Annotated in this window: 114 protein-coding genes and 3 pseudogenes (1 of these 117 cut by a window edge); 87 read left to right on the forward strand and 30 right to left on the reverse strand. The window is 60.1% G+C overall.

Annotation, left to right across the window (positions count from 1 at the left end):
• Positions 1–318 (forward strand): annotated as a pseudogene (locus Q7V03_RS00350) (IS5/IS1182 family transposase); the annotation flags it as partial.
• Between the two features lie 422 nt (positions 319–740).
• Here the strand turns inward: Q7V03_RS00350 and moaA are convergent.
• Positions 741–1,739, reverse strand: a complete 999-nt coding sequence (moaA, locus tag Q7V03_RS00355) for a GTP 3',8-cyclase MoaA (protein WP_370651050.1) — start codon at positions 1,737–1,739, stop codon at positions 741–743.
• Positions 1,740–1,836: 97 nt separating this feature from the next.
• On the opposite strand from moaA, the gene Q7V03_RS00360 reads away from it, so the two are divergent.
• Positions 1,837–2,268 (forward strand): hypothetical protein, encoded by a 432-nt coding sequence (locus Q7V03_RS00360; protein ID WP_304923630.1) that lies wholly within the window; start codon positions 1,837–1,839, stop codon positions 2,266–2,268.
• Positions 2,269–2,308: 40 nt separating this feature from the next.
• Here Q7V03_RS00360 and Q7V03_RS00365 read toward each other — a convergent pair whose 3' ends face one another.
• The 3 genes from Q7V03_RS00365 to glmU are packed head-to-tail and all read right to left on the reverse strand — an operon-like array spanning position 2,309 to position 6,162.
• The gene (locus tag Q7V03_RS00365) at positions 2,309–3,001 is read right to left on the reverse strand and encodes a DNA alkylation repair protein (RefSeq protein WP_304923631.1); all 693 of its coding nucleotides are present in this window, start codon (positions 2,999–3,001) and stop codon (positions 2,309–2,311) included.
• Positions 2,998–4,812, reverse strand: a complete 1,815-nt coding sequence (gene glmS / locus Q7V03_RS00370) for a glutamine--fructose-6-phosphate transaminase (isomerizing) (protein ID WP_304923632.1) — start codon at positions 4,810–4,812, stop codon at positions 2,998–3,000. Before glmS ends, Q7V03_RS00365 begins: the two co-directional genes overlap by 4 nt.
• On the reverse strand, positions 4,813–6,162 hold the full coding sequence (gene glmU / locus Q7V03_RS00375; RefSeq protein WP_304923633.1) for a bifunctional UDP-N-acetylglucosamine diphosphorylase/glucosamine-1-phosphate N-acetyltransferase GlmU: 1,350 nt from the start codon (positions 6,160–6,162) through the stop codon (positions 4,813–4,815). It lies immediately after the preceding gene.
• An 82-nt stretch (positions 6,163–6,244) separates the two neighbouring features.
• On the opposite strand from glmU, the gene Q7V03_RS00380 reads away from it, so the two are divergent.
• From Q7V03_RS00380 to Q7V03_RS00395, 4 genes are all read left to right on the forward strand, one after another.
• Positions 6,245–6,907 (forward strand): HAD hydrolase-like protein, encoded by a 663-nt coding sequence (locus Q7V03_RS00380; protein ID WP_304923634.1) that lies wholly within the window; start codon positions 6,245–6,247, stop codon positions 6,905–6,907.
• A gap of 142 nt (positions 6,908–7,049) precedes the next feature.
• Positions 7,050–8,270: an MFS transporter gene (locus Q7V03_RS00385; protein WP_304923635.1), complete on the forward strand. Its 1,221-nt coding sequence runs from the start codon at positions 7,050–7,052 to the stop codon at positions 8,268–8,270.
• Positions 8,270–9,502, forward strand: coding sequence for a DegT/DnrJ/EryC1/StrS aminotransferase family protein (locus Q7V03_RS00390; protein ID WP_304923744.1), 1,233 nt, complete (start codon positions 8,270–8,272; stop codon positions 9,500–9,502). Before Q7V03_RS00385 ends, Q7V03_RS00390 begins: the two co-directional genes overlap by 1 nt.
• A gap of 211 nt (positions 9,503–9,713) precedes the next feature.
• Positions 9,714–10,661: a hypothetical protein gene (locus Q7V03_RS00395; RefSeq protein WP_304923636.1), complete on the forward strand. Its 948-nt coding sequence runs from the start codon at positions 9,714–9,716 to the stop codon at positions 10,659–10,661.
• A gap of 9 nt (positions 10,662–10,670) precedes the next feature.
• On the opposite strand, the gene Q7V03_RS00400 is transcribed toward Q7V03_RS00395, so the two are convergent.
• Positions 10,671–11,126 carry a CreA family protein gene (locus Q7V03_RS00400; RefSeq protein ID WP_304923637.1) on the reverse strand — a complete coding sequence of 152 codons (456 nt, stop codon included), beginning with the start codon at positions 11,124–11,126 and terminating at the stop codon, positions 10,671–10,673.
• A 259-nt stretch (positions 11,127–11,385) separates the two neighbouring features.
• Between Q7V03_RS00400 and Q7V03_RS00405 the strand changes: the two genes are divergently transcribed.
• The 26 genes from Q7V03_RS00405 (at position 11,386) to Q7V03_RS00530 (ending at position 33,540) form a co-directional block, all read left to right on the forward strand.
• Entirely contained in the window at positions 11,386–11,751 is a 366-nt protein-coding gene (locus Q7V03_RS00405) for an NADH-quinone oxidoreductase subunit A (RefSeq protein ID WP_054004862.1), read from the forward strand.
• A complete protein-coding gene (locus Q7V03_RS00410) occupies positions 11,742–12,275 on the forward strand; it encodes an NADH-quinone oxidoreductase subunit B family protein (protein ID WP_304923638.1) in 534 nt (177 codons plus the stop codon). The genes Q7V03_RS00405 and Q7V03_RS00410 overlap by 10 nt, the downstream gene beginning before the upstream one ends.
• A 9-nt stretch (positions 12,276–12,284) precedes the next feature.
• A complete protein-coding gene (locus Q7V03_RS00415; protein ID WP_304923639.1) occupies positions 12,285–12,881 on the forward strand; it encodes an NADH-quinone oxidoreductase subunit C in 597 nt (198 codons plus the stop codon).
• A gap of 4 nt (positions 12,882–12,885) precedes the next feature.
• Positions 12,886–13,779 carry a sulfotransferase gene (locus tag Q7V03_RS00420; protein WP_304923640.1) on the forward strand — a complete coding sequence of 298 codons (894 nt, stop codon included), beginning with the start codon at positions 12,886–12,888 and terminating at the stop codon, positions 13,777–13,779.
• A complete protein-coding gene (locus Q7V03_RS00425; protein ID WP_370651051.1) occupies positions 13,776–15,014 on the forward strand; it encodes an NADH-quinone oxidoreductase subunit D in 1,239 nt (412 codons plus the stop codon). Before Q7V03_RS00420 ends, Q7V03_RS00425 begins: the two co-directional genes overlap by 4 nt.
• Positions 15,014–16,231 carry an NADH-quinone oxidoreductase subunit E gene (locus Q7V03_RS00430; RefSeq protein ID WP_304923641.1) on the forward strand — a complete coding sequence of 406 codons (1,218 nt, stop codon included), beginning with the start codon at positions 15,014–15,016 and terminating at the stop codon, positions 16,229–16,231. The genes Q7V03_RS00425 and Q7V03_RS00430 overlap by 1 nt, the downstream gene beginning before the upstream one ends.
• A gap of 8 nt (positions 16,232–16,239) precedes the next feature.
• Positions 16,240–16,509, forward strand: a complete 270-nt coding sequence (locus tag Q7V03_RS00435; RefSeq protein WP_304923642.1) for a hypothetical protein — start codon at positions 16,240–16,242, stop codon at positions 16,507–16,509.
• Positions 16,478–16,729 (forward strand): DUF5337 domain-containing protein, encoded by a 252-nt coding sequence (locus Q7V03_RS00440; RefSeq protein ID WP_304923643.1) that lies wholly within the window; start codon positions 16,478–16,480, stop codon positions 16,727–16,729. The genes Q7V03_RS00435 and Q7V03_RS00440 overlap by 32 nt, the downstream gene beginning before the upstream one ends.
• A gap of 10 nt (positions 16,730–16,739) precedes the next feature.
• Positions 16,740–18,035 (forward strand): NADH-quinone oxidoreductase subunit NuoF, encoded by a 1,296-nt coding sequence (gene nuoF / locus Q7V03_RS00445; RefSeq protein WP_304923644.1) that lies wholly within the window; start codon positions 16,740–16,742, stop codon positions 18,033–18,035.
• 3 nt (positions 18,036–18,038) lie between these two features.
• Positions 18,039–18,350, forward strand: a complete 312-nt coding sequence (locus tag Q7V03_RS00450; RefSeq protein ID WP_304923645.1) for a hypothetical protein — start codon at positions 18,039–18,041, stop codon at positions 18,348–18,350.
• The gene (locus Q7V03_RS00455; protein ID WP_304923646.1) at positions 18,347–18,664 is read left to right on the forward strand and encodes a hypothetical protein; all 318 of its coding nucleotides are present in this window, start codon (positions 18,347–18,349) and stop codon (positions 18,662–18,664) included. The genes Q7V03_RS00450 and Q7V03_RS00455 overlap by 4 nt, the downstream gene beginning before the upstream one ends.
• 107 nt (positions 18,665–18,771) lie before the next feature.
• On the forward strand, positions 18,772–19,179 hold the full coding sequence (locus Q7V03_RS00460) for a DUF5333 domain-containing protein (protein WP_304923647.1): 408 nt from the start codon (positions 18,772–18,774) through the stop codon (positions 19,177–19,179).
• A complete protein-coding gene (locus tag Q7V03_RS00465; RefSeq protein WP_304923648.1) occupies positions 19,176–19,679 on the forward strand; it encodes a DUF3291 domain-containing protein in 504 nt (167 codons plus the stop codon). Before Q7V03_RS00460 ends, Q7V03_RS00465 begins: the two co-directional genes overlap by 4 nt.
• Positions 19,680–19,683: 4 nt before the next feature.
• On the forward strand, positions 19,684–21,693 hold the full coding sequence (gene nuoG / locus Q7V03_RS00470; RefSeq protein ID WP_304923649.1) for an NADH-quinone oxidoreductase subunit NuoG: 2,010 nt from the start codon (positions 19,684–19,686) through the stop codon (positions 21,691–21,693).
• Positions 21,694–21,696: 3 nt separating this feature from the next.
• A complete protein-coding gene (locus tag Q7V03_RS00475; protein WP_304923650.1) occupies positions 21,697–22,098 on the forward strand; it encodes a hypothetical protein in 402 nt (133 codons plus the stop codon).
• Positions 22,099–22,157: 59 nt separating this feature from the next.
• Positions 22,158–23,195: an NADH-quinone oxidoreductase subunit NuoH gene (gene nuoH / locus Q7V03_RS00480; RefSeq protein WP_304923651.1), complete on the forward strand. Its 1,038-nt coding sequence runs from the start codon at positions 22,158–22,160 to the stop codon at positions 23,193–23,195.
• 2 nt (positions 23,196–23,197) lie between these two features.
• Positions 23,198–23,701: an NADH-quinone oxidoreductase subunit NuoI gene (gene nuoI, locus Q7V03_RS00485; protein ID WP_304923652.1), complete on the forward strand. Its 504-nt coding sequence runs from the start codon at positions 23,198–23,200 to the stop codon at positions 23,699–23,701.
• Positions 23,702–23,706: 5 nt separating this feature from the next.
• Positions 23,707–24,117, forward strand: a complete 411-nt coding sequence (locus tag Q7V03_RS00490; protein WP_304923653.1) for a carboxymuconolactone decarboxylase family protein — start codon at positions 23,707–23,709, stop codon at positions 24,115–24,117.
• Positions 24,114–24,728, forward strand: coding sequence for an NADH-quinone oxidoreductase subunit J (locus Q7V03_RS00495; protein WP_304923654.1), 615 nt, complete (start codon positions 24,114–24,116; stop codon positions 24,726–24,728). Before Q7V03_RS00490 ends, Q7V03_RS00495 begins: the two co-directional genes overlap by 4 nt.
• A gap of 110 nt (positions 24,729–24,838) precedes the next feature.
• Positions 24,839–25,144 carry an NADH-quinone oxidoreductase subunit NuoK gene (gene nuoK / locus Q7V03_RS00500; protein WP_304923655.1) on the forward strand — a complete coding sequence of 102 codons (306 nt, stop codon included), beginning with the start codon at positions 24,839–24,841 and terminating at the stop codon, positions 25,142–25,144.
• A gap of 4 nt (positions 25,145–25,148) precedes the next feature.
• Positions 25,149–27,356, forward strand: a complete 2,208-nt coding sequence (nuoL, locus tag Q7V03_RS00505; protein WP_304923656.1) for an NADH-quinone oxidoreductase subunit L — start codon at positions 25,149–25,151, stop codon at positions 27,354–27,356.
• A gap of 4 nt (positions 27,357–27,360) precedes the next feature.
• Positions 27,361–28,884 (forward strand): NADH-quinone oxidoreductase subunit M, encoded by a 1,524-nt coding sequence (locus Q7V03_RS00510; RefSeq protein WP_304923657.1) that lies wholly within the window; start codon positions 27,361–27,363, stop codon positions 28,882–28,884.
• Between the two features lie 12 nt (positions 28,885–28,896).
• The gene (gene nuoN / locus Q7V03_RS00515) at positions 28,897–30,333 is read left to right on the forward strand and encodes an NADH-quinone oxidoreductase subunit NuoN (protein ID WP_304923658.1); all 1,437 of its coding nucleotides are present in this window, start codon (positions 28,897–28,899) and stop codon (positions 30,331–30,333) included.
• A 19-nt stretch (positions 30,334–30,352) separates the two neighbouring features.
• Positions 30,353–31,081 carry a biotin--[acetyl-CoA-carboxylase] ligase gene (locus Q7V03_RS00520; protein ID WP_304923659.1) on the forward strand — a complete coding sequence of 243 codons (729 nt, stop codon included), beginning with the start codon at positions 30,353–30,355 and terminating at the stop codon, positions 31,079–31,081.
• 12 nt (positions 31,082–31,093) lie between these two features.
• Positions 31,094–31,867 carry a type III pantothenate kinase gene (locus tag Q7V03_RS00525; RefSeq protein WP_304923660.1) on the forward strand — a complete coding sequence of 258 codons (774 nt, stop codon included), beginning with the start codon at positions 31,094–31,096 and terminating at the stop codon, positions 31,865–31,867.
• Positions 31,864–33,540, forward strand: coding sequence for a ribonuclease J (locus tag Q7V03_RS00530; RefSeq protein WP_304923661.1), 1,677 nt, complete (start codon positions 31,864–31,866; stop codon positions 33,538–33,540). The genes Q7V03_RS00525 and Q7V03_RS00530 overlap by 4 nt, the downstream gene beginning before the upstream one ends.
• 68 nt (positions 33,541–33,608) lie before the next feature.
• On the opposite strand, the gene Q7V03_RS00535 is transcribed toward Q7V03_RS00530, so the two are convergent.
• The 4 genes from Q7V03_RS00535 to Q7V03_RS00550 all read right to left on the reverse strand — a co-directional run bounded on the left by Q7V03_RS00535 (position 33,609) and on the right by Q7V03_RS00550 (position 39,855).
• Positions 33,609–35,285: a DEAD/DEAH box helicase gene (locus tag Q7V03_RS00535; RefSeq protein WP_304923662.1), complete on the reverse strand. Its 1,677-nt coding sequence runs from the start codon at positions 35,283–35,285 to the stop codon at positions 33,609–33,611.
• Between the two features lie 157 nt (positions 35,286–35,442).
• A complete protein-coding gene (locus Q7V03_RS00540; RefSeq protein WP_370651054.1) occupies positions 35,443–36,954 on the reverse strand; it encodes an aldehyde dehydrogenase family protein in 1,512 nt (503 codons plus the stop codon).
• A gap of 253 nt (positions 36,955–37,207) precedes the next feature.
• The gene (locus Q7V03_RS00545) at positions 37,208–38,806 is read right to left on the reverse strand and encodes a peptide chain release factor 3 (protein WP_304923664.1); all 1,599 of its coding nucleotides are present in this window, start codon (positions 38,804–38,806) and stop codon (positions 37,208–37,210) included.
• 32 nt (positions 38,807–38,838) lie between these two features.
• A complete protein-coding gene (locus tag Q7V03_RS00550; protein WP_304923665.1) occupies positions 38,839–39,855 on the reverse strand; it encodes a Hint domain-containing protein in 1,017 nt (338 codons plus the stop codon).
• 182 nt (positions 39,856–40,037) lie between these two features.
• On the opposite strand from Q7V03_RS00550, the gene Q7V03_RS00555 reads away from it, so the two are divergent.
• Both Q7V03_RS00555 and Q7V03_RS00560 read left to right on the forward strand, forming a co-directional pair.
• The gene (locus Q7V03_RS00555) at positions 40,038–40,814 is read left to right on the forward strand and encodes an SDR family oxidoreductase (protein WP_304923666.1); all 777 of its coding nucleotides are present in this window, start codon (positions 40,038–40,040) and stop codon (positions 40,812–40,814) included.
• Between the two features lie 57 nt (positions 40,815–40,871).
• On the forward strand, positions 40,872–41,972 hold the full coding sequence (locus Q7V03_RS00560) for an ABC transporter ATP-binding protein (RefSeq protein ID WP_304923667.1): 1,101 nt from the start codon (positions 40,872–40,874) through the stop codon (positions 41,970–41,972).
• A gap of 18 nt (positions 41,973–41,990) precedes the next feature.
• Here Q7V03_RS00560 and Q7V03_RS00565 read toward each other — a convergent pair whose 3' ends face one another.
• Positions 41,991–42,680, reverse strand: coding sequence for a YafY family protein (locus Q7V03_RS00565; protein WP_304923668.1), 690 nt, complete (start codon positions 42,678–42,680; stop codon positions 41,991–41,993).
• Between the two features lie 164 nt (positions 42,681–42,844).
• Between Q7V03_RS00565 and tatA the strand changes: the two genes are divergently transcribed.
• The 6 genes from tatA (at position 42,845) to Q7V03_RS00595 (ending at position 47,909) form a co-directional block, all read left to right on the forward strand.
• Positions 42,845–43,072 (forward strand): twin-arginine translocase TatA/TatE family subunit, encoded by a 228-nt coding sequence (gene tatA / locus Q7V03_RS00570; protein ID WP_304923669.1) that lies wholly within the window; start codon positions 42,845–42,847, stop codon positions 43,070–43,072.
• 81 nt (positions 43,073–43,153) lie between these two features.
• Positions 43,154–43,849 carry a Sec-independent protein translocase protein TatB gene (tatB, locus tag Q7V03_RS00575; protein WP_304923670.1) on the forward strand — a complete coding sequence of 232 codons (696 nt, stop codon included), beginning with the start codon at positions 43,154–43,156 and terminating at the stop codon, positions 43,847–43,849.
• Positions 43,846–44,700, forward strand: coding sequence for a twin-arginine translocase subunit TatC (tatC, locus tag Q7V03_RS00580; protein WP_304923671.1), 855 nt, complete (start codon positions 43,846–43,848; stop codon positions 44,698–44,700). Before tatB ends, tatC begins: the two co-directional genes overlap by 4 nt.
• The gene (locus Q7V03_RS00585; RefSeq protein WP_304923672.1) at positions 44,693–45,526 is read left to right on the forward strand and encodes an ATP-binding protein; all 834 of its coding nucleotides are present in this window, start codon (positions 44,693–44,695) and stop codon (positions 45,524–45,526) included. The genes tatC and Q7V03_RS00585 overlap by 8 nt, the downstream gene beginning before the upstream one ends.
• A gap of 42 nt (positions 45,527–45,568) precedes the next feature.
• Positions 45,569–46,840: a hemolysin family protein gene (locus Q7V03_RS00590; protein ID WP_304923673.1), complete on the forward strand. Its 1,272-nt coding sequence runs from the start codon at positions 45,569–45,571 to the stop codon at positions 46,838–46,840.
• Between the two features lie 538 nt (positions 46,841–47,378).
• Entirely contained in the window at positions 47,379–47,909 is a 531-nt protein-coding gene (locus tag Q7V03_RS00595) for a GNAT family N-acetyltransferase (protein ID WP_304923674.1), read from the forward strand.
• 151 nt (positions 47,910–48,060) lie between these two features.
• Here Q7V03_RS00595 and Q7V03_RS00600 read toward each other — a convergent pair whose 3' ends face one another.
• From Q7V03_RS00600 to Q7V03_RS00620, 5 genes are all read right to left on the reverse strand, one after another.
• On the reverse strand, positions 48,061–49,203 hold the full coding sequence (locus tag Q7V03_RS00600) for a peptidoglycan DD-metalloendopeptidase family protein (RefSeq protein WP_370651052.1): 1,143 nt from the start codon (positions 49,201–49,203) through the stop codon (positions 48,061–48,063).
• A 143-nt stretch (positions 49,204–49,346) separates the two neighbouring features.
• Positions 49,347–50,009, reverse strand: a complete 663-nt coding sequence (locus Q7V03_RS00605; protein WP_370651053.1) for a protein-L-isoaspartate(D-aspartate) O-methyltransferase — start codon at positions 50,007–50,009, stop codon at positions 49,347–49,349.
• Entirely contained in the window at positions 50,009–50,794 is a 786-nt protein-coding gene (gene surE, locus Q7V03_RS00610; protein ID WP_304923676.1) for a 5'/3'-nucleotidase SurE, read from the reverse strand. Before surE ends, Q7V03_RS00605 begins: the two co-directional genes overlap by 1 nt.
• 77 nt (positions 50,795–50,871) lie before the next feature.
• Positions 50,872–51,462 carry an NAD(P)H-dependent oxidoreductase gene (locus Q7V03_RS00615; protein ID WP_304923677.1) on the reverse strand — a complete coding sequence of 197 codons (591 nt, stop codon included), beginning with the start codon at positions 51,460–51,462 and terminating at the stop codon, positions 50,872–50,874.
• A complete protein-coding gene (locus tag Q7V03_RS00620) occupies positions 51,462–52,361 on the reverse strand; it encodes a DMT family transporter (protein ID WP_304923678.1) in 900 nt (299 codons plus the stop codon). The genes Q7V03_RS00615 and Q7V03_RS00620 overlap by 1 nt, the downstream gene beginning before the upstream one ends.
• 589 nt (positions 52,362–52,950) lie before the next feature.
• Here Q7V03_RS00620 and Q7V03_RS00625 point away from each other — a divergent pair.
• Complete coding sequence (locus Q7V03_RS00625; protein WP_304923679.1) at positions 52,951–53,262, forward strand: thermonuclease family protein; 312 nt, start codon at positions 52,951–52,953, stop codon at positions 53,260–53,262.
• Between the two features lie 447 nt (positions 53,263–53,709).
• On the forward strand, positions 53,710–55,548 hold the full coding sequence (gene ilvD / locus Q7V03_RS00630) for a dihydroxy-acid dehydratase (protein ID WP_304923680.1): 1,839 nt from the start codon (positions 53,710–53,712) through the stop codon (positions 55,546–55,548).
• A 122-nt stretch (positions 55,549–55,670) separates the two neighbouring features.
• Here ilvD and Q7V03_RS00635 read toward each other — a convergent pair whose 3' ends face one another.
• Positions 55,671–56,483 carry a helix-turn-helix domain-containing protein gene (locus tag Q7V03_RS00635; RefSeq protein WP_304923681.1) on the reverse strand — a complete coding sequence of 271 codons (813 nt, stop codon included), beginning with the start codon at positions 56,481–56,483 and terminating at the stop codon, positions 55,671–55,673.
• 45 nt (positions 56,484–56,528) lie between these two features.
• Here Q7V03_RS00635 and Q7V03_RS00640 point away from each other — a divergent pair, with 45 nt between their 5' ends.
• A complete protein-coding gene (locus Q7V03_RS00640; protein ID WP_304923682.1) occupies positions 56,529–57,941 on the forward strand; it encodes an SLC13 family permease in 1,413 nt (470 codons plus the stop codon).
• Positions 57,942–58,024: 83 nt separating this feature from the next.
• Here Q7V03_RS00640 and Q7V03_RS00645 read toward each other — a convergent pair whose 3' ends face one another.
• Positions 58,025–58,918, reverse strand: a complete 894-nt coding sequence (locus tag Q7V03_RS00645; RefSeq protein WP_304923683.1) for a LacI family DNA-binding transcriptional regulator — start codon at positions 58,916–58,918, stop codon at positions 58,025–58,027.
• 17 nt (positions 58,919–58,935) lie between these two features.
• On the opposite strand from Q7V03_RS00645, the gene Q7V03_RS00650 reads away from it, so the two are divergent.
• The 17 genes and pseudogenes from Q7V03_RS00650 (at position 58,936) to Q7V03_RS00730 (ending at position 67,587) form a co-directional block, all read left to right on the forward strand.
• Complete coding sequence (locus tag Q7V03_RS00650) at positions 58,936–59,181, forward strand: hypothetical protein (protein ID WP_304923684.1); 246 nt, start codon at positions 58,936–58,938, stop codon at positions 59,179–59,181.
• Entirely contained in the window at positions 59,178–59,753 is a 576-nt protein-coding gene (locus Q7V03_RS00655; RefSeq protein ID WP_304923685.1) for a hypothetical protein, read from the forward strand. The genes Q7V03_RS00650 and Q7V03_RS00655 overlap by 4 nt, the downstream gene beginning before the upstream one ends.
• 78 nt (positions 59,754–59,831) lie before the next feature.
• Positions 59,832–60,686: a carbohydrate ABC transporter permease gene (locus Q7V03_RS00660; RefSeq protein WP_304923686.1), complete on the forward strand. Its 855-nt coding sequence runs from the start codon at positions 59,832–59,834 to the stop codon at positions 60,684–60,686.
• Positions 60,683–61,168: a carbohydrate ABC transporter permease gene (locus Q7V03_RS00665; protein WP_304923687.1), complete on the forward strand. Its 486-nt coding sequence runs from the start codon at positions 60,683–60,685 to the stop codon at positions 61,166–61,168. Before Q7V03_RS00660 ends, Q7V03_RS00665 begins: the two co-directional genes overlap by 4 nt.
• Before the next feature lie 43 nt (positions 61,169–61,211).
• Positions 61,212–61,448: an ATP-binding cassette domain-containing protein gene (locus Q7V03_RS00670; RefSeq protein ID WP_304923688.1), complete on the forward strand. Its 237-nt coding sequence runs from the start codon at positions 61,212–61,214 to the stop codon at positions 61,446–61,448.
• A complete protein-coding gene (locus Q7V03_RS00675; RefSeq protein ID WP_304923689.1) occupies positions 61,448–61,831 on the forward strand; it encodes a hypothetical protein in 384 nt (127 codons plus the stop codon). The genes Q7V03_RS00670 and Q7V03_RS00675 overlap by 1 nt, the downstream gene beginning before the upstream one ends.
• A gap of 167 nt (positions 61,832–61,998) precedes the next feature.
• Positions 61,999–62,667, forward strand: coding sequence for an ABC transporter ATP-binding protein (locus Q7V03_RS00680; protein ID WP_304923690.1), 669 nt, complete (start codon positions 61,999–62,001; stop codon positions 62,665–62,667).
• Positions 62,609–63,136: a TOBE domain-containing protein gene (locus Q7V03_RS00685; protein WP_304923691.1), complete on the forward strand. Its 528-nt coding sequence runs from the start codon at positions 62,609–62,611 to the stop codon at positions 63,134–63,136. The genes Q7V03_RS00680 and Q7V03_RS00685 overlap by 59 nt, the downstream gene beginning before the upstream one ends.
• On the forward strand, positions 63,087–63,371 hold the full coding sequence (locus Q7V03_RS00690) for a hypothetical protein (RefSeq protein ID WP_304923692.1): 285 nt from the start codon (positions 63,087–63,089) through the stop codon (positions 63,369–63,371). The genes Q7V03_RS00685 and Q7V03_RS00690 overlap by 50 nt, the downstream gene beginning before the upstream one ends.
• The gene (locus Q7V03_RS00695) at positions 63,347–63,643 is read left to right on the forward strand and encodes a Gfo/Idh/MocA family protein (protein ID WP_304923693.1); all 297 of its coding nucleotides are present in this window, start codon (positions 63,347–63,349) and stop codon (positions 63,641–63,643) included. Before Q7V03_RS00690 ends, Q7V03_RS00695 begins: the two co-directional genes overlap by 25 nt.
• Before the next feature lie 113 nt (positions 63,644–63,756).
• Positions 63,757–64,113: a hypothetical protein gene (locus tag Q7V03_RS00700; RefSeq protein ID WP_304923694.1), complete on the forward strand. Its 357-nt coding sequence runs from the start codon at positions 63,757–63,759 to the stop codon at positions 64,111–64,113.
• A gap of 18 nt (positions 64,114–64,131) precedes the next feature.
• The gene (locus tag Q7V03_RS00705) at positions 64,132–64,314 is read left to right on the forward strand and encodes a hypothetical protein (protein ID WP_304923695.1); all 183 of its coding nucleotides are present in this window, start codon (positions 64,132–64,134) and stop codon (positions 64,312–64,314) included.
• Entirely contained in the window at positions 64,289–64,594 is a 306-nt protein-coding gene (locus Q7V03_RS00710) for a sugar phosphate isomerase/epimerase (protein WP_304923696.1), read from the forward strand. Before Q7V03_RS00705 ends, Q7V03_RS00710 begins: the two co-directional genes overlap by 26 nt.
• Positions 64,595–65,020: 426 nt before the next feature.
• Positions 65,021–66,172 (forward strand): annotated as a pseudogene (locus Q7V03_RS00715) (aldose 1-epimerase family protein).
• Between the two features lie 24 nt (positions 66,173–66,196).
• A complete protein-coding gene (locus Q7V03_RS00720; protein ID WP_304923697.1) occupies positions 66,197–66,391 on the forward strand; it encodes a hypothetical protein in 195 nt (64 codons plus the stop codon).
• A gap of 95 nt (positions 66,392–66,486) precedes the next feature.
• A complete protein-coding gene (locus Q7V03_RS00725) occupies positions 66,487–66,798 on the forward strand; it encodes a MocE family 2Fe-2S type ferredoxin (protein WP_304923698.1) in 312 nt (103 codons plus the stop codon).
• Positions 66,799–67,051: 253 nt separating this feature from the next.
• A pseudogene (locus Q7V03_RS00730) lies at positions 67,052–67,587 on the forward strand (3-methyl-2-oxobutanoate hydroxymethyltransferase).
• Positions 67,588–68,200: 613 nt separating this feature from the next.
• On the opposite strand, the gene Q7V03_RS00735 reads toward Q7V03_RS00730, so the two are convergent.
• Positions 68,201–69,043: a LysR family transcriptional regulator gene (locus Q7V03_RS00735; protein WP_304923699.1), complete on the reverse strand. Its 843-nt coding sequence runs from the start codon at positions 69,041–69,043 to the stop codon at positions 68,201–68,203.
• Positions 69,044–69,141: 98 nt separating this feature from the next.
• On the opposite strand from Q7V03_RS00735, the gene Q7V03_RS00740 reads away from it, so the two are divergent.
• The 3 genes from Q7V03_RS00740 (at position 69,142) to dusA (ending at position 71,563) form a co-directional block, all read left to right on the forward strand.
• Positions 69,142–70,062 carry an NAD(P)-dependent oxidoreductase gene (locus Q7V03_RS00740; protein ID WP_304923700.1) on the forward strand — a complete coding sequence of 307 codons (921 nt, stop codon included), beginning with the start codon at positions 69,142–69,144 and terminating at the stop codon, positions 70,060–70,062.
• Between the two features lie 163 nt (positions 70,063–70,225).
• Positions 70,226–70,447, forward strand: a complete 222-nt coding sequence (locus Q7V03_RS00745) for a hypothetical protein (protein WP_304923701.1) — start codon at positions 70,226–70,228, stop codon at positions 70,445–70,447.
• A gap of 114 nt (positions 70,448–70,561) precedes the next feature.
• Positions 70,562–71,563 carry a tRNA dihydrouridine(20/20a) synthase DusA gene (gene dusA / locus Q7V03_RS00750; RefSeq protein ID WP_304923702.1) on the forward strand — a complete coding sequence of 334 codons (1,002 nt, stop codon included), beginning with the start codon at positions 70,562–70,564 and terminating at the stop codon, positions 71,561–71,563.
• Here dusA and Q7V03_RS00755 read toward each other — a convergent pair.
• Positions 71,539–72,738 carry a multidrug effflux MFS transporter gene (locus Q7V03_RS00755; protein ID WP_304923703.1) on the reverse strand — a complete coding sequence of 400 codons (1,200 nt, stop codon included), beginning with the start codon at positions 72,736–72,738 and terminating at the stop codon, positions 71,539–71,541. The two genes, dusA and Q7V03_RS00755, sit on opposite strands and share 25 nt — an antisense overlap.
• Before the next feature lie 135 nt (positions 72,739–72,873).
• Between Q7V03_RS00755 and Q7V03_RS00760 the strand changes: the two genes are divergently transcribed.
• Positions 72,874–73,692 carry a sulfite exporter TauE/SafE family protein gene (locus Q7V03_RS00760; protein ID WP_304923704.1) on the forward strand — a complete coding sequence of 273 codons (819 nt, stop codon included), beginning with the start codon at positions 72,874–72,876 and terminating at the stop codon, positions 73,690–73,692.
• A 294-nt stretch (positions 73,693–73,986) separates the two neighbouring features.
• Complete coding sequence (locus Q7V03_RS00765) at positions 73,987–76,305, forward strand: cellulase family glycosylhydrolase (RefSeq protein ID WP_304923705.1); 2,319 nt, start codon at positions 73,987–73,989, stop codon at positions 76,303–76,305.
• A 269-nt stretch (positions 76,306–76,574) separates the two neighbouring features.
• On the opposite strand, the gene Q7V03_RS00770 is transcribed toward Q7V03_RS00765, so the two are convergent.
• From Q7V03_RS00770 to ccmI, 3 genes are read right to left on the reverse strand one after another with little or no spacing between them, the layout of a single operon-like run.
• Positions 76,575–76,808, reverse strand: a complete 234-nt coding sequence (locus tag Q7V03_RS00770; protein ID WP_304923706.1) for a DUF1289 domain-containing protein — start codon at positions 76,806–76,808, stop codon at positions 76,575–76,577.
• Entirely contained in the window at positions 76,809–77,309 is a 501-nt protein-coding gene (gene ruvX / locus Q7V03_RS00775) for a Holliday junction resolvase RuvX (protein ID WP_304923707.1), read from the reverse strand. It abuts the gene before it with no gap.
• Complete coding sequence (gene ccmI, locus Q7V03_RS00780) at positions 77,306–78,514, reverse strand: c-type cytochrome biogenesis protein CcmI (RefSeq protein WP_304923708.1); 1,209 nt, start codon at positions 78,512–78,514, stop codon at positions 77,306–77,308. The genes ruvX and ccmI overlap by 4 nt, the downstream gene beginning before the upstream one ends.
• A 190-nt stretch (positions 78,515–78,704) precedes the next feature.
• Here ccmI and Q7V03_RS00785 point away from each other — a divergent pair, with 190 nt between their 5' ends.
• From Q7V03_RS00785 to Q7V03_RS00810, 6 genes are all read left to right on the forward strand, one after another.
• Complete coding sequence (locus tag Q7V03_RS00785) at positions 78,705–79,952, forward strand: sarcosine oxidase subunit beta family protein (RefSeq protein ID WP_304923709.1); 1,248 nt, start codon at positions 78,705–78,707, stop codon at positions 79,950–79,952.
• 82 nt (positions 79,953–80,034) lie between these two features.
• On the forward strand, positions 80,035–80,361 hold the full coding sequence (locus Q7V03_RS00790) for a hypothetical protein (RefSeq protein WP_304923710.1): 327 nt from the start codon (positions 80,035–80,037) through the stop codon (positions 80,359–80,361).
• A 126-nt stretch (positions 80,362–80,487) separates the two neighbouring features.
• Entirely contained in the window at positions 80,488–80,811 is a 324-nt protein-coding gene (locus tag Q7V03_RS00795; RefSeq protein WP_304923711.1) for a sarcosine oxidase subunit delta, read from the forward strand.
• Complete coding sequence (locus Q7V03_RS00800; RefSeq protein WP_304923712.1) at positions 80,808–83,816, forward strand: sarcosine oxidase subunit alpha family protein; 3,009 nt, start codon at positions 80,808–80,810, stop codon at positions 83,814–83,816. The genes Q7V03_RS00795 and Q7V03_RS00800 overlap by 4 nt, the downstream gene beginning before the upstream one ends.
• A complete protein-coding gene (locus Q7V03_RS00805) occupies positions 83,809–84,360 on the forward strand; it encodes a sarcosine oxidase subunit gamma (protein ID WP_304923713.1) in 552 nt (183 codons plus the stop codon). The genes Q7V03_RS00800 and Q7V03_RS00805 overlap by 8 nt, the downstream gene beginning before the upstream one ends.
• A 265-nt stretch (positions 84,361–84,625) precedes the next feature.
• Complete coding sequence (locus tag Q7V03_RS00810) at positions 84,626–85,225, forward strand: superoxide dismutase (RefSeq protein ID WP_304923714.1); 600 nt, start codon at positions 84,626–84,628, stop codon at positions 85,223–85,225.
• A gap of 379 nt (positions 85,226–85,604) precedes the next feature.
• Here the strand turns inward: Q7V03_RS00810 and Q7V03_RS00815 are convergent, their stop codons facing one another.
• A complete protein-coding gene (locus tag Q7V03_RS00815) occupies positions 85,605–86,168 on the reverse strand; it encodes a TIGR00730 family Rossman fold protein (RefSeq protein ID WP_304923715.1) in 564 nt (187 codons plus the stop codon).
• A 93-nt stretch (positions 86,169–86,261) separates the two neighbouring features.
• Between Q7V03_RS00815 and Q7V03_RS00820 the strand changes: the two genes are divergently transcribed.
• Complete coding sequence (locus Q7V03_RS00820; RefSeq protein ID WP_304923716.1) at positions 86,262–87,740, forward strand: LysM peptidoglycan-binding domain-containing protein; 1,479 nt, start codon at positions 86,262–86,264, stop codon at positions 87,738–87,740.
• On the opposite strand, the gene Q7V03_RS00825 is transcribed toward Q7V03_RS00820, so the two are convergent.
• Complete coding sequence (locus tag Q7V03_RS00825; protein ID WP_304923717.1) at positions 87,718–88,068, reverse strand: helix-turn-helix transcriptional regulator; 351 nt, start codon at positions 88,066–88,068, stop codon at positions 87,718–87,720. The genes Q7V03_RS00820 and Q7V03_RS00825 overlap by 23 nt on opposite strands.
• A gap of 235 nt (positions 88,069–88,303) precedes the next feature.
• On the opposite strand from Q7V03_RS00825, the gene Q7V03_RS00830 reads away from it, so the two are divergent.
• Positions 88,304–90,073, forward strand: a complete 1,770-nt coding sequence (locus Q7V03_RS00830) for an ABC transporter ATP-binding protein/permease (RefSeq protein ID WP_304923747.1) — start codon at positions 88,304–88,306, stop codon at positions 90,071–90,073.
• A gap of 423 nt (positions 90,074–90,496) precedes the next feature.
• Here Q7V03_RS00830 and Q7V03_RS00835 read toward each other — a convergent pair whose 3' ends face one another.
• Positions 90,497–92,176, reverse strand: coding sequence for a calcium-binding protein (locus tag Q7V03_RS00835; RefSeq protein WP_304923718.1), 1,680 nt, complete (start codon positions 92,174–92,176; stop codon positions 90,497–90,499).
• A 270-nt stretch (positions 92,177–92,446) separates the two neighbouring features.
• On the opposite strand from Q7V03_RS00835, the gene Q7V03_RS00840 reads away from it, so the two are divergent.
• The 3 genes from Q7V03_RS00840 to der are packed head-to-tail and all read left to right on the forward strand — an operon-like array spanning position 92,447 to position 96,040.
• Positions 92,447–93,130 (forward strand): hypothetical protein, encoded by a 684-nt coding sequence (locus Q7V03_RS00840; RefSeq protein ID WP_304923719.1) that lies wholly within the window; start codon positions 92,447–92,449, stop codon positions 93,128–93,130.
• Between the two features lie 45 nt (positions 93,131–93,175).
• On the forward strand, positions 93,176–94,522 hold the full coding sequence (locus Q7V03_RS00845) for a PQQ-binding-like beta-propeller repeat protein (protein ID WP_304923720.1): 1,347 nt from the start codon (positions 93,176–93,178) through the stop codon (positions 94,520–94,522).
• 48 nt (positions 94,523–94,570) lie between these two features.
• Positions 94,571–96,040: a ribosome biogenesis GTPase Der gene (gene der / locus Q7V03_RS00850; RefSeq protein WP_304923721.1), complete on the forward strand. Its 1,470-nt coding sequence runs from the start codon at positions 94,571–94,573 to the stop codon at positions 96,038–96,040.
• Between the two features lie 152 nt (positions 96,041–96,192).
• On the opposite strand, the gene Q7V03_RS00855 is transcribed toward der, so the two are convergent.
• Entirely contained in the window at positions 96,193–96,909 is a 717-nt protein-coding gene (locus tag Q7V03_RS00855) for a hypothetical protein (RefSeq protein WP_304923722.1), read from the reverse strand.
• Positions 96,910–96,939: 30 nt separating this feature from the next.
• Positions 96,940–98,229, reverse strand: a complete 1,290-nt coding sequence (serS, locus tag Q7V03_RS00860) for a serine--tRNA ligase (RefSeq protein ID WP_304923723.1) — start codon at positions 98,227–98,229, stop codon at positions 96,940–96,942.
• A 284-nt stretch (positions 98,230–98,513) separates the two neighbouring features.
• On the opposite strand from serS, the gene Q7V03_RS00865 reads away from it, so the two are divergent.
• The 5 genes from Q7V03_RS00865 (at position 98,514) to Q7V03_RS00885 (ending at position 103,120) form a co-directional block, all read left to right on the forward strand.
• Positions 98,514–99,434: an acyltransferase gene (locus Q7V03_RS00865; RefSeq protein ID WP_304923724.1), complete on the forward strand. Its 921-nt coding sequence runs from the start codon at positions 98,514–98,516 to the stop codon at positions 99,432–99,434.
• A gap of 268 nt (positions 99,435–99,702) precedes the next feature.
• Positions 99,703–100,035, forward strand: coding sequence for a preprotein translocase subunit YajC (gene yajC / locus Q7V03_RS00870; RefSeq protein WP_304923725.1), 333 nt, complete (start codon positions 99,703–99,705; stop codon positions 100,033–100,035).
• 71 nt (positions 100,036–100,106) lie between these two features.
• Entirely contained in the window at positions 100,107–101,774 is a 1,668-nt protein-coding gene (secD, locus tag Q7V03_RS00875) for a protein translocase subunit SecD (protein ID WP_304923726.1), read from the forward strand.
• 11 nt (positions 101,775–101,785) lie between these two features.
• A complete protein-coding gene (gene secF / locus Q7V03_RS00880; protein WP_304923727.1) occupies positions 101,786–102,763 on the forward strand; it encodes a protein translocase subunit SecF in 978 nt (325 codons plus the stop codon).
• 3 nt (positions 102,764–102,766) lie between these two features.
• Positions 102,767–103,120 carry an Mth938-like domain-containing protein gene (locus Q7V03_RS00885; RefSeq protein ID WP_304923728.1) on the forward strand — a complete coding sequence of 118 codons (354 nt, stop codon included), beginning with the start codon at positions 102,767–102,769 and terminating at the stop codon, positions 103,118–103,120.
• Positions 103,121–103,201: 81 nt separating this feature from the next.
• Here the strand turns inward: Q7V03_RS00885 and Q7V03_RS00890 are convergent, their stop codons facing one another.
• On the reverse strand, positions 103,202–104,194 hold the full coding sequence (locus Q7V03_RS00890; RefSeq protein WP_304923729.1) for an aldo/keto reductase: 993 nt from the start codon (positions 104,192–104,194) through the stop codon (positions 103,202–103,204).
• Positions 104,195–104,294: 100 nt separating this feature from the next.
• On the opposite strand from Q7V03_RS00890, the gene ccmA reads away from it, so the two are divergent.
• From ccmA to Q7V03_RS00920, 6 genes are read left to right on the forward strand one after another with little or no spacing between them, the layout of a single operon-like run.
• Complete coding sequence (gene ccmA, locus Q7V03_RS00895; RefSeq protein WP_304923730.1) at positions 104,295–104,921, forward strand: heme ABC exporter ATP-binding protein CcmA; 627 nt, start codon at positions 104,295–104,297, stop codon at positions 104,919–104,921.
• Positions 104,918–105,574, forward strand: coding sequence for a heme exporter protein CcmB (ccmB, locus tag Q7V03_RS00900; protein WP_304923731.1), 657 nt, complete (start codon positions 104,918–104,920; stop codon positions 105,572–105,574). Before ccmA ends, ccmB begins: the two co-directional genes overlap by 4 nt.
• 36 nt (positions 105,575–105,610) lie before the next feature.
• The gene (locus Q7V03_RS00905) at positions 105,611–106,339 is read left to right on the forward strand and encodes a heme ABC transporter permease (RefSeq protein WP_304923732.1); all 729 of its coding nucleotides are present in this window, start codon (positions 105,611–105,613) and stop codon (positions 106,337–106,339) included.
• Positions 106,336–106,509, forward strand: a complete 174-nt coding sequence (ccmD, locus tag Q7V03_RS00910; RefSeq protein ID WP_304923733.1) for a heme exporter protein CcmD — start codon at positions 106,336–106,338, stop codon at positions 106,507–106,509. Before Q7V03_RS00905 ends, ccmD begins: the two co-directional genes overlap by 4 nt.
• On the forward strand, positions 106,502–107,035 hold the full coding sequence (locus Q7V03_RS00915) for a DsbE family thiol:disulfide interchange protein (protein ID WP_304923734.1): 534 nt from the start codon (positions 106,502–106,504) through the stop codon (positions 107,033–107,035). The genes ccmD and Q7V03_RS00915 overlap by 8 nt, the downstream gene beginning before the upstream one ends.
• Positions 107,032–107,430 (forward strand): hypothetical protein, encoded by a 399-nt coding sequence (locus Q7V03_RS00920; RefSeq protein ID WP_304923735.1) that lies wholly within the window; start codon positions 107,032–107,034, stop codon positions 107,428–107,430. The genes Q7V03_RS00915 and Q7V03_RS00920 overlap by 4 nt, the downstream gene beginning before the upstream one ends.
• A 382-nt stretch (positions 107,431–107,812) precedes the next feature.
• Here the strand turns inward: Q7V03_RS00920 and Q7V03_RS00925 are convergent, their stop codons facing one another.
• Positions 107,813–108,982 (reverse strand): Hint domain-containing protein, encoded by a 1,170-nt coding sequence (locus tag Q7V03_RS00925; protein WP_304923736.1) that lies wholly within the window; start codon positions 108,980–108,982, stop codon positions 107,813–107,815.
• Between the two features lie 444 nt (positions 108,983–109,426).
• Positions 109,427–111,292 carry the 3' portion of an aconitate hydratase AcnA gene (acnA, locus tag Q7V03_RS00930; RefSeq protein WP_304923737.1) on the reverse strand. It continues 879 nt past the right edge of the window, so the window shows 1,866 of its 2,745 coding nt (coding positions 880–2,745); its start codon lies beyond the right edge, outside the window — the gene reads right to left on this strand; its stop codon occupies positions 109,427–109,429.

A 111,292-nucleotide genomic window follows, 5' to 3' on the forward strand; every position in this document is an offset into this window, starting at 1 on the left:
CGCGGCCATGCCGAGACCAGGACCCGCGTTCTGATCAGCGGCACAAGGCGCGGCCTGACACCGAAGCTGATCGCCGACCTCCGCCGCCGAAGCGCCATTAAGGCTGAAATCGGCCACATGAAAACTGACGGGCGCCTCACACGCTGCGCCTTGAAAGGCACCATCGGCGACGCTCTCTTTGCCGCGCTCTGCGCCTGCGGCCACACCATCCGCAAGATCCTGGCCCATCTCAGATCTTGGCTTGTCTGCATTGCCGTCGCCATTTTGAACGCAATTTACCACCCGGATCGCCAGTATCAGGCCATCACATCAGTCTGAATGCAGTGTTCAAGGCGAACTCGATAATGTTTCTGGAGTAAGTTCCAATCCTGATATTGACACGGTTGTTATCAGATCAGCAGATTGTTTCTAACAATGGAAGGCATACAAGATTTACGATTGTTCAAAATTTTCAAATTGGATCAGCCAAAAGTTTTCTGCTGCCAAAGGAATTACGTGCAAGCTGATTGTATTTGTCGCAAGACGCTAATCAAAAAGTTCGCGTTGCCATGATCACAGTGAATGAAGACGTTTCAAACATTGATAAGAGTGCCTCTATCTTGGAGTATGTGGACGGTATTCCCGAAAATTCGCGGTTGATCAAACTCGATGCGCCATCGGTTTTTGACACCAAGAACTGCCGTTCCAAGTGACGGTTTGTTTCGGTGGATTGAGCCAGATCGGCGCGAAAAGCCTCCCGCCTACCCCCCTGTATGGCTCATATGCCGGGTCATCTGGCCTTTGACCCCTTGCCGCGTGTAGTCGAAATCATGGCCTTTCGGCTTGTGGGCGATGGCGCGGCGGATGGCTGCGCGCAGGGCGGTGTCGTCGGGGCTGGCGCGCAGCGGCGCGCGCAGGTCGGCCATGTCTTCTTGGCCGAGGCACATGTAAAGCTCGCCGGTGCAGGTCAGGCGGACGCGGTTGCAGCTTTCGCAGAAGTTATGCGTCAGTGGCGTGATGAAGCCTACGCGTTGGCCGGTTTCCATCAGGCGGACGTAGCGGGCGGGGCCGCCGGTGCGATCCGGAAGGTCCTCTAGGGTGTAGCGGGTGGCAAGCTGGGTGCGCAGGTCTTTCAGGGGCCAGTACTGGTCGATGCGTTGGGCTTCGCCCATGTCGCCCATTGGCATGACTTCGATGAAGGTCAGGTCGTGATTTTCAGCGGCGCACCAAGCGGTTAGGCTGAAAAGCTCATCTTCGTTGAAGCCTTTCAGGGCGACGGCATTGATCTTGACTTGCAGACCTGCCTCTTTCGCGGCCTCAATACCATCCAGCACTTGGGCCAAGCGGCCCCAGCGGGTGATTTCGGCGAATTTTTTGTCGTCGAGGGTGTCGAGCGAGACATTGATGCGTTTCACACCGCAGGCGGCGAGATCTTGGGCATATTTGCGCAGTTGCGAGCCGTTGGTGGTGAGGGTGAGTTCTTTCAACACGCCAGTTTGCAGGTGGCGCGACATCGCCTCGAAGAACGTCATGATGCCTTTGCGCACCAAGGGTTCGCCGCCGGTGATGCGGAGTTTTTCGACGCCCAAAGCGATGAAATTGCTGCACAACCGGTCGAGCTCTTCCAGCGTCAGCAACTCGGCTTTCGGCAGGAAGGTCATGTGTTCGGTCATGCAATAGGCGCAGCGAAAATCGCAGCGGTCGGTGACCGAGACGCGCAGGTAGGAAATTGCGCGGGCGAAGGGATCGATGAGGGGCATCTCTAACATGCTGTTAAAGTAGGCGCGCGCGCGGCGGGCGGCAAGGCGGAATGCGACAGTTGCGGGGCGGGGCACGGCACGGTATCGTCTGGGGATGATGCAAAAAGCTTTGATCCTGATGAGTGTGGCGCTGGGGCTTTCGGGCTGCGCTTTGATGAAACATCCTTCGGCGGCAACTCCCGAGGCTGCGGTGGCGCGTCCGGTGATTGGCGCTGGCGCTTCGGCAGCGGCGCTGGATCAGACCACGGCGGCCGAGCGGGCGGCGGCGGTTGCGGCCAAGCCTGCGGGCGGTGAGCGGGCTTTGGGGGCTGCCGTGGTGGCTTTGGGCAACCCGGCGGAGCAGGGGCTTTGGGTGAAATCACCGCTGGTGGTCGCACCGGGCAAGGGCCGGGTGGTGACGCAAAACGGCGCTTCGGTGGCGGTGGATTTGTTGCCGGGAAGCGGGGCTGCATCGTTGTCGCTGGCGGCGTATCGCGCTTTGGGGCTGGGGTTGACCGATCTGCCTGAGGTTACGATCTACGCAGAATAATGGCGATTTGCGCCACGTGAATCGGTTTAATGGCAGAGGTTCAGCCCAGATATTGCGCGGCTTCTTTGCGGGCGAAGCTTTTCATCCGTTCGCCGTGCTGGTCGAGGAACGCGGCGGTGCGTACGGGGTCGTGTTTTGACAGATCGCGCAACCACCAAGCAACGGCTTTCTGGATGAACCAGTCTTTGTCGTCGATGTAGACCGATGCCCAGCCAAGGACGCGGTCGCGGATTTCCAGCTCAAACTCTTTTGGGAAGTTCTGCTTGGTGAAGGGCAGGGTGGAGACGAGGGCGGCGCGGCGGGTCCACATGTTCTCGGACGTGGTCCAAGTTTCTACGGTCTCGATGCGGGCGGGGTCGGCGGTGATGCGCTTTTGGGCGGCGATACAGACGTGATCGGCGATGGCCCAAGCGTCGAATTGAGGCACCCATTGGCAGATCAGATCCCATGCGGCGGCGTCATCGGGTTTGATGCGGGCTTGAGTCAGCAGCTTGGCGGCAGCGATGCGGGCCTCGTGGATATTGCTGTCCCATAGATCACTTGCCAGTTGGACGCGGTCTTCAAGGCTGCACTCGGCGCGCCAGACGCTAGTGAGTTCCTCAATCTGCGGCACTTTCAGGCCGAGATAGGGACGGTCGATTTTGTGATAGGCCTGCGCCTCGATGGCTTTTTGTGGGTCAGCGAGGGCGTGCAGTTGTGACAAAGCGCGGTCAATATAGCTGGAGGCGATCATTCGACGGTTACCGATTTTGCGAGGTTGCGGGGTTGGTCGACATCGGTGCCTTTGGCGATGGCGGTGTGGTAGGCCAGAAGTTGCGCCGGGATGGCGTAGAGGATTGGCGCGAAGGCGTTGGACACCTCTGGCATGGTGATGGTTTTCCAGCAATCCATGCCAGCTTCTTTGATCCCTTGGGCATCGGAGATCAGCAGAACTTTGCCATGGCGGGCCATGACTTCTTGCATGTTGGAGACGGTTTTCTCGAACAAAGGATCGCGGGGGGCAAGCACGATCACCGGGACTTGCGGTGAGATCAGCGCGATAGGGCCGTGTTTGAGTTCACCTGATGCATAACCTTCGGCGTGGATGTAGCTAATTTCTTTCAGCTTTAGCGCGCCTTCAAGGGCGAGGGGGAACATCGCACCCCGACCAAGGAACAGCACGTCTTGCGCCTCTGACAGTTCCTCGGCGATGGCGGCGATGGTGGTGGACAGGGCGAGGGCATGGTTCATCAGGCCGGGAAGGGCTGCGAGGTCGGTGAGGTGTTGGGCAAGGGTTTCCGGGGTGAGGCGACCGCGGTCTTTGGCGGCTTTCAGTGCCAGCAGGGCGAGGGTGATGAGCTGGCAGGTGAAGGCTTTGGTTGAGGCGACGCCCACCTCAATCCCCGCCATGATCGGCAGGGCCAGATCGGCTTCGCGGGCGATAGAGGAGGTGGGGACGTTGACCACGGCGACGATTTTCGCGACTTTTTCGCGGGTGTAGCGCAGGGCCGCGAGGGTGTCGGCGGTCTCACCAGATTGGCTGACGAACAGCGCCCATTGGTTGGGCGACAAAGGTGGTTCACGGTAGCGGAATTCGGAGGCGATGTCGATTTCGCAAGGCAAGCCTGCGATTTGTTCGAACCAGTATTTCGCAACGTGGCAGGCATAGCTCGCGGTGCCGCAGGCGACCATGGTGAGGCGATCCACGCCAGCGAAATCAACCTCGGCGGGCAGTTGCAATGCGCCGTTTTGGACGTAGCGGCGCAGGGCGTCGGCTATGACGACAGGTTGTTCGGCGATTTCTTTCGCCATGAAATGCTTGTAGCCTGCCTTTTCGATGCGGGTGGCATCGACTTGGATGCGGGCTTCGGGTCGGTTGGCAAGGCGATCCATTTCATCATAGATCACAGCACCTTGGCGAGTGATCACCGCCCAGTCGCCTTCTTCCAGATATGTGATGCGGTCGGTCATCGGGGCCAAAGCGATGGCATCAGAGCCGACAAACATCTCGCCATCACCGTGACCGATGGCGAGCGGCGAGCCTTTGCGGGCGGCGATGATCAGGTCTTCCTCGCCGTCAAACAGGAAGCACAAAGCGAAGGCACCATGCAGGCGCTTCAGGGTTTGGCGGGCGGCCACAATGGGGGTGGCACCCCGGCTGATGTACAGATGCGCAAGAAGGGCGACTGTCTCGGTATCGGTCTCGGATTCTTGTGTCAGGCCTGCGGCGGAGAGTTCAGCGCGCAACTCGCGGAAGTTTTCGATAATGCCATTGTGCACCACGGCGACCGGGCCAGAGCGGTGGGGATGGGCGTTGGTGGTGGTGGCAGCACCATGGGTGGCCCAACGGGTGTGGCCGATGCCCGCTTTGCCCGCGAGGGGTTCGTGGACCAGCAGATCGGAGAGGTTCACCAGTTTGCCCACCGCGCGGCGGCGGTCGAGTTTGCCTTTATGCACGGTGGCGATGCCTGCGCTGTCGTAGCCGCGATATTCAAGCCGTTTGAGGGATTCGACCAGCAAGGGGGCAACTTCATGGTTGCCCAAAACACCAACAATTCCACACATTTACGAATTGCCTTTCGCGGCTTTGATCGCCTTGAGGCGGGCCATCAGCTTGGTGGCGAGCCCCGGTTTGTTGACTTGTTTTGAACGGCCAACTGCGAGGGCTGCATCGGGCACGTTTTCGGTGATCACAGAGCCCGAGGCGGTGAGGGCGTCGTTGCCGATGGTGACGGGGGCAACCAGCATGGTCGCGGAACCGATGAAGGCGCGTTTGCCGATTTTGGTGCGGTGTTTCATCACGCCGTCGTAGTTGCAGGTGACAGTGCCCGCGCCGATGTTGGAAAATTCGCCAATATCAGCGTCTCCGATATAGGTCAGATGGCCAACTTTGACGCCTTCATCGAGGATGGCGTTTTTGATTTCAACGAAGTTTCCGACATGGACGTCTTCGGCAAGTTCGGCACCGGGTCTGAGCCTTGCGAACGGGCCGACGACCGCGCCGCGCGAGATATGGCAGCCTTCGAGGTGGCAGAAGGCTTTGACCTCGGCTCCGGATTCAATGGTGACTGCGGGGCCGAAGATCACGTTCGGGCCGATGATAGCGTCGCGGCCGATATGAGTGTCCAGCGCGAAGAACACGGTTTCAGGGGCGGTGAGGGTGACGCCGTTCTCTAGGGCCTCGGCACGGGCGCGGGATTGGAAGGCGGCTTCGGCCTCGGCCAGTTGCGCGCGGGTGTTGACGCCGAGGGTTTCGGCCTCGTCGCAGATCACGACGCCTGCGGACAGGCCGCTGGCTTGGGCGATTTCCACGATGTCGGTCAGGTAGTATTCGGCGGCGGCGTTGGCGGTGCCGACGCGGGAGATCAGCTGAAACAGGGTTTTGGCGGAGGCGCAGATCACACCAGAATTGCAGAGGGTTATGCGGCGTTCTTCATCACTGGCATCATTGTATTCGACGATCTTTTTCAAGCTTTCGCCAGAGGTCACCAGCCGACCGTAACGGCCCGGATCTTTGGCTTCAAAGCCCAGTACCACCACCGAATGGCGGGCGCGGGCGTGCAGCATGGCCTCTAGGGTTTCGGGGCGGATGAACGGGGTGTCGCCGTAAAGTACGATCGCTTCGCCGCTCATCTCGGCCAGCAGGGGGGCTGCTTGGGCAACAGCATGGGCGGTGCCAAGTTGCGGGTCTTGCACGACGCATTCGACGGAAGGATCGAAGGCTTCGGCGGATTTGGTGACAAGGGCGGCTTCATGCCCGGTGACGACGACGATGCGCGCGGGCTCTAGGTTGCGGGCGGCGGTCAGGGCGTGGTGCAACAGCGGGGCGGCGGCGATGTGGTGCAGCACTTTCGGCGTGTCGGAGTTCATCCGGCTTCCCATGCCTGCCGCCAATATGATGAATGAAACCGACATCTGCCTCTTCCTTTTCTTTTGCACCCGTTTTACCCCGGATCGGCGGGGCCGCAAGGGGTGGTTCTTCACGCAAGGTTACAAAATGAAAACGGTGGTGTTTGATCTGGATGGCACGCTGGCGGATACCAGTGCGGATTTACTGGCTGCCGCCAATGCTTGTTTTGTGCAGTTGGGGCATGGCGTGGTGCTGGATCAGCGCGATGTGCTGGTGGCGTTTCACGGCGGGCGGGCGATGCTGCGGGCGGGGTTTGATCGGTTGGGGGTGGGGTATTCCGAGGCGGATATTGCGGCGCATTATCCGGTGCTGCTGGCAGCTTATGCCGATGGGATTGATGTGCATACAAGGATGTATCCGGGGGCGGTTGAGGCGGTGGAGGCTTTGCTGACGGCCGGATATCGGACGGCGATTTGCACCAATAAGCCCGAGGGGTTGGCGGTGGAATTGGTGAAGCGGCTGGGGGTGAGCCATTTGTTCGGGGCGCTGGTGGGGGCAGACACGCTGCCCGTGCGCAAGCCCGATCCGGCACCTTATGTTGAGGTGGTGCGGCGGGTTGGTGGGGCTGTCGGGCGCTCGATGCTGATTGGCGATACCGAGACCGATCGGCTGACCGGGCTTGCGGCGGGGGTGCCGGTGGCGCTGGTGACGTTTGGGCCAGAGGGGGCGGGGGTGGCGCGGCTGGAACCAGAGGCGCTGCTGCATCGGTTTGAGGATTTGGAGGGGCTGGTGGCGCGGCTGTTAGCATAGAAACGCGACGCGTTTGGCGCATTCGTTTCTTCCCCGCGGGGAGTGACTTGTGGCAGTGCATTTTCTTCACACAATATCTTGTGGGCGCGCGCGCTTTTCAAGCCAGTTTGACAGGAACGGGGTCGCGCCCTAGGTTGCGGCCATGACCAAAGCGCCATCCCGCCACGCGATTATCTTTGTGTTGCTGTGTGTCTTGCTGGACATGATCGGCTTTGGCCTGATCATTCCAGTCTTGCCGCAACTGATCGAGCAGGTGGGGCAGGTCAGCCTGTCCGAAGCCTCGATCATTGGCGGCTGGATGTTTTTCGCGTTCTCGATGGCGCAGTTTGCGTTCAGCCCGCTGATGGGCAATCTGTCGGATCGGTTTGGCCGCCGCCCACTGTTGCTGTTGGCGATTGCGGGACTGGGGCTGGACAATCTGTTGCAGGGGCTTGCGCCCAGCTTGATCTGGTTGTTCGTCGGTCGGGTGATTGCCGGGGTGTGTGGCTCTAGCTGGGTGATTGCCAATGCGTTTATCACCGATGTGACCGAGCCTGCCGCGCGCGCAAAGTATTTCGGCATGATGGGCGGGGCGTTTGGGTTGGGCTTTGTGCTGGGGCCAGCCTTGGGCGGGGTGTTGGGTGAGTTTGGCCCAAGGGTGCCGTTCTTTGTGGCGGCGGCGATTTCGGGGTTGAACCTGATTTATGGCTGGTTCGTGCTGCCCGAGACTTTGGCCCCGCAGAACCGTCGGGCTTTTAGTTTGGCGCGCTCGAACCCTTTGGGCGCGTTCAAGGTGTTTCGCAGCTATCAGGGCGTGATCCCGATGTGTGCGGTGATGTTTGCGTTCTTCTTTTTCACCAGCGTCTATCCGGCGATTTGGCCCTATTGGGGGATGGCGAAATTTGGCTGGTCGCCTTCGATGGTCGGGCTGACTTTGGCGGTGTTTGGCGTGGTGATGGCGGCGTTTCAAGGCGGCTTGACCGGGCTTGGGGTGAAGTGGTTCGGCGAGCGCAATCTGGCACTGATCGGGCTGGTGTCGGCATTGATCGCGGCCTCGGGCTATGGGCTGGCCGGGTCGCTGACGGTGGTGGTGCTGTTGATGATCGTGCATGGACCGGAGGGGTTTATTCATCCTATGCTGACGGCGATGATGACGCAGCGCGTGCCGGATGATGCGCAGGGCGAGTTGCAGGGCGGGATTTCGGCGATTATGAACGTCGCGATGTTGGCGGGCACGGTGCTTTTCAGCCAGATTTTCGGGTATTTTATGGCTCCGGGCGGCTGGCAATCGCCGGATGTGGGGTTCTTTGTGGCGGGGGCCGGGATGGCTTTGACCTTGGTGATGTTCGTGCTGATCGTGCCGATTGAGGAGAAAAGGCTGTGATTGAGGAAGTGTTTTGCGGCAGTTTCACCCAGCAAGAGCCTATTCCAGAGGCCGGGATTGAGGCAGCGATTGCCGTGCTGCGGCATGGGCGGTTGCATCGCTATAACACCGCCGCGGGCGAGGTCGCGGAGGCGGCTTTGCTGGAGGAGGAATTTGCGGGCCTGATGGGAGCGAAATACTGCCTTGCGGTGGCTTCGGGTGGCTATGCGTTGGGCTGCGCTTTGCGGGCGGTGGGGGTGCAGACGGGCGAGCCTGTGTTGACCAATGCCTTCACCTTGGCCCCGGTGCCGGGGGCGATAGCCTCGGTCGGCGCGCGTCCGGTGTTTGTTGAGGTGACGGAAGCCTTGGTGCTGGATTTTGGCGATCTGGAGGCGAAGGCGCGCGCCACAGGGGCTAGGGTGCTGATGCTCAGCCATATGCGCGGGCATCTGTGCGATATGGAGGCATTGGTCGCGTTGTGCGCGCGGTTGGGCGTGCTGATCATCGAGGATTGCGCGCATACGATGGGGGCGGCTTGGAAGGGTGTGGCCTCGGGGCGCTCGGGGCTGATCGGTTGCTATTCGATGCAGACCTATAAGCATATCAACGCGGGCGAGGGCGGGTTTCTGATCTCGGACGACGAGGCGGTGATGGCCCGCGCGGTGCTGCTGTCGGGGTCGTATATGCTGTATGGGCGGCACCGGGCTGCACCAAGCGCAGCGGCATTTGAGGCGGTGCGCATGGTGGTGCCGAATGTGTCGGGCCGGATGGACAATCTGCGGGCGGCGATTTTGCGGCCGCAGTTGGGGTTGCTGGCGGACCGCGTTGCACGCTGGGGCGAGCGCTACCGTGCGCTGGAGGCGGGGTTGCGCGGTGTGCCGGGCCTAACACTGGTGGACCGGCCTGTGGAGGAAACCTATGTGGGGTCTTCGTTCCAGTTCCTGCTGCCGGGCTGGTCGGCGGCGCGGGTGGGGGCGTTGTTGGGCCGGTTGCTGGCGCGCGGGGTCGAGTTGAAATGGTTTGGGGCGGCGGAGCCGGTGGCGTTTACCTCGCGCTATCAGCATTGGGGTTATGCCGAGGTGCAATCGCTGCCGCAAACCGACCGGATTTTGGCCGGGCTGGTCGATATGCGGGTGCCGTTGACGTTTTCGGTCGCCGATTGCGCGCAGATTGCGCGGATCATCCGGGCGGAGGCTTTGGTGGTGGGGCAGGGGCCGGAGCCTGAGTCGGTGGTGCTGCCGGTTATTCAGTAAGCGTTGGTTTGCGGGGCGGACCGCTGGGGGTTTCACACCCCCAGACCCCTGTGGAGTATTTTTACCAAGATGAAAAATTATAGATAAACTTTAGCGGTTTTGTCCGCTGTTGGCGGGATTGCGCGGGTCGTTTGATGCCGACTTTGAGAAATTTCTGGCGCTGTGATAAACTTCTGACATTTGAAACGATCATCTGATTTTGGAGACAGTCATGGGCGTGCAGGCACAGCTTTATCCGTTTCATTATGTCAATCGGCTGCGGTCCTTGGTGGTGCCGGGCTACACCGGCTATCCCGGTGGGGTGGTGGCGATCACGCGGTATGTCTCGGCCAATACCTTGTTTGGCGGGGCGAACCTGGCCTCGGTGCTGCGGCAGGCTTTGGCCAGTGCGGGGACGGCGGCGGATCGCAGCACTTTGGCGGGCGAGGGCGTGGGGCGGGTGTTCACCGGGCAGGGTATGCCAGAGGATTTTGTCACTGTGCTGAGCATGGTGGACAGGCTGGCCGCACCACTGGCGAAAAATGCGACGCTGGCGCCGTTCTTTAAGCAGACCGATTATTTGCAGGCGATGCTGGATGCCTCGGTTCTGGGGCAGGATTGCATTGGGTTTGTCGGCACCTATCTGGCGACGGCAGGGATTGAATCGGGTTATGTCGGGCGCAGGCCTTTGGATTATGCCGCCAAGTTCAAGCCGGTGCGGCAGTTGGCGCAGGTCGATGTCGGGTCTGTGTTGATGCTGACCAATGGCATGCATATCCAGATCGTCGATTGGGTCTGGGAGCGATCGGAACGGCAGTTGGTGATCGACATTTGCCAAGCGTCCAGCATGAAGGACCATGACGATTCCAAGGGGCCGCAATGCAACGCGCGGGTGACGCTGACGGCGGGTGGCGGAGATTTTCTGCCGATTGAGAAATTTCGCGCGGCAAAAGACAGCAAGTCTGACTGGGCGGCCTATGCGGCCGTTGAGGCCAATCCGACGGACAATGGTTATGAGATGTATTTGCGCAAGACGATGACTCTGCATGGGACGGCCACAGGCTATCTGAATGGTGCGATTTTTCAGCTGTCGGGCGGAGGCACGCCGGGCAATCCGGTGGCCGGATCGGTTTATGCCGGCACCTTGCCGGGGCTGACGATGGCGGCCCAACTGGCCTAAGCGGATGGCTTAGGGTTTTGCGGGATTGTACAGCGGCACCGTCGAGATCGACATTTTTGCCGAGCCATCGCTGAGTTCAGTGGCATGGGTGAGATAGACCAGCACCTGATTTTTCTGATCGAAGATTCGGGTGACGTTCAGCGATTTGAACACCAACGAGCGGCTTTCCCTGAACACGGTCTCGCCGGATTCGGACATATCGATATCGCCCACGGTGATCGGCCCGGTTTGCCGACACGCGATGGAGGCGTTGGAAGGGTCTTCGAACCAGTTGCCTTTCGACAGCCGATCCCACATCGAGCGTTCGAAATAGCTGATGTGGCAGGTGACGCCTTGCACCTTTGGGTCGGGGATTGCCTCGATGATGATGTCATTGCCGACCCAATCGACACCGACTCGGCCGACTTCTTCGGCATGGGCCGTGAGCGGCAGCAGGGCGAGGGTAAGGACGGCGATGGTGCGCATGAGGAGAGCTTTCCTGCGATTTCTGCCTGTTAGATGGGCGGTTTGCTGCGCTTGCACAAGGGGGGCGGGGAAAGCGTAATTTCTTAGCGAAATACTCATGTATTGCCCCGCAAAAACCAGGGGCTTAGCGGGCAGCATGGCCATCTTTTCCTGCGGGCTTTGGTTGACCCCGCCAAGGGGCCGGGGTAAACGCATCAGCAAGAGTGACGTGGGCCAAAGCGCTTGCGGCGCGTATCTGCCAGCAGAAGGAGCGCTTCGCGTGGATCATCTTCTTCGTGAGTATCTGCCCATCCTTATTCTTCTTGCGATTGCTGTCGGGCTTGGCCTTGTGCTGATCCTTGCCGCCGCATTGATTGCGGTGCGCAACCCGGACCCGGAAAAGGTCTCGGCCTATGAGTGTGGCTTCAACGCCTTTGACGACGCGCGGATGAAGTTTGACGTGCGGTTCTATCTGGTGTCGATCCTGTTCATCATCTTCGACCTAGAGGTGGCGTTCCTGTTCCCCTGGGCTGTGGCGTTTGGTCAGATTTCGATGGTCGGATTCTGGTCTATGATGGTGTTTCTGGGCGTGCTGACCGTGGGCTTTGCCTATGAGTGGAAAAAAGGGGCACTGGAATGGGCGTGATGGCTGGGGCAAATACGGCGGGGCCGGACCGCGAGGTTGCGACGCAAGCGCTGAACCGCGAGTTGCAGGACAAGGGGTTTCTGCTGACCACGACGGAAGATATCATCAACTGGGCGCGCAACGGGTCTTTGCACTGGATGACCTTCGGGTTGGCCTGTTGCGCTGTTGAGATGATGCACACCTCGATGCCGCGTTATGATCTTGAACGCTTTGGCACGGCACCGCGGGCTTCCCCGCGGCAGTCGGATTTGATGATTGTGGCGGGCACCTTGACCAACAAGATGGCCCCGGCGCTGCGCAAGGTTTACGATCAGATGCCAGAGCCGCGCTATGTGATCTCGATGGGGTCCTGCGCGAATGGCGGCGGCTATTACCACTATTCCTATTCGGTGGTGCGCGGCTGTGATCGGATCGTTCCGGTCGATATCTATGTGCCGGGTTGCCCGCCGACAGCGGAAGCTTTGCTTTACGGTATTTTGCAGTTGCAGCGGAAAATCCGCCGCACTGGCACGCTTGTGCGTTAAGGGGGCGATATGGCTGATTTGGTTGAACTCGCCGACTATTTGACACAGAAACGCCCGGATGCGGTGCTGGGCACGGAACTGGCGTTTGGAGAGTTGAACGTGACGGTGGCGCTGCCCGCGCTGGTGTCGTTCATTGGCTTTCTGACCGTTGATCCGGCCTGCAAGTTTTCCTCGCTGGTCGATATTACTGCCGTCGATCACCCGGAAAGGGTGGAGCGGTTTGATGTGATTTATCACTTTCTATCGATGTACACCAACGCCCGCATCCGGCTGAAGGTGGCGGTGGGCGAAGAGGATATGGTGCCCTCGATCCATCACGTGCATCCCTCGGCAAATTGGTTTGAGCGCGAAGTGTTCGATATGTTCGGGATTTTGTTCTCGGGCCACCCGGATTTGCGGCGGATTCTGACAGATTATGGTTTCCGGGGGCATCCACTGCGCAAGGATTTCCCGACCACCGGCTATACTGAAGTGCGCTACGACGAGGTGCAAAAGCGGGTGGTCTATGAGCCGGTCAATCTGGTGCAGGAATACCGTCAATTTGATTTCATGAGCCCGTGGGAGGGTGCCAAGTACATCCTGCCGGGTGATGAAAAAAAGGCCTGATCTGGTGAGTAAAGAACCGACATTGCTGTTTTGCGTGGGGGCGACGAAAGCGGGGACATCCTGGCTATACGATCACCTGTCTGCGCATCCGCAATGTCATTTCCGCACAATCAAAGAATTGCATTATTTCTCGTTAAAGAATGCAGCGCAGTTTGACGGCGCTTTGCGCGGGATGGATCGCAAGATTGCTGAAATGCAGGCACGCTTGGGCGTGGCGGCGGACGCGCGCAAGCTCGTCGTGGCGCAGCGCTTGGCCGATCTGATCGAATGGCGGGCTGTTTTGGCGCATCGGGCGATTGATTTGCCGGCTTACCGCGCGTATTTGACCGCAAATATGGGGCAGGCGCGGCTGGTGGGCGATGTAACCCCGGCCTATGGGATGATGTCGCAGGTGGATTTGACGCGGCTTTCGCAGGTGGCGGCGGACACGCGTTTTGTTTATCTGATCCGCGATCCCTTGGCACGGCTTTGGAGTCATGTCCGGATGATTGCTGCGCGCGCGGAACCTGACCGCTTTGCGCAGGTCGCCGAGGCGCAGATGGCGGCGATTTTGGATGGTGATCTGGCGGGCGAGGGCAAGGGCATTGTGGCACGCGGCGATTACGCAGCAATTTTGGAAAAGTTGACGCGGGCGGTCCCGGTGAAATCTTTGCTGGTGCTGTTTCAGGAAGAATTGATGACGATACCGGGCATAGCAAAGCTTTCGGCGCATCTGGGGCTGACACCTGCGCCAGCCGCACTAGATCGTCTGGTGCACGAGGGCAAATCTTTGGAATTGCCCGAGCCATTGCGGGCGCGGGCTTTGCTGTGGCTCAGACCGCAATATGAATATGTCGCCACGATGTTTCCGGCTTTGCCGCAGGCATGGCTTAAGAATATGGAAAAGGGCTTCGCATGATGGACGGCGATATCCGCGTGAACACCTATGACGATGGCACGACTGACACCCTGCCCGGTGAGCAGCGTATCCGCAACTTCAACATCAACTTCGGCCCACAACACCCTGCGGCGCATGGGGTTTTACGTTTGGTTCTAGAGTTGGACGGCGAGATTGTTGAACGCTGCGATCCGCATATCGGTCTGCTGCACCGTGGCACTGAAAAGCTGATGGAAAGCCGGACCTATCTGCAAAACCTGCCGTATTTCGACCGCCTCGACTATGTGGCGCCGATGAACCAGGAACATGCTTGGTGTCTGGCGATTGAGCGTCTGACGGGGACGGCTGTGCCGCGCCGGGCGTCATTGATCCGGGTGCTTTATTCGGAAATTGGCCGGATTCTGAACCATTTGCTGAACACCACCACGCAAGCGATGGACGTGGGGGCTTTGACGCCGCCGCTTTGGGGCTTTGAAGAACGCGAAAAGCTGATGGTGTTTTACGAGCGCGCGTCCGGCGCACGTCTGCACTCGGCTTATTTCCGGCCCGGTGGCGTGCATCAGGATCTGCCGCCCGATCTGATCGATGATATCGAGGCTTGGACCGAGACTTTCCCTCAGGTGCTGGAAGATCTGCATGGGCTGTTGACCGAAAACCGCATCTTCAAGCAGCGCAATGCCGATATTGGCGTGGTGACCGAAGACGACATTCTTAAATACGGTTTCTCGGGCGTGATGGTGCGTGGATCGGGTCTGGCATGGGATTTGCGGCGTAGCCAACCCTATGAATGCTACGACGAATTCGAGTTCAAAATTCCGGTTGGCAAAAACGGCGATTGTTATGATCGCTATCTGTGCCGGATGGAAGAGATGACGCAATCTTTGCACATCATGCGGCAGTGCCTCACCAAACTGCGGGCCGAGCCGGGTGAAGTGTTGACCCGCGGCAAGCTGTCGCCGCCGAAACGCGGTGAGATGAAGACCTCGATGGAGGCTTTGATCCACCACTTCAAACTTTACACCGAGGGCTTCCATGTGCCCGCAGGGGAAGTTTACGCGTCGGTTGAAGCGCCGAAGGGTGAGTTTGGCGTGTATCTGAAGGCGGATGGGTCGAACAAACCCTACCGCGCTAAAATCCGGGCTCCGGGCTTTTTGCACCTGCAAGCCATGGATTACATCTGCAAGGGCCACCAATTGGCCGACGTTTCTGCAATCATCGGCACGATGGATATCGTGTTCGGGGAGGTCGACCGCTAATGCTTCGCCGTCTGCACAAAGAACAACCCGCGTCGTTTGCTTTTACCTCGGCCAATTTGGCTTGGGCGGAAGGGCAGATTGCGAAATATCCGGCGGGGCGTCAGGCCTCGGCGATCATTCCGCTGTTGTGGCGCGCGCAAGAGCAAGAGGGGTGGTTAACCCGTCCGGCGATTGAGCATGTGGCCGATAAGCTGGGGATGGCGTATATTCGCGCGCTGGAAGTGGCGACGTTTTACTTCATGTTTCAGCTGCAACCTGTTGGTTCGGTGGCACATATCCAGATTTGCGGCACCACGTCTTGCATGATTTGCGGGGCCGAGGAGTTGATTGCGGTGTGTAAGGAGCTGGTTTCCAGTAAGGCACATGCTTTGTCAGCGGATGGCAAATTCAGCTGGGAAGAAGTCGAATGTCTGGGCGCTTGCACCAATGCGCCGATGGCGCAGATCGGCAAGGATTATTACGAGGATCTGACGCCCGCCAAGCTGCGGGCGTTGATCGGGCGGTTCTCGAAGGGTGAGGTTCCGGTGCCGGGGCCGCAAAACGGGCGCTATGCGTCGGAGCCTTTGTCGGGGCTGACCTCGCTGAAAGCGCATGAAGCGGGACGCAAGACGCATAATGCAAGTGTGCAGGCGGCGGTGGACATTGGCGACACGGTGAAGCGGATTGATGGCACCGAAGTGCCGTTGCTGACGCCGTGGATCGCGAAGATTGTCGCCACCGATCCGAAATTGGCGGCGATGCCCGAGGCTGTCACGCCTGCGGTTGGCGCGCCCATTGAGCCAAAGCCGGGTGCGGCTGCGGTGGCGGATAAAACCGGGGTGACTGTGCAGGAAGCACCTGTGATGTCGACGGGGCGGCCCGTTGCCGACGGCAATGCGCCAGACGCGACGCCGCTTGCGACGCCCGAGGTGAAAACTCCGGTACCTTTGGGCGACGCCAAGCCCGCGGGGCTGGTTGAGCCGCGTGGTGGCGTGGCAGATGATTTGCAGAAACTCGAAGGTATCGGCCCGGTTTTAGAGAAGCTGTGTTTCGCTTTGGGGATTTTCCACTTTGATCAGATCGCGGCTTTTGGGCCTGCGGAAGTGGCGTGGATGGATGGCAACCTGAAAGGCTTCCGGGGCCGGGTCAGCCGCGATAAATGGGTGGCGCAGGCCAAGCTGATCGGTGAGATCGGTATGGAAGCCTTCGTGATCCGCGCTAAGACCAATGAGTATTGAGGGTTATAATGGACCACGCACATGATCACCCTGCAGATGATGGGGCCGTTGATGGACCTTGGGCTGGCGGCTGGCTTGTTGCTGTTCTGGCCGCTTTGATCGCGGTTGGATTGGCGCGCTGGCTGAGCGAGATCGGCGGCTTTGCGGCGGTGATTGTCGGGCTGATGGTGTTCGGGGTTTATGCAGTGCTTTTGGGCAATGGCGGCGTAGAATTGACCGAGGCTCAGGGCCATGATGGCGATGATCATGGCCACGATCACGGGCATGGGCAGCACTGAGATGGCGGCTCCGGGGCCTCAGGATACATCGGCGCGGCAAACCAGGCTGGTGGCTTTGGTGATTGCGGGCACGATGATCTTGTGGATGGCGGGTCAACAGATTGGCGCGGAACTTGGGCTACCGCTAAAATACACGTTTCTGCTCGATCTCGCGGCTTTGGCCGGGTTCATCTGGGCGCTGATCGTGACGTATCAAATTTGGCGCAAGCGCCGCACGTAAGGAAGCAGCTATGCTCGACGATAAGGACCGCATCTTTACCAACCTTTACGGGATGCACGACCGTTCTTTGGCGGGCGCCCGGGCGCGCGGCCATTGGGATGGCACGGCCGAGATTATTGCGCGCGGCAAGGATACCATTGTCGAGCAGATGAAGGCTTCGGGGTTGCGCGGGCGCGGTGGGGCAGGGTTTCCGACCGGGTTGAAATGGTCGTTCATGCCGAAGCAATCGGATGGCCGTCCGTCTTATCTGGTGATCAACGCCGATGAGTCTGAGCCCGGCACTTGTAAAGACCGCGAGATCATGCGGCATGATCCGCACACGCTGATCGAAGGTGCTTTGATCGCGGCTTTCGCGATGGGGGCGAATGCCTGCTACATCTACATTCGCGGCGAATACATCCGCGAGCGTGAGGCTTTGCAGGCGGCTTTGGACGAGTGCTATGACGCGGGGCTGCTGGGTAAGAATGCTGCGAAATCCGGTTGGGATTTTGACTGCTATCTGCATCACGGCGCTGGCGCTTATATCTGCGGTGAAGAAACCGCGCTGCTGGAAAGCCTTGAGGGCAAAAAGGGCATGCCGCGGATGAAGCCGCCGTTCCCGGCAGGTTCGGGGCTGTATGGCTGCCCGACCACGGTGAACAATGTCGAATCGATTGCCGTGGTGCCGACGATTTTGCGGCGCGGCGCGGCTTGGTTTGCGGGCTTTGGTCGGCCGAACAATGCGGGCACCAAGCTGTTCGGGATTTCCGGCCATGTGAACAACCCGTGTGTGGTTGAAGAAGCGATGTCGATCACGTTGCGCGAGTTGTTGGATGTGCATTGCGGCGGCGTGCGCGGCGGCTGGAAGAACATCAAAGCGGTGATCCCCGGCGGGTCTTCGGTGCCGATGCTGAATGCTGCGCAATGCGAAGATGCGATCATGGATTTTGATTGGCTGCGCGAGCAAAGATCCGGTCTGGGCACGGCGGCGGTGATCGTGATGGATCAATCGACGGACGTGATTAAGGCGATTTGGCGGCTGTCGAAGTTCTACAAGCACGAATCTTGCGGCCAGTGCACGCCCTGCCGCGAAGGCACCGGCTGGATGATGCGGGTGATGGACCGTCTGGTGCGCGGCGAGGCCGAGGTTGAGGAAATCGACATGCTTTTGTCGGTGACCAAACAGGTCGAAGGCCACACCATTTGCGCCTTGGGTGATGCGGCGGCTTGGCCAATTCAGGGACTGGTGCGGCATTTCCGTGAGGAAATCGAGGACCGGATCAAGGCGAAGAAAACCGGGCGCATGGGCGCGATGGCGGCGGAGTAGAGGATGCAGTTCGGTCTGGCTTTGGCAATCGCGATCGGCTTTGCCCCGCTTATGGCGGGTGCTGAGGCTTATCCGGGTTTGCAGATTCCAGCCGAGCACAAGGGCATCAAATATATGGTTGAGATCACCGCAGAGCATACCGCAGGGCCGTACGATGCGCGGGTGTGGCGGATCGACGGCGGCTCGATGTCTTACGAGCGTAAGATTGGCCGGGCGCTGGTCAAGGATGCCTGCGTGGGTGAGGGGTATGGCTTTCGCGCGGTGCAGCCGAAGATTGTCAAAGGCCAGTTGATGTTCGCGGGGGCTTGCGCATGATGCGGGCGGCTGTGGTGATCAGTTTTGCTGGACTGGCGGGTTGCGTGAATGGTGCGCGCCCGATGGGTTTGGCGGAAAGCGGCCCGGTTTCGGTGGAGCTGGCGGGGCGGTCTTACATTGCTGATCTGCAGCGCAGTGAAAGCGGGGCGGTTTTGGCTGTGACGCGGCATGGCGCTGGGTTTGGCAATTTTGAAGGCGCTGAGGCGAAACGTGCGGCGGAGGCATTTTGTGCCTCGCGCGGGGCATCGGTGAACCGCGCGGCTTACGGCCATTACGCGGGCGCCGCGTGGCTGTTCAAAGGGGGCTGCGCATGATCTGGGCGGCTTTGATGGGCGATAACCTGCACAAGACACGGTCTTGTCATGGGATATCAGGGGCTTCGCGCGATATGGTCCGGGCAGTTGATGCCAAGGAGGCCCAAATGACCAAGATTTTCAAAACTCTGACGCTGGTTGCTGTGTTGGCGGCCAGCCCGGCGCTTGCGCTGGAGCCGTTGAACAAAGATGCGCATGTGACCGACTCTTTGGTGGCCGTCCGGGTGGGCGACACCATCCGCAGCACCTGCCCCTCGATCAGCGCCAAGATGTTCACGGTTCTGTCGAAATGGAACGAGCTGAAATCCTATCTGCGCGACAAAGGCTACACCGAGGACGAGGTGGAAGCCTTCCGCAAGGATAAGATCGAAAAGGCCCGCATCAAAGGCTTGGCGGCGGATTATCTGAAAGCTGCTGGTGCGGTCGAAGGCGATGTTGAAAGCTATTGCAAGGCAGGCCGCGACGAGATTGCCAAGGGCACTTTGGCGGGCAGTTTGCTGAGATCGTACAAATGACCAACTTGCCCGGATACCATCTGGCCGAATTGAACGTGGGGCGCCTGTTGGCCCCCACCGACGATCCGCGCGTGGCGGAGTTCATGGGCGCGTTGGACCGGGTGAACGGGCTTGGCAAGCGGATGCCGGGGTTCGTCTGGATGATGGAAGGCTCGGGGGAACCGGGAACTGGCAATACCGAAGCCAAGATCGGTGACGATGCGCAGTTTGTCTCAAACCTGACGGTTTGGGAAACTGCGGCGGCGCTGGAGAGTTTCGTGTTTGGTACGGTGCACCGGGTGTTCTATGAGCGGCGGGCCGAGTGGTTTGAGGTTTTGGGCAAGATGCATTTTGTGATGTGGTGGGTGCCGGTTGGGCATAAACCCTCGCTGGAAGAAGCTCTCGCCCGGCTTGCGCATTTGCAAGCAAACGGCGATACGGACCGAGCGTTTGGCTGGTCTTATTTGAAAGAAGCGCAGGGGATGCAAATCCGGTCCTGCGCCCCAATGGCGGCGGAGTAAGCGGATGTCGAACCTTAAGAAAGTCAGCATCGACGGGATCGAAGTTGAAGTCGATGGCGCGATGACGATCATTCAGGCGGCGGAAGTCGCCGGGGTGGCGATTCCGCGGTTCTGCTATCATGAACGTCTGACGATTGCGGGCAACTGCCGGATGTGTCTGGTAGAGGTTGTCGGTGGCCCGCCGAAACCTGCGGCGTCTTGCGCGATGCAGGTGCGCGACCTGCGACCCGGCCCGAATGGCGAAGCGCCTGTGGTGAAGACGACTTCGCCGATGGTGAAGAAAGCCCGCGAGGGCGTGATGGAATTTCTGCTGATCAACCACCCGCTCGATTGCCCGATCTGCGATCAGGGGGGCGAGTGCGATCTGCAAGATCAGGCGATGGCTTTTGGCGTCGATTTCAGCCGATACCGCGAGCCGAAACGGGCGTCTGAGGATTTGAACCTTGGCCCGCTGGTGGAAACCAAGATGACGCGGTGCATTTCCTGCACGCGTTGTGTGCGGTTTACCTCGGAGGTGGCGGGCATCTTGCAGATGGGTCAGACCGGGCGCGGTGAGGATGCCGAGATCACCTCGTATCTGAACGCCACACTGGATTCGAACCTGCAAGGCAATATCATTGACCTGTGCCCGGTGGGGGCTTTGACCTCGAAGCCCTACGCGTTTACCGCGCGTCCGTGGGAGTTGACCAAGACCGAAAGCATCGACGTGATGGATGCTTTGGGCAGCAACATCCGCATCGACACCAAAGGCCGCGAAGTGATGCGGATTTTGCCGCGCAACCATGATGGCGTGAATGAAGAATGGATCTCGGACAAGACCCGTTTCATCTGGGATGGCTTGCGCCGTCAGCGTCTGGACACGCCTTACATCCGTGAAAATGGCCGTCTGCGCAAAGCGGGCTGGGGTGAGGCTTTGGCTTTCGCCGCCGCTGCGGTGAAGGGCAAAAAAGTGGCTGGTCTGGTCGGTGATCTGGCTTCGGTTGAGGCGGCGTATTCGTTGAAGGCTGTGATCGAGTCGCTGGGTGGCAAGGTCGAAAGCCGCACAGATGGCGCGCGTTTGCCGATGGGGAACCGCTCGGGGTATGTCGGTACCGCGCGGATTGAGGATATCGACAGCGCCAAGACCATCCTGCTGATTGGCACCAATCCGCGCGTTGAATCACCGGTGTTGAACGCGCGAATCCGCAAGGCGTGGTCGGCGGGCGCGAATGTTGGGCTGATCGGTGAAGCGGTCGATTTGACCTATGATTACAAGCATATGGGCACGGATCGCGCCGCATTGGCGGCTTTGGTTGGTAAGGTGACGGAAAAGCCGAATACCATTGTGATCATCGGTCAGGGCGCTTTGAACGAGGCCGATGGTGAGGCGGTTCTGGCGCATGCGATGGCCTATGCGCAGGGCGCGGGCGGCAAATTGCTGGTGCTGCACACGGCGGCGGGTCGCGTCGGTGCGATGGATGTCGGTGCTGTGACCGAGGGCGGGTTGGCTGCGGCTGTTGAAGGGGCCGAGGTGATCTATAACCTTGGCGCCGATGAGGTCGAGATCGCTGCGGGTCCGTTCGTGATCTACCAAGGCTCGCACGGCGACCGAGGGGCAAACCGCGCCGATATCATCTTCCCGGCGGCGGCTTACACGGAAGAAAGCGGTCTGTTCGTCAACACCGAAGGCCGGCCACAACTGGCGCAGCGCGCGGGCTTTGCGCCGGGTGAGGCGAAAGAGGGCTGGGCGATCTTGCGGGCGTTCTCGGCGGAAGTGGGCAAGACCCTGCCGTGGGATAGCTTGGCGGCATTGCGCCGCGCACTTGTCGCGCAGCATCCGCATCTGGGCATGGTCGATCATGTGCCAAGCAATGATTGGCAGCCGGTGGCACTTCGCGATATGGGCCGCGCGACGTTCCGCAATGCCTTCAAAGGCTTCTATCTGACCAACCCGATTGCGCGCGCGTCGAAGGTAATGGGCGAGTTGGCAGCGATGGAAGCAGATCGCGCAAAAACCGCGATGGCGGCGGAGTAACAGATGCGGCTTCTCGCCCCCCTTGTGATCGGATTGGCAGCCTTTGTTGGCCTGTTCGCGTGCGCGGGCGAGCAGCCGAAAACCGATACGGCGTTCAACCCGACTTATAAGGGCATTGAGACGATCCTGCTGGACGGCGATCTGGTGAATTTCCGGGTGGCGATGACGGGTGCGCGGGATGACAAGGATGTGGCGGCTTATGCGGCCTGTGCGGCGGCGCAATATGCGCTGATCCGGGGCTTTGGATTTGCGCGTCATGTGCGGACGAACGTGGCGATAAAGGCTGGCGTTTGGCGGGGGGATGCAGTTTACACCATCTCGGCGTCGCTGCCTCGCGGTGTGAAAACGATAGATGCTGAAGTGACTGTGCGCGATTGTGGTGCGCAGGGGATACCGACGGTTTAAGGCCCAAGATAGGGCCAACGTGTTAAGGGCCACAAAGGCTAAAGGGAACGTGAGGGATCATGGCTGACTTTCTGCAAACCGGGCTGGGGATTGCGCTGCTGGTAGCGCTGCAAAGCCTTGCTATCGTTGCTTTTGTGATGATCAGCTTGCTGTTCCTTGTCTACGGCGACCGCAAAATCTGGGCGGCGGTGCAGATGCGCCGCGGCCCGAACGTGGTGGGGCCGTTTGGTCTACTGCAATCGGTGGCCGATGCGCTGAAATATGTGGTGAAGGAAATCGTGGTGCCCGCAGGGGCCGACCGCGCGGTGTTCTTTCTGGCGCCCATTCTCAGCTTCGTTCTGGCGATCCTCGCTTGGGCGGTGATCCCGTTTGACAGTGGCTGGGTGCTGGCGGATATCAACGTCGCCATCTTGTTCGTGTTCGCGGCGTCGTCGCTGGAAGTTTACGGCGTGATCATGGGCGGGTGGGCCTCGAACTCAAAATACCCGTTTTTAGGGTCTTTGCGGTCGGCGGCGCAGATGATTTCTTATGAAGTCTCGTTGGGCCTGATCATCATTGGCATCATCATCTCGACGGGTTCGATGAGCTTCTCGGCGATTGTGCATGCGCAATCTGGCAATCTGGGTATGTTGAACTGGTATTGGCTGCCGCACTTTCCGATGGTGTTCCTGTTCTTCATCAGCGCTTTGGCCGAAACCAACCGCCCGCCTTTTGACCTTCCCGAAGCGGAATCAGAATTGGTCGCGGGCTTTATGGTGGAATATTCTTCGACCCCGTATCTGTTGTTCATGGCCGGCGAATACATCGCGATCTTCTTGATGTGCGCGCTGATTTCGCTGTTGTTCTTCGGCGGCTGGCTGTCGCCCATTCCGGGGCTGGCCGATGGCTGGTGGTGGATGGTCGCCAAAATGTGGGTGTTCTTCTTCATGTTCGCCATGGTGAAGGCCATCGTGCCGCGCTACCGCTATGACCAGCTGATGCGGATCGGCTGGAAAGTCTTCTTGCCGATGTCGCTGGCTTGGGTGGTGATCGTGTCGTTCTTGGCAAAATACGAAGTGTTCGGCGGCTTTTGGGCGCGCTGGACGATGGGAGGCTGATTATGGGTCCGGCACGCACAACCGACTACCGCCGCGCAGCAAAGTATTTCTTGCTGTTTGACTTCTTCAAGGGCTTTCGCCTTGGCTTCAAATACTTTTTCGCGCCGAAATCGACGCTGAATTACCCGCATGAGAAGGGGCCACTTTCCCCTCGGTTCCGCGGCGAACATGCGCTGCGCCGCTATCCGAATGGCGAAGAACGCTGCATTGCCTGCAAGCTGTGCGAAGCGATTTGCCCGGCGCAGGCGATCACCATCGATGCCGAACCACGCGAGGATGGCAGCCGCCGCACCACACGCTACGACATCGACATGACCAAATGCATTTATTGTGGCTTCTGTCAGGAGGCCTGCCCGGTGGATGCGATTGTCGAAGGGCCGAATTTCGAATTTTCCACCGAAACCCGCGAAGAGCTGTTTTACAACAAAGACAAGCTTTTGGCGAATGGTGCGCGCTGGGAAGCCGAGATTGCCCGCAATCTTGAACTCGACGCGCCGTACCGGTGAATGGCATGACAGACGCATTCAACCAGATCTTCAAGCAGATGATGGAGCAGGGCCAGAAGATGGCGCAGGCTTTCACGCCGGGTTTGGAGGGCGTCGATGTGAAGGCGTTCGAAAAGCTGTTCCCGGCGATGCCGAAGGAAATGCTGGAGGCGTTCTTTGGCAAGACCTTCAACCCCGAGGGCTTGGACGCCCGCACCCGGTTTCTGGTCACCATCGGCGCTTTGACGGTGCAGGGGCCTTTGGGCGAGCCGCAAATGCGGGTGACGGTGAAGAATGCTTTGGCCGCTGGGGCCACCAAGCGCGAGATCGCCGAAGTGATCTGGCAAATGTCAATGTTCGGCGGCGTGCCCGCCATGCAAAAAGCACTGGAGACCGCGCAGGCGGTCTTTGCTGAAACCGAGGAGAAAGCGCCATGAGCGTTGCAGATCTGGCCTTTTACGCGTTTTCCACCGTCACCGTCGCGGCGGGCTTGCTGGTGACGCTGTCGCGCAACCCGGTGCATTCGGTGCTGTGGCTGATCCTGGCCTTCCTGTCCTCGGCAGGGCTGTTCGTGCTCTTGGGCGCGGAATTCGTCGCCATGCTGCTGATCATCGTTTATGTCGGCGCGGTGGCTGTGCTGTTCCTGTTCGTGGTGATGATGCTGGATGTCGATTTTGAGGAGCTGAAGGGCGAGATGTCGCGCTACATGCCGCTGGGTCTGCTGGTCGGCGTGATCATCATCATGCAACTGGTGCTTGGGGTTGGCGCTTGGGTGCAAGCCGATGGCGCAATGGGTCTGCGCGCGGCGGTGACGCCGGATTTGGCGCAGATGGAAAACACCCGCGCGCTTGGCCTGCTGATCTATGATAAATACCTGCTGCTGTTCCAATTGTCGGCCTTGGTGCTGCTGGTCGCGATGATTGGCGCGATCCTGCTGACCCTGCGCCACCGCAAGGATGTGAAACGCCAGAACGTGCTGCATCAGATGTGGCGCGACCCGGCGAAGGCGATGGAGTTGATGGACCCGAAACCGGGGCAGGGGCTGTGAATACGGTGCGTGCAAGCACACACCCTACCGAATAACCCGGAGCGGTGTGTGCTTGCACGCACCGCTGCGGAACAGAAATGAAAATCGGGCAACGACCCGGAGGGACGAAAATGGTAGGACTGGAACATTACCTTGTGGTGGCGGCGGCTTTGTTCGTCATCGGGATCTTTGGCATCTTCCTGAACCGGAAGAATGTCATCGTCATTCTGATGTCGATTGAACTCATGCTGCTGGCGGTCAACATCAACTTCGTTGCCTTCTCGTCGCAGCTGGGCGATCTGGTGGGGCAGGTGTTCACCATGTTCATCCTGACTGTGGCGGCGGCCGAGGCTGCGATTGGCCTTGCGATCTTGGTGGTGTTCTTCCGCAACCGCGGCACCATCAATGTCGAAGATGTTAACGTGATGAAGGGCTGAGATCATGGATTTGCAACTCAGCGCCAAGATCATCCTGTTTGCGCCCTTGGTCGGGGCCATCCTTTGCGGTTTCGGTTGGCGGTTGATTGGCGAGAGGGCGGCGACGTGGGCAACCACGCTGATCCTGTTCGTAGCGGCCATCCTGTCGTGGTATATTTTCCTGACCTTTCAGGGCGATACCCAGCACATCACCGTGCTGCGCTTTATCGAATCTGGCACGCTGAGCACCGAATGGGGCATCCGCCTTGACCGGATGACGGCGATCATGTTGGTGGTGGTGAACTCGGTTTCCGCCCTCGTGCATCTTTATTCGCAAGGCTACATGGCGCATGATGAGAACTGGGTTCATGGTGAAAGCTATCGCCCGCGCTTCTTTGCGTATCTGTCGTTCTTCACCTTTTCGATGTTGGCGCTGATCACCTCTGACAATCTGGTGCAGATGTTCTTTGGCTGGGAGGGCGTTGGCGTTGCCTCTTATCTGCTGATCGGGTTCTACTATCGCAAGCCAAGCGCCAATGCCGCCGCGATCAAGGCGTTTGTGGTCAACCGGGTTGGCGACTTCGGCTTTGCGCTGGGGATTTTCGCGCTGTTCTATCTGACTGACAGCGTCAAGCTGGATGAGGTTTTCGCCGCAGCGCCACAACTGGCGCAGACGCAGTTGCATTTCCTGTGGACGGAGTGGAACGCCGCCAACCTGATCGGCGTGCTGCTGTTCATCGGGGCGATGGGCAAATCGGCACAGCTGTTCTTGCACACTTGGTTGCCCGACGCGATGGAGGGCCCGACGCCTGTGTCAGCGCTGATCCATGCAGCAACCATGGTGACGGCGGGGGTGTTCCTTGTCTGCCGTATGTCGCCTTTGTATGAATATGCGCCCGATGCCAAGACGATGATCGTGGTCGTTGGGGCTACGACCGCGTTCTTTGCGGCGACGGTCGGTCTGGTGCAAAATGACATCAAACGGGTGATCGCTTATTCGACCTGTTCACAACTGGGCTATATGTTCGTGGCTGCGGGCGTTGGGATGTATCCGGTGGCGATGTTTCATTTGTTCACGCATGCGTTTTTCAAGGCGATGCTGTTCCTTGGCGCAGGCTCGGTGATCACCGCGATGCACCATGAGCAGGATATGCGCAATTACGGGGGGCTGCGGAAGAAAATCCCGCTGACCTTCTGGGCGATGATGATCGGCACTTTGGCGATCACGGGCGTGGGGATTCCGCTGACGCATTACGGCTTTGCTGGCTTCCTGTCGAAAGATGCGGTGATTGAAAGCGCTTGGGTGGGCTCGAACTATGCCTTCATTCTGCTGGTGATCGCGGCGTTCATGACCTCGTTCTACTCATGGCGGCTGATGTTCATGACCTTCTATGGCAAGCCGAAGGGCGACACGCATGCCTATGATCATGCGCATGAAAGCCCCGCCACGATGCTGCTGCCTTTGGGCGTGCTGGCACTGGGTGCGATGTTTGCTGGCATGATCTGGTACAACAGCTTCTTCGGTGATGAAGCGAAGATGCGGGCGTGGTTCAACATGGAGCCGGCGCATGAGGAGTTGGCCGAGGCGGCAGAGGCCCCGGCAACCGAGGCTGTCGCCAACGAAACGACTTCGGTAACCGAGGTGGCTCCGGCTGCCACCTCCGAAGCTGCAACGACCGAGACGGCTGCGGCTGCGACAGCCGAGGTGGCTCCGGCGACCGAAACTGCTGTGGCTGCGACCACCGGTTCTGTTGCCCCGGTTGTTCTAGAACCGGGCGTTGCCCCGAAAGGTGCGATCTACCTTGGCGCGGATAACCAAGTTCTGCACCACGCGCATGAAGCCCCAAATTGGGTCAAGGTTTCGCCGTTTGTCGCCATGGTGCTGGGCTTCCTGCTGGCCTTCCAGTTCTACATCCGCCGCCCGGAACTGCCGGGGAGACTCGCGGCACAACAGCGCCCTCTGTATCTGTTTTTGCTGAACAAATGGTACTTTGACGAGCTGTACAACGTGATCTTCGTGAAACCCGCGTTCTGGCTGGGCAATTTACTGTGGAAGAAGGGGGACGGTGTGGTGATTGATGGCGCGTTGAATGGCGTGGCCTTGGGGATCATTCCGTTCTTCACCAAACTCGCCGGGCGCTGGCAATCGGGCTACGTCTTTACATATGCCTTCGCGATGGTGCTGGGGATAGCTGCCCTGTTGACCTGGATGACGCTTACGGTGGGGCACTAAGAGCATGACTTACCTTCTTTCCATCATCATCTTCTTGCCCGCAGTGGCGGCCGCCATTCTGGCGCTGTTCCTGCGTGGCTCGAATGAGGCCACCGCCAATAACGCGAAATGGCTGGCGCTGATTGCCACCACGGCAACCTTCATCGTGTCGCTGTTCGTGCTGAAAGGTTTCGACGCTGCCAACCCCGGCTTTCAATTCGTTGAAGAAGCAAGCTGGATTGTCGGGCTGAAATACAAGCTGGGCGTCGATGGCATTTCGATCTTGTTCGTGATGCTGACCACCTTCCTGATGCCGATCACCATTCTGTCGTGCTGGGGCGTGACCGACCGTGTCAAGGAATACATGATCGCCTTCCTGCTGCTGGAAACGCTGATGCTGGGCGTGTTCTTGGCTCTGGACCTCGTGCTGTTCTACTTGTTCTTCGAGGCCGGCCTGATCCCGATGTTCTTGATCATCGGCATCTGGGGCGGCAAGGACCGGATCTATGCCGCGTTCAAGTTCTTCCTCTATACCTTCCTCGGTTCGGTGCTGATGTTGGTTGCGATGATCGCGATGTATTGGGCGGCGAAAACCACCGATATTCCGACCTTGATGGCGTTCAAATTCGACAGCGCCCCGATGGTGCTGCTGGGGATGAGCATCACGGGGGGGGTGCAAACCCTGCTGTTCCTCGCGTTCTTCGCCAGCTTTGCGGTGAAAGTACCGATGTGGCCCGTGCACACGTGGTTGCCTGATGCGCACGTTCAGGCCCCGACGGCGGGTTCTGTGGTGCTGGCGGCGATTATGTTGAAGATGGGCGGCTATGGCTTTTTGCGCTTCAGTTTGCCGATGTTTCCGGTGGGGGCAGAAGTGCTTTCGACCCTGGTGTTCTGGATGTCTGCGATTGCCATCGTCTACACCTCGCTGGTGGCGCTGGCGCAGTCGGATATGAAAAAGCTGATCGCTTATTCCTCGGTCGCCCATATGGGCTATGTCACCTTGGGGATTTTTTCCGCAAACCAGCAGGGCGTGGACGGTGCGATTTTCCAGATGATCAGCCACGGCTTCATCTCGGGTGCGATGTTTCTGTGTGTGGGCGTGATTTATGACCGGATGCACACGCGGGAAATTGACGCCTATGGCGGCCTCGTCAATCGGATGCCCGCCTATGCCTTGGTGTTCATGTTCTTCACTATGGCCAACGTCGGCCTACCGGGGACATCGGGTTTCGTTGGTGAATTCCTTGTGCTGGCCGGGATCTTCCAGGTGAACACTTGGGTTGCTGCCGTCGCCACTTCTGGCGTGATCTTGTCTGCGGCCTACGGGCTTTACCTGTACCGCCGCGTTGCCTTCGGCGCGCTGGTCAAAGAAGCCTTGGCGACCATCCAAGACATGAGCCGGCGCGAGCGTGCAATCTTCGCGCCGCTGATCGTGATGACCTTGCTGCTGGGGGTCTATCCGGCCTTGGTGCTCGATATCATCGGGCCATCGGTGAAGGCACTTGTTGAAAACTACCAAACGGCCGTGACGGCCTTTGCTGCGAACTAAGGGACAGACCAGATGAACGCTTTAGACTTTCATATCGTCATGCCCGAGGTTTTGCTGGCGATCTACGCCATGGCAGCCTTGCTGGGCTGCGTTTACGCGGGCAAAGATGCGCTGACCGGGGCGGTGACTTGGGCCACGGCAGGGGTGTTCGTGGCGCTGGCGGCTTACATCGGCTTTGCGGGCGAGGGCGCCAACGTGGCCTTCGGCGGCATGTTTATCGACGACGCTTTCGCCCGATTTGCCAAAGTAGTGATCCTGCTGTCAGCGGCGGGCGTGCTGGTGATGTCACAAGATTACCTTGCCCGCCACGACATGGGGCGGTTTGAATATCCGATCCTTGTCGCGCTGGCGGTGATCGGCATGATGTTCATGGTGTCTGCTGGCGATCTGATGCTGCTTTACATGGGGCTAGAGCTGCAATCTTTGGCGCTTTATGTTGTGGCTGCGATGAAGCGCGATGATGTGAAATCCACCGAAGCGGGGCTGAAGTATTTCGTGCTTGGTTCGCTGTCGTCTGGCCTGTTGCTGTATGGTGCGTCGCTGGTCTACGGCTATGCAGGCACCACCTTGTTCAGCGGAATCCTGTCCACTTTGGGCGGCGAGGTGCAGCTTGGTCTGGTGATCGGGCTGGTGTTCCTGATCGCGGGTATGGCGTTCAAGGTTTCGGCAGCGCCGTTCCATATGTGGACGCCCGATGTCTATGAAGGTGCGCCGACACCGGTGACGGCGTTTTTCGCCACCGCCCCGAAAGCTGCCGCCATGGCGATGATTGCCCGCGTGGTGTTCGATGCCTTCGGGACGATCCCGGCGCAATGGGGGCAGGTTCTGGCGGCTCTGGCCGTGCTGTCGATGTTCCTGGGCGCGGTGGCCGCGATTGGGCAGCGCGATATCAAGCGGCTGATGGCCTATTCTTCGATCGCGCACATGGGTTATGCTTTGGTCGGTCTGGCATCGGGGACCGTCGAAGGCGTTCAGGCCATGCTGATTTACATGGCGATTTACGTCACCATGAACCTTGGCACCTTTGCGTTCATCATGTCGCTGGAGAAGGACGGCAAATCCATCAGTGATATCGACAGCCTGAACATGTTCTCGAAACGCGAGCCTTTGAAGGCGCTTGCCGTGCTGATCCTGATGTTCAGCCTTGCGGGCGTGCCGCCGATGCTGGGCTTTTTCGGGAAGTTCTATGTGCTGAAAGCAGCGGTGGATGCGGGCATGACCTGGCTGGCGCTGGCGGGGGCTGTGGCCTCGGTGATCGGCGCGTTCTACTATCTGCGCATCGTGTTTTTCATGTATTTCGGGCGCGAAACCGAAGGTGCGTCCAGCCGGATGGTTCCGGTGCAATGGCTGATGCTGGTGGCGGTTGCGGCGGTGATGCTGCTGGGTGTCGTCAACCTGTTTGGCATTGAAGCGGTGGCGCAGACAGCGGCGCAAGCGCTTGTCGGCTAAACCGGCATGGCCTGCAGGTGTGGCGCGCCAGGTTCTGCCAACGGTTGACAGCACCAATGCTTATGCCTTGCGTATGGCCCCGGAAACACCGGGGCCAGCGTGGTTTTTGGGCCTAGAGCAAACCGCAGGTCGCGGCAGGCGGGCGCGACCTTGGGCCTCGCCACGCGGTAATTTTTACGGCACGCTTTTGCTACACCCGGTTGAATCTCCCGACATCATCGCCCTGCGCAGCTTCGCCGCCAGTCTGGCCCTGCGCGATGCCTTTGTCAGCCTGACTGGACTGCCCGCAGCCTTCGCGCTGAAATGGCCGAATGATGTGCTGCTCAATGGCGGCAAGGTTGCGGGGATTTTGCTGGAAAACACCGCTAATAAGCGGGGCGGCTTCGATCTGGCCATCGGCATCGGCGTCAATCTGATTGGCGCGCCCGATCCTGCGGCGCTGGAAACCGGCGCTACGATCCCAGTCAGCCTGCTGACTGAGACTGGTCTGCGCGTGACACCCGAGGCATTTCTAGACGCCCTCGCCCCAGCCTATGCCGAATGGGAAGCGAAATTCATCAACCAAGGCTTCGCCGCTTTGCGCCAAGAATGGCTGGCCCATGCCGCGCGCTTGGGCGATACCATCCGCGCCCGCACCGGCAGCCAGACCCGCGAGGGCGTGTTTGAAACCATTGACGCCGCAGGCAATCTGATCCTGCGGATGTCATCCGGCCCTGTCGCAATCCCTGCGGCAGAGGTGTTTTTCTAAAGCGGGGCCAAAATGCTTCTCGCCATCGACTGCGGCAACACCAACACGGTTTTCTCGATCTGGAATGGCGAAAAGTTCATCGCCACTTGGCGCATCGCCACCGATCACAAACGCACGGCGGATGAGTATTTCGTCTGGCTCTCCAGCCTGTTGATGCTGACCAAAACTGATGCGCAGATCACCGAAGCCATCGTCAGCAGCACCGTGCCGCGCGTGGTGTTTAACCTGCGGGTGCTGTGCAGCCGCTATTTCGACTGTCGGCCGCTGGTGGTCGGCAAGCCGGAATGTAACCTGCCGGTGCCGCCTCGGGTGGATCAGGGCACGACTGTCGGCCCTGACCGTTTGGTCAATACGGTCGCTGGGTTTGATCGTCATGGCGGCAACTTGATTGTGGTCGATTTCGGCACCGCCACCACCTTTGATGTGGTGGATTTTGACGGCGCTTACGTTGGCGGTGTCATCGCCCCCGGCGTTAACCTTTCGCTTGAGGCGCTGCACATGGCTGCGGCCGCCTTGCCGCATATTGACATCGCCAAGCCCACAAAGGTGATTGGCACGAATACGGTGGCTTGTATGCAGTCGGGCGTGTATTGGGGCTACATTGGCTTGATCGAGGGCATCGTCCGAGAAGTGCGCCGTGAGCGCGATCTTGGGATGAAAGTAATTGCCACCGGCGGCCTGGCATCATTGTTTGCTCAGGGAACTGAGCTATTTCACAGGGTTGAGGACGATCTGACCATGCATGGCCTTGTCCTCATCAACAGCTACAACAAGGAAACGGCATGAGCGGTGAGCGGCTGATCTATCTACCATTGGGCGGGGCCGGCGAAATCGGCATGAACGCTTATGTTTACGGCTATGGCCCAAAGGGGCGTGAGCGACTGATTTTGGTCGATCTCGGCGTGGCTTTCTCGGATATGGATACCTCGCCGGGCGTCGATCTGATCATGCCGGATATCTCGTGGCTGGCCGACAAGCTTGACCGGCTTGAGGCGATTTTCATCACCCACGCGCATGAAGACCATATCGGCGCTTTGGCGCATCTGTGGCCGTCGTTGCGCAAACCGATCTATGCGCGGAAATTTACCGCCACCATCGGCCGGCTGAAGTTCGAAGAATACGGCTTGCCGAAAGACGCGATCACCACGGTTGAATCGCGCCCGCATACGGTAGAGGCGGGCCCGTTCAAGGTGCAGTTCGTGCCTGTTGCCCACTCGATTCCAGAATCCGGGGGCTTGGTGATCGACACGCCTGCGGGGCGGATTTTCCACTCTGGCGATTTCAAACGCGATGCCACGCCGATTGTCGGCGAAGGCTGGGACGATGCGGTGATGGAGGCGATTGCGGCTGAACGCCCGATCAAGGCGCTGATGTGCGATTCCACAAACGTGTTCTCGCTGCACGCAGGCCGCTCGGAAAGCACGTTGAAAGCCCCGATTGCCGAGCTGATCAAATCGGCAGGCGGCATGGTTGTGGCGACGACGTTTGCCTCGAACGTGGCGCGTCTTAAGACTTTGGCTGAAGCTGGCCGGATGGCCGATCGCTCGGTCTGCCTGTTGGGCCGTGCGATGAAGCGGATGGTGTCAGCGGCGGAAGAATCCGGTGTGCTGAAAGACTTTCCGCCGGTGATCACGCCGGAACAAGCGCTGGAAGTGCCGCGTAAGAACCTGATGCTGATCGTGACGGGTTCGCAGGGCGAACGTCGTGCAGCCTCGGCGCAACTGTCGCGCGGCAAATATCTGGGGCTTGAGCTGAAAGAGGGCGATACGTTCTTGTTCTCCTCAAAGATCATCCCCGGCAACGAACGTGGCGTCTATGCGATTGTGAATGCGCTTTCAGAAAAAGGCGTTGATATCGTCGATGATAACAACGGGCTCTATCACGTCTCGGGCCACGCCAACCGCCCGGACCTAGAGCATGTGCACCGCTTGTTCCTGCCTGATATGCTGATCCCAATGCACGGCGAACACCGCCATTTGCGCGAACATGCCCGGATCGGGCTTGAGGCTGGCATTGCCTCGGCGGTGGTCACCAATGGCATGATGATGGACATCACCGGCGATGTGCCGAAACTGGCCGAGCATATCGAGGCGGGGCGGACCTATCTCGACGGTTCGGGGCTGATCGGGGCGTTGGACGGCGTTGTGCGCAATCGTATCCGCATGGCGTTGAATGGTCTCGCGATGGTGACGGTGATCATGGACGAGCAGGATCAACCCTTGGGTGAGGCTTGGGTCGAGCTGATGGGCTTGCCGGAAACCGGTAAAGGCGGGCGGAATTTGGCGGAAACGCTGGAAACCGAACTGACCGAATTCCTTGATGGCGCAGGCCGCAAGCTGCTGTCGAACGATGACAAGATGGACGAGGCCTTGCGGAAGATCGTGCGGCAGGTGTCGATGGAAGAAATTGGCAAAAAGCCGGAAGTGATCGTGGTTGTCAGCCGTCTCGCCGCTGAATAGGCTAGTAAGACGTTGAAATGCAAAGGGCCTCGCAGATTGCGAGGCCCTTTGTCATACTGGGGAAGGCTTTAGCCCTCAGAGCCGGTCGCCGGAGCATCTTCGGGTTCATCGGCGGTACTTGTGGTGATCGCAAAGCTACGCAGAAGGAAATCGGGCATATGATCCCCCATGCCAACCACGCGCTCGCCGTTGTCACGGCCGCCGCGATAGTCGCGACGGTCATCGCGGCGCGGTTCATTACGGATATCGGCGCGGGGCTCCGCGCGATGCTCATGGCGTTGATCGCCGCGACCGTCCGAAGAACGCCCCTCAGCAGAACGACCCTCGGTGCGCTGCTCGCCACGTGGCTCAGAACGCCGATCATCGTCACGACGCGGACGCTCGGAACGCCCTGATTGTTCGGCGCGGGCAGGTTGTTCAACACGCGGCTGCTCTGCCGCCACTTCAACAAAGGGTGCGGCCACAACCACGGCTTCGACCGGTTTTTCCTCACGCGGGCCACGCTCGCGCGGACCACGACCGCCACGGCTGCGCGACGATGTGGAAGACCGATCTTCACGGGCACGCTCTGGCACATCCGACGCGCCTTCCAGCGCACCTTCTGGCACTTCGCCGCGTGGGATCGGCTGTTTCACCAGCGCTTCAATCGCGTTGATGTATTTGTCATCCGACGGCACCGCGATCGAATAGGCCTTGCCCAATCGCCCAGCCCGACCGGTGCGGCCAATGCGGTGCACGTAATCTTCCGGATGCGACGGCACGTCGAAGTTGAACACATGGCTGACGGCGGGAATATCAAGCCCGCGTGCCGCCACATCTGACGCCACCAACAAATGCACCGAGCCATCGCGGAAGCCGTCCAGCGTCTTGGTGCGCACCGATTGATCGAGATCACCATGGATCGGCGAGGCATTAAAGCCATGCTGTTTCAAAGACTTGGACACCACATCGACATCCATCTTGCGATTGCAGAAGATGATCGCGTTGGTGCAAGTCTCGCCCTCGGCCTTGATCAGCGCCCGCAAAACGGCGCGCTTTTCGGCGAAAGATTTGTCTTTGCGCGAGGGCGTGAACTGGATCAGTTTTTGCTCAATCGTCAGCGAAGCCGTGGCTTGGCGCGCGACTTCGATCTTGACCGCATTCGACAGGAAGGTATTGGTGATCCGCTCAATTTCCGGCGCCATTGTGGCCGAATAGAAGAACGTTTGCCGGGTAAACGGGGTCAGGCTGAAGATGCGCTCGATATCTGGGATGAAACCCATATCCAGCATCCGGTCGGCCTCATCCACCACCATGATCTGCACGCCGGTCAGCAACAATTTGCCGCGCTCGTGGTGATCCAAAAGGCGACCGGGGGTGGCGATCAGCACATCAACGCCACGGTCGATCAGCTTGTCTTGTTCGCCAAACGACACGCCACCGATCAGCAGGGCTTTGGTCAGCTTGGTGTATTTGGCATAAGTTTCAAAGTTTTCCGCCACTTGCGCTGCCAATTCGCGCGTTGGGCACAGCACCAAGGAACGCGGCATCCGGGCCTTGGCGCGGCCTTGACCCAGCAACGTGACCATCGGCAGCACGAAGCTGGCGGTCTTGCCGGTGCCGGTCTGGGCGATGCCCAGCACGTCTTTGCCAGCCAACGCATGCGGGATGGCTTGGGCTTGGATCGGGGTGGGGGTTTCGTAGCCGGCTTCCGCCACGGCTTTGAGCACGCGGGGGTCCAGCGCGAGATCTGAGAATTTGGTCATCTGCGTCCTAATTATGCGGGTTCGGCCCGCATGAAATGAAGGGACGCTGCTTTTCCGGGCGCCCCGGCGTCTGGGCGCTACGGCCCTTCCGCGCGAATATCGGATTTCGCGCGGAAGGTCAAGGATTGTGGCTAAAACGGCAGTTTACCAAGCCGTTTTAGCCGATATCAAAGCTGACGCCCTGCGCCAAAGGCAGCGTCGTGCCATAGTTAATGGTGTTGGTGGCACGCCGCATATAGGCTTGCCACGCATCCGAGCCACTTTCACGCCCGCCGCCGGTTTCCTTTTCACCGCCAAACGCGCCGCCGATTTCGGCACCCGAGGGGCCGATGTTGACATTGGCAATGCCACAATCGGAACCACGGGCGCAAAGAAAAGCCTCTGCTTCGCGCAAATCATTGGTAAAGATCGATGACGACAGGCCTTGCGGCACTTCATTATGTTTCTCAAGAACATCGTCGAAGTCCTTGTAACGCATGACATAAAGAATCGGCGCAAAGGTTTCATGCACCACAGGGCCAACCTGTGCAGGCATCTCAACCAAGGCCGGATGCGCGTAAGCGCCGCCCAGACCTGTCACGGGTTCGCCGCCATGCACAGTGCCACCCGCAGCACGGGCCTCTACCAGCGCCTTTTCCATGCCTTCAGCCGCGCCTTCGTCGATCAGTGGGCCGATCAGCACGCCGGTTTCCAACGGGTTGCCAACCTTAACGCTGGCATAGGCGGCTTTCAGGCGCGGCAGGAAAGCGTCGTAGATGCTGTCATGCAGGAACAGGCGGCGCAGGGTGGTGCAGCGCTGGCCCGCGGTGCCCATCGCGGAAAACGCAATGCCGCGCAGGGTCAGGTCGAGATCGGCGGACGGTGTGACAATGGCCGCATTGTTGCCGCCGAGTTCCAGCAGAGAGCGGCCAAAGCGGGCAGCAACTTTCGGGCCAACCTCGCGGCCCATCCGGGTCGAACCGGTGGCGGAAACCAGCGCAACCTTCGGGTTATCGACCAAAGCCTCACCCAAAGCGCGGCCACCGATCAGCAGGCTGGACAGGCCTTCGGGGGCGTGATGGCCTGCATCTGCGAAGCGTTTCAGGGCGCGTTCCAGCAGGGCGTGGGCGGCGAGGGCCGAGAGCGAGGCCTTTTCCGACGGTTTCCAAACCACCGCATTGCCGCAGACCAAAGCCAGCGCCGTATTCCACGACCACACCGCGACAGGGAAGTTGAAGGCCGAAATAACGCCAATGACACCAATGGGATGCCAAGTTTCCATCATGCGGTGGCTGGGGCGCTCGGACGCAATCGTATAGCCGTAAAGTTGCCGCGACAGACCTACGGCGAAGTCGCAGATGTCGATCATCTCTTGCACTTCACCGAGGCCCTCGGACACCACCTTGCCGACCTCTATCGACACCAGACGGCCCAGAGCGGTCTTGTTGGCGCGCAACTCCTCCCCCAGCAGACGCACCAATTCGCCACGCTGCGGCGCGGGCACGTTGCGCCACTCACGATAGGCGCTATGGGCGGCTTGGATTGTGGCTTCGGCATCGGCGGCGGAATGTTCGGCGATGGGGCCAAGCGATTCGCCACTGATCGGGGTGCGGGTCGGCATCGGTCCTGCTTGTGGGGTGACGCCAAGCTGAGCCAGCAGGGTTTGCACTTCGGTATTCAGCGACATCATGGCCTCATTTTGCAGGAATTTCATTCGCACTAAGCCGGGCTGGTCGAGCTGTGCAAGGGGGCGAGGAAGCAGGCGCGCGTACAATGCGTGCGCTATTCACTACATATTGTTAGAATATTAGAGCAAAATGTATGATGAAATCCTCCGGATCGCCCAAGGCGCCCGACGGAAAACAGCAATCTGCAAGGTTGAAAAATTTTGCCTGATAAGCGATGCATATAAAGGGGCTGCCCATATTTTGAGCAGCCCACAGCTAAACCATCATTTCCTTGGTCGCTGTCAGCTTCACTTCCGGATAATCGCGCTCGATCCGGTCGATGTCCCATTTCAATCGTGTCAGGAAGACCGTGTCACCGTCGTTGTCCAAAGCGATATGGCCTTTGTTAACGTTGACGAATTTCTCCACCTCGGCTTTCGCGCCCGAAACCCAGCGGGCCGAGGTGAATTGCGAAGCCTCAAACCGCACTGGCAGCGAGTATTCTTGCTCAATCCGGCTGGCCAGAACCTCAAACTGCAACGGCCCAACAACGCCGACGATAAAGCCCGAACCGATCATCGGTTTGAACACTTTCGCAGCCCCCTCTTCGGCGAATTGCATCAGGGCTTTTTCCAGATGCTTGGCCTTCATCGGATCACCCGCGCGCACCACTTGCAGCAGTTCCGGCGCAAAGGATGGAATGCCGGTGAAGCGCAACGCCTCACCTTCGGTCAGTGCATCGCCAATCCGCAGTTGGCCGTGGTTCGGGATGCCGATGATGTCGCCAGCCCAAGCCTCTTCAGCCAGTTCGCGGTCGGCGGCCAGAAACATCACCGGGTTGGCGATAGCCATTTGCTTTTTGCTACGCACATGCAGCAGTTTCATGCCGCGTTGAAAATGCCCCGAGGCCACGCGCACAAACGCCACGCGGTCGCGGTGCTTGGGGTCCATATTGGCCTGAACCTTGAACACGAAACCCGTAACCGTTTGTTCTTCCGGGTCTATCTGGCGCTCTTTGGCTTTTTGCGGCTGCGGTTCCGGGCCATATTCGCCCATCCCGTCCATCAATTCCTTGACGCCAAACGAGTTGATCGCCGAGCCAAACCAGATCGGTGTCATCGAGCCGTTCAGGAAGGCGGCGCGGTCGAAGGCGGGCAGCAAAGCTTTTGCCATTTCAAGCTCTTCGCGCAGTTTCTTCAATTGCTCGGGTGCGATGTGATCGGCAAGTTTGGGGTCATCAAGGCCCGAGATTTGGATGGTTTCAGCGACCTTGTTGCGGTCGGCGCGGTCCATGATTTCCAAGCGGTCGTGCAGCAGATCGTAGGCGCCAATAAAATCGCGGCCCATGCCGATGGGCCAAGAGGCGGGCGTCACATCAATTGCCAGATTCTCTTGTATTTCATCAATGATATCAAACGTATCGCGCGATTCCCGGTCCATTTTGTTACAGAAGGTCAGGATCGGCAGGTCGCGCATCCGGCAGACCTCGAACAGCTTTTGGGTCTGGCTTTCCACGCCTTTCGCGCCGTCAATCACCATGATTGCGGCATCCACGGCGGTCAAGGTGCGGTAGGTGTCTTCCGAGAAATCCGAGTGACCGGGGGTATCGACCAGATTGAAGCGATACTGACGGAAATCGAATGACATGGCAGAGGCCGAGACCGAAATCCCGCGCTCTTGTTCCATCTTCATGAAATCCGACCGCGTGCGCCGGGCCTCGCCCTTGGCCCGGACTTGGCCTGCCATCTGAATGGCACCCCCGAACAGCAGGAATTTTTCGGTCAATGTGGTTTTGCCAGCGTCGGGGTGCGAAATGATCGCAAAGGTCCGGCGGCGGGCGATTTCGGGCGGAAGGGGGGCGCGATTGTCAAGCATGGCAGGGCTTTAGCCGAAAGCGGCGATGGCGTCTACCTTTGCCGCGTGGGCACGGTGCGGGCGGTTCTGAACAAAGCCTCTGGCCCGATCGAATCCAGAAATTGCCGACCGGCCTCGGTGCCGAAATGCTGGTTCTGGCTCAGGCCGGGAAAGCGCGCCTTTACATCTGCGGCGAGTTCCACCGGCAGACGGTTCACCGTGGCATCATTGACCATCAGACTTTCGGCGGGCACGCCTTCGGCATAGATGATTTCGTGATGGTCAAACACGATGCTGAAGAAGTCTACAACACCGCCTTGCTGAATGAAAACGGATTTATGATCAACCAGATAGCGCGCCTGCACCAACAGCTCTGACGTCGCTAACCCCGCAGTGCGCTGGCGTTGATAGAGAAACATCCGGTGGTGCTGGCTGACCAAAAGATCGCCGGAATTGCCCAAAGTGCCCGCCGTGATCACCACCGGGGCAAAGGCCCCCACCGCGCGCAGGGTGGTCGAGCCGATCCAACGAATCTCTTGCCCGCCATGATCGCGCGACAGCACCTTGTCGCCGATCCGCAGCGCCTCGATGGCGCGTTGCTGACCCGAAGCGAGGGTGATCATGGTGCCGCGCGCGAAGGATACGCAGAGCAGATCCGCCAGCCCGGTGTCTTGCGGCGCATCGTCAATCTTCAGCAACGTGTAGTCGTTTAAGCCCGTCATCGGCGACAGTGGCAGCACAAACCGCGCGCCATCTGGCAGTGAGATCAGCACCAGATCAACCTGATCGCCGTCGCTGCTCATCATCGTGTAGCGCGCTTCAAACCGCAAAGCATCGCCGACTTGGCCGACAGCAGAGCCTGTGCCGACGCGTTGCTGGCCCTCGGCGCGCGTCACCACAAGGCGCAGGGCCTTTTGGCTTTCGTCCAGCGCGTAAAGATCGCCGGGGCAGACCTCCTCCGGGCCTGTCAGGCCATCACCGACATTCACGCCGTTGATCACATAAATCGCATCGGCTGCCAGAACTTGGCAGGCGTGGCCGGGGACAGTTTGGGTTTGCTTTGACGTCATGCTGTGAAGGCTACCGGATAATGGTTAAGACTGCATATGTACCGCCAAGGGGGCGCGGCTCAAGCCAGTAGGAACCAAAATTAGGGTTAAATTTTGGTTGGGCTGTGAAATTCGAAGCTTTGCTGCGGGTTACACTACACGAAATCGGCTGTTAGGCTGGGTCAAATGAAGGAGATTTGGCGATGGATTTGGGGATCAAAGGCAAACGGGCGCTGGTTTGTGCGGCGTCAAAGGGTCTGGGGCGTGGCTGTGCGATGGCTTTGGCCGAAGCTGGGGTCAATCTGGTGATCAACGCGCGCGGGGCCGAGGCATTGGAGGCGACGGCGGCAGAGTTGCGCGCATTCGGGGTGAATGTGGTGGCGGTGGCGGCTGATATCACCTCCGAAGACGGTCGTGCGGCGGTGCTGTCGGCGGCGGGCGGCGTGGATATTCTGGTGACCAACGCCGGCGGCCCACCTCCGGGCGTCTGGTCGGATTGGGAGCGCGCCGATTTCATCAAAGCGCTGGACGCCAATATGCTGACGCCGATTGCTTTGATGAAAGCGCTGCTGCCGGGGATGATTTCCAAAGGCTGGGGCCGGGTGGTGAACATCACCTCGCAATCGGTGAAATCACCGATCCCGCAACTGGGGCTTTCGAATGCGGCGCGGGCAGGATTAACCGGGTATGTCGGCGGCACCTCACGGCAGGTTGCGCAATATGGCGTGACTATCAACAACTTGTTGCCCGGTATTCACGCAACGGATCGCGCGGTATCGCTGGATGCCGGCGTGGTGAAAGCCAAGGGAATCACCATGGAGCAAGCGCAGGCCGAACGTTCGGCGGAGATCCCGGCGCGGCGCTATGGCACGGCGGAGGAGTTTGGCGCCACCTGTGCTTTCATGTGCAGCCAGTATGCGGGCTACATGGTGGGGCAAAATATCCTGCTCGACGGTGGCGCGATGAACGCGACGATGTGAACTTGTCGGGGCTTGGGGCGGCTGTTAGGGAAGGCGAGCAAAACCGTCAGGATGACCATGACAGCCGCATCTGAACGTTTGGACGTGCCGCAGCGCCTTGAAGTCGCGGGGCTTACCCGCGCCTTTGGCGGGCGGGCTGTGGTGTGTGATGTGTCGCTTCAGGTGGCGGCGGGGCAGGTGATGTGCTTGCTTGGACCGTCGGGTTGCGGGAAATCGACGACCTTGCGGATGATTGCGGGGGTGGAAACCCCGGATCAGGGCCGGATTCTGATCGACGGGCAAGAGGTGTTTGGGCCGGGTGTGAACCTACCGCCGGAGGCGCGCGGTGTTGGGCTGATGTTTCAAGATTTTGCGCTGTTTCCACATTTGACGGTGGCGGGGAATGTGGCGTTCGGGCTGGTGGGCGACAAGGCGGCCAAGATGCGCCGTGTCGATGAACTTCTTGAAAAGGTTAACCTTTCTGGATTTGGTGTGATGCACCCGCATGAGCTTTCGGGCGGCGAGCAGCAACGCGTGGCCTTAGCGCGCGCGCTTGCACCACGCCCGCGCGTGATGCTGATGGATGAGCCGTTTTCGGGCCTCGACAACCGTTTGCGCGACGGCATCCGCGATGCGACTTTAGAGGTGCTGAAGGCTGAGGGCGCGGCGGTGCTGTTGGTCACGCACGAGCCGGAAGAAGCGATGCGGATGGCGGATGAGATTGCGCTGATGCGCGACGGCCGCATCGTGCAGCGGGGCGCGCCCTATAACGTCTATAACACGCCGGTGGATCGGGCGGCTGCGGCCTTCTTTAGTGATATCAATGTGATCCGTGGCACCTCGCGCGGCGCGCTGACCGAAACGCCGTTCGGGGCGTTTCTGACGCCGGGCCATGCCGATGGTGGTGAGGTCGATATTGTGATCCGCCCGCAGCACCTGAAAATCGACTTTGACCGCGCCGGGCGCGGGCCCAATCCGACGGTGCCCGAGGGTACACCTGCGCGCGGCGTGGTGCAGCGGGCGCGGTATTTGGGCCACGCCAGCCTTGTGGAATTTCGGATGGAATTTGACGGCTCCATTCTGACCGCCTCGGTGCCGGGGGTGTTTTTGCCGAAAGCCGAGACGCCGTTGTGGCTGATGATCCGCAGGGATCGCTGCTATGTATTTCCGGCCAGCTAAACGGTTGGTAACGCGGCTTTAAGCTGGATCGCGAATCGTCTCGGCCACTAACCGTGCGCGGTAGTCGGGCAGGGTGCGACCGGGTTCATCCGGGTAACGCTCCCCGGTCAGGGTCACCGCCACGATACGGTCCACCCGAAAGCTGCGAAAATCACCGCGCGCCTCGCAGAAGGCGGCAAGGGTAGAGATTTTGGCGTGTTTTTCCAACGCCAGCGGGCGGATGTCGCGGTGGCTCTCGGTGCCGCGCGGGTCGATGTAGGTGATGGCGATACGCTCATGCGCTTTGATGGCGCGGCGCAGCGCGGGCAGGTGTTTTGGCGCACGGTTGTCAGTCTGGCCGGGGAAGGCAAACAGATCGCCTTCATCCTTGCTAGGCGCAGGCGTGACGGCAGCAATGCGTTTTGCCAATGCGCGGGCAGCTTTCGCCAGCGCCGCATCGGGGCCTTGGGTGGCAAGCCGCAGGCCAAGGCGCAAAGCCTCAAGTTCCACCGCATTCAGGATCATCGGCGGCAAGGTAATTGGCGCGCGCAGGATGTAGCCAACGCCGCGCTCCCCCTCAACCGGAAGCCCGCTTGCCATCAGCGTATTCATGTCGCGCCAGATCGTGCGGATCGAGACGCCTAAGCGCTCGGCGATCTCGGACGCGCGGTGCAAGCGGCCATCGCGCAGGATTTGGATCAGGTCAAACAGGCGGTCGGTGCGGCGCATGGGGCTCTACCTAGGGATTTTGCGGGACAAGCAACTGACATATAGCTGTCAGCTATAGCCGATAATAATGCCGGTTTACAGGAATTTCCGGTTTCATTCCGCCGGGTTCCCTGCCTAAGTCAGTGCCGGACCTGCCGCGCGAGCGGCTTTATGGAGGATTGATCATGCATCTAAGCCCATTGCACCTGCTGGTGGTGGCGATTGTCGTACTCGTGCTGTTTGGCCGGGGTAAAGTTTCCAACCTGATGGGCGAGTTTGGTCGCGGCATCACCGCGTTCAAAAAGGGCGTGGCCGATGGTTCGACCGAGTTGGAAAAAGAAGCGGCGGCCAAAGCTGCGCGCGATGTCACCCCCGCTGAGACCGTGGTTCCGACTGACAAAGACAAGGTCTGAGGCTTGCAGCTTTTGCTGCGATCTGATGAGTGTCTGACTAAAGGCCATTTGGGCCGGACGCCGCGAAGGGGCTTGCTGTAGATGTTTGGGGATATCGGCTGGACCGAATTGGTGCTGATCGGCATCGTGGCGCTGATTGTGATTGGGCCGGAAGATCTGCCGGATATGTTCCGGCAGGTGGGCCGCTTTACCGCCAAGCTGCGGCAGATGTCGCGCGAGTTTTCCCGCGCGATGGAGCAGGCAGCGAAAGACTCTGGCGTCAAGGATGTGGCGGATGATCTAAAAGGCATGACCTCGGCCAAGTCGATGGGCCTGAACAAGGTCAAAGAGGCGGCGGATCGGTTTGAGAAATGGGATCCGATCAAGAATGCGGCCAAGCCTACGGTGGCGTCCAGTGTCGGCAACAAGCCCTTGGTGCCGCCGCCGATGCCTGCTGCGGTTCCAACCGTTGGGACAGAGCCTGCAGCGGTTGCCGAAACTGCAGCTGCGGCCGAGCCTAAAATATTGGGGCCGGAAACCCAGGCTTTGATGGATAAGCAAGCGGCGAAAAAGGCGATTTTGGCCGAGACGGCGCAGAAGCTGAAGGCGGTTGATACCGGGATTGCGGCCTCGAAAGCCGAGGTGAAGCCCGCCGTGAAGCCGCGTGTGCGCAAGACTGTCGCCGTGTCGGAAGCTGTCGCCGTGGCGGAAGCTGTGGCCGAGTCCAAGCCCGCCCCCAAACCCCGCGCGCCGCGCATGACACCCCCGCGCAACATCAAGAAGGCGGATGAAGCATGAGCCATACTGATGATGTGGACGCAAGCGCCGCGCCGCTGATCGAGCATCTGAAAGAGCTGCGCAACCGGATTCTGGTTTCGGTCGCGGTGCTGGGGGTGGGCTGTCTGATCGGTTATCTGTTGTGGATTCCGATCTTTCATGTGCTGTCGATCCCGATGTGCAATGCAATGGCGGATTACGGTCAGAAGTGCCAATTCGTGCTGATCAAATTGCAGGAAGGCTTCTTTGTTGCGGTGAAGATCGCGGTGTGGGCGGGCTTTGCGATGTCGTTCCCGGTGATCGCGTTTCAGCTGTGGCGGTTTGTGGCGCCGGGCCTCTATCGCAATGAAAAGGGGGCGTTTCTGCCGTTTTTGCTGGCGTCGCCGGCGATGTTTATCGCCGGGGCGGCGTTTGCCTATTACATGATCTTGCCGGGCGCGTTTCACTTCTTCCTATCGTATCAGGGCGATTTCTCGAAGGCGATGAATCCGGGGGAAGTGCCGGTCGCACCGTCGATCACCGGTGCGGCGGCGGGGGTGTTGTATCAGGGCTCGGTGGAAAGCTTCCTGTCGCTGACCATGCAGTTCATCATGGCGTTCGGGCTGTGCTTTCAGTTGCCAGTGCTGCTGACGTTGATGGGCAAGGCTGGGATGATCTCATCGAGCGGCCTGCGGGCGACGCGGAAATATGCGGTGGTGGCGATCTTGTCGGTCGCGGCGGTGGCAACCCCGCCGGATGTGATGAGCCAGTTGATCATGTTTTTCGCGATCTATCCGCTGTATGAGCTGTCAATCTGGATGATCGCCGGATTCGAGAAAAAGCGTGAGGCGGCGGCACGGGCGGATGGCAGTTGGGTCGATGAGGATGAGTGACACGTTGCTGCGGATTGCCGAGGCGCTGGAGCGTCTTGCGCCTGCGGCTTGCCCCGCGCCGGACTTCAGTGCCGAGGCCTTTGCGTGGCACACCGGGCCGGATCGGCTGGAGCCTGTGGCCAAGGTGTCTCGGGTCGATATTGGCCTGTTGATCGGCGTGGATCGTGCGCGCGATACGCTGTGGGAGAACACCCGGTATTTCGCGCGGGGTTTACCTGCCAATAACGCGCTGCTTTGGGGCGCGCGCGGGATGGGAAAGTCGTCCTTGGTCAAGGCGATCCATGCGGCGGTGCGGGCCGAGGGCCATGATCTTAAGATCGTGGAGTTAAGCCGTGAGGATCTGCCGTCGGTGCAGCGCTTGCTGGCGCATCTGCGCAAAGCTCCGCATCAATTCATCCTGTTCTGCGATGACCTCAGTTTTAGCCACGACGATCAGCACTACAAATCGCTGAAAGCGGTGCTGGATGGCGGGATTGAGGGGCGGCCCGACAATGTGTTGCTGTATGCCACCTCAAACCGCAGGCATCTGATGCCGCGCGATATGATCGAGAATGAGCGGTCCACCGCGATCACGCCGGGGGAAGCGGTGGAGGAGAAGGTGTCGCTGTCAGATCGGTTTGGGCTGTGGCTGGGCTTCCATCCCTGCTCGCAGGACGAATATCTTGCGATGATCCGGGGCTATGCGGATGCCTATGGCGTGGCGGTGGGCGCGGATACACTGCGGGCCGAGGCGATTGAATGGCAGGCCACAAGGGGCAGCAGGTCTGGCCGGGTGGCGTGGCAATTTTTCTGCGATCTGGCGGCACGGCATGGAGTTTCGCTGTGACCCCTTGCCATTTCTGCGCTGGGGCCTGATCTTAGCGGCATCATGATTATAGAAATCTTAGTTCTGCTGGCGCTGATCGCATTGAACGGTGTGCTCGCGATGTCTGAAATGGCGATTGTATCGTCGCGGCCTGCGCGGCTTAAATCGATGGAGGGTAAAAGCAAAGGTGCGGCTGCGGCCTTGCGGTTGGCCGAAAATCCGGGGCGGTTTTTGTCCACGGTGCAGATCGGCATCACCATGGTTGGGGTGTTGTCTGGGGCGTTGTCTGGTGCGACCTTGGGCCTGCGCCTGACAAACTGGCTGATCGGTTTGGGCGTGGATCCCGACTGGGCTTCGACCCTTGGGGTGGGCGGTGTGGTGGTGGCTATCACCTATGTCTCGCTGATCATTGGCGAACTGGTGCCAAAGCAACTGGCCTTGCGTAACTCTGAAGGTGTCGCCATTCGAATTGCGCCTGCCATGGCTGTGATGAGCACGGTCACGACGCCTGTGGTGTGGTTTCTGGATTGGTCGGGCAAGACTGTGCTGTGGCTGCTGGGCCAGCGCGGCGACGCGGGCAACAAGGTGACGGAGGAGGAAGTCCACAGTCTGTTGTCCGAGGCGCATGAGGGCGGTGTGCTGGAGGATGGCGAGCGCGAGATGATGGCGGGCGTGATGCGTCTGAGTGATCGCACCGCACGGGCGCTGATGACGCCGCGCCATGAGGTGCTGATGCTGGAGCTGGAGGCGACTTCGGCCGAAGCGGTGGCGCTGATCCGCAAGGTCGCCCGACCGCGGATGCTGGTGCAAAGCCGCGTGACCGGGGAAGTGGTGGGGATTGTCACCCTTGCTGACGTGTTCAACGTGGTGTCGCGGCGGGAAGCGCTGGATTTGCGCGCGCTGGTGGTGGATGTGCCGGTGGTGTCGGATCAGGCGGATGCTTTGGATGTTTTGGTGGTGCTGCACAAATCGGTGCATCACATCGCACTCGTTTATGATGAGTATGGCCATTTTGAGGGCATCATCACCACCGATGACGTGCTGGAAGCGATCACCGGGGCCGTAAGCTCGGCGGATGCGGACGAGCCTGCGTTGCTGGTGCGCGCCGATGGCAGTTTGCTGGTGTCGGGCTGGATGCCTGCGGATGAGTTCTGTGATCGACTGGGATTGTCGCGCGGGCTTGCGGGGGAATACGACACCATCGCGGGGCTGGTGCTGCATCAGTTGCGGCGGATGCCGGTGCTGGGAGATGTGTTCGTGGCCGAGGGATACACGTTTGAGGTGATCGACTTGGACGGCTTGCGGATTGACAAGATTTTGGTGAGCGAGGTTTAAGATTGCGATGGTCCCAACTCGGGACCATTGTTTTTATTGGGGTATTCCGCAGAGTTTTGGTTAAGGTTAACCGAGTGTGAACGCTTTGGGGTGCTGAGGGAGCCTCCAGCGGGGATATTTGCGCCAGTCTGAAATCGCCGAACAATGCCCTTGCGCGCCTCAAAATGTACGAAGGCAGGTTGAGGTGTGAGGACCACAGACATGCTTGGGCGTAAGTAAGCAGTGGTTGCGGCTTTGCGGACTTTACTGCCGTTCGTTACAGAAGCTTCACTTGTCCAAATACGGCCTCCCAGTTAGGGGATCGGTATGATGGATCACGATAAGACATTTCTCTCGGGCCGTAATTACGGCCTTGGCATGAACGGCATCGGGTAAACCAGTCGCCGCCCGGTGTCGCGAGCTCTGCACTGCGACGACCACCATCATGAATATCCGCCCCTGTTTCACAATTTGGCCTCGCAGCGTGCTTTTTCATGTGCGTGAATCAGGTTCGGGAGAGACCACGCCAACGGCGTTGGCCATGCAACGGGAATAGACCATGAGCAACACCAGCACCGTTCTTCGCCCCTATGACGAGGCCGAAATTGAAGACCTCCGCCAATTGGAGCGCGCAGCGCACCGGCGCTACCTATCATTGAAAGAATACGAAAAATTCGCAGCCACCCCTGCGATCAATCCCGAACGTTTCAGGACCGGGACGACAAGGGTGGCCGAGTTTGATGGGCGCCGAGCAGGCTACATCATCGTGCAGCCGCTTGATGACATGCTCTATATCGCAAGCCTTATGGTCGATGACGGGATGTCAGGAAAAGGCATTGGGCAGCGGTTGCTTGAATGGGCAGAGGACTATGCTTCTGCCACTGGTGTTTTGGGAACATGTCTGGCTACCTTCCGGGTCCCGAGGTGGAATGCCCCTTGGTATAGGAAGCTTGGGTATACAGAAATGCCTATGGGAAGGATCGGCCTGAACCTGCAGGCCATCCTTGATCGCCATGCGACTTTCCTAGACATGAAAACCCGAATTGCCATGTGGAAGCCGAATGGTGTTAGCCTCGAACGTCTGCAATAGGCTCAAAACTGTTAGCAGATTTGCCAACGAAGCGGCGCTGCAATCGTGCGAAACAGAGGGCTTCGCCCTTGATTCCGGGCAAGACGGTGACGTGATGCCACTTTAGGCCTAAGACCGAGGGGCAGCGCCCCACGCGGGAGCGCTGTGCACGTTACTGCAAATACGACATCGGATCGACAGAATCGACGCCTTTGCGGATCTCGAAATGCACGAAGGCGGGATCGCCGGCGCGGACCACGGCGATGGCTTGGCCTTTGCTGACTTTGTCGCCTTTGGCGACTTTCAACCCATCAACGCCGGCGTAAACCGTCAGGATGCCGTCGGCGTGGCGGATCACCACGATCGGGGTGCCTTGGGTGTCTTTGGTGATAGCGGCGATGGTGCCATCGGCGGCGGCTTTCACCGAAGACCCGGCGGCGGCGGCGATGTCGATGCCGTCATTTTTCTTCTTCACATAGGCGCGGATCACCTTGCCGTTCACTGGCATGGTAAAGCGCGACGCCGAGGCGGCGGTGCGGTCTTTGCCAAGATCAGCGGCCGGGGCGGGTTTCTCGCTGGCTTTTGCGGGTTTCTCGGCGGGCAGTGGTTTTTTCGCCGAAGGCGGCTCGGGCGTGGGCGAGCCTGCGCCGGGGACGGTTTCGACATCGACCGGGTCTTTCGGCGGCGGTGAGGCATTGGCCGTCGGGATGATCAGGAACTGGCCTTCGCGGACTTCCAGATCGGGGCCGAGGCCGTTCCAATCGGCAATCGAGCGGGCGGAAATGTTGTAGATCCGCGCAATCGAGAACGCGGTTTCGCCGCGCTTGACTTGGTGGCGCACAGGTTCGGTGCCTGCGGGTTTGTTCGGTTGCGCGGCGACGGGTGTGGTGGTGCCGACACGGTCGAGGGCTGTGGTGGCGATGGAGGAGACATCGACCGCGCCGGGGGTGGCGGTGCTGGCCGTCGGGGTTGCGGCGACGCGGGCGGGCAAAGCCAGGGTTTCGCCTTCGCGCAAGCTGTCACCGGGGTTCAGGCCGTTGTATTTTGCCAGCTGGTCCGCGGGCAGGCCAACGCGGGCGGCAACGGAGGCCACGGTATCGCCGCGCTGTGCGACGGCGGCTTGGTATGTCGGGTAAGACAGCACGCCGTTGGCATCGGCTGCGGGGCGCGCATCAGTCGCGCGCAGGGCAGCACCCGAGGTATCCAGCGCGCCATGGCCCGTGCGCAAGTCCCAATCAAACGGCTTGGTTTTGCTGCAGGCGGAGACCATCAAAAGCGCGGATAGGCCGAGAATGGGAAGGCGCGAAAGAGTCATACTTGCCTCGTTACCTTGCCCGGTTGGTCCGGGCGTCTTGTTGCGTTTAGAGCGGTTCATGTGAAAAAGGAATCGGATATCTCTGCCTTTTGTGGCTGTTGAACGCGTTTTCCGAAACGTCTTCTTGTAGAAACCATAAACCGCTAATCTGCACTGATGCCCTCGACCAATGGCACAAACCGCACTGGGCGAAGTTCTTCGTAATCGTAGCCTGTGGCCAGCCGCGTGACCTTGATCAGGTGTTGCACTGTATCAGATTGGCCGACCGGCACCACCATGATACCGCCAACTTTCAACTGCGCCAAGAGCGGGCCGGGTGGATCTTCGGCCGCGGCCGTCACGATGATGCGATCAAACGGCGCTTGGTCGGGCAGCCCGAAGCTGCCGTCTGCGGTCATTGCGACGATGTTGACCAAGCCGAGGTCGCGGAACAAGTCTTGGGCTTCGCGCACAAGGCGGCGGTGGCGGTCGACGGTGTAGACGCGGCGGGCAAGGTGCGACAGGATGGCGGCTTGGTAGCCCGAGCCGGTGCCGACTTCGAGCACCGTGTCGCGCGGGCTGATGTTGAGGGCTTGCGTCATCAGGGCCACCACGGACGGCTGGCTGATGGTTTGCCCGCAGGCGATGGGCAAAGGCATGTCTTCATAGGCGCGTTCGGCGAACAATCCGCGCACGAATTGGCCGCGATCCACCCGCTCCATCACGGAAAGCACGCGGGTGTCGGTGACGCCTTTGGACCGTAGGGCAAATAGAAACCGCATCTTGCGCTCGGCCGCCGTCTCGTCTTCGGGCAGGCCGTTCTCCATCATCCGAGCCTTGCCGTGAGGTCGGCGATGGTGTCATGCGCGGTGAGATCGCAGCGCAGGGGCGTGATCGAGATATAGCCATCCAAGTTCACCGCGGCATCGCTGCCGGGCAGGGTGGGGGTGTGTTGCGGGCCGCCTTTGATCCAGAGAAAGCGTTTGCCGGAGGGGGCGGTGTAGGGCTGGATGCCAAAGCTGGTGTCGCGGCGGAAGCCTTGGGGGGCCACTTTGTGGCCTTTGACGGCCTTGGCGGGGCAGGGCGGGAAGTTGACGTTGTAGAAAAGGCGATAGTCGTCGGTGGTCCACAGGCCTTTGTCGAGCAAAGCGCGGATGATTTTTGCGCCGTGGGTGGCGGCGGCTTCAAACGGGTCGTCGAGATCGTCGGTGTCGCGGCCCATGTATTGCGACAGGGCAATCGCGGGGATGCCGTGCAGCGAGGCTTCCATCGCGGCGCCAATGGTGCCGGAGTAGAGCACGTTCTCGGCCGAGTTGTTGCCGCGGTTGACGCCAGAGAGCACGAGATCGGGTTTGGCGCCATCGAGCACATCGTAGACGCCTGCCAGCACGCAATCGGCCGGAGAGCCTTCGACGGCATAGCGGCGGTCTGCCAGTTTGGCGTTGATCATCGGGTGGGTGTAGCTGATGCAATGGCCGACGCCGGATTGCTCAAACGCCGGGGCGACGGTCCAGACCTCGCCCTGGGGCCCTGCGATTTCTGCGGCGATACGGGTCAGCGTGACAAGGCCGGGGGCGTTGATGCCGTCGTCGTTGGTGATCAGAATGCGCATCGGGCTGCCCTTTTATTATCGGGCATTGATAAACGCTTGGCGGCTTGGCGGCAAGCAGTGCTGGTGGGTCGGGTGCGTTAAGCCGCAATTTGTGCTATGCGTGCCGCTATTTTTGCAAGGTGGCGGGTGCGGCTGGCGGGAGTGCTGGCGTCTATGGCGGAATGGGCGAGCCAGAGGGTTTTGCAACGCGGGTTGGTGCAGATGCGCAAGGACAGCAGGAATTGTCGGCGACCGGGGGCGGCGAGCAGGAGGTTGTGGTGCAGGCTTGTCGCGCCAAGGCTGGTGAGCACGCCCAGCAGGCGGATGTTCGGCAGGCCGGGGCGCAGGGTTTTGCCGTCGACATGGAAGGCTACGCCGGGGCGCAAGCAGCGGTCGAGCCAGCCTTTCAGGATCGCGGGCGGGCCGCTCCACCAGGTTGGGTGGGTGAAGATCAGGCCCTCGGCCCATTGCAGAGCTTCGATATGGGGGGAAAGGGTTTCGTCGGTCGCATCGGGGTCGGGGTAGCTGAGCCATTCGTCTTGGCGCAAGCTCGGCTGGAAGTGTTCGGCGTAGAGGTCGATCAGGCGGGTTTCGTGGCCGTGGGTTTTGGCGGCTGCGATGGCGGTATCGCGGGCGGCGGCGGTGAAGCTGTCCGGGTGCGGGTGGGCGTGGACGAACAGCAGGCGCATCAGGCGGGTTGGCCGCGTTGGCTTTGCGCCAGTTTCAGCAGGGTATGCGCGGTGATCGCCACCAAAATGACGCTGCCACCGATCAGGGTTTTCAGGCCGGGATTCTCGCCGATGAACAGCCAGACCAACACAGGCCCCGCGATGATTTCCAGCATGGTGATCATCGAGACCTCGGCGGCTGGCAGATAACGCGGGCCGATTTGCAGCAGCGCGCAGCCTCCGGCCAGAATGACGCCGCCGGATATGCAGATCAGCGCGATCTGCTGCAGATCCAGCGGAGCCATGGGCGCGAAGGGATAGGCGATCACAGAGGTGAGCAGGTACCCCAGCGCGATAGAGGGCATCAGATTGCCCGAGGGGGCCATGCGGATCACCACATAATAAGCGGCGATGACGACGGCATTGGCCAGAGCGAACAGATCGCCTGACAGATGGCCGCCGCCCAAGCTGCCCGCGCCGATGATGCCGACGCCCGCGAAGACGGCAAGGATCGCGCTCCATGTCGGGGTGTCAATGCGCTCGCGCAGGATCGCCCATGACATCAGGGCGGCGATGAACGGGGCGGTGGCGAGGATCAGCAGGGCGTTGGCGGCAGAGGTTTGGCCCAAGGAGGCAAGGAAGAACACCGAGCCTATGCCTTGCAGAAAGATCATGCACAGCGAGGGCCAGCGCAGCAGGTCGCGCCAATGCGGCAGGCTGGCGCGACCGAAGATCGCCAGACCTGCAAAGGTGGTAACAGCGGCGGCGATGCCACGCCAGACCGCGATGGTCATGGTGTCGGTGTCGATGAGCCGCACCACCAGCGCGTCGGGAAAGAAGAATAACGCTCCCAGCAGGGTGACAGCAAAGCCATAGGCTTGCGGGTTGCGGGCGGACAGGGGCAGGCGGGCGGTGGTCATAGGCGTCTCCTCTGCCGGTGGTTATAGGGGATTGGCGGGCCGGGGGAAGGTCTGGGGGCGACAGGAGAAGGGGTGGATTTGGGGGGGATTGTCGCAATCCTCGCCACTGCTTTAAGCTGATCTGACCAAAGTTGTCCTATGTTGTGGATGTTGCTGTCACACCAGCAAAAAAATCGTTGACAACAGTTTGGGTTTTGCGCGGGTCTGCAAGGCCATAAAAATGACTGTGAGCAGACGTCTAAAACAGTATTTTGGTATTGCAAAAATTCCATATTCTGATGTTTTATAAGAGTCTTTGGGAGATGTATTATATTGGAAATCTTGTTGATTTTGGTGGTACTTGCCGGTGTTGCGGCTTTTGTTTGTTTTAGCAAACGCAGATCAGAATGGCATGACAAGGTAAACCAGCCAGCTTCTTACGATGCTATAGAGGCAGAGCGTCGCTCTTTTGAGATCCCGATAACACTGATTCTACCCAGGGAGTTTGTTGTAAAAGGATCAGCCTATGTGAGGGATGGTGACAGCCTAATTATAAACAAAATTCAGATTCGTCTTTTCGGTATTGATGCGCCAGAACTGAACCACCCATATGGAAAAAAGCGCCAAGTGGGCTCTTGTTTCGTTGTGTAAAGGAAAGACAATTCAAGCCCAGATCATTGGACAAGATGCCCACGGACGCAATGTTGCAAAATGCTATCTGCAAGATGGCACAGACCTATCCGCTGAAATGGTAAAGCTTGGTTTGGCGATTGATTGGCCAAAATTCTCGGGCGGTGTATATGGCGCGCTGGAACTGCCTGGTATCCGCAAAAAACTATGGCTGGCTGACGCGCGTCAAAATGGTCGAATGCATGTCTGGAAGCAGTTCGAGGCCCAGCAAAATAGTAATGCCTCCCAATAAGAGCATCGGCAAACCGAGTTGCGCCTGTGTGGTCGTCTATTTGGCTTGTCCAGATTTTTTGTCTTCTTCTTGCCCGGAATCAACTGCGAAGCCCGCCGGGCCGCGCCCGCCCTCCCGCCGGGAGGGCGCGATTGCCGATGGTGCCAGCAGAAGGTCGGGGGGGGGGCGGAGATAAGGTGTGTAGAAGTATTGTTGGTGCGTCCTCCCGAGGTCGGGCGCGGCCCTCTGTTGCGCAGGCGCTGAGGCCCCGGATCAAGTCAGGGGCGGCGTTGGGGTGGGGAATAAACTGCGTAGAGCCTCAGTTCTGCTCGGTTCACGACTGGCGAAAATTTGTGGCAGGGGGTGGCTCGGTTTGCGATTGCACTCTTGAAGCGGGCAGCGGCAGGGGTCATGTAGAGGTGCCGAGTTCTGCCTGTGATGCGGGACGCCTAGCTTTAAGGATCAGCCATGCCTGTTTATCGTTCCAGAACCACCACTCACGGCCGCAATATGGCGGGGGCGCGCGGGCTTTGGCGGGCGACTGGGATGAAGGATGGCGATTTCGGCAAGCCGATCATTGCGATTGTGAACTCGTTTACCCAGTTTGTCCCCGGTCATGTGCATCTGAAAGATCTGGGTCAGATGGTAGCGCGTGAGATCGAAAAGGCCGGCGGTGTGGCGAAGGAATTCAACACCATTGCGGTGGATGATGGCATTGCGATGGGGCATGACGGGATGCTGTATTCGCTGCCCTCGCGCGAGTTGATCGCGGACAGCGTCGAATATATGGTCAACGCGCATTGCGCGGATGCGATGGTGTGTATTTCCAACTGCGACAAGATCACGCCGGGGATGCTGATGGCGGCGATGCGGCTGAACATTCCGGTGGTGTTTGTGTCGGGCGGGCCGATGGAAGCGGGCAAAGTGGTGATCGACGGCAAGGAACTGGCGCTCGATCTGGTCGATGCGATGGTTTCGGCGGCGGACGAGTCGGTGTCGGATGAGGATCTGGCGAAGATTGAGGCGGCAGCTTGCCCGACTTGCGGGTCGTGCAGTGGCATGTTCACCGCCAATTCGATGAACTGTCTGACCGAGGCTTTGGGGCTGTCATTGCCGGGCAATGGCTCGACTTTGGCCACCCATTCGGCGCGGCAGGGGCTGTTTCTTCAGGCGGGCCGCGTGATCGTCGATATCACCAAGCGGCATTATGAGGGCAATGAAAAGGGGCTTTTGCCGCGCGATATTGCCAGCAAGGGCGCGTTTGAGAATGCGATGACGCTGGATATTGCGATGGGGGGATCGACCAACACCGTGCTGCATATTCTGGCTGCGGCGCATGAGGGTGGCGTCGATTTCACCATGAGCGATATTGATGCTTTGTCTCGCAGGGTGCCGGTGTTGTGCAAGGTGGCCCCGGCCAAGCAGGACGTTCACATGGAGGATGTGCATCGCGCGGGCGGGATCATGGCGATCTTGGGTCAGTTGGATGCGGCGGGGCTGTTGAACCGCGATTGCCCGACGGTGCATGCGCCGACCTTGGGCGCGGCGATTGACCATTGGGACATTTCGCGCAGCAATCATCCCGAAGTGCGCGAGTTGTTCTTGGCGGCGCCGGGTGGCGTGCCGACACAGGTGGCGTTCAGTCAGAGCCGGAAATGGACGGAGCTGGATACCGATCGCGAGAAGGGGGTTATTCGCTCGGCGAAGACTCCGTTCTCGAAGGATGGCGGCTTGGCTGTGCTGTCGGGGAACATTGCGCCAGAGGGCTGTATTGTGAAGACGGCTGGGGTGGACGATTCCATTCTGGTGTTTGCAGGCCCGGCGCGGGTGTTCGAGTCGCAGAACGCCGCTGTCGAAGCGATTTTGTCGAACTGGATCAAGGAAGGCGATGTGCTGGTGATCCGCTATGAGGGGCCGAAAGGCGGGCCGGGGATGCAGGAGATGCTGTATCCGACCTCGTATCTGAAATCGAAGGGGCTTGGCAAAGCCTGTGCACTGCTGACCGATGGGCGGTTTTCGGGCGGGACTTCGGGCCTGTCGATTGGGCATGTCTCGCCCGAGGCGGCTTCGGGCGGCTTGATTGGCTTGGTGGAAGAAGGCGACCGGATTGAGATCAACATCCCGGCGCGGACGATTCATCTGGCGGTGTCTGAAGCTGATCTGGCGGCGCGGCGGGCGGCGCAGGATGCCAAGGGTTGGAAGCCTGTGAAGCCACGGGCGCGCAAGATCAGTCAGGCACTGCGGGCTTATGGGTTGTTTGCGACCTCGGCGGCGACTGGGGCTGTGCGGCGGTTGCCGGGCGAATAGCGGCAGTTTGCTGCATGGGAGCGCCGGGGGTTTCACACCCCCGGACCCCCGTGGAGTATTTGGGCCAAGATGAAAGCAAATTTTAGATAAGTTTTAGGGGTTTAGCGTGGCTGAACCCGCGGCTACGGCGCGAGCGCTTGTTTCAGGAAGCTTTGCGGCGGGGTGCCGAATTCGGCGCGGAAAGCGGCGGTGAAGGCGCTGGGGCTGCGGTAGCCCAAGGCATAGGCGATGGTAGCGCTGCTTTGACCGAGGGTCAGCCGCTCGATGGCAAGCAGAAGGCGTTGGCGGGCGCGCCATTGGCGGTAGCTCAGGCCGGTTTCCTGCCGGAACAGACGCTCTAAAGTGCGCGGGCTGGCGGCCGTGCTGCGGGCAAGGTCAGGCAGCGGTCTGGGATCATCGGGATGGTTGATCAGGTGGCGGGTCAGACGCACGAGGCGGGGGTCATGGCCGCCGGGCAGATGTAGCGGCGCTTCGGGCAGGGCTTCAATCTCATCGGCGATCACGGCGGTTAGGCGCAGCAGGCGGGGCGGGAAGGCTTCGGTGGTGTCTTCGCTGTGCAGCCGCAGGATCAACGCGCGCATCAGCGGGGTGAGGGTCAGGACGGCGCAGGTCTGGTTGGCGCTGCGCAGCGGCAGTGCGGGGTCGATGTAGAGGTTGCGGATATTGGTTTCGGTATCCGATTGCACATGATGTGGCACGTCGCCGGGGATCCAGACGGCGTGGCTGGGCGGCACGATCCATGTGGCCTCGGCGGCAGTGATACGCAACACGCCTTGCGCGGCCCAGAGCAGTTGCGCGCGGGGATGGTGGTGCGGCGCGATGCTGCCCGCTGGGCGCAGGCTGCGGCCATAGGCCAAGATCGGGCGACCAGGGTCGCGCAGGAAGCCCGTGATGCTGGGCGCGTGGTTTGGCGTATCAGCGATATGTTCTGGCATTATGGTGGTCTAACACAGTGTGACGGCTTCGGCTAGGGTGGTTGCATGAGCAATGTGGGGCGGGCGATGCAGCGGGTTGGATTTTTGGTGAAACTTGGGTTGGTGGCGAGCTTGGTGGTGGTGGCGCTGGGGTTGGCGCTGCTGCCGCCTGCGGGATTAACCGCACAGCAAGCGCGGATTTTGGCGGTGGTGCTGGTGACGCTGGGGTTTTGGGCCAGTGGTTTGGTGCCGAATTACTATGCCAGTCTGATCTTGTTTGCGGTGGTGTTGGTGTTTGGGCTGGCTTCGGCGGATCTGGTGTTTGCGGGGTTTGGCTCGACTGCGGTGTGGCTGATCATTTCGGGTTTTGTGATTGGGGCGGCGATCAGTGCTTCGGGGTTGGGGGCGGTGCTGGCGCGGGTGTTGGGGGCCTTGTTGGACGGCAGTTATGCCCGGATGATCTTTGGGCTGACGCTGGTGGCGATGCTGCTCGGCTTCATCATGCCGTCGTCGGTGGGGCGCGCGGTGGTACTGGTGCCGATTGGCATGGCTTTGGCGGCAAGGGCGGGGTTTGCGCCGGGATCAAATGGGCGGATTGGTATTGCCGTGGTGCTGGCGATTGCCTGCAACATGCCGAGCTTTGCGATTTTGCCCGCGAACATCCCGAACATGGTGCTGTCGGGCGCGGCAGAGACGATTTACGGCGCGCATTTTGGCTATACGGCCTATCTCTGGCTGCACTACCCGGTGTTGGGGGTGGTGAAATCGGCGCTGACCGCTTGGATGGTGCTGCGGATGTTTCCGGCTGAGGTGGCCCCGCATGTGGTGGAACCTGCGGCGGCTTTGGCCCCGGCCAACAGATCGGCGCAAGTGCGGGTGGCGGCGGTGTTGCTGGTGACGCTGGGGCTGTGGATGACGGATTGGGTGCATGGGGTGAATGCGGCTTGGGTGGGGCTTGCTGCGGCGGTGGTGTTGCTGAGCCCCGGTTTTGGCGTGGTGTCGACGGTGGCGTTCAAGGCTGCGGTGGATTTCGGGTTGCTGCTGTTTGTGGCGGGGGCGCTGGCGGTGGGGGCTTTGGTCAACAGCTCGGGTCTTGGCGCACTGATCGGGCAGGGCTTGCAAAGCATATTGCCGCTGCATCCGGGTGGGACGGCGGTGAATTTCGCCTCGTTGTCGCTGATGTCGATGCTGACGGGGCTGGTGACGACGGTGCCGAGCGTGCCTTCGGTGCTGACCCCGATGGCGCAGGATCTGGCTGCGGCGAGCGGGTTTAGCTTGCAGGCGGTGTTGATGACGCAGGTGGTGGGGTTCTCAACGGTGCTGCTGCCGTATCAGGTGGCACCCTTGGTGGTGGCGATGCAGCTTTCGGGCGAAAAACTGGGGGCTTTGGCGCGGGTGTTGTGGCGTTTGGCGGTGGTGACATTGGTGGTGCTGCTGCCGCTGGATTATCTGTGGTGGCGGGTGCTGGGCTGGATTTGATCACTCATCCGGCAGGTTTTCGCGCAGCACCAGTTGCAGGCGGGGCGGGATGTCGGTGTAGGGCTGACCGCGCGCGGCGGCGGTCAGTAGGTTGAGGCCTCGCGTGCCTCAACACGGGGGTTCTGGTCGATGACTGCATCGACCGTGCCGTCGACCGTGCCATCGAGCAGGAAGGCTTTGTTGCTTTCGGTGGCCTCGTGGCAGACGAACACCACGTGATGTTCAAGGGCGCGCGTGCGCAGCTCGGTGGCGTTGCCCGAGGTGCCGCCGCCGCCGACCTTGTAGATCGCAGCAAGATCGGGGTGTTGATTGAGAAGCACGCTGGTTTCAGTCATCGCGCGCTGGCGGTCGTCCATAATCTCGCGCAGTTCCAAGATTTGCATGCGCGGGAATTCTTCGCGCAGGATGTGGCGGAAGCCCATCTCGCGTTCCTCATGGCCCCGGTAAGCCAGCGAACCTGCGAACAAAGCGGCTTTGGCGGGTTGGTTGGCGGGCAGCAGGCAGCCCATCAACTGACCCGCAAGACGCCCGGCTTGGCGGTTGTGGATGCCGGCATAGGCGAGGCGGGGGACGCTTTGGATCTCGGTGGCGAGGGTCAGCACTTGGGGGACGCTTTGGGCAAGGGTGCGGATGGCTTCACGCACCAGCGGATGGTCTTGCGCGATCAGGCCGATGCCTGCGGCTTGGTCTTTGAGTGCCAAGAGGTGGGCGGCGACGGTTTGCGGGTTAAAGCCTTCGATGCGTTCGATTTTGACGCCGAGAGCGGGGCGGGTGGCGGCCTGGGTTTCGATCTGCTGGTGCAGCGCATTGATGAAGGCGTTGGTGCCAGCGGGCAGAAGGAAAGCCAGCTGGATGGTGGCTGGGTTCTGGGCAGGTCTGTCTGGCGCACCCGTGTCCGAGATATAGCCCAGGCGCCGCGCGGTCTGCAAAACCACCTCGCGCGTGCGCGCCCGCACACCGTCGCGGTCGTTCAGCACCCGGTCCACCGTGGCAGATGAGACACTCGACCGATCTGCGCAATCAGGGCTGGGGCTATAGCAACTGGTATCAGCGCTTTACCTCGATGGCCTCGCCGAACCAGTTCTTGTTCGGCGATGATGGTGTGCCGCTGATCAATTCCAAAAATGGCTTGGCGGCGACCCAAGGATATATCGACAGCCTGTCGCACCACTCGCCGATGCGATCAGCTGGGGCTGGCCCGAGCACTATGGCAACTTCGCGTCCGGCGGCGCGGCGATGACTTGCGCGTGTTCCAACCTGCCGAAGTTCTTGGATAATGCGGGCAATACCGGATCTACCGTGACGGGCAAAATCGGCTCGATGCTGCTGCCGGGGACGGAAATGGATGGCAAGATCGTCCGCCGTTCGGTGCTGTGGTTCAGCTTGACGGGGATGGTGTCGTCGCAGTCGGAATACCCGGAAGTGGCGTATCTGTTGCTGCAATGGCTGGGCTCGGCGCGGATTTATGCGTGGATAACGGCCAATCCGGGCGGCTATTTTGACCCGTTCAGCTTGAACGATTTTGCCGATCCGTTAGAGCGCGAAACCTATCACGCCTACCATATGGATGTGGTGCGCGCGACGGTGGCGCGCACGGTGCCGTCGATCAACTGTCCGGGGGCGACGGCGTTCCACAATGCGCTGGATGAGAACCTGATGGCGTCGTTGACCGGGGCCAAGACGGCGGCGCAGGCGATGGCGAATACGGCGGACGCTTGGGCGAAGATCACCCGGCGGACGGGTGAGGAGAAGATAATCGCAACCATCAACGCCAACAAGGCGGCTTGGCCGACAGTGCTTGATCCGGCTTAAGTCTCTCCCGCTTTAACCCGGATTTCGGTCGACGCGGACCCTGCGCGCCGACCAACCTTCTTAATTTCTGGACTAAAAATGACCCGCTCGCTGGCCTTTGAAATGTTTCGATATACGATGATTCTGCTGGCGGTGGCCGTCACGCTGATCCCGATCCTGTGGATCGCCTCGATGGCGTTCAAACCGATCCCGGAATGGCAAGCGACCGGGGCGGAGCTGACATGGTGGCCGAAAGCGCCGACCTTGGACAATTTCCGCTTTGTGTTTGGCGTCAGCAATTCTGATCTGATCGTGGCTTTGGACCGCACGGTGCTCAAACCGATTTTGGCGTCGTTCCTGTCTGCTGGCATCGGCACCGTGATCGCGATGACGGCGGGGACGGCGGCGGCTTATGGGCTGTCGCGCTTCGGCTCGGGTGGCAATCTGCCGTTGGCGCTGGTGCGGCTGTTTCCACCGATGGCGGTGACGACCCCGGTGATGATCATGTGGGCGTTTTTCAACATGACCGATACCTGGTGGGGGCTGGCGCTGGTGTATGGGATTGTCACTTTGCCGCTCGCATCCTGGCTGATGAAAACGTTTTTTGACGATATGGCTAGGGAAATTGAGGAAGCGGCTTTGGTGGAAGGCTGCAGCCGTACCCGTGTGTTCTGGCGGATCACTTTGCCGATGATGCGCGCGCCTTTGGCCTCGGCGGTTTTGTTCGTGTTCATCCTGAATTGGTCGGATTATCTGACCGCTTTGCTTTTGACGACGCGGGAATGGGTGACGATTTCGGTTTATATGGCCTCGCTTTCGTCGTCGATGACCGGGCAGCTTTATGGCGCGAAGGTCGCGCTGGGGTTGATGGCGGCGGTGCCGCCCGTGGTGTTGGGCGTGTTGATCCAGAAGCATCTGGTGCGTGGATTGACGTTTGGAGCGTTGAAGCAATGAAGGACGAATCCGCACGTTTGGTCTTCCGGCTGACCTTGCCTGCGCAGGTGCTGTTCATCTCGGTGTTTCCGCTGCTGATACAGGCCTATATTTCGCTGACCGATTGGTCGCCGTTGTCGGGGCAAAGCTGGCCGCAAGCCTGGCAGTTCTGGAATAGCTTTGCCAATTACAGCGACCTGCTGGGCGATGGTCGGTTGTGGGCGGCACTGGGGCGCACCGCGTTTGTGATGGCTGTTTGCGTGCCGATTGAGTTCATGTTGGGCTTAGGTTTGGCGACCCTTTTCATGGATGATTTCCGCGGCAAGCGGGTGTTTTATTCTATCCTGCTGATGCCGATGATGGTGGTGCCTGCGGTTGCTGACTATATGTTTTTCATGTTGTTCCAGTCCGGCGGGCCGGTGAGTGACATCTTGTCGCTGTTCACAGGCAGCCTGGTGACGATTGCCTGGCTGTCCGCTCGAACCTTGCGTTGGTCGCGGTGATGGTCTGTGTCTGGGCCTTGAGGCCTATGGCGCGGGTGCGGGCATGAGCATGATCCGGCTGGAACATCTGGTGAAACGCTTTGGCACCTTTACCGCGCTGAAGACGATGGATCTGACGATTGCGGATGGGGAATTCGTGGCGCTGCTGGGGCCTTCGGGCTGCGGGAAATCCACCACGATGAACATGATCGCCGGGGTGGAGGTGCCATCCGAGGGGCGCATTCTGTTTGGGAACCGCGATATGGCGGGGGTGCCGATGGGGCGGCGCGGCGTGGGGTGATGCGGACCGAGTTGAAAGGGCTGCAACGCAGTTTCAAGCAGACCGTGGTTTATGTGACGCACGATCAGTTGGAAGCGATGGCGATGGCCGATCGGATTGCGGTGATGGACCATGGCGTGTTGCAGCAGGTGGGGACTCCGCTGCAGATTTATAACGATCCGGCGAATTTGTTTGTGGCGCGGTTTATTGGTTCACCGGGGATGAACTTGTTGCACGGGCGTCCGACAGAGGTGGCGGCGAGATGGCGATTGATCCGGGGGCTTTGCGGCATTCGCTGCCTTTGGCACCGGAGCAGGTGGCGGCGGCGCGTAGGACTAAGGGCGATGTGGTATTTGGGTTTCGGCCAGAGCAGGCGGCTCGGGTTGGTGAGGGGCAGGGCATGACCATGCCGATCAGCTTTGTGGAGCGCATCGGGGCGCGGCGAGCGCCAAGACGGTGTTTGAAAATGACGCCGGGTTTGAGATGGAGCGGGCGTTGCACTTCGCGCCGCATCCGACTGCGGTGCGGTTGTTTGATGCCGCTTCGGGCGCTGCTTTGAGGGGGCAATAACATGGCCGAGGTTGCCTTTCGCAATGTGACCAAGCGCTATGGGGCCACTTTGGCGGTGGATGATGCCAGTGTCACCGTGGCGGACAATGAATTCTTCTGCTTTTTCGGGCCGCCTTTGTCGGGGAAAAGCACGATTTTGCGGCTGATTTTGGGATTGGAGAAGCCCGACAGCGGTGAGATTTTGATTGACGACCGCGCGGTCAACGAGGTGTCTGCCGCCGCGCGCAATATCGCGATGGTGTTTCAGAATTTGGCCCTGTTCCCGCATATGACGGCGGCGGATACTGTGCGGTTTCCGTTGGTGGAACGGCGGGAGGCTCCGGCGAAGATTGAGGCGCGGTTAAGGGATGTGGCGGAGAAGCTGCATATCGGCCATATCCTGCACAAGATGCTGGGGCAGCTTTCAGGCGGCGAGCGGCAGCGGGTGGCGATTGCGCGGGCTTTGGTGCGCGATCCTGCAGCCTATCTGATGGATGATCCGATCTCGGCTTTGGACGCGCGGTTACGCGAGGAAGCCCGGGTGGCGCTGAAGCGCATCCAGCGCGAGGCAGGGCGGATGCTGATCTATGTGACGCATGATCAGGAGAAAGCCCATGTCAGTGGCGGACCGGATGGCCATTTCGGAAGATGGCGCGATCCGGCAGATTGGCCGCCCGGTGGAAATTTATGACCATCCGGCGACGACCTATATGGCGCGGTTTCTGGACAACCCGATCATGAATATCTTGCCGGTGCAGGCGACGAACGCGGGGTTTGAGACGGCGGCGGGGGCTTTGCAGGTGGTCGTTGGGGCTCAGGCGGGCGTGGTCGATATGGGGCTGCGGCCCGAGGATTTGCGGGTATCGGCTTGGGAAGGTGGCGCGGACGTGCCTGCGCCGGTGTCCGAGGTGGAGCCGCTCGGTGGCTATACCGTGGTGACTTTGACCGCTGGCACGCAGCCGTTACGGGCAATGCTGAGCGGGCAGACGGATATTCGGGTGGGGGCGCTGGTGGGTCTGGGCTGTGATCCAGAGCGGGTGATGTATTTCGGGGCTGGTGGTGAGGCGTTGCCTAAATCCGCGCAGCCCCATCCTTGGGAGGGGGCAGGATATGAGCGACGTGTTGGGGTTTCAGCCCGATCCGGTGGTGCGAACCAATGATCTGGTGATCGGCTGCATAGGCGCTGGCATGATCATGGCGGAGTGCCATTTGGCGGCTTACCATGACGCGGGGTTCAAGGTGGGGGCGATTGCCAGCCGGACCGGAAGCAAGGCCGCTGCGGTGGCAGAGCGCTGGGGCATTGCCAAGGTTCATGCGACGCCTGAGGCGCTGATTTATGCCGCGCTGAAGCAGCCGCATATCAAGGCGATTTGGCGCAAAAGCCGCTGGCGCTGACTCTGGCCGATGCGATTGCCTTGCGCGATGCGGCGGCGCAACCAGGCAAGGTGCTCTGTGTCAATCAGAACATGCGCTACGACCAGTCGATGCGGGTGCTGAAACAGATTATTGATCGCGGCGATCTGGGCGAGATCGTGTTTGCGCAGATCGACATGCTCGCGATCCCGCATTGGCAGGGGTTTTTGGCCGATTATGACCGCCTGACGCTGGCGAATATGTCGGTGCATCACTTGGATGTTTTGCGCTTTCTGTTTGGCGAGCCTGTGTAAATCACTACCCAAACTCGGCGCGACCCACGCACGACGTTTGAACATTCGGACGGGATCACGGTTTCGACCTTGCGGTTTGAGTCCGGCGTGCTGGCGGTGAGCCTAGAGGATGTGTGGTCAGGCCGCGCGCCGAGGGTTATGAGAATGACCAGAGCATCACCTTTCGGGTGGAGGGCACCGCAGGGGTCGCCAAGGGCTCGATTGGCTGGCCGACGGGGGCGGCTTCGACGCTGACCTATGCCTCGCAAACCGCAACGGGCGGCAAATGGGTCAGCCCGACTTGGGATACCATGTGGTTCCCGCAGGCTTTCATCGGCGTGATGGAGCAGCTGCAGCATGCGGTGAAAACCGGCACGCCCCCGGCCTTGTCGGTGGCCGATAACGTCAAGACGGTTGCGTTGATTGAAGCGGGCTACCGCTCCATCGCCGAAGCGCGCACCGTCAAATTGTCTGAAATTTCAACGAGATGAGGGAGGAACTTCACCACGATGCAACTGAGTATTTTTTCGGGATATTTCCCGTATGGCTTGGAAGAGTCGGCTAAGAAAATCCGCAGCCACGGCTTTAACACCGTGCAGTTGGACCCGCATTTCAAGGACATTGATCTGAGCCACGGCAATCTGACGGCGGCGAACTGCAAAAAAAGTGCGCGATACGTTTCGCGCGCATGATCTGCCGATCAGTTGTATCTTGGGCTATACCAACATCATTCACCCCGATATGGCGCACCGCAAGGCGAATGTGGACCGTCTGAAAGACAGCATCCGCAACGCGCGGGCCTTGGGGACGCCTTATGTGATCTCGGAAACCGGGACGTATAACACCGAGGAAGGCTTTGAGGCTTGCCGCAAGATCATCGCGGAACTGGCGCAGGAAGCCTATGACCACGGCGCGATGGTCCTGCTGGAAACCTATGTGAACAACGTCGGCTCGGTTGAGGAAACCGTGTAGATGTTCGCGCAGGTCGATCATCCGGGGCTGGGGCTGCTGATGGACCCGTCCAACTACTTCGAATCGAACAACATTGATCCCATGGACGGGATTTTGCATCAGGTGTTCGACACCTTATCGGACAAGATCAAGATTGCGCACGCCAAGGATGTGGCGCGGGCGGGGGATGATAAGTCCGAGAAGCACGCGGATATTGGTGATGATGATGCTTTGGCTTCGCATACGTTCCGGGGAGTTGGGGAAATCGTGCTGAACGCGGCGGGGACGGGGTCTTTGAACCACAATCTTACCTGCAACTTTTGGCGAAAAAGCATCCGAACATTCCGATCATTGTCGAGCATTTGGATGAAGCCGATGTGCCGCGCTGTGGCGCGCCGCCCGAATTTGCAGGAGGCCGGGACCGTGCCGCAGCTTTTCGGGACATCAATGACGCGGCAGGATATTGCCGCGCGGGCAGGCGCTTTGTCGCAATTTGCAGGTGTGAGGCTGGTGACGCCGCGCGACGGCGTGGAGCGTGGGTTGCAGATGCTGGAGTTTCGCACCGGATCAGGCTTGCGTTTCTCGGTGCTGGTGGATCGGGCGATGGATTTGGCCGAGGTTGAACATCAGGGCCGGGCGATTGGCTGGCATGCGGCGGCGGGGTTTCGGCATCCGGGGCTGCATGATGCGGAAGGCGAGGGCGGTTTTGGCTGGGCGCGCAGTTTCTCGGGGTTTCTGGTGACCTGAGGGTTGGATCATATTTTGGGGCCAGAGGTGGTTTCGACCGAAAGCTACAACTATCCGGGGCGCAAGACGGCCAGCCACGGGCTGCACGGGCGAGTGTCTGCGATGCCCGCGCGGCTGACGGGGTATGGCGAACGGTGGGAGGGCGACGCTTGCGTGCTGTGGGCCGAGGGGGTGGTGTCTCAGGCCACGGTGTTTGGTGAAAATCTGGTGCTCTATCGCCGGATTGGGGCCGATGTCGGCGGCGATGAAATCCGGCTCTCGGACCGTGTGGTGAATGAGGGGTTCCTCAAAATGCCGCATATGATGTTCCACCATATCAACGTCGGTCATCCGGTGTTGGAGCAGGGTGCGCGGTATCTGGCACCCATTCGTGATGTGATTTGGGCGGCGCATGAAGCGCGGTATCAGGCGCAGGGCGTGGGGTATAAAAGCGCACCAGCCCCGAGCGATGGCTTTGCCGAGCAGGTTTGGCAGCATGAGATGGCGGCCAATGCGGCAGGAGAGGTGCCTGTCGCTTTGGTCAATGATCGCATCGGCTTAGGCATTGAAGTTACCACGCAGAAAGAGCAATTTCCCTGTGCCTATCAGTGGCAATACTATCAGTCCGGCGCTTATGTGATGGGGATAGAGCCCTCGACGCATCATGTGTTGGGCAACCAAGCCGCGCGCGATCGGGGCGAGATGATCTGGCTGGGGCCGCAGGAGGCCCGCCAGTATCAGACCCGGTTCACGGTGCTGGATGGTGCGGCGCAGATTGCCAAATGCGAGACCGCCATTCGCGCAAATGCGGCGCAACCTGACGGTGATTTTCCCACGCCCTCTGGCCAGTTTCCGCGCTTAAGCGGTCGCTGAGGGCTAAAGACGAAGGACCATGTCATGAGTGTTTTCACCCGCATTTACGCCCCGCGCGACTATAGCTTGACCGGGGAAAGCCGTGCACATGCCGAGGCTGTCGGACTGGCCTCGGCGGAATGGTATCACTCGGACGTGCCGCGCAAAGAGCTGAAGGCGTTGATGCAACGCCGCCGCCTATGTCGAGATGACTCGGGCATTGCTGCGGCAGCGAAGTGATCCGACGCATTATCACCGCAAGGCGCTGCCAGCCAGGGCGCGGCCTTACCGCGACGAGTTCCACGACATTGAAGTTGCCAGAGAAGGGGTCTGACATGGCCTGGATTGATGCCTGCGGTGTGGATGACATCGACGCAGAAGACTGGATCCGGTTTGATCACGGTGGCGGAACCTATGCGATCTATCACGCGCCGGATGGCACGTTTCACGCGACAGATGGGCTTTGCACGCATGAAGATGTGCATCTTTGCAATGGCTTGGTCGATGGTGACACGATTGAATGTCCAAAGCACAACGGGCGCTTCAGTTATCGCACGGGGGCAGCTTTGCGGGCTCCGGTTTGTGTCGATCTGAAGCGGTATCCGGTGCGGGTGGTGGGCGACCGTGTAGAAATTGAATTGGGATAGAACCATGCGCAAGAAGCCAACGGTTGCCGATCTGCGGGCGAAAAAGGGCAAGGGGCGGCTGACCATGCTGCGGCTGTTCACGCTGGAGGAGGCGGCTGCGGCAGAGCAGGCGGGGATTGATGTGGTGTCGGTGCCGTCGGAACTGATGACGCACCCGGATTATCGCCGCGTTGCGCCCAGCCTGTTTTCGATGACCGGGGTGGATCACCGCTTGGCGGGCACGCGCGAGGGTTATCTGCGGTTTTCAGGGCAGATGTTGAATGGCGGTGCGGATGCGATTTATTGCTCGGGTAGTCTGGCGACGGTGAGGTTTCTGGCGGATGAGCATATTCCGGTGGTGGGGCATGTCGGCCTTGTGCCGTCGCGCAACACGTGGACCGGGGGTTTAAAGCGGTTGGCAAGACGGCGGATGCGGCTGTGGCGTTGCTGGCCGCAGTGCAGGCCTATGAGGCGGCAGGCGCTTTCGCGGTGGAGATTGAGGTGGTGCCGGTTGAGGTCGCCACCGAGGTCAGCCGTCGCGTAGATATCCTGCTGTGGTCAATGGGGGCGGGCTGCGACGTGCAATATCTGTTTTCCAAGGATATCCTTGGCGAAAACCGGGGCCATCTGCCGCGTCATGCCAAGGTGTATCGCAACTTTGCGGCTGAATTTGACCGCCTGCAACAAGAGCGGATCGCGGCCTACCGCGAGTTCATCGCCGATGTGGTCTCGGGCACCTACTCCGAGCCGCAGCATGTGGTGGCGATGAAACCCGATGAGATGGCGGCATTCCTGCGCAAGATCGCCTGATCACATATCCCGATAGCGCGCTGGATCGCCGCGTGTAGATGCGCCTGACCTGCCACTTCGGCGGCACCTGCGTCGCGGCGGGCGTCCGACGTAATGCGGATCGGCTGGTTGGCGGCGGAATGGGGCGTGCCGATTTCGCTGGGCAATAGTTCTGTGCCGGTCGGCGTGCATATGGCCTGCGCTTTGCCAGTGGCCGCCACGGCGCAGCCTGCTTTCGCCACTGAATTGACGGTGTGGGACTGGAAATCCGGCGATCCGCTGGCGACCTCCTGTTGCCAGCAGCCGAAAATCCCGGCGGCGAGGGGGATTGGCCAGTCACAACGGGTATCTCAATCGCGGGCTTCGGGCCGACAGTTTTCTTCAGGTTCAGGAAGGCCATCGCCTTACCCACGAAGATGCTGCGCCTTGCAACGAACGACTGCTTCAGTGAGGCGGCACCACTGCGGCGGCGCACTGCCCGTTGCATTGCCGATAAGGCCCGGGCACAATCATCACCGGTAAGGTCGGCGCAAAGGGGCGGAAAGTCGTCATTTAACCATCCTTTGCAGAATAGACGATCCGGAGCGCAGTCTACGTTTTAGGTGTAGAGATCGAGGTTTAGCTGCCCTAAAAATCACCAAAGCTCGGCCACGACATCCCCTAGCGCGCGCATCGCAGCTGACATGCCGTGCGCGCGGGTGACGACCTGAATGCAGGTGCTGGGTAATTCTGGAAGGTTTGGATGCTGCAAGACTCTAAGGTCCGACGGCACCGTTCCGGCAGCCATGACGGTCATCGCAAGGCCGGCCGCTACGGCTGCATGGATGACCTGACCGCTGGCGCTGATCAGGGCTAGGCGGTGCGGCGCGCCTTTTATGTTCAACTGTCGCTCGGCCGCGCTCCGAAAGGCGCATCCCTCTGGGAAGAATGCGACAGGCCAAGGGCTATCGAAAGGTAGCAAAAAATGCGGAGCAGCCACCCAGTGCAGGGATGGTTCTGCCAACTTTCTTGCTGTCGGAATCGGGGTCATCAAAGTCACCACCGCCATATCCAGCGACCGAGCATCGACTTGTTGGCACAGCTGGCGGCTTAACCCGGTGACAACGGAAAGCTCAACCGACGGCAGCCTGTGCTGCAAAACACGCAACAACTGCGGTAACATCGGCAGCACATAGTCCTCGGCAATGCCCAGCCGAACGCTGCCTTCCACCTGTCCTCGCCGCGCAAAACCTACAAACCCGTCATGGGCATCGACGACCTGCTGGGCTTGGGGCACAAGGTCTTTGCCGGATGGCGTGAGTAAAACATCGTGATAGTTGCGCTGAAAGAGCGGCAGCCCGATCAGCCCCTCAAGCTGGCCAATGCGCTGCGACATGGTCGCCTGCGCGCAGCCCAAACGTGCCGCCGCCCGAGAAAAGCTGCGTTCGGCAGCCACGGTCAGGAATGATCGCAGAAGTTTTGTATCGATATCGGTCATCACACTATTGGATATTCAAATACCAAGGATAGGTAAATGTCGTTTTACCAATCGAATGACTTTTTGCTACATCCTTTAACAACGAGAGAGGATTAATCATGAAAATTGGTTTCATCGGGTTGGGCACCATGGGCGGGAATGCCGCCAAGAACCTGAAACGGGCGGGGTTTGATCTGGCCGTTCACGACTTGCGACCCGAAGCGGCAAGCGACCTTATTGCAATGGGCGCCACTTGGAGCGCGTCGCCACGCGCGATGATCGACTCGGTAGATGTTGTCGTCTCTATGGTCTTTGGACCCGCACATTGCGAGGCAGTGCTTACAGGCGCAAACGGGCTGATCCATGGCAATTGCACTGGCAAGGTCTGGATCGACATGACGACCTCGTCGCCTTTTACCATGCGAAAGCTTGCGGTGGAATTCGAGGCGGCGGGGGGGCATGCTGTTGACGCGCCGGTCACAGGGTCCGTCGATGCCGCGATCCGCGGAGACATGCCCATGTTTGTGGGTGGCGACGATGCGGTGATCGAGCGTGTGCGGCCCGTGATTGAAGCCATGGGCGAGTTGCGCAAAGTTGGAGCCTATGGCAACGGTTATGTTGCCAAGCTGGTAAATAACCAGCTTTGGAAAATCCATGCCGCCGCCATTGGTGAGGCAATGGTGACGGCAAAATTGGCTGGCCTTGATCCCTTGACCTGGTGGGAAGTCATGAAGGGCGGCGCTGCTGACAGCTTTGTGTTGTCACACGACGTGCCATCGATCTTTGCGGGCCATTACGATCCGTCGTTTCCCATTGCGCTCTGCTTGAAGGACCTTGGCCTTATCAAGGAATTGATGGACAACACCGGCACCACAAACACCCTTACCGCTGCGACGCATGAGCGTTTTCGCGAGGCAGAGCGTCGCTACGGCGCTCAAGCCGGGGAAATGACCGTCTGCAAGGTCATCGAAGACGATGCCGGCATCGATCTTCGCGTCGTGGGGGATTGGGTCAAGCCTTGGGAAGTCACGCACGCCTGACGGGCCTTGTGAACCCTCTTGAACCGAAGGGTTCGGAAGCGCTGCTGCGTGGCGTACTTCCCAGGTTGTCTGATCCCGGATTTTGATCGTGCAATTTTTTCTTTGCGCTGCCAGCGCTGCAAACACCGCCCGTGCATGGCACGTCCGTACAACGTGCTCTCGTGTGCGAGCATCAGGATGCGGCCGAAGGCTTCCGTATGCCAGTCACGGTCGCTGGCGCGAAAAGCTGGGTGCGACCTTCCATGTCAACGCCCGTCTTGCCAGCGGTGCGGCTATTGTGGCCGAGCAGCGCGAAACCACGGCCTGCCCCGGCGCGATGCTTGATCTGCATTTCGATCCGATCCGCGCCCGGCTGTTCACGGACGCAGGCACAAGACTGCGCTGAACGCGGGGCACAACAGCTATGCGTCAAATCGACTTGGCTTTCTGACCCCACGGCGCTATTTTGCCCGCTGCGGTGCCGCATTGTCGGCTAAGAACGGGTTAAACTTTGCAAGATATGGCGCAAACTACCAATGTTTCCACGGCCCACCGCCTGAGCGTGGCGCCAATGATGGATTGGTCTGACCGTCATTGCCGGTTCTTTCACCGCCAGATGACCCGCCATGCCATGCTTTATACCGAGATGGTCACTGCCGCCGCCATTCTGCATGGGCCGAAAGATCGCTTGCTGGATTACAGCACTGCAGAACATCCGATTGCGTTGCAAATCGGCGGCTCTGACCCGCGGGAATTGGCAGAGGCCACCCGGATCGCGGCGGCTTGGGGCTATGATGAGATCAACTTGAATGTTGGTTGCCCTTCAGACCGGGTGCAGTCGGGCTGCTTTGGCGCGGTGTTGATGGAGCGTCCTGCGCTGGTCGCCGATTGTGTCGCCGCGATGATCGCAGAGTCGAACGTGCCGGTGACGGTGAAATGCCGGATTGGGGTGGATGACCAAGACCCAGAAATCGTGCTGCCGGATTTTCTGGAAAAGGTCTCGGCGGCGGGGGTGACGCATTTCATCATCCATGCGCGCAAGGCTTGGCTGAAGGGTCTTTCCCCCAAGGAAAACCGCGAGATTCCGCCGCTGAATTATGACCTCGTGCTGCGGATGAAAGCGGCGTTTCCGCAGCTGACGATCTGTATCAACGGCGGCATTACCTCCCTGGATCAAGCGCAATCGTTGCTGGATCAGGGGCTTGATGGCGTGATGCTGGGCCGTGCGGCCTATCACGATCCGGCTTCGGTTTTGGTGGGGGCCGATGCTTTGTGGGGTGAGGCTTCGGGCTTGGATGCCTTTGGCGCGGTTGAGGCGATGCGGCCCTATATGCTTGATCACATCGCGCAAGGCGGGCGGTTGCACCAGATCACCCGGCATATGCTGGGGTTGTTCACCGGGCGGCCCGGCGCGCGCGGCTGGCGCCGGGTGTTGTCGGAACGCGCCAACAAACCCGGCGCAGGCTTGGATGTTTTAGACGCGGCTTTGGGCGAACTTCAGGCCGCAGCCACCGCCGCGTGACGCGGGATCAGCCGCGACAACACCAGTGAAATCACCCCGCACAACGCAATCGCGCCCAGCATTGGCACCACAGTGCCATCCATCAATGGCCCGGTTGCCGCCACCAGAACACCTGCCGCTACCATCTGCATGGTGCCGCCCAAAGACGCCGCAAGTCCTGCATGTTCGCCCTGTTCCTCTAGCGCCAGCACTTGTGCTGTGGGCAGCACAACGCCGAGGAACATATTCGCCAAAAACAACCCGGCGATGGTGACGTAAAGATTGGCAAAGCCAAGCAAGGCCAGTGCGAACAGGCCAAAGGTGGCAAAGGCAAAGCCCGTGGTCGCGCGCACGATCATCTTCTTCGCGCCAACCCGGCGGCTGATGCTGGCGGCAAACTGCGAGGCTGCGAAAAAGCCGAAGGCATTGATCGCGAAGGCCAGCGAGAACTGCGTCGGGCTGAGGCCGAATTGCCCGGTGTAGACGAACGAGGCCGAGGCGATAAAGACGAAGAAGCTGGCGAAAGCAAAGCCCGCAAGGAAAGTCATCGCCAGAAAACCACGGTCGGTGAACAACACGCCCAGACCTTTGCGCATGGTGATCAGATCAAAGCGTTGGCGTTTTTCGGCGGGCAGGGTTTCATCCACCATGAAATAGATCAGGAAGAAGCTGAGGCTTGCCGCCAGCAGCAGGGCCCAGAACACCAACCGCCACGAGCCGAACGCCAGCAGCGCCGAGCCGGACAGTGGGGCCAACAGCGGCGAGATTGCGATGACGATCATGATGGTGGACATCATGCGGGTGGCATCGGCTCCGGTCGCCAGATCGCGGATCATCGCGCGCAGCACGACCATGTTGGCCGCGCCGCCAATGCCTTGGATGAAGCGGCCAAAGATCAGAATTTCAACCGTTGGGGCCACTGCACAGATCACCGTGCCGATCATGAACAGGGCAAGCCCGGCATACATCGGCGGCTTGCGGCCGGCTTGGTCTGCCCAAGGGCCATAGACCATCTGCGCCACGCCAAAGGCCAGAAAGTACGTCACAATCGTCCACTGCACCGCTTGCATTGTGGTGGTCAAATCGCTTTGGATCTTCGGCATCGCGGGCAGGTACATGTCAATCGCGAACGGGCCGACGGCGGCGACAAGGCCAAGGATCAGCGAGTAGCGCGTCAGCGATACGGATTTCGGCATGGGTGACCTCAAATGTCGGACAAGGGGTGAGCCTTAGCTTGGATCGCAGGGAGGGGAAAGGTCTGAACGGCTGGTCTGCGCCGACAAGTCGGGCTAAGCCTTGGGCTATGTTTCGCATCTGAAAGAGGAACCACCATGCCTGATATGTCCGAGCTTTTGCCAATGTTGGTGTTGTTGTTTGTGATCGGTGGGGTGGCCGGGGTGGTGGCGGGATTGCTGGGGGTGGGTGGTGGCATCGTGCTGGTGCCGGCGTTTTTCTATACCTTCACCCATCTGGGCTATGACGGGCCGCAACTGATGCAGATTTGTGTCGCGACCTCGCTTGCGACGATTGTGGTGACTTCGCCGCGCTCGGTCGCGTCGCATCACAAGAAGGGGGCTGTGGATTGGCAGATGCTGCGCGATTGGGCACCGTTTATCGTTGTCGGCGCTTTGGCGGGGACGTTGGTGGCGGCACTGGTCAAGTCGGTGGTGTTGCAGGTGGTGTTTGGGGTGCTGGCCGGGTTGGCGGGGCTTTACATGGCGTTTGGCAAGCCGGGGTGGCGGTTGGGCACGCAGCTTCCGGGGCAGCCGGTGCGCGGGATCATGGCTTCGGTGCTGGCGTTTTGTTCGGCGATGATGGGGATTGGGGGAGGCACGTTTGGGGTGCCGTTGATGAGCCTTTATGGCGTGCCGATCCACCGGGCGGTCGCCACCGCTGCGGGGTTTGGGGTGTTGATCGCGGCGCCTTCGGTGCTGGGATTTTTGTTCGTGCCGATTGAACATGCGCCGCCTTACACGGTGGGGGCGGTCAATCTGCCTGCGTTTTTGGTGGTGATCGGCTCGACCATGCTGACCACACCTTGGGGGGTTAAGCTGGCGCATGCGATGGACCCCAAGCCATTGAAACGGGTGTTTGCGGTGTTCATCACTTTGGTCGCGCTGAATATGCTGCGCAAGGTTGTGGGCTGGTAGTTAGGGACAGGTTGTCCCCGCGTAGACGGTTTTGCAGCCGTTATGAATCAAGGACTTGCAGGGTTCGCGTAACGGACTATTAATGTATACAACCATAGGTTGTTATGTTATGATGAATACAATCGCGCCAAAAGGCCATGGCCTGCGCGCGAAATTGCCCAAGTTTGACCACGAAATTCGGCCGTATCATCGTCAGGTTGATCCAAGCACACAGCTTTGGTCAGCCTGCGCTGACATGGGCTGGGGTGCCTTGTGCCAAGCGTTTGGGCGGATGTGTTCAGAAGGTTGCTTGACATGGGAACGACAGCTGCAACGACAACAAGCGGCATTGCGATGATCAACATCGTGATGAAGGCGGCTGATGGCTCGGGTGGGGCGTGGCAAACTCCGGTGCAATTGATCCCGCAAGGCATGCAAGGTAACCCCGAACAGTTCGTGGCCAGTATCAAGATCGCGCTGCCGCTGGTGAACAATCTGCGGGTGCAGTTCAACGAATATTCCTTCAACGCCGATGGGTCGCTGCACCCGCAGATGGAGCGGTTTCTGGCAGCGGCCACGGCGGCGGGCTATCAGCTGACCATGGTTTACGCGGGCGGCGATGCGCAAAATATCGGGAGCAATACCGAGGGCTGGCCTGCCTTGAGCAATGCTGCGGCCTATGCGGCGCTGCAAGCCAATTACAGCGATGTGTCCGGGGCGTGGAGCAAAATGCTCGACTGGATGGATCAGCATAAAACGGTCGAGGGTTCGGTTTATGGCTGGGAGCTGATGAACGAGGCTGCGGGCTACAAACATTCGGTAAGCGCCAATGGAACGCAGGGCGATCTTGATAAGGCCGATTTCGTCAAGTTGTATGCCGATCATGCGATTGCGCTGACAGAGTTGATCGAGGCGCGGGCGGCGGGCAAGATATTGGTCGGCGGTTGGGGCTATAACGGAGATTTTCTGACCTTGGCAGACACCAAGATTGGCGGTGTTTCGGCGCTGGACTATTTGCGCGCTGCGGTGGGCGACAATCTGGTCTGGTCGTCGCATCTCTATCCGGGCTGGATGGGCACGCAGCAGCAGACCACAACAGCCGAGCTTTCAAGCCGGTTGGATACACTGTTTGCCTCAGTGGTGGGGGATGCGGTGCTGATCACCGAGACCAATGCCAATGGCAAGGCCGATGATCCGAATGTCGTGCTGGATGAAAACGATCTGGCCACCGCCAGTTATGAATGGTTCTTGTCGCATGGCATCGGGGTGGGTTGGTTTCCGGGGCTGCAAACCGGTTCATCCAGCCTGATGGTGATCAATGCCGACGGGTCATTGGAGGCGCGGCATCAACATTCCTTGGCCCATGCGATGAATGTCTATTCGCTGGCGCAGCATGGCACTGCGGCGCTGGCGGCGGGGCAGATGGTGGCGGTCAGCTTGACCAAGATGACCCTGCGCAATGAGGCCTATGAGGTTGCCGCTGGCGAGGCGCGCTTTGATACGGTGCAATATGCAGGCTTCGGCTTTGGCTATAGCGGCAATGATACGATCAACGGTCACGCGATCTCGAATGATTTCCTTTATGGCGGCACCGGCAATGATCTGTTGTCCGGGCTGGACGGCGATGATTTTCTGTTCGGACAAGATGATGCAGATATATTGAGCGGTGGCGCGGGGATTGATGCGCTGTTTGGCGGCCGCGGCAATGACTGGTTGGATGGCGGCACGGGGCGTGATCAGCTTTATGGCGGTGTCGGCAATGACACTTACATCGTCGATCAGGCAGCGGATTCGGTGCGCGAACTGGTTGGCGAAGGTGTCGACACGGTGCTGAGCCTGGCGGGGGTGTATTCTTTGAACCGTCCGGGCCTTGAGGCGCAGACACAGGTGGAGAATCTAAGCTTTATCGGCACGGGTGATTTTATCGGGACAGGCAATGCTTTGGCCAATCGGCTGATCGGTGGGACGGGAATTGACCGGTTGTTCGGGCTGGCCGGGCAGGACAGCCTGTTCACGGGTGCGGGCGATGACACTCTGGATGGTGGCGCGGGGAGCGATCAGCTTGTTGGTGGCATGGGCAATGACACCTATATCGTCGATCAGACAGCGGACTGTGTGCGCGAACTGGTCGGCGAAGGTGCAGACACGGTGCTAAGCTTGGCGGGGGTGTATTCTTTGAACCGTCCAGGCCTTGAGGCGCAGACACAGGTGGAGAATCTAAGCTTTATCGGGGCCGGCAAGTTCATCGGAACCGGCAATGCTTTGGGCAACCAACTGGTAGGGGGGGGTGGCAATGACCAATTGTTCGGGCTGGCCGGGCAGGACAGCCTGTTCGGCGGTGCGGGCGATGATCGCTTCTTTAGTGGCACAGGCGCCGACTTTCTGAATGGAGGCTTGGGCGCGGATCAGTTCTTGTTTGAAAGACACTCGGGCGCGGATCGGGTGATGGATTTCGAGGATAATGTCGATGTGGTGCTGCTGCGCGGCTTTGCAGGGGTTAGCACGGTTGCGCAAGCCTTCATCCATGCCGTGCAAAATGGCGCGAATGTGGTGTTCACCTTTGGTGAGGGCGATGTTTTGACCGTGCTGAACACCACCAAGGCGGCGCTGACGGATGATCTGCTGATCATTTAGCCGCCTGTTTAGCCAGCGCCTGCGTCTTGGCGCCGGAGATGGCATGGCGAGGGTCATTTGGTGGCAATCGCGGCCCGGTGTTGCCGACATTCAGCGCATCCATATCGTCGCCGATGAGTTTTGGCAGCCAGTTGTAGGTGGGATAGCCCGCGCGCCGGGTGGCAAAATCCAGCGGAATTTGCCCAAGGGTTGGAATTGGTATGGTACCCTCATATCGCAAAAAACGGCTTGGAAATATAAGGCAAGGCTGGGCTATGCGCCTAGTCGTGTCAATCTTTGCCGCCAAGGCGGGCCATGCGGCCCCCCCGGCGTTTGGTGAGGGTTGCGGCGCGGTTGGGCAGGTCGGCCATGATCGCAGTGCGGTCAGCTGCGGTCAGGCGGCCCCAGCTTGCGATCTCATCAATGCTGCGGAAACAGCCGATGCAGATGCGCGCCTCGGGGTGGACGATGCAGAGCTTGACGCAAGGGCTTTCGACTTCTTCGCGCTTCCAAACTTCGTCCATTCAGTCCTCGTCTCGTTCAGATGTTGGCGGAGTTCTGCCCATATAGGACAAACGATCCAGCGCACCTTGCAAGATATAGCCCGCAGCCACTTGGTCAATCACTTCGCGGCGGCGTTTGCGTGAGGCGTCGCCTTCGATCAGCGCGCGTTCGGCGGCGACGGTGGACAGGCGTTCATCCCAGAAGGTGATCGGCAGCGCGCTCAATTTGATCAGGTTGCGGGCAAAGGCGCGGGTGGATTGCACGCGGGGGCCTTCCGAGCCGTCCATGTTCAGGGGCAGGCCAAGGATGATGCCTGCAATGTTGCGCTCGGTCAGCACGGCCAGCAGTTCGGCGGCGTCGGCGGTGAATTTGGTGCGCCGCACGGTGTGGATCGGGGTTGCGACAGAGCGGCGCAGGTCGGAGACAGCGATGCCGATGGTTTTGTCACCCAAATCAAGGCCGCAGATGGCGCGACCCTGTGGCAGGGATGCTGCGAAGTCGGTGATGTCGTTCAGGATCATGGGGTTACTCCGGCAGTCGAGGCTGCGGACTCAATTTGACCCAAGGCGGCATCGTCGGCTTGGAACACGCTTAGCGCCTTGTCATAGGCGGTTTTGGCGCGGGTTTTCTCGCCGATCAAACCCAGTGAGGTGATCAGCTTGGCCCAGTCCTCGACCGGGCCGCCTTCGGTGCTGAGGCGGGTTTCCAATTGGCCGACCATGCCTTTGATCATGTCTTGCCGATCTGCGGCGGAAAGTTCGCCTGCATTGGCGACATCTTCTGCTGTGGGGCCTTTGGCGGCGGGAAGTTGGTACTTGATGCCAGCGGCATCGGCGGTGGCTTGCAACATGCCGCGAATGGGCGCGATCCAAGGTGCTGTCGCGGGGCCTTCGCGCAGCAAGGGTTCCCACAGCGCAAAAGCGCGGTCAGGGCGGCCGATTTCGGCGAACATCAGGCCCGAGAAGTAGCGGGCGAGCGGGTTGACAGGATCAAGCTCCAGCGCGCGGACCAGATGCTTTTCGGCCTCTGGCGTCACAACGCCGCCTGCGGCGAAGATCATGGTTTGCGCAAGGCCTGCGTGGTCGTTGGCAGTGGCTTTATCGCCGATCAGGGTCAGCAGATGTTCCTGCGCCTTGCGGGCGGCGCTGTAATTGCCAAGTTGGGCTTCGTTTTTCGCAAGCAGCGCAAGGCCTTGTTGGTCATCCGGGCGGGCAATCACGGCGGCGCGAAGTTTTTCCATCAGGGCTACGAACTCGGGATCGGGTTTTGGCGTGGCTGCGGGGGCAGGGGCTGCGGCCTCGGCTGCGGTCTGGCTTGGCCGGTCGCGATAGGCTTGATCGGCCAGAGCAAGGCGATCGGCCAGCGGCAGATCGCCATAACCGGGCGCGCCGATGCGGTCATAGGTGTAAAGCGCTGCCACAGTGGCAAGGATCAGGGCAAGGGCGGTGGGCCACAGCTTGCCCTGGCTGTTGGCGGCGGGGGTTTGTCGCGCGCGGTCGGCATCGAGCAGGCGGCGCGAAACTTCGGTTTTCACCCTCTCGGCCTCTGGGGCCGAGATCACTGCGCGGGCAAGGTCGCGGTCGACTTCCGCCAACTGGTCACGATAGACTTTCAGGGCGGCGTCATTATCGCTGCTGGCATCGCCCCGGCGGTAGGCTTGCAACAGGATCGCCACGACGCCGACCGAGAGGGCCATCACCGCTGCCCAGAAAAACCAATCCTGCATCATCCGCCCCTTGCTCACTGGCCCCGATGTAGGCGGTTTGGCGGCCCCGCAAAAGGGGGGATTCTGCCGCAGTCCGGCGGATGGGTTCAAAACCGCCGTCCATGTCGCAATTTTCCCGATTGTGCCGCTGCTGTTGCGGGATAAAAGCAGGGATCACGCGATAAGCGGCGGAAGATATGAGGGCCAGCCCATGAAACGCTATTCGGTTTTCGCCATCGCCAAACAGGCGCTGAACAATCACTTGGGCTGGGAGCGCGCGTGGGCAGCCCCTGCGCCGAAAAAGCACTACGATGTGATCATCGTGGGGGCAGGTGGGCATGGTCTGGCGACCGCCTACTACCTTGGCAAAAATTTCGGCATCACCAATGTGGCGATCATCGAAAAGGGTTGGCTGGGCGGTGGCAACACCGGGCGCAATACCACGATCATCCGCTCGAACTACCTGCAAGACCCCTCGGCTGCGATCTATGAAAAGGCGCGCAGCCTGTATGAGACGATGTCGCAGGATCTGAACTATAACGTGATGTTCTCGCCGCGTGGCCTGCTGATGCTGGGCCAGACCCATCACGAGGTGCGCGGCTATCTGCGCACGGTGCATGCCAACAACATGCAGGGTGTGTCGACCGAGTGGATTTCGCCGCAGCGGGTGAAAGAACTGGTGCCGATTATCAATATTGACGGGCCGCGTTATCCGATTTTGGGCGCGCTCTATCAGGCGCGTGGCGGCACGGCGCGGCATGATGCGGTGGCTTGGGGCTATGCGCGGGCCTGCTCGGACATGGGCATGGACATCATCCAGCAATGCGAGGTGAAGGGCGTGACCTCTGAGGCCGGGGTTGTGACCGGGGTAGAGACGTCGAAGGGCTTCATCGGTTGTAAGAAACTGGGCGTGGTGGTTGCGGGTCATTCCGGCCAAGTCGCTGAAATGGCGGGGTTCCGGCTGCCGATTGAGGCTGTGGCCCTGCAAGCCATGGTGTCAGAGCCGATCAAGCCCTGCATGGATGTGGTGGTGATGGCCAACACCGTGCACGGCTATATGTCGCAATCCGACAAGGGTGAAATGGTGATCGGCGGCGGCACCGACGGGTTCAACAACTTCACCCAGCGCGGCTCGTTCCACCATATCGAAGAGACACTGCGGGCGCTGATTGAGACCTTCCCGATGATCAGCCGCCTGAAAATGCTGCGGCAATGGGGCGGGATTGTCGATATGACTGGCGACCGCTCGCCGATCATCTCGAAAACGCCGTTGGGAAATTGTTTCATCAACTGCGGTTGGGGCACCGGCGGCTTCAAGGCCATTCCGGGCTCGGGCTGGGCGATGGCCGAGTTGATGGCCAAGGGCGAGCCGGGGGCTTTGGCTGAGGCGTTCAACATGTGGCGTTTCAAGGAAGGCCAGTTCATTGACGAAAGCGTCGCGGCTGGGGTGGCGCATTGATGCTGGGTTTCGCCCCCCTGTGGAACCAAAACGCACCGAGCGGCGTTCCTTTGTCAGATACATTCTGCAAGGAGACGTCATCATGGCTGAAGACTATCGCACACCGCCCGAGCGAGACATCCGCATCACCGCGCCTAAACCGGCCAGCAATCTTGGCTTCATCGTCGGCGGTCTGGTTGTCGCAGTGGCTTTGCTGTTGTGGTTCGTGTTTGGCGACAGCAATATGGGCGCGAAAAACACCGGTGACACCAACAACGTCACGATTGAAACGCCTGTCACGCCTGCGCCTGCTGACCCCGTCGCACCAGCCCCGGCTGATCCCGTCACCCCGGCACCTGCCGATCCGGTCTCACCTGCGCCCGCTGACCCGGCACCTGCCACACCTCCGGCAGCCCCTGCCAACCCGTAACACTGCGGGCCTGCGGGCTTACACTGATCTATCGACTTTGGGCGGACACCGTAGGGTGCCCGCCCTTTTCTCGTTTGCGCAGGCTGGCTACGCCGCCGCGCCCAAATTGCCAACAGGGATGACGCTATGCTGATTCTGGAATGTCCGTATTGCGGCATCAAAGCCGAAGAAACCGAACTGACACCGGGGTATGAGGCGCATCTCAAGCGCTTTGGGCCGGGATCTTCGGAAACCGAGTTTGAAGATTACATGTTCGCGCGCAAGAACCCCAAAGGGGTGCATTTTGAGCGCTGGCGGCATGTCTATGGCTGCGGCAAGTGGTTTTTGGCGGCGCGCGATACCAACACTTTGGAAGTGTTCGGCACCTATCCGGCGCAGTCTTCGGCACCACCTGCTGATCTGCAAGACAAGATTAAGGCCAAGCGGCCGGACTGGAAGGGTTACAAATGAGCACCCGTCTCTCAAAAGGTGGCCGGTTGATCGACCGCGCCGCACCGCAGGAATTTTCGTTCAACGGCAAGACCATGCGCGGACTTGCAGGCGATACTCTGGCCGCCGCGCTGCTCGCCAATGACCAGATGCTGCTGGGCCGCAGTTTCAAATATCACCGCCCGCGTGGGTTGGTGGCGGCGGGGCCGGAAGAACCCAATGCGATTGTCGGGCTTGGTCGTGACGGACGGTTTGAGCCGAACCAGCGCGTGACCACAACCGAGTTGTTTGATGGGCTGGAAGCGGCGAGCCAGAACCACTGGCCTTCGTTGGAATTTGACGTTGGCGTGATCAACAACACGCTTGCACGGTTTTTGCCGGGTGGGTTTTACTACAAAACCTTCATGTGGCCGCGCGCGGCTTGGAAGCATGTGTTCGAGCCGATCATTCGCCGCTCGGCGGGTTTGGGCAAAGCGCCGACCATGCGCGATGCGGATCGCTATGAATATACCTACAGCTTCTGTGACGTGCTGATTTTGGGCGGCGGCATTGCGGGCTTGCAGGCGGCCTTGGTCGCGGGCGCTTCGGGTGCGCGCGTGATGCTGCTGGAGCAAGCGGCGCATTGGGGCGGGCGTGCGCCTGTCGATGGCGATGTGATAGAGGGCAAACCGGCTGAGGTTTGGATTAACGCGGCCGTACAAAGCCTTGCAGCACTTAAGAATGTGACGATGCGTCTGCGCACCATGGGTGCCGGGGTGTACGACCACGGCTATGTGCTGGCGGAAGAGAAGATCGCCGATACCACGCCGGGCGATGGCCGGCCAAAGCACCGCTTGTGGCGCATTCGGGCGGCGCAGATTGTCACGGCAACCGGGGCGATTGAGCGGCCTTTGTCGTTTGCAGGCAACGATATTCCCGGCGTGATGCTGGCGGGCTCGGTGCGCGATTATGTGGTGAATTATGCGGTGTCTCCGGGGGATCGCACCGTGGTTGTCACCAACAATGACGACGCCTACCGCACCGCGATTGCGCTGGTGCAGGCGGGGCTGTCGGTGCCTTGCATCATTGACGCGCGGGCTTCGGTGACGGGTGATCTGCCTGCAAAAGCGCGGGCGATGGGGATCCGGGTTGAGGCGGGCAAGGCGATTGCCAAGGTCAAGGGCGGCAAGCGGGTCACCGGGGTTTCGCTTTGCGTGCAAGCGGGCGAAGGCGCTGTTCTGGAAGAGATTTCCTGTGACGCGGTGGCGATGTCGGGCGGCTGGTCTCCGGTCGTGCATCTGTGGAGCCATTGCGGTGGCAAGCTGATCTGGGACAAGACCCATGCGCATTTCCGCCCTGATGCAAGCCGTCCGCCGACTGGCGCAGATGGTTTGGCGATGGTGGTTGTGGTGGGGAATGCCAACGGCGCGATGACGGCGGCAGAGGCTTTGGTTTGCGCCGCGAACGGTGGGGCTGCGGCGGCGATCGCTGCGGGCTTTAAGGCCGAGGCGGTGGCGGCTGTGGCCGAGGCTGCACCCGAGGCGGATATGGAAGCGGTCTGGATCATGCCGCAGGGCGCGGGACCAGCGCTGAAGGCCAAGATGTGGCTGGATTATCAGAACGATGTGAAAGTGTCCGACGTGCAACTTGCGGCACGCGAGGGCTACACTTCGGTCGAGCATACCAAGCGCTACACCACTTTGGGCATGGCGACGGATCAGGGTAAGTTAAGCAATATCAACGGTCTGGCCGTACTTGCTGATGCGTTACATGAAGAGATTCCACAGGTCGGCACCACCACCTTCCGCCCACCCTATGCGCCTGTAACTTTGGGCGCTTTGGCAGGCGAGTCGCGCGGCGATATCTTCCAGCCGCTGCGCAAGACGCCGATGCACGCGTGGCATGAGAAGAACCATGCGTATTTCGAGCCTGTCGGTCTGTGGCGCCGCCCCTACACCTTCCCGCGTGCGGGCGAGAACCACGAGCAGGCGGTACATCGTGAGGTGATCAACACCCGGACCAATCTGGGGCTGCTGGATGCCTCGACGCTTGGCAAGATCATCGTCAAAGGCCCGGATGCGGGCAAGTTCCTTGATATGCTCTACACCGGCGTGATGAGCACCTTGCCGGTTGGCAAATGCCGTTATGGCCTGATGTGTTCCGAGCAGGGCTTTCTGTCGGACGACGGCGTGGTGGCGCGGATTGATGAGGATACCTGGCTTTGCCATACCACCTCGGGCGGCGCGGATCGCATCCATGCTTGGATGGAAGATTGGCTGCAGTGCGAATGGTGGGATTGGCAGGTTTACACCGCCAATGTGACCGAGCAACTGGCGCAGGTGGCGGTGGTTGGACCTAACGCGCGCAAAGTGCTGGAGAAACTTGGCGGGATGGATGTTTCCAAGGCAACATTGCCGTTCATGCAATGGGCTGATGGCACCTTGGGCGGCTTTCCGGCGCGTATTTACCGGATCAGCTTTTCCGGCGAGTTGTCCTATGAAGTTGCGGTTCCGGCGAGCATGGGGCCGGCGTTCTGGGAGGCGCTGCACGCCGCAGGTGCCGAGTTTGGTGCGATGGTCTATGGCACCGAAGCATTGCACATCATGCGGGCCGAAAAGGGCTTTATCATGATCGGCGATGAGACGGACGGCACCATCATTCCGCAGGATTTGAACCTTGGCTGGGCGATCTCGAAGAAGAAGGCAGATTTCTTGGGCAAGCGCGGGCAAGAACGCACTTATCTGGCAAGCCCGGATCGTTGGAAGCTGGCGGGGTTTGAGACTTTGGACGGCTCGGTTATTCAGGACGGTGCTTATATTCCCTCGGCGGGCAAGAACGCCAATGGGCAGGGCAATACCCAAGGCCGGGTGACGTCGACCTACTTCTCGCCGACCTTGAAAAAGGGCATCGCGATGGGGTTGATCAAGGGCGGCATGGATCGTCTGGGCGATGTGGTAGAGTTTACCACGATCACCGGCGGGGTGGTGAAGGCCAAGGTGGTTGATCCAGTGTTCTATGACAAAGACGGGGAGAAAAATAATGTCTGATGTGGTCAGCGCGCTGGGACATGCCTCGTTTGATGGATTCGCCAAGGTGCGCGAGATTGGCCCGATTGGGATGATCTCGCTGCGCGCCAAGGCCGATTTGCCGGGACTGGCGGCGGCAATTCTAGCGGTTGTTGGCACGGCTGTGCCCGCACAGCGTCAGATTGAGATTGCGGGCGATAAAGCGGCGGGCTGGATGAGCCCGGACGAATATCTGCTGCTGCTGCCTTACGGCGAGACCGATGCGGCGCTGGCGGCGATTGCCGAGGCTTTGCGCGGCCAGCATCATCTGGCGGTGACCTTGTCGGATGCCCGCGCGGTGTTCCGGGTGGAGGGGGCCAAAGCCGATCAGGTGTTGGCGAAGCTGTCTCCGGTGGATTTTGCAACCTTGGGGCCGAAGGAATTGCGCCGGACCCGGGCGGCGCAGGTGGCGGCGGCGTTCTGGAAGGATGGCGACGGCTTTACCGTGGTTTGTTTCCGCTCGGTGGCCGGATATGTGATGGGGTTGCTGAGCCATTCCGCAACCAAAGGCAGCGAAACGTCCTAAACGTTTGCACTGCTTCACGGCAGTGTCGCGCGCGGGCGTTCAAGGCGGATGGTCGATGGTCGCTGACAGCGACGACGGTTGGTTGTGCACCGAATTCTCTGGCGAGGCGGTTGCACCGTGAAGCCGTAAGCGGCCGCGCGTGGCGGCTGGCAAGGTATCGCGCCGGAATAAGTAAAGAAGTCGGGAAATGCAGCCCTTGCCCTTGACCTTGCCGCTTCAAAGTCACTTATAGAGGGCAACGCATATCTAAACAGGAGCACTTCCAATGGCCTTTACCCTTCCCGATCTTCCCTACGCACATGACGCTTTGGCAGGCCTTGGCATGTCGAAAGAAACGTTGGAATTTCACCACGATCTGCACCACAAAGCCTATGTCGATAACGGCAATAAGCTGATTGCGGGCACCGAATGGGAAACCAAATCGCTGGAAGACATCGTCAAAGGCACCTATGTGGCGGGTTCGGTCGCGCAGAACGGTATCTTCAACAACGCCAGCCAGCACTGGAATCACAACCTGTTCTGGGAAGTGATGGGGCCTGCGGGCAACGCCATTCCGGGCGTTTTGGAAAAGGCTTTGGTTGAGGCATTTGGCTCGGTTGCCAAGTTCAAGGAAGATTTCGCCGCCGCTGGCGCCGGCCAATTCGGTTCGGGCTGGGCTTGGCTGGTGAAAGACACGGACGGCGCTTTGAAGGTCACCAAGACTGAAAACGGCGTCAACCCGCTGTGCTTTGGTCAGACCGCACTGCTCGGCTGCGATGTGTGGGAACATTCCTACTACATCGACTTCCGCAACAAGCGCCCGGCGTACCTGAGCAACTTCCTTGACAAACTGGTCAACTGGGAAGCGGTAAGCGCCAAGCTGTAAGGTCTATCACGATATCTTACGCCCGTCCGGGAAACCGGGCGGGCGTTTTGCTTTGCGATACGGGGCGAAGTGATACGGGCCGTCGAGATCAGCGCAAGCGCATCGGTAAGTCGGCCCGCAGGCAAGATAGCCCGTGCATGGCTGGTGCGGCCGCGGGCGGCTTTGGCAGTGAAGCTTTGATTTAAAGGTGCGGCACGGGTTTCGTTGCCAAGCGGCGCATTGGCGAACAGCGGCAGATGGACGATAAAACAAGCCATGCCGAGAGATTTAAGCCGGCATAAGTTAGGCGTCGGTCATGGCTTTGTGCTGACAGAACGGCACTGTGCAGTAGAAAATTGAGAGATATGCGCTTGAAATGCAATCCAAAGCTGTGCCGGGTTCAGGGCAGGGCGGCGCGCAAAGCTTGGGTCAAGGTTGCTACGTCGGGGATTGCGGTGAAATAGCCCCTTACTGAAGCGTCTGCGAAGCCTTCGGCGATGATGTGATCAATGAGGGTGATCAGCGGGTTCCAGTAGCCTTCGGAATTCAACAGGAAGATCGGTTTGCGGTGCAGGCCGATTTGCGCCCAAGTCAGCACTTCGAAAAACTCATCAAGGGAACCCGCACCGCCCGGCAGCACCACGACAGCATCCGAGTTCATGAACATCACCTTTTTGCGCTCGTGCATGTCTTCGGTGATCACCAACTGGCTAAGATCTTGGTTGCTGCGCTCGGCTGTCATCAGATGCGTGGGGATGACGCCGAAGGTCGGGGCCCCTGCGGCTTGGGCGCTTCGGGCAACCTCGCCCATCAGACCCACGTCACCGGCGCCGTAAACCAAGCGCCAACCTTGGGCGGCGATGGCCTGACCCATGGCGCGGGCGGCGACGGTATGGGCGGGATTAGAGCCTGCGCGCGCGCCACAGAAGACACAGATCGAAGACAGAGCACGGGCCATTGGCATATCTATCCGAAAATTGTTGCTTTAACGCTTGATATAGCGGTTCCATGACAAAAGAAAGAAGGGCCGGGAACAGGCCCTGATCGGGGGAAAACGATGGCTGGTTGGAGTGGATTGAGTGCGGCGGCACGGGGGGCTGTGCTGCTGGGCGGTGCTGCGGTGGTGGCGGTGGCGGGCTATTTCGGTTTTGTGCGCGCGCCCGTGGCCGTGGTGCCAACTGAGACAACCGCAAGCGGGGCGGCTGATCCTGCGCCTGTCGCAGGCGATGCTGCAACCGTCGCTGCGCCGCCGAGCGCTGAGAGTGAAGCTGCCGCACCGCCTGCGGCCGAAACCCCAAGCGCTGAAACCTCTGCGGATGCGGCGACCGAGGCCAAGATAGGAGAACCCGCTGCGGTGGCAGAGGCTCCGGCCGTTGCTCCGGTTGTGGCGCCAACTGCGGCATTGGCGGGGCCGATTTTGCCCAGCTTTGATGTCGCCCGCATCGCGCCCGATGGGGCAGCAACGGTGGCGGGGCAGGCTGCTCCGGGGGCTGCCGTGGCGATGCTGGTTGATGGCGTTGAGGTTGCAAAGGCTGTGGCCGATGCGCAGGGCAAGTTTGCAGCGCTGTTTGATCTGCCACCTAGCCCGGTCGCGCGGCTGCTGACATTGCAGGCGACGGGCGCGGATGGCGCGGCCGTGCAGGGAACCGAGACTGTGGCGCTGGCCCCGGTTGTTGGTGCTGCGGAAGTCACCGTGGCAGGTGGCGTTGAGCCTGCGTTGCAGGCTCCGGCGGCGGTGTTGATCGCGCCCGAGGGGGTGAAGGTGTTGCAATCGGCTGCCGAAGTGCCTGCCGAGTTGGCGGGAAATGTTGCGGTGGAGAGTATCAGCTACGCTTCCGACGGCGCGGTGATGTTGGGCGGGCGCGCGGGTGCTGGCGCGGGCTTGCGGATCTATTTGGACGGTGCCGCGATCGCAGATGTCGTTGCGGGGCCGGATGGCGCTTGGGCTGCGACGCTGAAGGATGTGGCGGCGGGGATTTACACCTTGCGGGTGGATCAGCTGGCGGCAGATGGCACGGTGGCGTCGCGGTTTGAGACCCCGTTCAAGCGCGAGACTTTGGCGGCTTTGGCGGCAGCCGCAACGCCTGCGATCCAGCCTGAGGTGAGTGCCAAGGCCGCGCCCGTTATAGCAGATGCGGGCGCGGCCGACGCGCCGCAACCCGTGGTCGAACCAACCGCAACGGATACGACTGCCGTCGTGGCGGCACCGCTGCCAGCCGCTGCCGGGGCAGAGATTGCGGTGGGCGATGCAGCCCCTGCTGCTGAACCCACTGCTGCGGATACGCCTGGCGTTGTTGAAGCCACACCTGTTGCGAACGCTGCATCCGTCACAGCTGAACCTGCGGCTGTGGCCCCGGCAAAACCCGCTCCGGTCACCGTTACAGTGCAGCCGGGTTATACGCTTTGGGGCATCGCACAGCAGAATTTCGGCGATGGCGTGCTCTATGTGCAGGTGTTTGAGGCCAACAAGGACAAGATCAAAGATCCCAACCTGATCTATCCGGGGCAGGTGTTTACGATTCCTGCGGCGCCGTAGTCGGGGTCATTGCAGCGGGCGCAATAACAGGGGCTGCCACGGTTTGGCCGTGGCGGCAGCTGGCCATCTCCTCGGGGTGTTCCATGCAGCCGTCGTTCAACAGAATACTGATCGGCGCAGCCATGCCTGCGGCATCGACCGACCAGAACACATGGCGCGCCAGTTTGCGCGCGCGGATCAGGCCTGCTTGCTCAAGGACCGCCAGATAAAACGACAACCGCGACGATGACAGGCCCAAAGCACGGCTGATCTCGCCTGCGGCCAGTCTCTGATCGCCCAATGGCATCAGCAGGCGCATCAGATCCCGCCTTGCGGCACTGGCACGCACGGACAGAGCGGCGAGGGCTTGGGTGTTCTCGACGTTTCAACCGCGCATCAATCATTGAACTGTCTCGATTTAGTGAATATGTCGGCTGCGGTAAAGCGGGTGCGGCCTTTTGGCCCCTGCGATGAAGGATCAAGTGATGCGGAATACGACACCCAAGGTGACCCCGGCCAAGGTAGCTGCGGCTCAGGTAACCCCGGCAGCAGATAATGACGGCCATGCAGGCGGCTGGGCGACGATGAAGCGGGTTGGCCCCTATCTTTGGCCGAAGGGCGAGGCTTGGGTGAAACGCCGCGTTGTGGCGTCGTTGTCGTTTCTGCTGCTGGCCAAGCTGGTGTCGATCACCATGCCGTTTATGTACAAACAGGCGGTGGATGCGTTGGTCGGCAACGACCCAACTGCAGCCACGATGCTGGGCTTTGGTGCGGTGGGCCTGACGGTGGCTTACGGTCTGGCGCGGTTCGGTTCGGTCGCCTTTGGCGAGGTGCGCGACTGGGTGTTTGTGCGCGTGGGTCAGCGCGCCTTGCGCAAGCTGGCGTTGGAGACCTTCACCCATATTCACCGCCTGTCGATGCGCTATCACATCACCCGCAAAACCGGCGGGCTTTCCCGCGTGATCGAGCGCGGTGTGAAGGGCGTTGATTTCCTGTTGCGCTTCATGCTGCTGTCGATCGGGCCGCTGATTTTGGAACTGTCGTTGGTTTCGATCATCTTCGCGGTGTATTTCGGCTGGGCCTATGCTTTGGTCGTGGTGGTGACGATTGCGATTTATGTCACCTACACCTTCAAAGTCACCGAATGGCGGGTGCAAATCCGCCGCCAGATGAATGATCAGGATACCGATGCCAACCAGAAGGCGATTGACAGCCTGCTGAACTTTGAAACTGTCAAGTATTTCAACGCCGAAGCCCGCGAAGCCGCGCGCTATGATGGCGCGATGGCGGCTTACGAGGGCTTTGCGGTGCGCACGGGGCAAAGTCTGTCGGTCCTGAACATGGGGCAAAGTTTCATCATCACCACCGGGCTTATTCTGGTGATGGTGATGTCGGCATATGGTGTCGAGGCTGGGCAGTTTACGGTTGGCGATTTCGTGATGGTCAACGCCTACATGCTGCAGATCACCATGCCTTTGGGCTTTCTTGGCACGGTCTACCGCGAAATCCGCCAAGCGCTCGTCGATATGGCCGCGATGTTTCATCTGTTGGAACAGCCCGAGGAAGTCACCGACAAGCCCGGCGCTGCGGCTTTGCGGGTGACGGGGGGCGAGGTCACGTTTGAAGATGTGCAGTTTTCGTATGATCCGTCGCGGCCCATTCTGAAGGGCATCAGTTTCACGCTGAAACCGGGGCAGCGCTATGCGTTGGTCGGGCCTTCTGGGTCGGGTAAATCCACCATCGGGCGGCTGTTGTTCCGGTTTTACGATGTGACCGGGGGCAGTATCCGCATTGACGGGCAGGATTTGCGCAATGTGACGCAGACCAGCTTGCACGGGCTGATCGGCGTGGTGCCGCAAGACACAGTATTGTTCAACGACACCGTGCACTACAACATCGCTTATGGGCGCGCAGGGGCGACCGAGGCCGAGATTGTGGCAGCGGCGAAGGCGGCGAAGATCCATGATTTCATCATCTCGCTGCCCGATGGTTATGCGACGACAGTGGGTGAACGTGGCTTGAAACTGTCAGGTGGTGAGAAGCAGCGCGTCGGCATTGCGCGGACGTTGTTGAAAAACCCGCCGATTTTGGTGCTGGATGAGGCGACTTCAGCCTTGGACACTCAGACCGAGCAGAGCATTCAAGAGTCTTTGCGCGAAATGGGGCAGGGCCGTTCGGTCATTACCATTGCCCACCGCTTGTCAACGATTGCCGATGCCGATTGTATTCTGGTGCTGGAGGATGGCGTGGTGACCGAACGCGGCACGCATGACGAATTGCTCGCGCGCGATGGCAAATACGCGGCAATGTGGGCGCGGCAATCGGCGGATGAAGAAGCGGCAGAAGCCGCCTAAGGCTTCGCTGTACTGATCTGGGTGTTCGGGGCAGGCCGATGTCGCCTTGCTGTTTTGCGCAGGCCACACGGTTGAGATTGCCGGGGTGACTCGTGTTTTACCCGTGGATGCACAGGCGGGGTCTGCGCGGGCGGCGGTGGGTAGTGCTTTGCCGCTGTCGGAAGTGCAGGCGGCTTTGGCCTCGGTTGCCCGCATTGGGATTGTGCTGCTGGACACCTGCCGCACAGATCCTTGGGGTGGCGGCGGCGCAGGGCAGGAGCGTTCGGCTGCGGCTCTGGAGGATGCCGTGCATGCCCCCGCCCCGGTCTGGGCCGGCTCGGACGCGCCGATGGGGTGTTGTTTGCGTTTTCGACCGCTCCGGGTGCGGTGGCGGGCGGGCGGGCTAGACCGGGCTGATCGAGACGCCACTGGCCACACCTTCAGTCAGCCTTCGCGCACCAGCACGACCTCGCCCAAGCCGAGCGGCTGGCTGCCCATCACATTGGCGACCACCACGCCATCGAGGCTGATCACCGAAAAGCCTGCGGATTGGGCGATAGTGACCACGGGGGGAATTTCAACATGATTTGCGTCGAAATGCGGTGTGTAGTGCAGTTCCAACTGATCGGTCTGGAAGGTGTAATCGGTGATCGTGGCGGCGGCGGTGCCATCGGCCCATTGATGTTCAATCTCAAAACGATCCGCGCCAGCACCGCCCGTGGCGGTATCGCCGTGGCCGATGATCAGGGTGTCATTGCCATCGCCACCTGACAGCGTATCTGCGCCGTCAATCGCGGTCAGGCTGGCCTCGGCGGAATCGGTGTCGGAATAGCCAGACAACATATCATCGCCGCCGCCGCCCAGCAGGCTGTCGGCCCCGGCACCGCCCGCCATCAGATCATTGCCAGAATCGCCCGCCATCCGGTCGGCGCCATCGCCACCGTGCAGCGTATCCAAACCATCGCCGCCGCGCAGGGTATCAGCCCCCAAACCGCCGTCGATGCTGTCCTCGCCCGCGTGGCCCAGCACCGAATCATTGCCGTCGCCCATCGCGGCGTGATCGTTGCCCGCGCCAAGATCGGCGTAATCTGAGCCCGACGAGCCGGTCAGATGATCGCCGCCGCCCTCCAGATGCCAAGCGGTGGGATCGCTGCCACCTGCAAGGCTGTCGTCGCCCGCGGTGCCCTGCACATCGTCGCTGTATTGCCCGGCTGCAAATTGCGGATCGCTGGCAGCATCGGGCACCAGCACGATATCATTCAGGCTGAAATTATCGACGCCGTCCAGTTGTGCCACAATCGCGCCGTCCATCCTGATCTCGGTGCTGCCATCCGGGGTATGGGTCAGCGTCATCACCGGCGGCACTTCGACCGAGCTGTCAGGCGAATAATGCGGCGTGTAGGTGATGTGCACAGCGTCCTGCGCCGCGTTGTAATCGGTGATATGGGCAATCGCGCTGCCATCGTTCCAGCGGGTGTCAAGATCGAAGGTGTCGTTGCCAGCACCGCCTTGGCCGATGTCGCCATGACCCAGCACCAGCAGATCATTGCCATCGCCGCCCGTCAGTTGATCGCTGCCCTCGGCCCCGGTCATGCCGCCCGCACCCGCAGCGCCCGTCACAAAGCCCGACAACGTGTCATCCCCCGCGCCACCGTTCACAATATCGCTGCCCGCGCCGCCCCAAACCTGGTCATTGCCATCGCCGCCCGCAAGGCCATCATCGCCAAGATTGCCTTGCACATGATCAGCGCCCGCGCCGCCAAACAGCGAATCCGCGCCAACGCCCCCCTCAAGGCTATCATTGCCCACGCCGCCAAGGCCGATGTCACTGCCCGCGCCCATTTCGGCATGATCATCACCGTCGCCCAAATTGGCGTAGTCATTGCCCGAAGACGCCGTCAGATCATCATTGCCGCCCTGCAAAAACCACGCCTGATTGTCGGCATCCGAAGTGACGGTGTCATTGCCCGCGGTGCCATCATGCACATGGGCATAGTTTTGCGGGTTATACAGCGGATCACCATTCGCAGTGTCGTCTGAGGTGTCATCAGAGCCGCCGATGCCGACGTTCAGGCCCAAAGCGCCTAAAAACAGGAAGATATTGGCAAGGATCGCAGGTTCCATCGGGCAACTCGGACAATAGGGGCGGGTTTGCGAAACATTTCATGCAAATATGGTAACAATTCGTCCCAATCGCGGCGGTTTGTCAACTCTGCGCGCAGATGTGATCTTTTGGCAGCCGCTGCGCAGGCTCGGTCCTTAGACATGCGCCGTCGCAGGGCTTGGCAAGTTGCGGGCTTTGCCTGTAAGACAGGGGTCAAGTGACCCTGCGCGCGGGCGTGGGGTGCATATCAAGAACCAAGGCCATGACTTTGGTGCGAAAGAGAGGCCAGCGTGAGCAACCCAGACAGCTTTATCAGCGAGGTGACCGAAGAGGTCCGCCGTGACAGGCTTTATGCGATGTTCCGCAAATATGGCTGGATTGGCGTGGTGATTGTGCTCGGCGTGGTCGGTGGGGCGGCTTACACCGAATGGACCAAGGCGCGCGACTCGGCACGGGCGCAAAGCTTTGGCGATGCGATGCTGGATGCGGTGGATCTCGGCGCACCCGAAGACCGCGCGCAGGCGATGGCGGCAATCCCGGCGGATGGCGGGCAGATTGCGCTGAAAGATCTGCTGTTGGCGACCGATGCGGGCAGCGATAAAGCAGCCGCACTGGCAGCACTGGATAAGTTGGCGGCCGATCAAAGCCAACCGCAGGTCTACCGTGACCTCGCGGTGTTGCGCCGGGTGATGCTGGCGGGCAAGGATCAACCGATTGCCGATCGCCGTGCAGCGCTTGAGTCGATTGCCGTGCCGGGGCGGGCGTTTCGCACCTTGGCGGCGGAACAACTGGCCTATCTGTTGATTGAAGACGGCAAAAAAGACGACGCGATTGCGGCGCTTGCCGCGCTGATGCAGGATCAGGATGCACCGGGTGGTTTGCGGCAGCGGGCGGGTCAGATGATCACCGCTTTGGGCGGCACGCCGCCTGAGGCAAAGCCCGCCGCCGACACCGCGGCTGTGGATGCGGGCTAAACCGCCTTTGGGCGCAGTTGAAGAAATCTGGGAGTGTTTCGCGTGATGACCAGCGGCAAGATCGGGATGGCGGGGCTGATGCTGTGCATGGGGCTGGCTGGATGCGAAAAAGACGTCATCCTTGAGGGAGAGCGTTTTCCGGTGCGCGCGCCGCTTGAAGAGTCAGTCGCGATTGAGGGGCAACCCGCGCCCGTCGCCACCTCGCTGCAGCCCGCCAATACTGCGGTGCCAATCGCGCTTCCGGGCGCATCTGCCAATGCCGAATGGAGCCATCGCGGCGGCAACGCCCGGCACGCCTCAAGCAATGGTGCTTTGTCGGCCAATCCACAGCGGGTGTTCAGCGTCAACATCGGCGCAGGCGACAGCAAGCGGTCGCGGATTGCGGCCTCGCCCGTGGTCTCGGGCGGGCGGGTGTTCACCATGGACGCCACTGCACGGGTGACGGCTGTGTCAACGGGTGGTGCGGCGCTGTGGACGGCGAATATAGCGCCCGAGTCCGGCGATGCCAGCAACGTGACGGGTGGCGGTTTGGCCGCCAGTGGCAACCGGGTTTACGCGACCTCGGGCTATGGCGAGTTGGTGGCCATGGATGCCAGCACCGGCGGCATTGCGTGGCGGCAACGTTTTGGCAGCCCGATCACCGGGGCGCCAACGGTTGTTGGCAATGTGGTTTACGCGATGGGCCGCGATGGCTCGGCCCTTGCGGTGTCCGCCGATAGCGGCAAACAGCTGTGGCAACAGGCGGGTGCGCCAAACTCAAGCGGTATGATCGGTACGGCCTCGGTTGGGGTCGGCGACAATGAAGTGGTGCTGCCGTTTGCCAGCGGGCAAATCTCGGCGGTGCAGACTGCGACAGGTGATCCGATCTGGAACGCCGGGGTGTCGGGGCAACGGTTGGGCCGCAGCTATGGCGGTATGGGCGATGTGACAGGCGATCCGGTGATTGTCGGCAACACGGTCTATCTTGGCACCGCAGCCGGGCGCACCGTGGCGATTGACATGACCACCGGCGGGCGGATTTGGACCGCCAATGAAGGAGCTTTGAACCCGCCTTTGGTGGTCGGTGGCTCGGTGTTTGTCGTCAACGACGAGGCGCGTCTGGTGCGGCTGGATGCTGCGACTGGAGAGGTGATCTGGTCGGTGGAAATGCCGTATTTCGTCAAGGACAAGCCGAAGAAACGCCAAGCGATCTATGCGCATTATGGCCCGGTTCTGGCGGGGGGCCGCATCGTGGTCGCCTCGTCCGATGGCAACCTGCGCGGCTTTGATCCAACCAATGGCAACCTCGTCTACAGCGTGGAAATTCCGGGCGGTGCGGCCTCGGCCCCGGCTTTGGCTGCGGGTTTGCTGTTCGTGGTCGGCGGCAACGGCCAACTTCACGCTTTCCGTTAGGGCTATCCCCGTGTATGGGGGCAGCTTAGTTATACCCGGACGCCTGAAATGAGCTTTATCCTTGCCATCGTTGGCCGCCCCAATGTGGGCAAATCGACCCTGTTCAACCGCTTGGTTGGCCGCAAACTGGCGTTGGTCGATGACCAACCCGGCGTGACCCGCGACTTGCGCGAGGGCGATGCCAAGCTGTTAGATCTGCGCTTTACCGTGATCGACACGGCTGGCTTGGAAGAAATCACCGACGACAGCTTGCAAGGCCGGATGCGGCGCTTGACCGAGCGCGCGGTCGATATGGCCGATGTCAGCTTGTTCGTGATTGATGGCCGCATGGGCGTGACGCCTTCGGATGAAATTTTCGCCGACATCCTGCGCAAAAAGGGCGCGCGGGTGATCTTGGCTGTGAACAAGGCCGAAGGTAGCGCAGGCGATGCAGGCGCGATTGAGGGCTGGAGCCTTGGTCTGGGCGAGCCGTTGCGAATTTCTGCCGAACATGGCGAGGGCATGGACGATCTCTATCGTATGCTGCTGCCGCTGCAGGGCGAATTTGCCGAGCGTGAGGCCGAGAATACCCCCGACACCGAAGTCGATGTGTCCGAGGAAGAGGCTGAACTTGAAGAAGATGTCGAAGCCTTCCGCCCGACCGCCAAGAAGCCATTGCAAATCGCAGTGATCGGTCGTCCGAATGCCGGAAAATCGACGCTGATCAATAAAATTCTTGGCTATGACCGCCTGCTGACCGGACCCGAGCCGGGCATCACCCGCGACGCGATCTCGGTCAAAGCCGAGTGGCTGGGGACGCCGATCAAGATTTTTGACACCGCGGGCATGCGCAAACGCGCGCGGATCAACGAGAAACTGGAAAAGCTGTCGGTGTCGGATGGTATCCGTGCGGTGCGCTTTGCCGAGGTCGTTGTGGTGCTGCTGGATGTGGACATTCCGTTTGAAGTGCAAGACTTGCGCATCGCGGATTTCGCCGAAACCGAAGGCCGTGCGGTGGTGATCGCGGTGAACAAATGGGATCTTGAGGACGAAAAGCAAGAAAAGCTGGCCGAACTCAAAGAAATGTTTGAACGTTTGCTGCCGCAGCTGCGTGGTGCTCCGATGATCACCGTCTCGGGTAAAACCGGGCGGGGCTTGGACCGTCTGCATGACGCTATTCTGGCCGCGCATGCGGTGTGGAACAAACGTATTCCGACCAACCGTCTGAACACGTGGCTGGGGGCGATGGTCGAATCGCATCCGCCACCGGCGCCGCAAGGCCGCCGCATCAAGCTGCGCTATATGACGCAGGTCAAGCAGCGCCCGCCGGGCTTTATCGTGATGTGCAGCCATCCAGATGATCTGGCCGACAGCTATCGCCGCTATTTGGTCAACGGCCTGCGTGAGCATTTTGCAATGCCAGGCACGCCGATCCGGATCACCTTCCGCTCACAAGCCGATAAAAACCCGTTCCGCAATCCGAAGTTCCACACCCCAAGCCGGTTGCGGAAACACAAGGAAAAGAACACCGGGCAGTAGGCTTTGTTCAACGATCAAAGAAGCCGCTGGTCGATCCAACGATCGGCGGCTTTTCTTGCATTTGCTGATCTAATCACTAGATATAGCGCAAAAAGCGCCAAGAATGTTCTGGTGACACAAGTAATTCCCCGCGGGGAAGGATCTTCACTGCGTCATCTAACCGTTGGCCGACGCAGTTGCGCAAGTGTAACCAGCGCCATCACCACCGCTCCGGCAAGGGCTGCATAGGCGACAGTTGGGTTTGTACCCCAGCTTTTCACCACAATGCCGACAATTGCCCAAACAATCGTTGCACCGTAAATCGGTAGGTCCGGGCCCTTGATCTGCATGGCAATGGCGATGATCAGCACGATCCCCAACATTGTCAGCGCCGCTGTGGTGTCGGGCAAAATGCCATAGCCCGCCAAGATCACGCCAGTTGATACGGCCGATGCCGCCGTCAGCCAGCCCGCGTAAATTGCCAAAGGGGCGGACAAAAACCAAGGGTCTTGCGCGGGGTCGGCAATCACATAGGCGTAGACCGCCAAAGCCGCCATCGCGATGATCGCCACAGCCGCGGGGATCGGTGCGGCGACCGCGATCGCCAGCCAGACCGTGCCTAACAGGACCGAAAGCGTCAGCGGCACTGCGGGTTTGACGAACGCCGGATCACCCCGGCGTTTGATCAGGCCGTAAGCGGCATGCGCGATCAACCACAGATAAATCAACCCCCAGATCGCAAACGCGTAGCCCGCAGGCTGCACGCTTGGATTGGCAATCTGAACCGGAAATGTCCCGGGATCGTAGCCCCGAAACGGTGGCGTGAAAGCGGGCGCTGCCGCAAAAGCAAGCGTGGCGAGCAGCAGGGCGGGTTGGATGATGCGTTTCATAGATTGATTACGCCTGAGAATGGTTCTGGTTCATTCTAAAACGCCCGCCGCGGAAATTCTCGTCTTGCCGCGCAGGTAAGGGTGCAGCGCGCTTGGCAAATCAACCGAGCCATCGGCTTGCTGGCCATTCTCCAGCACCGCGATCAGGCAGCGGCCAACCGCAAGGCCGGAACCGTTCAGCGTGGCCACAAACTCCGGCTTGCCACCGGGCACTTTGAAGCGGGCGTTCATCCGGCGGGCTTGGAACTGACCGCAGGTCGAAACCGAGCTGATTTCGCGGTACTTGTTTTGGCCGGGCAGCCAAGCCTCAAGGTCATGGGTTTTCTGCGCGCCAAAGCCCATGTCTCCGGTGCACAGCACGATGGTGCGGTAGGGGATTTCCAGTTTCTCAAGGATGGCTTGGGCGCAGTTGGTCATCCGTTCATGTTCCGCCAAAGCGGTGTCGGGGGTGCAGATCGTCACCATCTCGACCTTCTCGAACTGATGCTGGCGCAGCATTCCGCTGGTATCCTTGCCCGCAGAGCCCGCTTCCGAGCGGAAGCATTGGGTATGCGCGGTCATGCGGATCGGCAGGGCGGATTCGTCGAGGGTGTCACCCGCCACAGTGTTGGTCAGGGTGACTTCCGAGGTCGGGATCAGCCACCAGCCGTTGGTGGTCTGGTAGCTGTCTTCGGCGAATTTCGGCAGTTGGTTGGTGCCATACATCGCGTCTTCTTTGACCAGCACCGGGGTCCAGGTTTCCTGAAGCCCGTGTTCTTCGATATGGGTATCCAGCATGAACTGCGACAGGGCGCGGTGGACACGGATCACGGCGCCTTTCAGCACCACAAACCGCGCACCGGAAAGTTTTGCGGCGGTTTCAAAATCCATGCCGGGTTTGACGCCGGGGATGTCAAAATGCTCAACCGGGGTGAAGTCGAAATCGCGCGGGTGGCCCCAGCGGCGGATCTCGACGTTGCCGGACTCGTCGGCACCGTCGGGAACTTCGGCGAGGGGCAGGTTGGGGATCGCCATCAGAAGATCACGCAACTCGCGGTCAAATTGATCGGCTTCGGCGGCGAGGGCAGCGACTTCGGATTTCTTCTCGGCGACAAGGCTGCGCAGGCGGTTGAATTCGGCCTCATCGCCGCGACCTTTCGCAGCACCTGCCTCTTTCGAGGCAGCGTTTTGGGTGGCTTGCGCGGTTTCGGAGGCAAGGATCTTGCTGCGCCGGGCCTCATCCAATTTCAGGATCGTGGCGGAGATACCCGATAGGCCACGGCGGTCCAATGCAGCCTCAAAAGCGGCGGGGTTCTCGCGGATGGCGCGGATATCGTGCATGGCAAGCCTCATCAAATCTGGATGGGCAGGTTATGCCCGATTTGGCCGCGAAGGGGAAGGGTGGGTTGTCCTCGCGTGGACAGGCGGTGGCTTGATGCAATTTCAATTGCTTGCGCGGGGTGGTTGAGGTTCTATTCTTCTATCTGACCCCGGCCAAGCACATTGCCCTTGCTTTAGGCTGCGGCCCTTTAGCTTCACTTCGTGAACGCAGAGTTGCCGAAGCTTGGGCTAGGCGCAACGGCCGGATTCGGCTAAGGCCGAAGCAGAGATGTGGAGTATATAGTTTGGCGGCACCGGCGGTGAAGGTCGGCTACAGGCGGTCGGTGGATCTTGCGCGGTTCGCTGCGGCCTTTGGCATTGTCTGGGACCACGCCCGCGCGCCCTATGCTGATATTGGCTATACCGCGCTGGCTTTGTTTCTGGTGTTGACGTCGTATCTCGCGGTGGGTTCGTTTGAGCGCTCCGACGGTAAAGGCTTTTGGCTGTCGCGCGCGCGCAGGATCGCGCTGCCGTGGCTGTTTTGGTGCGGGTTTTACTGGGTGGTCTATAATGTGGTGTCGGATGAGCCATTTTTGCTGCTGTCAGACCCGTGGACGCTGCTGATCGGGCCGTCGATTCATCTGTGGTTTTTGCCGTTTGTGATGATCTTTCTGGTCACAATTCCGTGGGTGTCGCGCTTTATTGACCGCCCGGCGCGGATGTATCTGGCGGCGATCTTGTTGGTGATCGTCTCGATTCCCTTGGGCCTGCTGCACGCCAAACTGGCACCGCAAGCTTGGTTCATCAACCCGACCGGGTTTCCACAGCCGCTGCCGCAATGGTTCTTCTCGTTGCCGCTGTTCTGGTTTGGCGCGATCTTGGCTGCGGGCAAACGCATGGGGCTGGTCTGGCCGGTGATCGGGGCCGCGGCGCTGATCAGTGGAATTTTGTACAACCGCAGCCCGGAATTTGCTTCGGTGCAGATGATCCTTGTGGCGGTGATTTTTGAGGCAATTTGGCGGGTGAATATTAAGGGCAGTTGGCCGACTTGGGCAGCGGGCTTTGCATTTGGCATCTATCTCTTACACCCTGCGACGATGTTGGTGGCGTTCAAGTTGTTTTCCGACACGGTGGATCGCAGTTTCGCGGCTGTGTTTGCCTTTGCTCTGGCTTGGGCGCTGACGGCGGTGTTGCAGCGGGTGCCGGGGGTTAATCGGTTTTTGTGACGGTGTGCTGACGGCACTGTCGGATTGAGGGCTTCACAGCCTTCGCTCCGAAGTCTCTTTGCTATTTTGCAGCAAACCTCTGCGCACCCGTAGGATATTTGCGCGCAAAGGAGGGCAATTTTGGATAAGTTTTCGCAAATTTGGCGGGCAGGGGCTGCAAGTTGCGCCTGCAGCGCCTAGATCGGCGTTGGCTTGCCTATCCGCCAGAGCGCGGGTAGGGTTCCCGCCGACAAATCAGGGGGAATGTCCCCAAAATGAGAGGACTTCCATGTTCGTAACCCCCGCTTTTGCGCAAACCGCTGGTGCTTCTGGTGCAGGCTCGGCTTTCGCGTCATTCTTGCCGCTGGTTCTGATCTTCGCGATCATGTATTTTCTGCTGATCCGTCCGCAACAAAAGAAGGTGAAAGATCTGAAGGCGATGGTCGATGGTCTGCGCCGCGGCGATCAGGTGCTGACCCAAGGTGGCATCATCGGCAAGGTCACCAAGGTCGGCGATGATGGCGTGCTTGAGGTCGAGATTGCCGAAGGCGTGAAGGTGAAAATGCCACGTCACACCATTTCTCAGGTGATGAACAAGACCGAACCTGCGAAAGCGGTGTAAGCATTAAGCCCGCCTTCGTTTGATTTGCCCGACCTAAGCTTAAGCCAGACCTTAACCTGAGACAAAACATCATGCTCTATTCGCCGCTGTGGAAGCGCCTTTTGATCCTTGCGCTTTGCGCTTGGGGGATTGCCGCGTCGCTTCCCAACCTGTTTTATACGCAAGTTGAGGCGCATAACGACGCCGTCACCGCAATTGAAGCCAATGCGGGGGTGGCAACACCCGAGCAGACGGCAGATCTGGCGAAATGGCCATCGTTCCTGCCGTCGGCCTTGGTCAATCTGGGCTTGGATTTGCGCGGTGGCGCGCATCTGTTGGCCGAAGTGCAGGTGGCGGATGTCTATGCGCAGCGCATCGACAGCCTGTGGCCCGATGTGCGTGACGCGTTGCGCGATGCGCGTGATCAGGTCGGTGCGGTGCGGCGGATGCCGTCGGTGCCGGGGGTGTTACGGGTGTCGGTTGGCAATGCCGATGGCATGGCCGTGGCCGTGGCCGCGGTGCAGGCTTTGGCGACCCCTGTGGTCAGTCTGACCGGAGTGGGCCAGAAAGATCTGGAGGTCACCACCGAGGGCCAAGAGATTGTGGTGCAATTGTCGGAACCCGAGCGGGTGGCGACCGATACCCGCACCATGCAGCAAAGTCTTGAGATTATTCGCCGCCGCGTCGATGCGGTGGGCACGCGGGAACCGACGATTCAACGCGAAGGCACCGACCGGATTTTGATTCAGGTGCCGGGTTTGGGCTCGGCGGCTGAGTTGAAGGCGATCATCGGCACCACGGCCAAGCTGACGTTCAACACCGTGGTGGGGCGGACAAGCAATCCCGCTGCCGATCCGGGGCCGCGCAATTCCTTGCTGGCCTCGTCGGACGAAAAGGATGTCTATTACATTGTCGCCGATGAGCCGGTGGTGTCGGGCGAGGAATTGACCGACGCGCAGCCGTCGTTTGACCAAAACTCGCGCCCTGCGGTGAGTTTCAAGTTCAACGTCTCGGGCGCGCGGAAGTTTGGCGAATATACCTCGACCAATATCGGCCAGCCGTTTGCGATTGTGCTGGATGACAAGGTGATCTCTGCCCCAACGATCCAAAGTGCTATTCAGGGCGGCTCGGGCATCATCACCGGCAGTTTCACGCTTGAGGAATCGACCAATCTGGCGGTGCTGCTGCGGGCAGGGGCGCTGCCTGCGAAGATGAATTTTCTGGAAGAACGCACGATTGGCCCGGAATTGGGCCAAGACAGCATTGATGCGGGCCAAAAGGCGGCGGTGATCGGGGTGGTGGCGGTATCGTTGTTCATGCTTGCGTCGTATGGGCTGTTCGGGCTGTTTGCCAACATCACCTTAATAATCAACTTGGCGCTGATTTTTGCGGTGTTGTCCTCCATCGGTGGCACGCTGACGCTGCCGGGGATCGCCGGGATCGTGTTGACCATCGGCATGGCGGTAGATGCCAACGTACTGGTCTATGAACGGATCCGTGAGGAACTGCGGGTGCATAAAACCACGGCGCGGGCGATTGAGATTGGCTATGAGCGGGCAATGTCGGCGATCATCGATGCCAACATCACCACGCTGATCACGGCCTCGGTGCTGTTCTTCCTGGGGGCAGGGCCGGTGCGTGGCTTTGCGGTGACCTTGGGGATCGGCATCATCACTTCGGTGTTCACGTCGCTGCTGGTGACGCGGCTGATCATCTCGGTCTGGTTCAACTGGCGCAAGCCATCCGAAATCGTGGTGTAAGGAGATATCTTATGGCTTGGCGTTTGCGACTTGCACCCGAGAAGACCAACTTTGACTTTTTCAAGCATCAATGGCTGACCTTTGGCGGCTCGGTCTTGTTGATGCTGGCGGCGTTCCTGTTCTGGGGCACCGAGGGGCTGAACTATGGCATCGACTTTAAGGGCGGCACCACGTTGCGCACCGATTCGTCGCAGCCGATTGACGTCGGCGCTTACCGTCAGGCGATGAATGGCTTGCCGGTGGGCGATGTGGTGATCACCGAGGTGTTTGACCCATCGTTCCGCGCCGATCAGCATGTGGCGATGATCCGGTTGTCCTCGGTTGAGGCCGATCAGGCGGTGAGTGAGACGGATTTGGCGGCGGTGAAAGCCGCGTTGACCAACCTCGATCCGGCGATCAAGTTTGTTTCGGAAGAAACCGTGGGGCCGAAGGTGTCGGGCGAGTTGGTCTATACCTCGATCCTTGCGATGGTGGTGACCTCGGTCGGCATCATGCTGTATATCTGGATGCGGTTTGAATGGCAGTTCGCCTTGGGCGGGGTGTTGGCGCTGCTGCATGACGTGTTCATCACGGTGGGGATTTTCGCGTTTTTCCAGATCAAGTTTGATTTGACCATCGTGGCGGCATTGCTGACGATCTTAGGGTATTCGATCAACGACACGGTCGTGGTGTTTGACCGGCTGCGGGAAAACCTTGTCAAATACAAAACTATGCCTCTGCGCGATGTGATGAACCTGTCGGTGAACGAGACACTGAGCCGGACGATCATGACCTCGCTGACCACTTTGCTTGCGGTGGGGTCGATGATGGTGTTTGGCGGCGATGTGATCCGGGGCTTCTCGTTTGCGATCTTCATGGGGGTTTTGCTTGGCACCTATTCGTCGGTCTATGTCGCAAAAAACATCGTGCTGATGATCGGCTTGGATCGCAGCGAAAAGCCGAAGAACGGCAGGCCGTCCGATCACGAATTCGCCAATATAGACGCCTAGATCATGCGCCTGACCGAAATCACCTACGGCTCGGCCTTGGCGATTGAAAGCTATGGGCCGGGGTTTTTTCGGGTAGGCACCCATGTGCTGCGGGGGCCAAGCCTGATCACGCCTTGGGATGCCGGGGCTTGGGGTGGGTTTGAGGATATGGCGGGGCCATTGTCTTTGGCGGGCAAGATTGATGTGTTGCTGGTGGGGCTGGGGGCAGAGGTTTCCGTGATCCCCAAGGCGTTTCGGCTGGCCTTGGAAGCGCAGGGCATTGGGGTGGAGCCGATGAACACCCCTGCCGCTTGCCGCAGCTACAATGTGCTATTAGGCGAGGGGCGGCGCATCGCAGCGGCCCTGTTCGTCGTCTAACACCACGCCGCCCCGGCCTCAAGCCGGGGCCTCATGCGTTGCAGGCAGAGGCCCCGGATAAAGTCCGAGACGGCTGGGGTGCTACCAAGATCCGTGGACTTCTGGGGCAATCAGGCGTGCGTAGATTTCGCGCGCCTTTTCCATTGTGGCCGCTGGAAGCGGGGCCAAAGCATCGGCTTTCGCATTTGCTTGGGCCTGTGCGGGCGATTTCGCGCCGGGGATCACCACCGTCACCGCGTCTTCCATCAGAATCCAGCGCAGGGCAAATTCGGCCATCGTCGCTCCTTGAGGCACCAGCGGGCGGAGTTCTTCGACCGCTTGCAACGCGATGTCATAGGGCACGCCCGAGAAAGTCTCACCCTTATCAAACGCCTCGCCATTGCGGTTAAAGCTGCGGTGATCGTCGGCGGCGAATTGGCTTTGCGCGGTCATTTTCCCGGTCAGCAGGCCAGAGGCGAGCGGGACACGGACGATAACGGCGACATTTTGGGCTTTTGCGGCTTTGAAGAACAGCTCAGATGGGCGCTGGCGGAACAGGTTGTAGATGATCTGCACCGAGACAACGCCGGGGTTTTGAAGGGCGGTCATCGCCTCGGCAATGGTTTCGACCGACACGCCGTAAGCGGCGATTTTACCTTTGGCTTTGATCGCATCCAGCGCCTCAAACATCGCTGGGTTGGCATAAACCGGGGTGGGCGGGCAGTGCAACTGCAAGAGGTCTAGGCACTCTAGGCCAAGGTTTTGCAAGCTGCGGTCGATGAACGCCTCAATCGCGGGACCTGTATAGGCCTCAGCCGTATGCGGGTTCAGGCGGCGTCCGGCTTTGGTGGCCACAAACGGGCGCTCGCCTTTGCGCTCGGCCAGAACCTCGCGGATAATGCGTTCAGAGCGGCCATCGCCGTAGACATCGGCGGTGTCGATGAAGGTTACGCCTGCATCAAGGCTGGCATGCAGCGCGGCTTTGGCGTCATCCAAGCTGACCTCGCCCCAAGTGCCGCCGATGGCCCAAGCGCCAAAGCCCAGCCGGGTGGTGGTTTTGCCGCTGCGCCCGAAGGGGGTGGTGGATAGGGTCATGTTCGCCTCCTGTTTGGCGGGCACTATAGGGGGTGGGGTGGGAATGGCCATGCTGTCGCAGGGTCTTTTCGCATCGGGCGCGATGGGTTAGGGGTGAGGCATGGACATGCAGGTCAATGATCTTGCCGTTGCCCGTGGCGGTGTGGCGGTGTTGGAAGGGGTGACGTTCCGGCTTCTGCCGGGGCGGGCGCTGGTGTTGCGCGGGCCGAACGGCATTGGCAAGACCACCTTGCTGCGCAGCTTGGCCGGATTGCAGCCTGCTTTGGCAGGTGAGGTGACGGTGGCGGCCGAGGCTGTGGCCTATGCTGCCCATGCCGATGGCGTCAAAGCGGTGCTGACGGTGGCGGAAAATTTGCGGTTTTGGGCGGCGGCTTATGGCACACATTCGGTGGCGCAGGCCCTGGCCGAGATGAACCTTGAGGCTTTGGCGAACAGGCGCGCCGCGCATCTGTCGGCGGGACAAAAGCGGCGGCTTGGGCTGGCGCGATTGCTGGTCACCGGGCGGCCAATCTGGCTGATGGATGAGCCGACGGTGTCACTGGATGCGGCGTCGGTGGCTTTGTTTGCGGGCGTGGTGGCGCGGCATCTGGCCTCGGGTGGCTCGGCGCTGATCGCGAGCCATATTGATCTGGGGCTTGAGGCCGAGGTGCTGGATCTGACCCCGTTCAAGGCGCGCAGCCCTGCGGCGGGCGGGCGTTTGGGTGCGTTTGACGAGGCCTTCGAATGATCGCGCTGCTGATCCGGGATCTGCGGCTGGCGATGCGGGCGGGCGGCGGCTTTGGCTTGGGGTTGGCATTTTTCCTGCTGGTGGCGGTGATCGTGCCGCTGGGTGTCGGACCCGAGCCTGCCGTATTGGCCCGGATTGCGCCGGGGATTCTTTGGGTGGGGGCGTTGCTGGCCTGCCTGTTGTCGCTCGACCGGATTTTTGCGCTGGATTATGAGGATGGCAGTTTAGATTTGCTGGCGACCTCGCCGATGCCACTAGAGGCGGTGGCGGCGGTGAAGTCGCTGGCGCATTGGCTGGTGACGGGGCTGCCGCTGGTGCTGGTCGCGCCGGTTCTGGGGGTGCTGTTGAACCTTCCGGGCACGGGCTATGTCTGGCTGGTGGTGAGTTTGGCGCTGGGAACCCCGGCTTTGTCGGTGATCGGGGCATTTGGCGCGGCGCTGACGGTGGGTGTGAAGCGCGGCGGGCTTTTGATGAGCCTGCTGGTGCTGCCGCTGTACATGCCAACGCTGATTTTTGGTGCCGAAGTTGTGAAGCGCGGGGCGCAAGGTTTGGCGGTAGGCACACCCTTGGCGCTGCTGGCGGGGATCACGGCGGGGGCGGTGGCATTGTTGCCGTTTGCCTCGGCTGCGGCAATCCGCGTCAACCTGCGTTAAGATGGCTGTGCTAGGGTCGCGAACATGAGGATAACGATGTCGATCTGGGAATATGCGAACCCGAAGCGGTTCATGCAGACCTCTGGCCTGCTGCTGCCGTGGGTGACCGGGGCGGCGGTGCTGTGCCTTGTGGTCGGGCTGGTGTGGGGCGCGTTTTTCACCCCGGATGCCGATAAGTTCGGCTCCACTGTGAAGATCATCTATCTGCATGTGCCAGCGGCGATGATGGCGATTTCGGCTTGGATGATGATGCTGGTCACTTCGCTGATCTGGCTGATCCGGCGGCATCATGTCAGCGCGTTGTCGGCGAAAGCCGCGGCGCCGATTGGGTTGACGTTTACGCTGATTGGGCTGGTGACTGGGGCGATCTGGGGGCAGCCGATGTGGGGGACCTGGTGGGCCTGGGACCCTCGGCTGACCTCATTTTTGATATTGGCGCTGTTTTATCTGGGCTATATCGCGTTGTGGGAGGCGGTGGAGGACCCGGATACGGCAGCCGATTTGACCAGCGTGTTGTGCATTGTCGGATCGGTTTTCGCGTTTCTATCACGCTATGCGGTGCTGTTCTGGAACCAAGGTCTGCATCAGGGCGCAAGCTTGTCTTTGGACGGTGAAGAGCATGTGGCGGATGTGTATTCCAGCCCACTTTATGTCTGTATCGCAGGCTTCATCTTGTTGTTCGTGACGCTGGTTTTGCTGCGGACCCGCACTGAAATCCGCGCACGGCGCTTGCAGGCGCTGTTGGCGCGGGAGCGGTTGGCATGATGGAACTTGGCAAATATGCAGGGGCGGTGATCGGGTCTTATGCGGCCTCGGTGGCGTTGATCGTGGCACTGGTGGCCTTGTCGATCTGGAAAGGCGCGCGGGTGAAGCGGGCTTTGAGTGAGGTTGAGGCGCGGGCAGAGACGGCGAAAGCGGAGAAGAAAAATGGCTAAATGGCTGATGTATTTGCCGCCTGTGTTGTTCGCGGGGCTGGCGGTGATGTTCTATGTCGGCATGCAGCGCAGCGATCCGCAGAACCTGCCTTCGGTGTTCATCGACAAGCAGGCCCCGTCGTTGAACGCGGGTGTTCTGCCGGGGTTTCCGGCACTGACCGATGCTGATCTGCGCACGGGGAAGGTGACGGTGGTGAATTTCTGGGCCAGCTGGTGCCCGCCGTGTCGGGCTGAGAATGGCACGCTGAAGGCCTTGGCGGCGGAAGGGATTCATGTGGTCGGCGTCAATATGATGGACCGCCCGGATGATGCGGCGGCGTTTTTGACGGATGATGGCAATCCGTTTGCCGCCATCGCTTTTGACCCCAAAGGCAAGACCCGGTTGGATTGGGGGGTGACCGCCCCACCCGAGACCTTCATTCTGCGCGGCGATGGCTCGGTGGCCTATAAGTTCATCGGGCCGTTGGTGGGTGATGATTACCTGCAACGCTTCCGGCCCGAGTTGGATAAGGCACTCGCCGAATGAGCGGCCGCTGGGGATTGCTGTTCTCGGCGGTTTTTCTGGCTGGTCCGGCCATGGCGAAACCCGGCACCCCCGGCCCGGCCTATTTCACCGGTAGTTACGAGCGGATCGGGCGGCTGGGCGGCAGTGTAGCGGCCCTGCACAACGATCGGGTGACGATTGCGCCCGAGGGCCAAGGCGTGGTGATCGCGGGCTGTACGGGCGCTGCGCTGACGATGAGTTTTGGCCCGGCCTTTGAAGTCACCAACCTGATGACGGGCAGCCAAGCCGGGGTGACGGTGGAGTGCTTGTTTCACAACAACGGCTACAACCGCCCGATCTTGACCTGCCGTGCGGCCGATGGCGCGGCGTTTACGCTGTGGCCTTTGCCTGCACCTGCGCCGAGTTGTGGCGGCTGATCAGGTCAGCAACAGCACAAGCCCGATCAGCAGGCAAAGGGACAGCTCGCCCAGAGGCAGGGCCTGCAGCAGCTGGGCTAGAACGCGGTTGTCAGGTTTAGGCCGGGAGAGGGGTGGAAAACGTTCGGGCATGGGCGGGTCTTTCTGAGGCTGCGTTTTCAGGGTGCCAATGAGAACTTAACAAGAACATAAGGCGGTTGCGGCTACCCCCCGTTGTTTTGGAAACAAATTGTTTCGGATCATAGCAAGAACAGCGGTGCTAACGTCTGTATCTTCCGATCAACCGAGCAAGCTGTGGAACAGCAGCACCCAGATTGCTGCACCGCCACTGATGCACGGCAGAAGCCACCAGCTTTTGCGCTCACCCACGCTGTGGTTTGGCCTAGGCACATGTGTAGCGGCGCGGCTCGACGACCGGGCTGGTGTTCTTGATGGCGCGGGCAACGATGGATTTTGCAATATGGCCGACAAGGAATTTGCGGGCCGGTGGCATGACATGGTGCGCCTCCTTGGTACAAAGGTCGGGGAATAGGGAAATAATCTCAAAACGATCGTTGGCGGACATTGACGCCATGGCCACTGGGCCTACGAAGAACGACTCGGTCGCAGCGCCATTGGAAATCAGCAATTCATGGCTGTCGAGCAGCAGATGGAAGTAGGTCACCGGGGCATCGCTTTCGACAACCGAGATGCCTTCAGCCGCCAAAAGATGCTTGGCAGCAGCCAAAACCTCGCGCTCACCGACCATACGTTGCGCGACCTCCGAACGGATCAGACAGCGGTGCTGCGGTGAGACTTCCAGCGGGCGCAGCGGCAGGCCATTGCCCAACGCGCCAATCTCAATACGGATCGGGCGCAGGTGCGGCGAAAGTTGCAACTGGCGCGCGGAAAGTTTGCGGCTGCCGATCCAGCGGATCGGGCAGAAGCCATTGTCCACCGTCAGAACATCATCGCCGATACACAAGTCTTCAACGGCAATCTCACCCTTGCGGGTCATAATCATGGTGCCTGCGGTGAAGCAGGGCACGAAGGGCAGCGCGCCCCCTGCCGTCAGTGAAATCGTCAGAAGGGCATTGTTTTGGACATATTGCAGTGGGTTGGCGAGGATCAGGTTGACCGCGGCCCGCAGAGGCAGCGGAATCGTACCACTGAGTGCTGTGACCAACTGGGTGGTCAATGAATCCAGTAATGCTGCCGGATCGGCTTCAGAGCCATCAGCATTGTAGAAGTGCAGCATCTGGTTGCCGTTAACATCCAACAGGGCGGTTCGCACCGGAGTGCTAAGTTGGATATCGGCAAGGGTGATGCCCAAAATGGTGACTTTCACCCCGGCATAAGACAGCCCGGTTCCCAGTAAATCAGCCGGAGCACCGCCAATGGTCGCATCTTCCGACGCATTCCAAGCGCCATTGTTGGGGTTGGAATCGTCAAATGTGACGGTGGATTGGGTGGACGTGCTGAAATTGGTAAAGCTCAGCACTTGGCTTGGCCCCACGGTGAGCAAAGCACCTTGGTTGTCATAGAGCTCAATATCTCTGGTGCGGTCTGGCATGGCGCGTCTCCTTGGGAAAGGTGAAAGTCGCCCAAAGGTTGATTGAGTATCTTTAGGATATTTTAAGATATATACTAGTTGAATCAAATCTTAACTAACGCGTGTTAGCTTGAATTGCAGGTTGTGCATGCGGGCGTGGTTGATTTTTGGGGCGATGGTTGGCCGCGACGAAATCCTGCGCGTAGCCCTGCTGGCGTGATATTCAGATACTGTGTACGTTTATGAGGGGATGGAATGGATCTGACGGCAACCGCAGACGGGTGGGGCTGTATTCGGCCTGCAGCTGGGACCGAGACTGCGACAGTTTAATTCATGCTCGGAAACGCAGTGATGCCAAATTGGGACCAATCTTGGAAAAGCCTTCCCACATTTCCGAGCAGATTCAACGCAACAAGCACCCCGAAGGGTGCTTGTCAGGATGCAATCTAAAGTAGAGTTTCGGGCTTAACGCGAGGCCAGATCGCGCAGAACATAGTGCAGAACGCCACCATGTTCGACGTATTCAATCTCGATCTCGGTGTCGATCCGGCACTTGATGGCGATGGTTTTGACCGTACCATCGCCGTAGGTTATGCTGCAGGGCACGGTGGACAGCGGCTTCAGATCGCCGGCAAGCCCGTCAATGCTGACAACTTCGTCGCCCGTCAGCCCCAGCGTTTTGCGGGTCATGCCTTCGGTAAATTCGAACGGGATCACCCCCATGCCGACGAGGTTGGAGCGGTGGATGCGCTCGAAGCTCTCGGCGATCACGGCTTTAACGCCCAGAAGGGCTGTGCCTTTGGCGGCCCAGTCACGCGAGGAGCCCGCGCCGTATTCGATGCCGCCGAAGATCACCAAGGGCGTGCCCTCGGCTTGATAGGCCATCGAGGCGTCAAAAATACTGGTCTGCACGCCGTCCGGGCCTTTGGTGTAGCCACCTTCGATGCCGTCGAGCATTTCGTTCTTGATGCGGATGTTGGCGAAGGTGCCGCGCATCATCACTTCATGGTTGCCGCGACGGGCACCGTAGGAGTTGAACTCGGACACCGGAACTTGCCGTTCGGTCAGATACTTACCGGTTGGGGTGCCCGCTTTGAATGACCCTGCGGGCGAGATGTGGTCAGTGGTGATCATGTCCCCCAGCAAGGCCAGCACGCGGGCGTTGTGGATGTTGCTGATCACGCCCGGCGTTTTCGCCATGCCGCGGAAGTAGGGCGGGTTCTGGATATAGGTCGAGGACGCGGGCCAATCGTAGGTCTCCGAATCCGTCACCTTCACCGCTTGCCATTTCGCATCACCCTTGAACACGTCGGCGTATTTTTTCTGGAACGCGGCGCGGGTGACGGTGGCTTCGACCAAATCGGAGATTTCCTTATTGGTCGGCCAGATATCCTTCAAGTAAACCGGGCCATTGGTGCCCATGCCCAAAGGCTCGGTGGTGAGGTCGATGTTCATATCGCCTGCCAGCGCATAGGCGACAACCAGCGGCGGTGAGGCCAGATAGTTGGCGCGCACGTCGGGGGAAATCCGGCCTTCAAAGTTGCGGTTGCCGGACAGCACGGCGGTGGCGACCAGATCGCCCTCGGCAATCGCTGCCGAAATCGCAGGGTCCAGCGGGCCCGAGTTGCCGATACAGGTGGTGCAGCCGTAGCCGACAAGGTTGAAACCGACCGCATCAAGGTCTTCTTGCAGGTTGGCGGCATTGAGGTATTCGCTGACCACCTGAGAGCCGGGGGCCAGCGAGGTTTTCACCCAAGGCTTTGATTTTAAGCCCAAAGCACGGGCTTTGCGCGCCACAAGCCCCGCTCCGATCATCACAAAGGGGTTCGAGGTGTTGGTGCAGGAGGTGATCGAGGCGATCACCACCGATCCATCGCGCAGCTTGTAATCTTGCCCTGTTACCGCCGAAGTTTTGCGGGCGTCAACCAAGGGCGTGTAGTTCGGTCCTTCCGAGCCCATATCCTTGGCAGAAGCGCTGACATCCACACCGCGGAAATCGCAGACGGTTTTGTAGAAATTGGCCGAGGCATCGGTCAGCGGCAGATAATCCTGCGGGCGTTTCGGGCCAGAAATGGCGGGCACGATTTCGCCCATATCGAGATGCAGGGTCGAAGTGTAGATCGGATCATAGCTTGCATCGCGCCACATGCCGTTGGCTTTGGCATAGGCCTCAACCAGTGCAATGCGGCCTTCGTCGCGCCCGGTGTTGCGCAGGTAGCGAATGGTTTCACCGTCGATCGGGAAGAAACCACAGGTCGCGCCATATTCCGGCGCCATGTTTGCGATGGTGGCACGGTCAGCCAAGGGCAGGCGGTCGAGACCGTCACCGTA

The organism is Cypionkella sp. (assembly GCF_030652235.1).
Classification (GTDB): Bacteria; Pseudomonadota; Alphaproteobacteria; order Rhodobacterales; family Rhodobacteraceae; genus Cypionkella.

Coding starts and splice junctions, on each gene's coding strand:
- nuoN (WP_304923658.1), top strand. CDS start 28,897: ATGAACGCTTTAGACTTTCATATCGTCATGCCCGAGGTTTTGCTGGCG.
- Q7V03_RS00430 (WP_304923641.1), top strand. CDS start 15,014: ATGCTTCGCCGTCTGCACAAAGAACAACCCGCGTCGTTTGCTTTTACC.
- Q7V03_RS00670 (WP_304923688.1), top strand. CDS start 61,212: ATGAGCATGATCCGGCTGGAACATCTGGTGAAACGCTTTGGCACCTTT.
- Q7V03_RS00855 (WP_304923722.1), bottom strand. CDS start 96,909: ATGAAACGCATCATCCAACCCGCCCTGCTGCTCGCCACGCTTGCTTTT.
- Q7V03_RS00885 (WP_304923728.1), top strand. CDS start 102,767: ATGCGCCTGACCGAAATCACCTACGGCTCGGCCTTGGCGATTGAAAGC.
- secF (WP_304923727.1), top strand. CDS start 101,786: ATGGCTTGGCGTTTGCGACTTGCACCCGAGAAGACCAACTTTGACTTT.
- Q7V03_RS00740 (WP_304923700.1), top strand. CDS start 69,142: ATGAAAATTGGTTTCATCGGGTTGGGCACCATGGGCGGGAATGCCGCC.
- Q7V03_RS00810 (WP_304923714.1), top strand. CDS start 84,626: ATGGCCTTTACCCTTCCCGATCTTCCCTACGCACATGACGCTTTGGCA.
- nuoG (WP_304923649.1), top strand. CDS start 19,684: ATGTCGAACCTTAAGAAAGTCAGCATCGACGGGATCGAAGTTGAAGTC.
- ccmA (WP_304923730.1), top strand. CDS start 104,295: ATGGACATGCAGGTCAATGATCTTGCCGTTGCCCGTGGCGGTGTGGCG.
- Q7V03_RS00600 (WP_370651052.1), bottom strand. CDS start 49,203: ATGACTCTTTCGCGCCTTCCCATTCTCGGCCTATCCGCGCTTTTGATG.
- Q7V03_RS00560 (WP_304923667.1), top strand. CDS start 40,872: ATGACAGCCGCATCTGAACGTTTGGACGTGCCGCAGCGCCTTGAAGTC.
- Q7V03_RS00455 (WP_304923646.1), top strand. CDS start 18,347: ATGATGCGGGCGGCTGTGGTGATCAGTTTTGCTGGACTGGCGGGTTGC.
- Q7V03_RS00625 (WP_304923679.1), top strand. CDS start 52,951: ATGGAAAAAAGCGCCAAGTGGGCTCTTGTTTCGTTGTGTAAAGGAAAG.
- Q7V03_RS00665 (WP_304923687.1), top strand. CDS start 60,683: ATGAAGGACGAATCCGCACGTTTGGTCTTCCGGCTGACCTTGCCTGCG.
- Q7V03_RS00915 (WP_304923734.1), top strand. CDS start 106,502: ATGGCTAAATGGCTGATGTATTTGCCGCCTGTGTTGTTCGCGGGGCTG.
- nuoL (WP_304923656.1), top strand. CDS start 25,149: ATGGATTTGCAACTCAGCGCCAAGATCATCCTGTTTGCGCCCTTGGTC.
- ccmI (WP_304923708.1), bottom strand. CDS start 78,514: ATGCAGGATTGGTTTTTCTGGGCAGCGGTGATGGCCCTCTCGGTCGGC.
- Q7V03_RS00680 (WP_304923690.1), top strand. CDS start 61,999: ATGGCCGAGGTTGCCTTTCGCAATGTGACCAAGCGCTATGGGGCCACT.
- Q7V03_RS00605 (WP_370651053.1), bottom strand. CDS start 50,009: ATGGAGAACGGCCTGCCCGAAGACGAGACGGCGGCCGAGCGCAAGATG.
- Q7V03_RS00415 (WP_304923639.1), top strand. CDS start 12,285: ATGGCTGATTTGGTTGAACTCGCCGACTATTTGACACAGAAACGCCCG.
- Q7V03_RS00760 (WP_304923704.1), top strand. CDS start 72,874: ATGCCTGATATGTCCGAGCTTTTGCCAATGTTGGTGTTGTTGTTTGTG.
- Q7V03_RS00685 (WP_304923691.1), top strand. CDS start 62,609: ATGGCCATTTCGGAAGATGGCGCGATCCGGCAGATTGGCCGCCCGGTG.
- ruvX (WP_304923707.1), bottom strand. CDS start 77,309: ATGATCCTGAACGACATCACCGACTTCGCAGCATCCCTGCCACAGGGT.
- Q7V03_RS00660 (WP_304923686.1), top strand. CDS start 59,832: ATGACCCGCTCGCTGGCCTTTGAAATGTTTCGATATACGATGATTCTG.
- Q7V03_RS00530 (WP_304923661.1), top strand. CDS start 31,864: ATGAGCGGTGAGCGGCTGATCTATCTACCATTGGGCGGGGCCGGCGAA.
- Q7V03_RS00765 (WP_304923705.1), top strand. CDS start 73,987: ATGGGAACGACAGCTGCAACGACAACAAGCGGCATTGCGATGATCAAC.
- Q7V03_RS00800 (WP_304923712.1), top strand. CDS start 80,808: ATGAGCACCCGTCTCTCAAAAGGTGGCCGGTTGATCGACCGCGCCGCA.
- Q7V03_RS00510 (WP_304923657.1), top strand. CDS start 27,361: ATGACTTACCTTCTTTCCATCATCATCTTCTTGCCCGCAGTGGCGGCC.
- Q7V03_RS00545 (WP_304923664.1), bottom strand. CDS start 38,806: ATGCTTGACAATCGCGCCCCCCTTCCGCCCGAAATCGCCCGCCGCCGG.
- yajC (WP_304923725.1), top strand. CDS start 99,703: ATGTTCGTAACCCCCGCTTTTGCGCAAACCGCTGGTGCTTCTGGTGCA.
- Q7V03_RS00435 (WP_304923642.1), top strand. CDS start 16,240: ATGGACCACGCACATGATCACCCTGCAGATGATGGGGCCGTTGATGGA.
- Q7V03_RS00360 (WP_304923630.1), top strand. CDS start 1,837: ATGCAAAAAGCTTTGATCCTGATGAGTGTGGCGCTGGGGCTTTCGGGC.
- Q7V03_RS00550 (WP_304923665.1), bottom strand. CDS start 39,855: ATGACGTCAAAGCAAACCCAAACTGTCCCCGGCCACGCCTGCCAAGTT.
- ilvD (WP_304923680.1), top strand. CDS start 53,710: ATGCCTGTTTATCGTTCCAGAACCACCACTCACGGCCGCAATATGGCG.
- Q7V03_RS00655 (WP_304923685.1), top strand. CDS start 59,178: ATGACTTGCGCGTGTTCCAACCTGCCGAAGTTCTTGGATAATGCGGGC.
- Q7V03_RS00590 (WP_304923673.1), top strand. CDS start 45,569: ATGATTATAGAAATCTTAGTTCTGCTGGCGCTGATCGCATTGAACGGT.
- tatC (WP_304923671.1), top strand. CDS start 43,846: ATGAGCCATACTGATGATGTGGACGCAAGCGCCGCGCCGCTGATCGAG.
- Q7V03_RS00615 (WP_304923677.1), bottom strand. CDS start 51,462: ATGCGCCTGCTGTTCGTCCACGCCCACCCGCACCCGGACAGCTTCACC.
- Q7V03_RS00410 (WP_304923638.1), top strand. CDS start 11,742: ATGGGCGTGATGGCTGGGGCAAATACGGCGGGGCCGGACCGCGAGGTT.
- dusA (WP_304923702.1), top strand. CDS start 70,562: ATGGCGCAAACTACCAATGTTTCCACGGCCCACCGCCTGAGCGTGGCG.
- Q7V03_RS00830 (WP_304923747.1), top strand. CDS start 88,304: ATGAAGCGGGTTGGCCCCTATCTTTGGCCGAAGGGCGAGGCTTGGGTG.
- Q7V03_RS00585 (WP_304923672.1), top strand. CDS start 44,693: ATGAGTGACACGTTGCTGCGGATTGCCGAGGCGCTGGAGCGTCTTGCG.
- Q7V03_RS00770 (WP_304923706.1), bottom strand. CDS start 76,808: ATGGACGAAGTTTGGAAGCGCGAAGAAGTCGAAAGCCCTTGCGTCAAG.
- tatB (WP_304923670.1), top strand. CDS start 43,154: ATGTTTGGGGATATCGGCTGGACCGAATTGGTGCTGATCGGCATCGTG.
- Q7V03_RS00755 (WP_304923703.1), bottom strand. CDS start 72,738: ATGCCGAAATCCGTATCGCTGACGCGCTACTCGCTGATCCTTGGCCTT.
- Q7V03_RS00450 (WP_304923645.1), top strand. CDS start 18,039: ATGCAGTTCGGTCTGGCTTTGGCAATCGCGATCGGCTTTGCCCCGCTT.
- Q7V03_RS00805 (WP_304923713.1), top strand. CDS start 83,809: ATGTCTGATGTGGTCAGCGCGCTGGGACATGCCTCGTTTGATGGATTC.
- Q7V03_RS00635 (WP_304923681.1), bottom strand. CDS start 56,483: ATGCCAGAACATATCGCTGATACGCCAAACCACGCGCCCAGCATCACG.
- Q7V03_RS00565 (WP_304923668.1), bottom strand. CDS start 42,680: ATGCGCCGCACCGACCGCCTGTTTGACCTGATCCAAATCCTGCGCGAT.
- Q7V03_RS00725 (WP_304923698.1), top strand. CDS start 66,487: ATGGCCTGGATTGATGCCTGCGGTGTGGATGACATCGACGCAGAAGAC.
- Q7V03_RS00400 (WP_304923637.1), bottom strand. CDS start 11,126: ATGCGCACCATCGCCGTCCTTACCCTCGCCCTGCTGCCGCTCACGGCC.
- Q7V03_RS00365 (WP_304923631.1), bottom strand. CDS start 3,001: ATGATCGCCTCCAGCTATATTGACCGCGCTTTGTCACAACTGCACGCC.
- Q7V03_RS00705 (WP_304923695.1), top strand. CDS start 64,132: ATGCAACTGAGTATTTTTTCGGGATATTTCCCGTATGGCTTGGAAGAG.
- Q7V03_RS00385 (WP_304923635.1), top strand. CDS start 7,050: ATGACCAAAGCGCCATCCCGCCACGCGATTATCTTTGTGTTGCTGTGT.
- glmU (WP_304923633.1), bottom strand. CDS start 6,162: ATGTCGGTTTCATTCATCATATTGGCGGCAGGCATGGGAAGCCGGATG.
- Q7V03_RS00905 (WP_304923732.1), top strand. CDS start 105,611: ATGTCGATCTGGGAATATGCGAACCCGAAGCGGTTCATGCAGACCTCT.
- tatA (WP_304923669.1), top strand. CDS start 42,845: ATGCATCTAAGCCCATTGCACCTGCTGGTGGTGGCGATTGTCGTACTC.
- secD (WP_304923726.1), top strand. CDS start 100,107: ATGCTCTATTCGCCGCTGTGGAAGCGCCTTTTGATCCTTGCGCTTTGC.
- Q7V03_RS00465 (WP_304923648.1), top strand. CDS start 19,176: ATGACCAACTTGCCCGGATACCATCTGGCCGAATTGAACGTGGGGCGC.
- ccmB (WP_304923731.1), top strand. CDS start 104,918: ATGATCGCGCTGCTGATCCGGGATCTGCGGCTGGCGATGCGGGCGGGC.
- nuoK (WP_304923655.1), top strand. CDS start 24,839: ATGGTAGGACTGGAACATTACCTTGTGGTGGCGGCGGCTTTGTTCGTC.
- Q7V03_RS00845 (WP_304923720.1), top strand. CDS start 93,176: ATGACCAGCGGCAAGATCGGGATGGCGGGGCTGATGCTGTGCATGGGG.
- Q7V03_RS00820 (WP_304923716.1), top strand. CDS start 86,262: ATGGCTGGTTGGAGTGGATTGAGTGCGGCGGCACGGGGGGCTGTGCTG.
- Q7V03_RS00835 (WP_304923718.1), bottom strand. CDS start 92,176: ATGGAACCTGCGATCCTTGCCAATATCTTCCTGTTTTTAGGCGCTTTG.
- Q7V03_RS00475 (WP_304923650.1), top strand. CDS start 21,697: ATGCGGCTTCTCGCCCCCCTTGTGATCGGATTGGCAGCCTTTGTTGGC.
- surE (WP_304923676.1), bottom strand. CDS start 50,794: ATGCGCATTCTGATCACCAACGACGACGGCATCAACGCCCCCGGCCTT.
- Q7V03_RS00815 (WP_304923715.1), bottom strand. CDS start 86,168: ATGCCAATGGCCCGTGCTCTGTCTTCGATCTGTGTCTTCTGTGGCGCG.
- nuoH (WP_304923651.1), top strand. CDS start 22,158: ATGGCTGACTTTCTGCAAACCGGGCTGGGGATTGCGCTGCTGGTAGCG.
- Q7V03_RS00920 (WP_304923735.1), top strand. CDS start 107,032: ATGAGCGGCCGCTGGGGATTGCTGTTCTCGGCGGTTTTTCTGGCTGGT.
- Q7V03_RS00525 (WP_304923660.1), top strand. CDS start 31,094: ATGCTTCTCGCCATCGACTGCGGCAACACCAACACGGTTTTCTCGATC.
- Q7V03_RS00540 (WP_370651054.1), bottom strand. CDS start 36,954: ATGATGTCGCTGAATACCGAAGTGCAAACCCTGCTGGCTCAGCTTGGC.
- Q7V03_RS00690 (WP_304923692.1), top strand. CDS start 63,087: ATGAGCGACGTGTTGGGGTTTCAGCCCGATCCGGTGGTGCGAACCAAT.
- Q7V03_RS00720 (WP_304923697.1), top strand. CDS start 66,197: ATGAGTGTTTTCACCCGCATTTACGCCCCGCGCGACTATAGCTTGACC.
- Q7V03_RS00735 (WP_304923699.1), bottom strand. CDS start 69,043: ATGACCGATATCGATACAAAACTTCTGCGATCATTCCTGACCGTGGCT.
- moaA (WP_370651050.1), bottom strand. CDS start 1,739: ATGCCCCTCATCGATCCCTTCGCCCGCGCAATTTCCTACCTGCGCGTC.
- Q7V03_RS00795 (WP_304923711.1), top strand. CDS start 80,488: ATGCTGATTCTGGAATGTCCGTATTGCGGCATCAAAGCCGAAGAAACC.
- Q7V03_RS00490 (WP_304923653.1), top strand. CDS start 23,707: ATGACAGACGCATTCAACCAGATCTTCAAGCAGATGATGGAGCAGGGC.
- Q7V03_RS00675 (WP_304923689.1), top strand. CDS start 61,448: ATGCGGACCGAGTTGAAAGGGCTGCAACGCAGTTTCAAGCAGACCGTG.
- Q7V03_RS00890 (WP_304923729.1), bottom strand. CDS start 104,194: ATGACCCTATCCACCACCCCCTTCGGGCGCAGCGGCAAAACCACCACC.
- Q7V03_RS00925 (WP_304923736.1), bottom strand. CDS start 108,982: ATGCCAGACCGCACCAGAGATATTGAGCTCTATGACAACCAAGGTGCT.
- Q7V03_RS00425 (WP_370651051.1), top strand. CDS start 13,776: ATGATGGACGGCGATATCCGCGTGAACACCTATGACGATGGCACGACT.
- Q7V03_RS00395 (WP_304923636.1), top strand. CDS start 9,714: ATGGGCGTGCAGGCACAGCTTTATCCGTTTCATTATGTCAATCGGCTG.
- nuoF (WP_304923644.1), top strand. CDS start 16,740: ATGCTCGACGATAAGGACCGCATCTTTACCAACCTTTACGGGATGCAC.
- Q7V03_RS00650 (WP_304923684.1), top strand. CDS start 58,936: ATGAGACACTCGACCGATCTGCGCAATCAGGGCTGGGGCTATAGCAAC.
- glmS (WP_304923632.1), bottom strand. CDS start 4,812: ATGTGTGGAATTGTTGGTGTTTTGGGCAACCATGAAGTTGCCCCCTTG.
- Q7V03_RS00620 (WP_304923678.1), bottom strand. CDS start 52,361: ATGACCACCGCCCGCCTGCCCCTGTCCGCCCGCAACCCGCAAGCCTAT.
- ccmD (WP_304923733.1), top strand. CDS start 106,336: ATGATGGAACTTGGCAAATATGCAGGGGCGGTGATCGGGTCTTATGCG.
- Q7V03_RS00380 (WP_304923634.1), top strand. CDS start 6,245: ATGAAAACGGTGGTGTTTGATCTGGATGGCACGCTGGCGGATACCAGT.
- serS (WP_304923723.1), bottom strand. CDS start 98,229: ATGCACGATATCCGCGCCATCCGCGAGAACCCCGCCGCTTTTGAGGCT.
- Q7V03_RS00785 (WP_304923709.1), top strand. CDS start 78,705: ATGAAACGCTATTCGGTTTTCGCCATCGCCAAACAGGCGCTGAACAAT.
- Q7V03_RS00595 (WP_304923674.1), top strand. CDS start 47,379: ATGAGCAACACCAGCACCGTTCTTCGCCCCTATGACGAGGCCGAAATT.
- Q7V03_RS00790 (WP_304923710.1), top strand. CDS start 80,035: ATGGCTGAAGACTATCGCACACCGCCCGAGCGAGACATCCGCATCACC.
- Q7V03_RS00495 (WP_304923654.1), top strand. CDS start 24,114: ATGAGCGTTGCAGATCTGGCCTTTTACGCGTTTTCCACCGTCACCGTC.
- nuoI (WP_304923652.1), top strand. CDS start 23,198: ATGGGTCCGGCACGCACAACCGACTACCGCCGCGCAGCAAAGTATTTC.
- Q7V03_RS00555 (WP_304923666.1), top strand. CDS start 40,038: ATGGATTTGGGGATCAAAGGCAAACGGGCGCTGGTTTGTGCGGCGTCA.
- Q7V03_RS00460 (WP_304923647.1), top strand. CDS start 18,772: ATGACCAAGATTTTCAAAACTCTGACGCTGGTTGCTGTGTTGGCGGCC.
- Q7V03_RS00640 (WP_304923682.1), top strand. CDS start 56,529: ATGAGCAATGTGGGGCGGGCGATGCAGCGGGTTGGATTTTTGGTGAAA.
- Q7V03_RS00535 (WP_304923662.1), bottom strand. CDS start 35,285: ATGACCAAATTCTCAGATCTCGCGCTGGACCCCCGCGTGCTCAAAGCC.
- Q7V03_RS00440 (WP_304923643.1), top strand. CDS start 16,478: ATGGCCACGATCACGGGCATGGGCAGCACTGAGATGGCGGCTCCGGGG.
- der (WP_304923721.1), top strand. CDS start 94,571: ATGAGCTTTATCCTTGCCATCGTTGGCCGCCCCAATGTGGGCAAATCG.